The sequence below is a fragment of the Paenibacillus sp. FSL K6-2859 genome (assembly GCF_038008265.1).
GTDB classification, from domain to species: Bacteria; Bacillota; Bacilli; order Paenibacillales; family Paenibacillaceae; genus Paenibacillus_AQ; species Paenibacillus_AQ nitricinens.
In genome coordinates this window covers 5,243,223-5,358,565 of sequence record NZ_JBBOYU010000001.1, presented here as the reverse complement: position 1 = coordinate 5,358,565, position 115,343 = coordinate 5,243,223, and the positions used below count along the sequence as shown (strand labels likewise).

Annotated in this window: 97 protein-coding genes and 1 other RNA gene (2 of these 98 cut by a window edge); 87 read left to right on the top strand and 11 right to left on the bottom strand. The window is 45.1% G+C overall.

Features of this window, described 5'->3' with window-relative positions:
* From MHB64_RS23950 to dnaJ, 8 genes are all read left to right on the top strand, one after another.
* Positions 1–251 carry the 3' end of an FAD-dependent oxidoreductase gene (locus MHB64_RS23950; RefSeq protein WP_341135509.1) on the top strand. 1,999 nt of this gene lie to the left of the window's left edge, so 251 of the gene's 2,250 nt are visible here — the last part of the coding sequence; its start codon lies off the left edge, out of view; its stop codon occupies positions 249–251.
* Positions 252–460: 209 nt separating this feature from the next.
* On the top strand, positions 461–1,633 hold the full coding sequence (gene hemW, locus MHB64_RS23945; protein ID WP_341135508.1) for a radical SAM family heme chaperone HemW: 1,173 nt from the start codon (positions 461–463) through the stop codon (positions 1,631–1,633).
* 93 nt (positions 1,634–1,726) lie between these two features.
* A complete protein-coding gene (locus MHB64_RS23940) occupies positions 1,727–2,218 on the top strand; it encodes an N-acetyltransferase (RefSeq protein ID WP_094872736.1) in 492 nt (163 codons plus the stop codon).
* Between the two features lie 205 nt (positions 2,219–2,423).
* A complete protein-coding gene (locus tag MHB64_RS23935) occupies positions 2,424–2,879 on the top strand; it encodes a copper amine oxidase N-terminal domain-containing protein (RefSeq protein ID WP_179281691.1) in 456 nt (151 codons plus the stop codon).
* A gap of 152 nt (positions 2,880–3,031) precedes the next feature.
* On the top strand, positions 3,032–4,063 hold the full coding sequence (gene hrcA, locus MHB64_RS23930) for a heat-inducible transcriptional repressor HrcA (RefSeq protein ID WP_042191003.1): 1,032 nt from the start codon (positions 3,032–3,034) through the stop codon (positions 4,061–4,063).
* A gap of 49 nt (positions 4,064–4,112) precedes the next feature.
* Positions 4,113–4,694, top strand: coding sequence for a nucleotide exchange factor GrpE (gene grpE / locus MHB64_RS23925; protein WP_094872714.1), 582 nt, complete (start codon positions 4,113–4,115; stop codon positions 4,692–4,694).
* A 115-nt stretch (positions 4,695–4,809) separates the two neighbouring features.
* The gene (gene dnaK / locus MHB64_RS23920) at positions 4,810–6,657 is read left to right on the top strand and encodes a molecular chaperone DnaK (RefSeq protein ID WP_094872716.1); all 1,848 of its coding nucleotides are present in this window, start codon (positions 4,810–4,812) and stop codon (positions 6,655–6,657) included.
* Positions 6,658–6,914: 257 nt separating this feature from the next.
* Entirely contained in the window at positions 6,915–8,039 is a 1,125-nt protein-coding gene (gene dnaJ, locus MHB64_RS23915) for a molecular chaperone DnaJ (RefSeq protein WP_094872718.1), read from the top strand.
* A 491-nt stretch (positions 8,040–8,530) separates the two neighbouring features.
* Here dnaJ and MHB64_RS23910 read toward each other — a convergent pair whose 3' ends face one another.
* Positions 8,531–13,012, bottom strand: a complete 4,482-nt coding sequence (locus tag MHB64_RS23910) for a S8 family serine peptidase (protein ID WP_341135507.1) — start codon at positions 13,010–13,012, stop codon at positions 8,531–8,533.
* A 285-nt stretch (positions 13,013–13,297) separates the two neighbouring features.
* Between MHB64_RS23910 and MHB64_RS23905 the strand changes: the two genes are divergently transcribed.
* From MHB64_RS23905 to MHB64_RS23890, 4 genes are all read left to right on the top strand, one after another.
* On the top strand, positions 13,298–13,657 hold the full coding sequence (locus MHB64_RS23905) for a hypothetical protein (protein WP_094872721.1): 360 nt from the start codon (positions 13,298–13,300) through the stop codon (positions 13,655–13,657).
* Between the two features lie 39 nt (positions 13,658–13,696).
* A complete protein-coding gene (locus MHB64_RS23900) occupies positions 13,697–13,876 on the top strand; it encodes a YfhD family protein (protein WP_042130382.1) in 180 nt (59 codons plus the stop codon).
* A 92-nt stretch (positions 13,877–13,968) separates the two neighbouring features.
* Positions 13,969–14,343, top strand: coding sequence for a hypothetical protein (locus MHB64_RS23895; protein ID WP_094872723.1), 375 nt, complete (start codon positions 13,969–13,971; stop codon positions 14,341–14,343).
* 342 nt (positions 14,344–14,685) lie between these two features.
* A complete protein-coding gene (locus MHB64_RS23890) occupies positions 14,686–15,597 on the top strand; it encodes a methyl-accepting chemotaxis protein (RefSeq protein WP_094872724.1) in 912 nt (303 codons plus the stop codon).
* Positions 15,598–15,642: 45 nt separating this feature from the next.
* On the opposite strand, the gene MHB64_RS23885 is transcribed toward MHB64_RS23890, so the two are convergent.
* Positions 15,643–16,116 carry a hypothetical protein gene (locus MHB64_RS23885; RefSeq protein ID WP_094872726.1) on the bottom strand — a complete coding sequence of 158 codons (474 nt, stop codon included), beginning with the start codon at positions 16,114–16,116 and terminating at the stop codon, positions 15,643–15,645.
* Positions 16,117–16,419: 303 nt separating this feature from the next.
* On the opposite strand from MHB64_RS23885, the gene MHB64_RS23880 reads away from it, so the two are divergent.
* From MHB64_RS23880 to mtaB, 7 genes are all read left to right on the top strand, one after another.
* Positions 16,420–16,980, top strand: a complete 561-nt coding sequence (locus MHB64_RS23880; RefSeq protein WP_094872728.1) for an RNA polymerase sigma factor — start codon at positions 16,420–16,422, stop codon at positions 16,978–16,980.
* A complete protein-coding gene (locus MHB64_RS23875) occupies positions 16,940–18,622 on the top strand; it encodes a DUF4179 domain-containing protein (RefSeq protein ID WP_341135506.1) in 1,683 nt (560 codons plus the stop codon). The genes MHB64_RS23880 and MHB64_RS23875 overlap by 41 nt, the downstream gene beginning before the upstream one ends.
* Positions 18,623–18,763: 141 nt before the next feature.
* Positions 18,764–19,342 (top strand): DNA-3-methyladenine glycosylase I, encoded by a 579-nt coding sequence (locus MHB64_RS23870; RefSeq protein WP_341135505.1) that lies wholly within the window; start codon positions 18,764–18,766, stop codon positions 19,340–19,342.
* 190 nt (positions 19,343–19,532) lie between these two features.
* Positions 19,533–20,588, top strand: coding sequence for a 50S ribosomal protein L11 methyltransferase (gene prmA / locus MHB64_RS23865; RefSeq protein WP_094874821.1), 1,056 nt, complete (start codon positions 19,533–19,535; stop codon positions 20,586–20,588).
* 2 nt (positions 20,589–20,590) lie between these two features.
* Positions 20,591–21,274, top strand: coding sequence for a site-2 protease family protein (locus MHB64_RS23860; RefSeq protein WP_094874822.1), 684 nt, complete (start codon positions 20,591–20,593; stop codon positions 21,272–21,274).
* Positions 21,275–21,552: 278 nt separating this feature from the next.
* A complete protein-coding gene (locus tag MHB64_RS23855; RefSeq protein ID WP_341135504.1) occupies positions 21,553–22,317 on the top strand; it encodes an RsmE family RNA methyltransferase in 765 nt (254 codons plus the stop codon).
* Between the two features lie 3 nt (positions 22,318–22,320).
* Positions 22,321–23,664 carry a tRNA (N(6)-L-threonylcarbamoyladenosine(37)-C(2))-methylthiotransferase MtaB gene (gene mtaB / locus MHB64_RS23850; RefSeq protein ID WP_094870305.1) on the top strand — a complete coding sequence of 448 codons (1,344 nt, stop codon included), beginning with the start codon at positions 22,321–22,323 and terminating at the stop codon, positions 23,662–23,664.
* Positions 23,665–23,756: 92 nt separating this feature from the next.
* Here the strand turns inward: mtaB and MHB64_RS23845 are convergent, their stop codons facing one another.
* Both MHB64_RS23845 and MHB64_RS23840 read right to left on the bottom strand, forming a co-directional pair.
* Positions 23,757–24,083, bottom strand: coding sequence for an AzlD domain-containing protein (locus MHB64_RS23845; RefSeq protein ID WP_094876462.1), 327 nt, complete (start codon positions 24,081–24,083; stop codon positions 23,757–23,759).
* The gene (locus tag MHB64_RS23840) at positions 24,074–24,808 is read right to left on the bottom strand and encodes an AzlC family ABC transporter permease (protein WP_094870307.1); all 735 of its coding nucleotides are present in this window, start codon (positions 24,806–24,808) and stop codon (positions 24,074–24,076) included. Before MHB64_RS23840 ends, MHB64_RS23845 begins: the two co-directional genes overlap by 10 nt.
* Positions 24,809–25,037: 229 nt before the next feature.
* Between MHB64_RS23840 and MHB64_RS23835 the strand changes: the two genes are divergently transcribed.
* The 4 genes from MHB64_RS23835 to MHB64_RS23820 all read left to right on the top strand — a co-directional run bounded on the left by MHB64_RS23835 (position 25,038) and on the right by MHB64_RS23820 (position 30,610).
* Positions 25,038–27,248, top strand: a complete 2,211-nt coding sequence (locus tag MHB64_RS23835) for a hypothetical protein (RefSeq protein WP_341135503.1) — start codon at positions 25,038–25,040, stop codon at positions 27,246–27,248.
* A 157-nt stretch (positions 27,249–27,405) separates the two neighbouring features.
* Positions 27,406–27,966 carry an ECF-type riboflavin transporter substrate-binding protein gene (locus MHB64_RS23830; protein ID WP_042190972.1) on the top strand — a complete coding sequence of 187 codons (561 nt, stop codon included), beginning with the start codon at positions 27,406–27,408 and terminating at the stop codon, positions 27,964–27,966.
* A 110-nt stretch (positions 27,967–28,076) separates the two neighbouring features.
* Positions 28,077–29,783, top strand: a complete 1,707-nt coding sequence (locus MHB64_RS23825; protein ID WP_341135502.1) for an ABC transporter ATP-binding protein — start codon at positions 28,077–28,079, stop codon at positions 29,781–29,783.
* Positions 29,780–30,610 (top strand): energy-coupling factor transporter transmembrane component T family protein, encoded by an 831-nt coding sequence (locus MHB64_RS23820; RefSeq protein WP_179281597.1) that lies wholly within the window; start codon positions 29,780–29,782, stop codon positions 30,608–30,610. Before MHB64_RS23825 ends, MHB64_RS23820 begins: the two co-directional genes overlap by 4 nt.
* 52 nt (positions 30,611–30,662) lie before the next feature.
* Here the strand turns inward: MHB64_RS23820 and MHB64_RS23815 are convergent, their stop codons facing one another.
* Complete coding sequence (locus MHB64_RS23815; RefSeq protein WP_094870310.1) at positions 30,663–31,649, bottom strand: Na/Pi cotransporter family protein; 987 nt, start codon at positions 31,647–31,649, stop codon at positions 30,663–30,665.
* A gap of 99 nt (positions 31,650–31,748) precedes the next feature.
* On the opposite strand from MHB64_RS23815, the gene MHB64_RS23810 reads away from it, so the two are divergent.
* The 30 genes from MHB64_RS23810 to rnpB all read left to right on the top strand — a co-directional run bounded on the left by MHB64_RS23810 (position 31,749) and on the right by rnpB (position 69,805).
* Positions 31,749–33,173: a class I SAM-dependent rRNA methyltransferase gene (locus MHB64_RS23810; protein ID WP_341135501.1), complete on the top strand. Its 1,425-nt coding sequence runs from the start codon at positions 31,749–31,751 to the stop codon at positions 33,171–33,173.
* A gap of 290 nt (positions 33,174–33,463) precedes the next feature.
* Entirely contained in the window at positions 33,464–36,976 is a 3,513-nt protein-coding gene (addB, locus tag MHB64_RS23805; protein WP_341135500.1) for a helicase-exonuclease AddAB subunit AddB, read from the top strand.
* A 2-nt stretch (positions 36,977–36,978) separates the two neighbouring features.
* On the top strand, positions 36,979–41,103 hold the full coding sequence (gene addA / locus MHB64_RS23800; protein WP_341136118.1) for a helicase-exonuclease AddAB subunit AddA: 4,125 nt from the start codon (positions 36,979–36,981) through the stop codon (positions 41,101–41,103).
* Positions 41,104–41,144: 41 nt separating this feature from the next.
* On the top strand, positions 41,145–42,326 hold the full coding sequence (locus MHB64_RS23795) for an exonuclease SbcCD subunit D (protein WP_094870313.1): 1,182 nt from the start codon (positions 41,145–41,147) through the stop codon (positions 42,324–42,326).
* A 1-nt stretch (position 42,327) separates the two neighbouring features.
* On the top strand, positions 42,328–45,744 hold the full coding sequence (locus MHB64_RS23790) for an SMC family ATPase (RefSeq protein ID WP_341135499.1): 3,417 nt from the start codon (positions 42,328–42,330) through the stop codon (positions 45,742–45,744).
* A gap of 367 nt (positions 45,745–46,111) precedes the next feature.
* Positions 46,112–46,471, top strand: a complete 360-nt coding sequence (locus MHB64_RS23785) for a histidine triad nucleotide-binding protein (RefSeq protein ID WP_042130338.1) — start codon at positions 46,112–46,114, stop codon at positions 46,469–46,471.
* A 139-nt stretch (positions 46,472–46,610) separates the two neighbouring features.
* The gene (gene rpsU, locus MHB64_RS23780) at positions 46,611–46,784 is read left to right on the top strand and encodes a 30S ribosomal protein S21 (protein WP_036657994.1); all 174 of its coding nucleotides are present in this window, start codon (positions 46,611–46,613) and stop codon (positions 46,782–46,784) included.
* A gap of 15 nt (positions 46,785–46,799) precedes the next feature.
* The gene (locus MHB64_RS23775) at positions 46,800–47,243 is read left to right on the top strand and encodes a GatB/YqeY domain-containing protein (RefSeq protein ID WP_042190953.1); all 444 of its coding nucleotides are present in this window, start codon (positions 46,800–46,802) and stop codon (positions 47,241–47,243) included.
* Between the two features lie 139 nt (positions 47,244–47,382).
* Positions 47,383–48,747, top strand: a complete 1,365-nt coding sequence (locus MHB64_RS23770) for an NfeD family protein (protein ID WP_094876468.1) — start codon at positions 47,383–47,385, stop codon at positions 48,745–48,747.
* A 63-nt stretch (positions 48,748–48,810) separates the two neighbouring features.
* Positions 48,811–49,812, top strand: a complete 1,002-nt coding sequence (gene floA / locus MHB64_RS23765; RefSeq protein WP_060621995.1) for a flotillin-like protein FloA — start codon at positions 48,811–48,813, stop codon at positions 49,810–49,812.
* A gap of 18 nt (positions 49,813–49,830) precedes the next feature.
* Positions 49,831–50,382: a hypothetical protein gene (locus tag MHB64_RS23760; RefSeq protein WP_094870315.1), complete on the top strand. Its 552-nt coding sequence runs from the start codon at positions 49,831–49,833 to the stop codon at positions 50,380–50,382.
* Positions 50,383–50,555: 173 nt separating this feature from the next.
* Complete coding sequence (gene yqfC / locus MHB64_RS23755; RefSeq protein WP_094870316.1) at positions 50,556–50,849, top strand: sporulation protein YqfC; 294 nt, start codon at positions 50,556–50,558, stop codon at positions 50,847–50,849.
* Positions 50,846–52,027, top strand: a complete 1,182-nt coding sequence (gene yqfD, locus MHB64_RS23750) for a sporulation protein YqfD (protein ID WP_094870317.1) — start codon at positions 50,846–50,848, stop codon at positions 52,025–52,027. The genes yqfC and yqfD overlap by 4 nt, the downstream gene beginning before the upstream one ends.
* 15 nt (positions 52,028–52,042) lie before the next feature.
* A complete protein-coding gene (locus MHB64_RS23745) occupies positions 52,043–53,014 on the top strand; it encodes a PhoH family protein (RefSeq protein WP_042190944.1) in 972 nt (323 codons plus the stop codon).
* 14 nt (positions 53,015–53,028) lie between these two features.
* A complete protein-coding gene (locus MHB64_RS23740) occupies positions 53,029–55,284 on the top strand; it encodes an HD family phosphohydrolase (protein ID WP_094870318.1) in 2,256 nt (751 codons plus the stop codon).
* Positions 55,281–55,778 (top strand): rRNA maturation RNase YbeY, encoded by a 498-nt coding sequence (gene ybeY, locus MHB64_RS23735; RefSeq protein WP_094870319.1) that lies wholly within the window; start codon positions 55,281–55,283, stop codon positions 55,776–55,778. Before MHB64_RS23740 ends, ybeY begins: the two co-directional genes overlap by 4 nt.
* Positions 55,778–56,173: a diacylglycerol kinase family protein gene (locus MHB64_RS23730; protein ID WP_042130323.1), complete on the top strand. Its 396-nt coding sequence runs from the start codon at positions 55,778–55,780 to the stop codon at positions 56,171–56,173. The genes ybeY and MHB64_RS23730 overlap by 1 nt, the downstream gene beginning before the upstream one ends.
* 205 nt (positions 56,174–56,378) lie before the next feature.
* On the top strand, positions 56,379–56,798 hold the full coding sequence (locus MHB64_RS23725; protein WP_341135498.1) for a cytidine deaminase: 420 nt from the start codon (positions 56,379–56,381) through the stop codon (positions 56,796–56,798).
* Between the two features lie 653 nt (positions 56,799–57,451).
* Positions 57,452–58,345, top strand: a complete 894-nt coding sequence (era, locus tag MHB64_RS23720) for a GTPase Era (protein WP_042190933.1) — start codon at positions 57,452–57,454, stop codon at positions 58,343–58,345.
* Between the two features lie 112 nt (positions 58,346–58,457).
* On the top strand, positions 58,458–58,601 hold the full coding sequence (locus tag MHB64_RS23715) for a YqzL family protein (protein WP_076117313.1): 144 nt from the start codon (positions 58,458–58,460) through the stop codon (positions 58,599–58,601).
* Between the two features lie 36 nt (positions 58,602–58,637).
* Complete coding sequence (gene recO / locus MHB64_RS23710; RefSeq protein ID WP_341135497.1) at positions 58,638–59,393, top strand: DNA repair protein RecO; 756 nt, start codon at positions 58,638–58,640, stop codon at positions 59,391–59,393.
* A 428-nt stretch (positions 59,394–59,821) separates the two neighbouring features.
* The gene (gene glyQ / locus MHB64_RS23705; protein WP_094870322.1) at positions 59,822–60,709 is read left to right on the top strand and encodes a glycine--tRNA ligase subunit alpha; all 888 of its coding nucleotides are present in this window, start codon (positions 59,822–59,824) and stop codon (positions 60,707–60,709) included.
* A complete protein-coding gene (glyS, locus tag MHB64_RS23700; protein ID WP_280786779.1) occupies positions 60,702–62,777 on the top strand; it encodes a glycine--tRNA ligase subunit beta in 2,076 nt (691 codons plus the stop codon). Before glyQ ends, glyS begins: the two co-directional genes overlap by 8 nt.
* Positions 62,778–63,016: 239 nt before the next feature.
* On the top strand, positions 63,017–63,493 hold the full coding sequence (locus MHB64_RS23695) for a YaiI/YqxD family protein (protein ID WP_094870349.1): 477 nt from the start codon (positions 63,017–63,019) through the stop codon (positions 63,491–63,493).
* 39 nt (positions 63,494–63,532) lie between these two features.
* Positions 63,533–65,353, top strand: a complete 1,821-nt coding sequence (gene dnaG / locus MHB64_RS23690; protein WP_094870324.1) for a DNA primase — start codon at positions 63,533–63,535, stop codon at positions 65,351–65,353.
* Positions 65,354–65,393: 40 nt separating this feature from the next.
* Positions 65,394–66,527, top strand: coding sequence for an RNA polymerase sigma factor RpoD (gene rpoD, locus MHB64_RS23685; RefSeq protein WP_042130309.1), 1,134 nt, complete (start codon positions 65,394–65,396; stop codon positions 66,525–66,527).
* Between the two features lie 106 nt (positions 66,528–66,633).
* Entirely contained in the window at positions 66,634–67,458 is an 825-nt protein-coding gene (locus MHB64_RS23680) for a hypothetical protein (protein WP_341135496.1), read from the top strand.
* 5 nt (positions 67,459–67,463) lie between these two features.
* Positions 67,464–68,234, top strand: a complete 771-nt coding sequence (locus MHB64_RS23675) for a tRNA (adenine(22)-N(1))-methyltransferase (protein WP_341136117.1) — start codon at positions 67,464–67,466, stop codon at positions 68,232–68,234.
* The gene (locus MHB64_RS23670) at positions 68,210–69,325 is read left to right on the top strand and encodes a Nif3-like dinuclear metal center hexameric protein (RefSeq protein WP_341135495.1); all 1,116 of its coding nucleotides are present in this window, start codon (positions 68,210–68,212) and stop codon (positions 69,323–69,325) included. Before MHB64_RS23675 ends, MHB64_RS23670 begins: the two co-directional genes overlap by 25 nt.
* Positions 69,326–69,389: 64 nt before the next feature.
* Positions 69,390–69,805: RNase P RNA component class A (gene rnpB, locus MHB64_RS23665), an RNA gene on the top strand.
* A gap of 533 nt (positions 69,806–70,338) precedes the next feature.
* On the opposite strand, the gene MHB64_RS23660 is transcribed toward rnpB, so the two are convergent.
* Entirely contained in the window at positions 70,339–71,559 is a 1,221-nt protein-coding gene (locus MHB64_RS23660) for an aminotransferase-like domain-containing protein (protein WP_341135494.1), read from the bottom strand.
* A gap of 93 nt (positions 71,560–71,652) precedes the next feature.
* Here MHB64_RS23660 and pdxR point away from each other — a divergent pair, with 93 nt between their 5' ends.
* Positions 71,653–73,092 (top strand): MocR-like pyridoxine biosynthesis transcription factor PdxR, encoded by a 1,440-nt coding sequence (pdxR, locus tag MHB64_RS23655; RefSeq protein ID WP_341135493.1) that lies wholly within the window; start codon positions 71,653–71,655, stop codon positions 73,090–73,092.
* Between the two features lie 3 nt (positions 73,093–73,095).
* Here pdxR and MHB64_RS23650 read toward each other — a convergent pair whose 3' ends face one another.
* The gene (locus MHB64_RS23650; RefSeq protein ID WP_341135492.1) at positions 73,096–75,036 is read right to left on the bottom strand and encodes a S8 family peptidase; all 1,941 of its coding nucleotides are present in this window, start codon (positions 75,034–75,036) and stop codon (positions 73,096–73,098) included.
* A 309-nt stretch (positions 75,037–75,345) separates the two neighbouring features.
* On the opposite strand from MHB64_RS23650, the gene MHB64_RS23645 reads away from it, so the two are divergent.
* The 6 genes from MHB64_RS23645 (at position 75,346) to thiI (ending at position 80,191) form a co-directional block, all read left to right on the top strand.
* Positions 75,346–75,843, top strand: a complete 498-nt coding sequence (locus MHB64_RS23645) for a YpuI family protein (protein WP_042190914.1) — start codon at positions 75,346–75,348, stop codon at positions 75,841–75,843.
* 238 nt (positions 75,844–76,081) lie between these two features.
* Positions 76,082–76,303 carry a DUF1540 domain-containing protein gene (locus MHB64_RS23640; protein ID WP_042190912.1) on the top strand — a complete coding sequence of 74 codons (222 nt, stop codon included), beginning with the start codon at positions 76,082–76,084 and terminating at the stop codon, positions 76,301–76,303.
* A 12-nt stretch (positions 76,304–76,315) separates the two neighbouring features.
* Positions 76,316–76,729 carry a DUF5353 domain-containing protein gene (locus MHB64_RS23635; RefSeq protein ID WP_256990450.1) on the top strand — a complete coding sequence of 138 codons (414 nt, stop codon included), beginning with the start codon at positions 76,316–76,318 and terminating at the stop codon, positions 76,727–76,729.
* 182 nt (positions 76,730–76,911) lie between these two features.
* Positions 76,912–77,622, top strand: a complete 711-nt coding sequence (locus MHB64_RS23630; protein ID WP_341135491.1) for a lytic transglycosylase domain-containing protein — start codon at positions 76,912–76,914, stop codon at positions 77,620–77,622.
* 127 nt (positions 77,623–77,749) lie between these two features.
* A complete protein-coding gene (locus MHB64_RS23625; RefSeq protein WP_094876448.1) occupies positions 77,750–78,901 on the top strand; it encodes a cysteine desulfurase family protein in 1,152 nt (383 codons plus the stop codon).
* Positions 78,902–78,904: 3 nt separating this feature from the next.
* Positions 78,905–80,191 carry a tRNA uracil 4-sulfurtransferase ThiI gene (gene thiI, locus MHB64_RS23620; protein ID WP_341135490.1) on the top strand — a complete coding sequence of 429 codons (1,287 nt, stop codon included), beginning with the start codon at positions 78,905–78,907 and terminating at the stop codon, positions 80,189–80,191.
* Between the two features lie 37 nt (positions 80,192–80,228).
* Here thiI and MHB64_RS23615 read toward each other — a convergent pair whose 3' ends face one another.
* Positions 80,229–80,921 (bottom strand): TerC family protein, encoded by a 693-nt coding sequence (locus MHB64_RS23615; RefSeq protein WP_341135489.1) that lies wholly within the window; start codon positions 80,919–80,921, stop codon positions 80,229–80,231.
* Positions 80,922–81,094: 173 nt separating this feature from the next.
* On the opposite strand from MHB64_RS23615, the gene MHB64_RS23610 reads away from it, so the two are divergent.
* From MHB64_RS23610 to MHB64_RS23585, 6 genes are all read left to right on the top strand, one after another.
* A complete protein-coding gene (locus MHB64_RS23610) occupies positions 81,095–81,754 on the top strand; it encodes a TerC family protein (protein WP_094870334.1) in 660 nt (219 codons plus the stop codon).
* Between the two features lie 183 nt (positions 81,755–81,937).
* On the top strand, positions 81,938–82,447 hold the full coding sequence (locus tag MHB64_RS23605) for a hypothetical protein (RefSeq protein ID WP_094870335.1): 510 nt from the start codon (positions 81,938–81,940) through the stop codon (positions 82,445–82,447).
* Between the two features lie 206 nt (positions 82,448–82,653).
* Positions 82,654–84,495: a translational GTPase TypA gene (gene typA / locus MHB64_RS23600; RefSeq protein WP_042190900.1), complete on the top strand. Its 1,842-nt coding sequence runs from the start codon at positions 82,654–82,656 to the stop codon at positions 84,493–84,495.
* A gap of 125 nt (positions 84,496–84,620) precedes the next feature.
* Positions 84,621–84,917: a YlaH-like family protein gene (locus tag MHB64_RS23595; protein WP_341135488.1), complete on the top strand. Its 297-nt coding sequence runs from the start codon at positions 84,621–84,623 to the stop codon at positions 84,915–84,917.
* Between the two features lie 86 nt (positions 84,918–85,003).
* Entirely contained in the window at positions 85,004–86,101 is a 1,098-nt protein-coding gene (locus MHB64_RS23590; protein ID WP_341135487.1) for an LCP family protein, read from the top strand.
* Positions 86,102–86,202: 101 nt separating this feature from the next.
* Positions 86,203–86,655 carry a pyridoxamine 5'-phosphate oxidase family protein gene (locus tag MHB64_RS23585; protein WP_076299659.1) on the top strand — a complete coding sequence of 151 codons (453 nt, stop codon included), beginning with the start codon at positions 86,203–86,205 and terminating at the stop codon, positions 86,653–86,655.
* A 30-nt stretch (positions 86,656–86,685) separates the two neighbouring features.
* Here MHB64_RS23585 and MHB64_RS23580 read toward each other — a convergent pair whose 3' ends face one another.
* Positions 86,686–87,261 carry a YhcN/YlaJ family sporulation lipoprotein gene (locus MHB64_RS23580; protein WP_094870337.1) on the bottom strand — a complete coding sequence of 192 codons (576 nt, stop codon included), beginning with the start codon at positions 87,259–87,261 and terminating at the stop codon, positions 86,686–86,688.
* Positions 87,262–87,366: 105 nt separating this feature from the next.
* On the opposite strand from MHB64_RS23580, the gene MHB64_RS23575 reads away from it, so the two are divergent.
* Together MHB64_RS23575 and MHB64_RS23570 are read left to right on the top strand one after the other, a co-directional pair.
* A complete protein-coding gene (locus tag MHB64_RS23575; protein ID WP_094870338.1) occupies positions 87,367–88,698 on the top strand; it encodes a PhoH family protein in 1,332 nt (443 codons plus the stop codon).
* Between the two features lie 381 nt (positions 88,699–89,079).
* Positions 89,080–90,306, top strand: coding sequence for an extracellular solute-binding protein (locus MHB64_RS23570; protein WP_341135486.1), 1,227 nt, complete (start codon positions 89,080–89,082; stop codon positions 90,304–90,306).
* Here the strand turns inward: MHB64_RS23570 and MHB64_RS23565 are convergent.
* Both MHB64_RS23565 and MHB64_RS23560 read right to left on the bottom strand, forming a co-directional pair.
* On the bottom strand, positions 90,298–91,425 hold the full coding sequence (locus MHB64_RS23565; protein ID WP_341135485.1) for a coiled-coil domain-containing protein: 1,128 nt from the start codon (positions 91,423–91,425) through the stop codon (positions 90,298–90,300). The genes MHB64_RS23570 and MHB64_RS23565 overlap by 9 nt on opposite strands.
* Positions 91,426–91,749: 324 nt before the next feature.
* On the bottom strand, positions 91,750–91,986 hold the full coding sequence (locus MHB64_RS23560) for a DUF2626 family protein (protein ID WP_042130273.1): 237 nt from the start codon (positions 91,984–91,986) through the stop codon (positions 91,750–91,752).
* A 345-nt stretch (positions 91,987–92,331) separates the two neighbouring features.
* On the opposite strand from MHB64_RS23560, the gene MHB64_RS23555 reads away from it, so the two are divergent.
* The 19 genes from MHB64_RS23555 to murD form a co-directional block, all read left to right on the top strand.
* A complete protein-coding gene (locus MHB64_RS23555; RefSeq protein WP_042130271.1) occupies positions 92,332–92,982 on the top strand; it encodes an RsfA family transcriptional regulator in 651 nt (216 codons plus the stop codon).
* 164 nt (positions 92,983–93,146) lie between these two features.
* A complete protein-coding gene (locus MHB64_RS23550) occupies positions 93,147–94,103 on the top strand; it encodes a ketopantoate reductase family protein (RefSeq protein WP_341135484.1) in 957 nt (318 codons plus the stop codon).
* 27 nt (positions 94,104–94,130) lie between these two features.
* Positions 94,131–94,517, top strand: coding sequence for a DUF3397 domain-containing protein (locus MHB64_RS23545; protein ID WP_094870342.1), 387 nt, complete (start codon positions 94,131–94,133; stop codon positions 94,515–94,517).
* A gap of 151 nt (positions 94,518–94,668) precedes the next feature.
* Entirely contained in the window at positions 94,669–96,378 is a 1,710-nt protein-coding gene (locus MHB64_RS23540) for a peptide ABC transporter substrate-binding protein (RefSeq protein WP_094870343.1), read from the top strand.
* A gap of 222 nt (positions 96,379–96,600) precedes the next feature.
* Positions 96,601–97,533, top strand: a complete 933-nt coding sequence (locus MHB64_RS23535; protein WP_076284768.1) for an ABC transporter permease — start codon at positions 96,601–96,603, stop codon at positions 97,531–97,533.
* Between the two features lie 33 nt (positions 97,534–97,566).
* Complete coding sequence (locus MHB64_RS23530) at positions 97,567–98,481, top strand: ABC transporter permease (protein WP_042194363.1); 915 nt, start codon at positions 97,567–97,569, stop codon at positions 98,479–98,481.
* 11 nt (positions 98,482–98,492) lie between these two features.
* Positions 98,493–99,488, top strand: coding sequence for an ABC transporter ATP-binding protein (locus MHB64_RS23525; RefSeq protein ID WP_094870344.1), 996 nt, complete (start codon positions 98,493–98,495; stop codon positions 99,486–99,488).
* Positions 99,485–100,405 (top strand): ABC transporter ATP-binding protein, encoded by a 921-nt coding sequence (locus MHB64_RS23520; RefSeq protein WP_179283636.1) that lies wholly within the window; start codon positions 99,485–99,487, stop codon positions 100,403–100,405. Before MHB64_RS23525 ends, MHB64_RS23520 begins: the two co-directional genes overlap by 4 nt.
* Before the next feature lie 231 nt (positions 100,406–100,636).
* Positions 100,637–102,268, top strand: coding sequence for a bacillithiol biosynthesis cysteine-adding enzyme BshC (gene bshC / locus MHB64_RS23515; protein WP_341135483.1), 1,632 nt, complete (start codon positions 100,637–100,639; stop codon positions 102,266–102,268).
* 287 nt (positions 102,269–102,555) lie between these two features.
* Positions 102,556–103,827, top strand: coding sequence for an adenosylhomocysteinase (locus MHB64_RS23510; RefSeq protein WP_280786820.1), 1,272 nt, complete (start codon positions 102,556–102,558; stop codon positions 103,825–103,827).
* 365 nt (positions 103,828–104,192) lie between these two features.
* Positions 104,193–104,630 carry a division/cell wall cluster transcriptional repressor MraZ gene (mraZ, locus tag MHB64_RS23505; RefSeq protein WP_036683674.1) on the top strand — a complete coding sequence of 146 codons (438 nt, stop codon included), beginning with the start codon at positions 104,193–104,195 and terminating at the stop codon, positions 104,628–104,630.
* Positions 104,631–104,667: 37 nt separating this feature from the next.
* Positions 104,668–105,621 carry a 16S rRNA (cytosine(1402)-N(4))-methyltransferase RsmH gene (gene rsmH, locus MHB64_RS23500; RefSeq protein WP_042190866.1) on the top strand — a complete coding sequence of 318 codons (954 nt, stop codon included), beginning with the start codon at positions 104,668–104,670 and terminating at the stop codon, positions 105,619–105,621.
* Positions 105,622–105,644: 23 nt separating this feature from the next.
* Positions 105,645–106,037: a septum formation initiator family protein gene (locus MHB64_RS23495; RefSeq protein WP_094873081.1), complete on the top strand. Its 393-nt coding sequence runs from the start codon at positions 105,645–105,647 to the stop codon at positions 106,035–106,037.
* 45 nt (positions 106,038–106,082) lie between these two features.
* Positions 106,083–108,314 carry a penicillin-binding transpeptidase domain-containing protein gene (locus MHB64_RS23490; RefSeq protein WP_341135482.1) on the top strand — a complete coding sequence of 744 codons (2,232 nt, stop codon included), beginning with the start codon at positions 106,083–106,085 and terminating at the stop codon, positions 108,312–108,314.
* A gap of 80 nt (positions 108,315–108,394) precedes the next feature.
* Positions 108,395–110,320 (top strand): stage V sporulation protein D, encoded by a 1,926-nt coding sequence (locus tag MHB64_RS23485; protein WP_076284763.1) that lies wholly within the window; start codon positions 108,395–108,397, stop codon positions 110,318–110,320.
* Positions 110,321–110,375: 55 nt separating this feature from the next.
* A complete protein-coding gene (locus MHB64_RS23480; protein ID WP_094877669.1) occupies positions 110,376–111,863 on the top strand; it encodes a UDP-N-acetylmuramoyl-L-alanyl-D-glutamate--2,6-diaminopimelate ligase in 1,488 nt (495 codons plus the stop codon).
* On the top strand, positions 111,860–113,266 hold the full coding sequence (locus MHB64_RS23475; RefSeq protein WP_341135481.1) for a UDP-N-acetylmuramoyl-tripeptide--D-alanyl-D-alanine ligase: 1,407 nt from the start codon (positions 111,860–111,862) through the stop codon (positions 113,264–113,266). The genes MHB64_RS23480 and MHB64_RS23475 overlap by 4 nt, the downstream gene beginning before the upstream one ends.
* Positions 113,267–113,287: 21 nt before the next feature.
* Positions 113,288–114,253, top strand: a complete 966-nt coding sequence (mraY, locus tag MHB64_RS23470) for a phospho-N-acetylmuramoyl-pentapeptide-transferase (RefSeq protein ID WP_042190854.1) — start codon at positions 113,288–113,290, stop codon at positions 114,251–114,253.
* 3 nt (positions 114,254–114,256) lie between these two features.
* Positions 114,257–115,343: the 5' portion of a UDP-N-acetylmuramoyl-L-alanine--D-glutamate ligase gene (murD, locus tag MHB64_RS23465; RefSeq protein WP_094873075.1), read on the top strand. Its footprint extends 335 nt past the window's final position; 1,087 of the gene's 1,422 nt are visible here — the first part of the coding sequence; it begins with the start codon at positions 114,257–114,259; its stop codon lies beyond the right edge, outside the window.

The window sequence follows — 115,343 nt, the reverse complement described above, 5'->3', positions numbered from 1 at the left end:
TTAATGAGGATCTTATTAACTTACATCACCATGAAACGCCATTTCTAGTGATTCCTGAACTAGTAAAGGCTTACGATGTAGAGTTGCTCATTGATGGCGTGTGGCAAGTCATGTTCCGTGTCAAAGACAATCATCGCCGGAAGAACAGACATCGTTTAGAGAAGCCTGTCTTTACGGACGCTGTTCGGATCGTCATTTATGAAACTAACGGAGGAGAACGTGCAGAACTCGTGGAAATGCGGATATATTAAGAAGAAATGGCTTAGCCGTCCCTATAGGGACGGTATCTGTTTCTACGAGAAACACAAAATATAGGATAACGTAAAAACTTATATTTTTTGTATTTTAAAATAGTGTTCATTTATGAATGATCATCCTTAGGGGGAGCCGTCAGGCTTCCCTTTTCTTGTTTTTTAGATTACACTAATCAAACGATATTTTTATATAAAGGAGACAGCTAATGACCACGAATACTAACGGCCGTCCCCCTGAGGCCGTATACATTCATATTCCTTTTTGTACCAATAAGTGCTTTTATTGTGATTTTAATTCCTACGTTCTCAAGGATCAGCCGGTGATGGATTATCTGGAGGCTTTGGATCGGGAAATGGAGCAGACCGTCAAGATCACCCCTCCGGGTGTCATCAAAACAATCTTTGTCGGTGGTGGAACCCCAACTGTACTGAAACCGGATGAGATGGCTTATTTTCTAAAATCTGTTCGAACACATTTCCCGAACTGGGATAAAGATATCGAGTTCTCCATGGAAGCGAATCCGGGAACAACGGATTTAGATAAGTTGACGGTTATGAAAGAAGGCGGCGTGAATCGGGTGAGCTTTGGTGTTCAGGCGTTTCAGAACGAACTCCTTACGGGCATTGGCCGGATTCATAATGTTGATGATGTATATCGCAGTTTAGAGAATGCTAGAGCAGTCGGACTTAACAACCTGTCGGTTGACCTTATGTTTGGTTTACCGAACCAAACAGTCGAGATGCTGAGCGAAAGTATTCGCAAGGCGCTCGAGCTAGATTTACCCCACTATTCTATTTACAGCTTGAAGGTGGAGGAGAACACTCTTTTTCACACCCTATTTAATAAGAACAAACTTCCGCTTCCTAATGAAGAAGACGAACTGCAAATGTACCTCTTGTTGATGTCATCGATGAAGGAAGCGGGCTATAACCAATACGAAATCAGTAACTTCGCAAAACCAGGCAAGGAGAGTCGTCACAATATCACTTACTGGCGTAATGAAGATTATTATGGTCTTGGAGCAGGAGCACATGGATATGTGGGGCGCCAGCGGCATATTAATGTTAAGGGCGTAAATCCTTATATTGAAGCAACACGCAAAGGCCTGCCTCGATTAGACGCATACCCCATCACTGAAGCAGAAGCGATGGAGGACTTTATGATGGTTGGCTTGCGAATGCATAATGGTGTCTCTAATGAGGCTTTTCAGGCGCAATTTGGGCGTTCGATGGAGGATGTATTTGCGAAATCCTTGCATAAGATGCTGCACGCGGGTCTGCTTGAGCACGAAGAGGGTACTTACCGACTCAGCAAGCAAGGAATCCTTTTTGGGAATGATGTTTTCGCAGAATTTGTAGGCGCACTGACAGAGGTTTAATTTTAAAATACCTCTTGAATTGTAATTCACTCTGTTGTATATTTATTCATATTATCAACAGAGGGGTGAATTTAAGTGCTTGCCAAAACGGAAATGATCCGCCATTCGTCTCCTGCAGGAGATGCACAGGTGATTTGCAGAAACGCTGTGATAGAAGATGTTGAACCGTTGTATCTGATGATAGAAGAATACGCACAGCGCGGGATCATGTTGCCCCGTTCCAGGCAGGCGCTGACTCGCCAGATCGATCAATTTGTGATTGCCGAAATCGAGGGTAGATTCGTAGGCTGTGGTTCGCTTTTTAAGCTCGGGAATGATCTCGTTGAGATTCGCTCGATCGGCTTGAATGACGAGGGTAAGGGAAAAGGTATAGGCTCTATGATTTTGGCGAAATTGGTGGAGGAAGCCAGAAACCAGAAAATCCCTAAAGTCATGGCACTAACCTACGCCGTTGATTTCTTTCTAAGAAATGGATTCGAAGTCGTGGAGAAAGAGATTTTTCCCGAAAAGGTATGGACAGATTGCGTGAATTGTAAAAAGCAGCATGCCTGCGATGAAATAGCAGTACTTAAGATGCTGAACTGAGCGTGTAGTCGCTTATTATGAATATAATGCACTTCCATTAGTCTGTTATCCGACTATTGGGGGTGTTTTTTCTGTTATTGTAGAATGGATTATATGAATGGACAGAAAGATGGTGCTACTTTATACTTTAGATTGGGATTTTTTTGAATAAATGTAATGATGAATCTTGGAATGTTGGTTACTTAATCGAATGGAGGGAATTAGGATGAGTCGTACAAACAGAACTGCGGTATATTTGCTAACTCTGTTGCTTATTTTTGTAATACCAATACAAGCTTTTGCCGCGGATAAACCTATTACCATTAATATTGATAACGAGAAAGTGGATTTTTCTGTCCAACCCCAGTATATAAACGGAGTTGTGTATGTTCCGATTAGAACGATTTGTGAAAAATTAGGGATAGCTTATGAGTGGAATAACCAAACCAAAACCGTATCAGGAGTGAAGGGCAATAAGGAGTTTGAACTAAAGTTGGGCAGCAGTGAGGTCATATATAATGGTAAGGCTAGAGCTTTACATGGTCAATCCTTTCTGCAGAACGGAACCATTCTTGTTCCACTAAGATTTGTTGCAGAATCTATACAGAATGCGGTAATATGGGACGGCTCAACTTATACTGCCAGTATTACTACAGACGGAGTATTGGAAGCACAGGAGTAATCGATTATGATTTAAAACTACAAAGTAGTACTTAAGATGCTGAACTCACTTGACAATGTCAATGTCAGTTTGGTATTTTTGTATTAGTGGTTAGCACTCATCTGAGTCGAGTGCTAACGAATCGGAGCCAACAGCCGATAGGAGGGGATAACATGTTAACTGATCGCCAGAGAATGATACTAAATGCAATTGTAGATGATTATATTTCATCCGCAGAACCGGTAGGATCTCGCAGCATTTCTAAACGGGGTGATGTAGGGTACAGCCCTGCGACCATTCGAAATGAAATGGCTGACCTAGAGGATTTGGGTTATCTCGAGCAGCCTCATACATCGGCAGGGAGAATTCCTTCCCATAAAGGATACCGATATTATGTGGATCATCTGGTACCGTGGAATTCCGCCGAAACGGCAGAGATGGGCACGATCCGCGCTTTTTTTGCCGAGAAGCTGAATGCGATGGAGCAGGTAATCCAACATGCGGCGATGATTCTTTCCAATATGACGAATTACACTTCCATCCTTTTGGGACCGGAGGTTTTTCATACATCATTGCGTCATTTTCAGTTGTTACCACTAGATGATAAAACCGCTGTAGCGATTATTGTTACAAGTACGGGTCAAGTTGAGAACCGTACGGTGAACATTCCACCGGAGATATCCGTTTCCGAGATGGAGAAAGTGGTTAACCTACTGAATAGTAAGCTGGTCAATGTACCACTCTATAAGCTGAAGACTCGGCTGTATTCCGAGCTTGGCGAGGAAATGCAGCGTCACATCTCACATTATGAAGAATTAATGCAAGTGCTGGACATTGCGCTGGAAAGTGATCAAGAGCAGCGTATCTATCTTAGTGGAGCCACGAATATGCTTACACAGCCTGAGTTCAAAGACGTTGACAAGGTGAAAAGCATTCTTGATCTGCTGGAAGAGACGCCTACATTGCTCAAAATGCTGGCCCCTACAACAGGCGGCACAGGTATCCAGGTCCGAATAGGGACGGAGAACAATCATGAAGCGTTCGCTAACTGCAGTCTGATCACCGCCACTTATTCTCTTGATGGGCAGGCACTGGGGAGCATAGGTATCCTTGGTCCGACACGAATGGAATATGCAAGAGTGATGGGGATCTTGGGCATTTTATCCCGAGATTTGACAGCGATGCTGGCACACTGGTATAAGTGAACAGAGTCAACATTGATAACGTGAATGATTTTAAGGAGGTGAAGACAACTTGAAAAAGGAACAAGTTCAAGATGCTAATGAATTCAAAGATGATTTGATAAATGAGGAACTTGAGGCTAATGTAGCTTCTGAAACCAACTCATTTACGACAGAAGAAATTAGTGAAGGTGCTTCAGGCACAGGTGCGGAGGTAAAACGTCTGCAGGATCTCGCTGACGAATATCAAGGACGTGCGCTGCGTGCGCAGGCTGATTTTGATAACTTCCGTCGTCGTACTCAGAAGGAGAAAGAAGAGTTGGCTCAATATGCCACCTCCAAGCTCGTGACTGAATTGCTTTCAGTACTGGACAATTTCGAGCGTGCGTTAGTCACTACTCCTAGTAGCCCTGAGTCCGAAGCTTTCGTTAAGGGTGTTGATATGATTTTCCGTCAGCTAGATGGGGTATTGAAGTCCGAGGGACTTACGGCTATGGAAACAGTAGGCCAGCCTTTTAATCCTGAATACCATCAGGCTATTATGCAGGTGGAGAGCGAGGAGTACGAAGAGGGTATCGTAACGGAAGAGGTCCAAAAGGGATATCTCCTGAAAGATAGAGTCCTTCGTCCTGCTATGGTCAAAGTCAGCATGTAATCTGTATATATAGGACGGGCAGTATCTGTCCGCCATCGGTACCAACCGAATTTTTAAATATTTTATTATTTTAATGAGCGAATGCTCCATATACCTTTAGAGGAGGCAAATTATTGTGAGTAAAGTTATCGGTATTGACTTAGGAACCACGAACTCTTGCGTTGCCGTAATGGAAGGCGGCGAAGCCGTTGTAATTCCAAACCCAGAGGGCGCGCGTACAACCCCTTCGGTGGTAGGTTTTAAGAAAGACGGCGAACGTATCGTCGGTGAAACAGCTAAACGCCAGGCAATTACTAACCCTGATCGTACGATCAGCTCGATTAAACGCCATATTGGTACGAACCATAAAGAAAGCATCGATGGTAAAGAATACTCTCCACAAGAAATTTCAGCAATGATTCTGCAAAAGCTGAAATCCGATGCAGAGGCATATCTTGGCCAAACCGTTACTCAAGCTGTTATCACAGTTCCTGCTTATTTCAATGACAGCCAGCGTCAAGCTACTAAAGATGCAGGCAAAATTGCAGGTTTGGAAGTTCTACGTATTGTGAACGAGCCAACTGCTGCAGCTTTGGCTTACGGTCTTGAGAAATCTGAAGATCAAACGATCCTTGTCTATGACCTTGGTGGCGGTACGTTCGACGTATCTATCCTTGAACTGGGCGATGGTTTCTTCGAAGTAAAAGCTACAAGCGGTGACAACAAACTTGGTGGCGACGACTTTGACCAAGTGGTTATGGATTACCTTGTATCCGAATTTAAGAAAGAGCAAGGCATTGATCTGAGCAAAGATAAATCGGCTGTACAACGTTTGAAAGATGCTGCTGAAAAAGCGAAAAAAGAATTGTCAGGCGTACTGACAACTACTGTATCTCTTCCGTTCATCACAGTTGTTGACGGAGTACCACAGCACTTAGAGATCAACCTTACTCGTGCTAAATTCGATGAGCTGACTACTGGTCTAGTTGAACGTACTTTGGGACCTACTCGTCAAGCCTTGTCTGATGCTGGCATGACGCCTGCAGACCTTACTAGAATCGTTCTGGTAGGCGGTTCTACTCGTATCCCTGCGGTACAAGATGCTATCAAGAAACTTACTGGTAAAGAGCCTCACAAAGGTGTGAATCCAGATGAAGTAGTAGCACTGGGTGCTGCTGTTCAAGCGGGTGTATTGACTGGTGAAGTAAAAGACGTTGTATTGCTCGACGTAACTCCGCTTTCCCTCGGTATTGAAACTGCAGGTGGCGTGTTTACGAAGATGATCGAGCGTAACACTACGATTCCTACAAGTAAATCTCAAGTATTCTCGACTTTTGCTGACAACCAACCTAGCGTAGAGATTCACGTGCTGCAAGGTGAGCGTCAAATGGCGAATGGCAACAAAACATTGGGACGCTTCATGCTGAACGAGATTCCACCAGCACCACGTGGCGTACCACAAATCGAAGTTTCTTTCGATATTGATGCCAACGGTATCGTGAATGTGTCTGCAACTGATAAAGGCACGAACAAGAGCCAAAAGATCACTATCACTTCTTCCAGCGGTCTGAGCGACGCAGAAGTAGAACAAATGATGAAGGATGCCGAGCTTCACGCTGAGGAAGACCGTAAGCGTAAAGAATTGGTAGAAGCGAAGAACAGCGCTGACCAACTCGTGTATTCCACTGAGAAAGTGATCAAAGATCTTGGAGATAAAGCGGATGCTTCCGAAGTTGAAAAAGCAAACGAAGCTAAAGATAAAGTGAAAGCAGCACTTGAAACTGACAATCTTGAAGAAATCAATGCAGCTACAGAAGCATTGACTGAGATTGTACAACAGTTGTCCATGAAGCTGTACGAACAAGCTGCTCAAGCAGAGCAAGGTGCTGAAGGTGGCGCTGGAGCTGCTGAAGGCGCTCCTAAGAAAGACAATGTAGTTGACGCTGATTATGAGGTTGTTGACGAAGATAAGAATCAAGGGTAACCTTAAACGATAAGTGTATAGGGCGTAACTGATAAATTCTTATATAGTTAAGAAGGGAAGGTCAAAACCGGGTCATCCCGTGTTTTGACTTTCCTTTTGTAATATCAGTTTGCACACTCTTCGCGAATGCGCCTTCTGATATTGTAAGAATAAACATCTGCTGGAACTGGATGGTCAGAGCCTGGGGTTTTATCGTATAATGGTTTCTTTGACAGAGAATTAGGAATTTGAGTATGTAACGTACGGAGGTGAAAGCAGTGGCAGATAAACGCGATTATTATGAAGTGCTTGGCCTCAGTAGAGATGCTTCAGACGACGAGGTGAAGAAAGCGTACCGGAAATTGGCGCGCCAATATCACCCAGACGTGAATAAAGCAGATGATGCTGAAGCTAAGTTTAAAGAAGTAAAAGAAGCTTACGATGTTCTTAGCGACGGACAACAGCGAGCTAGATATGACCAATATGGCCATATTGATCCTAACCAAGGTATGGGCGGCTTCGGAGGCGGCGGTGGCGGCGACTTCGGAGGACTAGGCGATATCTTTGATATGTTCTTTGGCGGCGGCGGACGTCGTGATCCTAACGCACCACAGCGCGGTGGAGATTTGCAGTACACCATGACCATTGAATTCAAGGAAGCGGTATTCGGTAAAGAAACCGATATTACTATCCCACGTACAGAAACTTGCGATACCTGCTACGGCTCCGGGGCTAAACCGGGTACTAAACCAGAGACTTGTTCCACTTGTCATGGTAGTGGGCAACAGGAATTCGTACAGAATACACCACTTGGACAGATGCGTAATCGTCGTCCATGTTCGCATTGCAGTGGTACAGGTAAGATTATTAAAGAAAAATGTACGACTTGTAGCGGACAGGGTAAAGTTAAGAAGCAACGTAAGATTCATGTGCGTATCCCTGCCGGTGTCGATGACGGCGCGCAGCTGCGCATGACTGGTGAAGGCGAAGGCGGCTTACGTGGCGGTCCTGCTGGAGACTTGTATATTGTTATCCGTGTTAAATCGCATGATTTCTTCGTGCGTGAGAACGATGATATTATGTGCGAGGTTCCACTTACGTTTGCACAGGCCGCACTTGGCGATGAGATTGAGATTCCTACCTTAACGGAAAAAGTGAAGCTGAAGATTCCTGCAGGAACACAGACCGGTACTTTCTTCCGTCTCAAAGGCAAAGGGGTTCCACGTCTACGTGGATCTGGCCAAGGCGACCAGCATGTTAGGGTCATTGTTGTGACTCCTAGCAAGCTGAATGACGAGCAAAAAGATTTGTTGCGACAGTTCGCCGCTCTAAATGGAGAAAACACTCATGAGCATGAGCAATCCTTCTTTGATCGTGTGAAGCGTGCGTTCCGCGGGGACTGATATTTCTAATTTAATTAGTTGAGTAAATAAAAATAAAGCAGAGCAGCGATCCCCTCGTTATTTGGGGATCGCTGCTCTGCTTTTTTGGTTAGTAGAGACGACTTACCAATTTCATGTAGCGCCTTTAAGAAGGTGCTAGAAGCCGCGAAAATCTACGAGCCCGCAAACCCGGCAAACCCGACTGAACTTCAGGACCCCGCACCCCGCACCAGTAACCCGACCCCAGTAAAGCCCGGCTGTGTTCCAGGTTTTTTAACAAACTATCTACTTTGAATTATCTGCACAGGTTATCGGACCCAGACGGCGTTATTAGCGAATTTATCGTCCAGTGCAGCTATTGCCCAAAAAAGTGTTTATTATTGGTGCTTTTCAGGCGAATAGCGACTATGCAGTCCGATAGTGGCATCGGATCGGCAAGGAAGAAATGTGACCTAAAGACGAAAGAATCCCAGCAGCCAATGCCTGCTGGGATTCTTTCTTTTAAAGTGCAACTAGAGGTTGTTCGAAGAACGTAGATCCTCGAGCACACGGCTCAGAATCGTTGCTGCTTGTGCACGAGTCAGAGTACCTTGTGGATTGAAGTTATCTGCAGTAACACCTTTGAGATAACCTTTGGTTACAGCATAGGCTACAGCGTTGCGTGCTTCCGCAGCGATGCTGTCGGCATCCTTAAAGCTTAAAGGTGTTTTGGCTACTGTAAGATCTGCACCAAGGGCCTTAGCAATGATAAGAGCTGCTTCCTCGCGGGTCAGCACATCACGAGATCCGCTTTCCTTGATGCGAGTATTCCAAGTGTCACCTTTTCCAAGTAGACGGTCGAAGAGCGTTAGAAGCTCTGCCTGATTTAAGGTGTCGGCAGGCTTAAAGCTGCCATCGGCTCCTTTGCCAGCAATGATACTATGGGCAGCAAGGACCTCGATATCGGTTTGAGCCCAGTGTGTGCCAATATCTTTAAAGCTTATATTTCTGGATGCTGCGCTGTAAGAACCATCACCAGTAACGTTAAACTGTAGAATCCCATCTTTATTGATAGAACCAGGTTGCAGGTAGGACCATTTACGATCTTTTGATTCTACATAAGCAGCAGTCTTTCGAGCATCATGTAGACTGGCGGCTTTTAGATTAAGCTGAAGGATGATCGGCTTTCCGGTTGTCCAACCATTTTTGATGGTGAGAATGGAAGAACCGATATTTATTGCGGCTGAGCTACCTGCTAAAACTGCTGTGTTGCCCGCATCTGTCAGGCTAATCGTAAGGGTTAAGCCGTTGCTGTTGATGAAATCCGGAAGTGTTGCCGCTGGAATAAGTACATTGAACCCACTACCGTTTAGGCGGAGCGTATTCTCCGATTTTTTTAACTGCTCGGCTTGGGCCGGGGTAAGAGAAATAACCACTTGGCTATATTTATTGAAGCTTACATCGCTTAGATCAAGTACAGAAGTCTTGTCTTTTGCATTCTGGATCGAATTTGCTAATGCAGTATCTAAGATGTTGAATACCGCTGAAGGCTTGCCGCCTGCTGGATCTGCGGTCTCTACCAGCTTCCCTGATTTTAAAGTGGTTCCAGAAGCAGGAGCACTGGTTGCTGTAGGTACATACGAATCAGTTGATGGTGTAGGAGTTGGCCTCGGTGTTTCAGGTGTCTTAACAGTTACGCTTACCGTTCTCAAACCAGATGGGATTGTTGATGTTGTAGCATCATTCCAGACCTGTACATCGTACAGCTCAAAGGAATAGGTACCTGCGTTAGCTGGTTTGAAGGTTATTTGGGCTAGTGAGCCAGAGCCGTGATAAGCACCACCTGACAGATTGACATTATACTGTGTCATTTTGCGGCCGTCTTTTAGATCATAGGTTTGTGAGAATTCTGTAAGTGGAACTCCGGAGAAATGCTCCTCTTGATACGTAGCCAGTTGTACGCTTGGCTGGATCACTGGTTTTTCGAGAGAACCATCGTAGATGACAGCGAATGAAGCCCCATAGACGCCATAAACCTCATCTGTCACGGAATACCCAAGATCAACGGTTACCGGTTGTCCCACATCAATGGTGGCTGCAGATAGAGACGGAGTTACATTGAAAATACCATCTCCTGTGCTATAAAGCAGTCGCTGAGCATAATCATCGTCGTCCGCGCCATTACCTACTTTATCAACCACATAGATTTTGTACTCATTAAGCCCCTCGTTTACAGGAACGTCAATGGAAAAAGCACCGTTATTTGCAATTACTCCACCGAATTTATAAGTGTTTCCATCATAATGTTTACCTTCGGCGTACACGGTAAACCAGTTTCCAATAGGTTTTGTATTAGAAATATAATAGGCCATTAGGTCATCATCAATGAACCCACTAATTTCTGCCGCACCAGGATCGGTTGGCACCTCACGTTCGTACTCCTCAAGTGTGATGCCGGAAACTAATGGTTTCTCGGTATCAATTGTGAACTTGATCTTTTGTGTCTCGAGCAGTTGTCCATTGGGAAGCACAGGAGTGATGTAGTAGTGACCATCTGGTAAAGTGGACTTGGCGGAGGTCTCCAGGTCTGTTAACGCTCCATCCCAATTTGTAATTTCGTACACGCCACGATAGACCTTTTCATCGATAGAATAAACTGCACCTAAAACTGTCGCAGGAGCATCTATTGAAGAGGCTACAAAACTTATGCCATCCAGCTCTTCATTGACAGAGAAGGTAAAGGTGGTATCGTCTAAGCGACCATCCCCATTAGGAGAAATCTGTGGATCTTCAAAAGAAAGTTGATTAACAGGCTCTAAATTGAATTTATCGCCGACAAGTGCATTAAAGGGAAGGCGAAGAGTTTCTGTATCAGAGGTTAGGAACAGGATACCTTCATATGCTCCCTCTTTTGCAGTATCAGATACCTTCAGTGTAAATTGTGCATAATGATCTACACCTGAGGTAATACTTTTTGGTGCAATATTAATACTAATGTCACCAGGCGCTTTTGTAAGCCATTCGGTGGACAGCGTGTAGGTTGATCCAATCCCTTTAAAGTCCTCTACATAAACTGATTTCGTTACGCTAGCCCCTTTTGGGAGCAGGCCAAAGGACAAGGAACCTGTGTAATAAGGGATTTCTACAGTACCTGGAAGACCACTAATTAAGCTCTCCCCGACTTTAGCAATAGATTCAGCTTTTGCTGATTTCTCCAAATTAATTAATCCGGCACCTTGTTGATACAAAGAGTAAGCATCTCCATTACGCTTGAAGATAGGATCCGCATTGTTCATCAGCAGTGCTTTAATTTCATTTGGCTTAAGGTTAGAGTTTTCACTCAATAGCAAAGCGACAGCTCCTACAACATGTGGGGTTGCCATACTGGTTCCGCTTTTTAAGCCATAAGCATGTTCGTAATCCCCAGTCCAGCTAGGTATCGTCGAGTTGATATTGACCCCTGGCGCAACAACATCAGGTTTGATTAGATAATCCGGCATCCCAGGACCCATAGAGCTAAAATTAGCTAACTGATTTACTTCAAGCGCTATATAGTAACTGATTATATCTTTAGCAGCCTTCATCTGAGTTTTTATCTCTTTGCCATCTTCTTGAGTAATTCCGTAGGTAGGAATGTAATTCCCGGGCGCACCGAGGGTGGGACTGAGTTCACCTTCAGCATTATTAGCAATTAGGACAAGCTTGGCTCCAGCTGCTTTGGCATTTAGAGATTTATCTCCGAAGCTCAGCTCACCTCGATCGACAAGGACTACCTTATCTTTGACATCCAAATTTGTGTAATCGGAAGTAGCTCCAAGACCAGCGTAAACGATCTTACTACCGGCGATATTATCAACTAAATCTGGGGAATAAGTGGCTAATGTCCCTGGAATTTTTTTAACATCGCCAATATCAAAGAATGGGGTATTCACTGGGGTAGTAGAAGCACCTACACTAAGTGCAAGTTGAGATCCAGCAGGTTCGCCTAATGTTCCTACATCCGGTCCAGCGTTACCGGCGGCAACAACAACATTTACGCCCGATTTTATGGCGTTGTCTATCGCGATTGAACTTGCGGAATAACTTTGGTTGACATCAGAGCCCAGGGAAAGGTTAATGATATCGGCTCCATCAGCGACCGCTTTCTCAATACCCGCGATTACAACCGCTGTTGGACCGGAACCGTAAGGGCCAAGTACGCGATACGCGTACAAATCCACTTCAGGTGCAACATCCAATATTGTACCGGCTACATGAGTGCCATGCGAGGTTTCATATGGGCTACCATTTTTTGGAGGGAAGTTAGCGTCAGGAGGTGTTTCTGACGGATCATTATCCTGATCATAGGCATCGTACCCCCCCTTATAATTATCCTTTAATAAAGGGTGATTTTTATCGATGCCAGTATCGACAACCGCTACCTGTACCCCTTCCCCTGTGTAACCTAATGCATGTAGTTTATCCGCACCTATAAGATTGCCGCTGTCCGAATAAGAACGTGTAACAGGCAAAGTCGCTAACTCAACACTGTCTGCTAACGCATGGACTTCATCATTTGGATAAACAGCTGCAACGCCCGGAAGCTCTAACAGCTTGTTAACTTGATTGGCTGGCAGAGTAATGGAATATCCGTTAAAAATCTCACTGTATTCAAAACCGATATCGGCATCGATTTTCTGCGCTGAGGAAATAAAACTTTTATGCTCCGAGATAATTTTACTGCGTTGTAAGGAGACTGAGGATCGTAAAGAAGAAGTTTTAGCCTCATTTTCATACACACTGACTGGTTTATTAGTTAATTCCACAATTACGGATACTGGTGCTGAACCTTTGAGCACACCCGCGTAGTTATGAGGGGTCGCACTTTGAGACTGTACATTATTAACTAGGTTAGTTGATGATTCAAGGGATGAGTTCGCAAATGCAGCGGATGGAAAAAGGACAGAAACAGCCAGTCCGAAGCTCGCCGCCCCAATACCAATTCTTTGAATAGAGTGTTTAAAGGTACGTTTCAAATAAGTTCATCCTCCCAAAATGAATTTTTATATTGCAGTGTGTATCTGTAATTCTCCTCCTCAACATAAAATGTAAAAAATTATGAAAATTAAATTTATTCTACAGCTATAACTTCAAATCGAATATACAACTTTAGTACTATATTGCAGGGAAGCGTCGAGGAAAATGTCGAATTCCCAGTAAATAAGTGGAGTATGAGAAAAAAAGGGCATAAAAGAAGTGAAATGAAGACAATATAAAGGAATGCAACAGATATCTGAATTTCAAGCGAGAGCGGGGATAAGATGTCGGAAAGATCTATTTTGGCTTATTTTAAAAGTCCTGAAGAAGCGGAGGGTGTTGCTCGTAAGCTCCGTGCACTTCGGGCCATTGAAATTTCCGTTGATCGCTTCAGTAGATATGGAGGCACGAGCTTTAGCTCAGGGGTAAACCCAGTGACAGGCAATGTTGCCAGAATGGACTCCATGACTGCTGAGCGTGCACACACAGGCATACTAGCTGCTGCTGATACCAGCGCCAGTGGGATGAGTCATGGCGGAGATGGAGGACCGACGGGTAGAGATATTTTACTTACGGTGATCTTGAATTCGGAGTCCCATGATCAAGCATTACGCATAATTGAAGAAGCAGGCGGGATGATTTGAATAATAATTTTCTTAATAAGAAGGGAGACGATCGATACTATGGATAGAGAGAACTCGCAAATATTCTCAAAGACCGAGAAGATGAAAATGCTGTACGAGGCGAAGGCAGAGGACGTAGAGTTTTCAGCAGCGGAGGCAGATCTGGAGGATATCGAAGCCCAGGCCCGGGCTCTAGAAGCAGACAAACGTCAGCTGCATGAAATTATGAAAAAAGAATAGATGCTAAAGTTAGGGCAGATACCTCACATTGTGGGGTATTTTTGCGTACTGGTGTGTATAATTAAGAGAATAGCCCAAGCAGGGGGGAGAATATGGACAACGTTATTTTATGGATAGGTTTAGCACTGCTTATCGCATTCTTAACTTTTATGAATCAGAAGCAACTGTACTCTTCAAAAGTAAAACAGGCCTACCGTGAGCTGCGGGAGCTAACTGAAAAAGTTCGGCTGGAACGATCTGAGGCAAGCGATTTATACCGTTGGGAAGTAGAATTAGCGGAGATGGAGAAACACCCGAACGAACTTAATAAACTGGATGCTGAGATTGGGCTTCGCCAGGCCTTTGTGATGTATTTGGAACGGCATTCTCCTCTGGATGTAAGACTTCCAAGTTTAAAGGAGGCTGCTGCCCATCAGAAGGATTCGGTGTGGGGCATCAAAATGGGAGATTACGGACCCAAGAAATAAATAAGGAAATGTACATAAAAAGAATAGGCACTGGTTCGAACCCTGGCTGGAATTACGGCTGGGGTTTTTGTTATTACATCTAAATCTCTAATATCTAGAAAAAGGCTTAATTTGGTAGAAATTATAGGGAGGTTTTCCCTGCGTATCATCACTTAGGATTATTTCAGGGATCAACTATTAGAAAGGAGTAATACCCGCTCGTCATTGGTCTATTTTAATTACGAATTAATTTCAGCTTAATAAAAATGATGTATTACTCTCTGCGTAATAAGCGCGTATAATTGATCAAATATACTTCAAGATGACGCGAATAACTTATTGATATTCAGGAGGAATTATTATATGGGAATGGTACACTCTCAAGGAGTTACCGATGAGCTTGTTGTCCGATCTTTAGAAAAAAATTTAGCGATTATCAGGTTTGATCTTAATCGACGAGTGGCTTATGTGAATGAAGTTTTTGCTAGTTCGATGGGGTATAGCAAAGAAGAGATGTATGGGATGCACCACAAAGAGTTTTGCTTTTCTCATTTTGTAAATAGCCCGGGCTATGAGTTGTTCTGGCAAGATCTTTTTTTAGGGAAAAGTTTTCAGGATAAAATCGAACGGATGGATGCAAAAGGAAATGCGGTATGGTTGGAAGCTACATATATGCCAGTCTTTGATGAAAACAATGAACAGGTCATTGGCGTATCCAAGATAGCGGCTAATATCACGGAGCGTCAAAATAACATGAGTGTTGTGGTGCAGCGGATGCAAGAGATGTCGGACAACCTGAATCAAAGAGCTGAGAAAGGGATTGAACGCAGTCAAGAACTACTACGGAGTGTCGACAAAATTGCCGAAGTATCGATCGAAAATACACAGACGTTAGCGAATCTGGAGAAACAAGCGGTATCGATTCAGGGTATTGTACAAACGATTCGTAATATTGCTTCGCAAACGCAACTCTTAGCGCTTAATGCAGCAATTGAAGCGGCACATGCCGGGGAGTTTGGGCGAGGTTTTGATGTGGTGGCAAAAGAAGTTAGGAAGCTATCTTCCATGGTGCAGGATTCGATCATTCAAGTGAAAGATAGTGTGGATGCGATCACGCTGGAAATCGAAAAGATCTCCAAAGGAACAAACCAGGTACAAGAAAATATAGAAGATAGTCAACAGCAGATTCAAATCGCATTAGATGATTTCAAGAATATTTCTTCTTCAGCCCAGGATTTAGATACACAAGCGCGAGAGGTTATGAATATTGTTTAGTCTGTTGTATGTAATTTGTGAGATATAAGAAAAAGGGTCAATCTCCTACTTACGGGAGACTGACCCTATTTTTTGTTGGAGGTAGCCGATTTTGTTAATAATCAACACAGGAATCATGTATCGATGATTGGTGATGTCTCCGGTAGCGCCAGTCGCCCCAACATACCCTGATAATTCTGATGATACCAGTCGATGGGGAGCTACTAGTTTCTCCGTGCTATCCTTTCCCCAGAATGATATTTGGATGGGGTTGGTTGGCAAATCTTCGGTTGTGAAAAAAAACTCGAAGGCATCAAAGTCTGCAAAATAGTTTCTAGTTATCACTTGATTGGGCATCACTTTTAGAAGATCACAGACATATTGAACTCTTTCTTCATTCATGTAATAGCCTTCAATTAAAACTGTAGATGCATCCTGACCGCTCCAATTGTCAATTTTGACTGTGGCCTGTTGTGTTAGTCTGGTGTTGTTTTCTGAATTGACATTGTTTTCTATGGGGCCAGTAGTTAAAAGAGTCATTATCTTTCCTCCATTTAATATGTTTTTTGTTGTAAGAAGGATGTGCGAATCTCGCAATAAGTGACTATAAAATGTCACTGTAATATTTATATTCAAGATTAAATTAATAGCTTGTATGTATTTCCTATTTTTTATGGACAGCTTCTAGCTTCTAACATCTAACTTTTTGAGATGAGGGTTTATAATCTTATCTAATTCCTTTATGTCAAAAAAGGTAGCCATAGTTTATGCTCGGAAAAACGAACCTTTTCCAAAGATTGGTTGTCATATAGATATCACAGAACAGAAAGGAGGGCGCATGAGTTGGAGACTAACCGGGAGTTATTCGAAACCTACAACAAGGATGTATATCGAACCTGCTATTATATGCTGCATGACGCGGCGGATGCAGAGGACTTGACGCAGGATGTGTTCATTACCGTATTTCGCACGAATCGTGAGAACGTGGAGCATTTGAAAGCTTGGATTATGAAAATAACGGTTAACCATTGCCTCAATCATTTGAAACGAAAACGAACTTTGCAGCAAAAGATAACGGACAATCTGCATTTCTTTAACAAAACGGTAGTAACAACTGTGGAGCAGCAGATTGAGCAGCGTGAGACGGAAATCGAGTGGGCGCAATATATGAGTCAGCTTCCTATCAAACTTAGAATGGTGATCACGCTCAGGTATATGCATGATTTCACTCTGGCTGAAGTTTCGGATATGCTGTCCATTCCACTTGGAACGACCAAATCAAGGCTGCATAAAGGGTTAACGGTAATGAGGAGAATCCTGCAAGAGGCTGGGGTTGAAGTTGAACTAAAGGAGGGCGAATCTTTTGAAAAAGTTGGAAAATATGCTGGAGCATCGATTAAATGAAGATAAAGGCGTGCCTTATCCGGATTTTGAAAGCATGTGGGGACGCTTAGAGCAAGAAGGGAGTACAATGACTCCCATACAAGCTCGGATGATCAATGGTAGCGAGAATAGAGGGAGAAACTGGAGTAAAATAGCGGTGGTTGCTTCATTTTCAGTGCTTATTGCAGCGGCACCTGTATATGCGGCAGTACATTATAATTGGGATAATATGCTCCATGGGAGAGGTGGCGTTCAAGCTGCACTGGCCCAAAATCTCGGACAACAACTGGATCAATCGGTGACGCTGGATGGAGTAACGCTGAAGCTACATACAGCTATTGTGGATGAGAATCGGACGGTCATCTTATTCACTATGGATGTAGGAAAACGCTTGGAAAATGAAATTTGGAATGTAAAAGGAATGACCTTGAAGGACGCAGATGGGGCGAGTAATCCTAGTGAATTCAGTTATGTGCTTTGGGATGAAAAAAATCAACTTTACAACGGATATTTTGAAAGTGATTGGACGCCGAAGCAGAACAACGTGAATGTCCAATTAGTTGCAGATAATCTGCAAGCCTTTAGCACACAGGAGTTAGATTTAGCGTTGGATATCCGATCGCAGGAGACACAGAATTTTCCGATTGGGCAGGAAGGAATGCGCAGCATAGAGGTGAAACCTTTTACCCAAGGACAAGAAAAAATGTTATTCTCTTCAGCGATTATTTTTGATCAGCCAGAAGCAAAAGAATGGACAAATCCAACTATTGTCGGGTTCAAAAACGGAACGCTAATTAATTCGCTGCCCGGAGGTACTTTCGGTGCACCAGGTGAAAATGGGGAATATACCGCACAGCAATATTTTAAAGCCGAAGATGTTTCCAGTGGTCAGCTCACTTATAAACTTCAGTACATGAAGCAAGAGAAAAATGTTGAGGGGCCGTTGGCTTTCGATCTTCAATTAAGTAAAAAGCAGATGGAGAGCGGAACCATAAATACCTCATTGAATCTGCCACTAGAAGAGGGCGAAACTGACTACACGCTGGAGAAAATGGTACTGACACCTACTCAAATTCGAATCACAATTCGAAGTAAAGAGAAAGGCGACAATTTCCCTTACAAAAAGTCTGCTCTTGAAGTAGAAGGCAAGTCGCTGGAGGGTGATTTCTGGAGATCTCCAGAAGGAGAGCCAGAATTGACAGTGCTTCGTTTTGAGCGGCCAGTTGATCTTGAAATTACGAAAGAGACGCCGATTACCTTTGTTGCTAAATATAAGGTGACCCAGCATGGCAGCTATAAAATTACCAAAAATAATGATGATAAAATACCACTTCTTTTAACAAACATCTCTCAAAAGAAACAGACAATTATCCAGCAACTTGGCGGATACCCTGTGAAGTGGACGTATTATATGCAGGGAGCCGATCTTTATGTAGAAACTGGAAGTGATGATACTCGCTTTGGTGGTATTAATCAGACCCATATCGGACTGGGGAAAGAACGTATTCTAGGTAAGCCCGTGACCGTTAATTTCACTGGCGATGGAAACAACAAGGCGATTGATGTTTATAAGGATTTTAAAGGTACAGAAGCTTCTATTTATAATTTCTACTACACCACTGATGATCCGGAAAAAGAGACGAGAGTGCAGATCCAGCCTTAAGAGGTTGGCAATACGTAAGCTTATAGAAAATAGTAACTTTTTTAGGGATGAACCTTGTGTTCTTCCCTTTTTTTCGTTTACAGTGAATAGATGATGTAAAGGTTCAGCTATGCATAAGCATAATTAAAGGAGAGAAACAGGATGGAAGTCACTCGCTGTGCTTGGGTCAATGATGATCCTCTATATATCGCCTATCATGATGAGGAGTGGGGCAAACCTCTGTACGATGACCGCAAGCTGTTTGAATTACTTATGCTGGAAGGGATGCAAGCAGGGCTAAGCTGGTACACGGTACTAAAAAAACGAGCGCGTTTCAGAGAGGTTTTTGACGGATTTGATCCGGAAAAGATTGTCCATTACGATGAGGCAAAAATTGCTGAGCTAATGAGTGACGCCGGGATTATTAGAAATCGATTGAAAATTGATTCTATCATTCGTAATGCGGGTGTATACTTGCAAATTTGCGAGGAATATGGAAGCTTTGCGGATTATCTCTGGAGCTTTGTCGGAGGTGTGCCAACTATCAATCATTGGAAGACTCGTGCAGATGTACCTGCTTCGACGTCTCGGTCTGATGAGATGAGTAAGGTATTAAAGAAGAAAGGCATGAAGTTTGTGGGTACTACAATATGCTATGCTTTTATGCAGGCATCGGGGATGGTGGATGATCATTCGCTCAACTGCTTTTGTAGGTGTAAAGAGGACGTCGCAGATCGTTGAGCTGTAGTTTGGCGTTACACCAAGAAGAAATGTTATACTATGAAGCGAATGCTTTCGAAGCGAGTTTTGCACGAAGTAAATCAATGAAGCAAATGCTCACAAAACTAAGCCTATGCTTTCGAAGTCAGTTTTGCACGAAGTAAATCAATGAAGCAAATGCTCACAAAACTTTTAGGAGGATTACATAAAGATGTTATGGCATGAAGTGACGATACATACAACAGAAGAAGCACAGGAAATGATTTCGAATTTTTTATATGAAGCTGGTGCAGGTGGAGTTTCTATCGAGGAATCCGGCACACTGAATAAAGAACGGGATACACGTTACGGTGAATTGTACGACCAACCTTTGAATGATATTCCAGAAGGGGAAGCGGTCATAAAGGGTTATTATGCCGATTCCACAGATATGGATGCTGTTATAGAAGAATTGACTCCACGGGTAGCCGAATTACATGAGTACGGGATTGATCCAGGCAAAGCGTTGATTTCTTGGAAGACTGTGGATGAAGACGAATGGGCGCATGCTTGGAAGCAATATTTCAAACCGCTGCGGGTATCGGAGCGTCTCACCATTAAACCAACCTGGGAGGAATATACGCCTGAGAGTCCGGATGAAGCCATCATTGAGATCGACCCTGGCATGGCATTTGGTACTGGGACTCACCCTACAACAGCTCTGTGCCTCCGTGCACTTGAAAAGAATATTAGCGGCGGTGAAGAAGTTATCGATGTCGGTACAGGTTCAGGAATTCTGGCTGTAGGTGCGATGCTGCTAGGTGCAAAATCTGTATTGGCCTTAGATTTAGATCCGGTGGCTGTGGAAAGTGCACGGGAGAATGTAGCCCTTAACAAGCTTGAATCGTCCATAACGGTAAAAGAGAGCGATCTTCTGTCGCTGCTGGGCGGGGAAGGTGTAGCTGATACAGCGGCTGGAGAGATGTGGCCATCCGCTAGACCTGGTCACTCACTAGAAGGAGCCGTTCCTGCTAAGCAAGAGCAAGAAGGCAGCCTTGGCGTGACATTACCTGTACAAATTGTAGTTGCGAATATTTTGGCGGAAATCATCGTATTGTTTACGGATGATGTATACCGCGCGCTTCAGCCTGGAGGCCTCTACATTACCTCAGGTATATATAAAGATAAAGAAGGACTTGTGGCGAACGCGCTGAAAGCGTCTGGCTTTGAGATTATTGAAATATCCCGTGAAGAAGATTGGGTGGCATTTACAGCCGGAAAGAGGTAAAAATGGATATATTGCAAAGTATAATTCGAGTAGATTTAGATCAGCTTCCTTTCCTGCTCATTACAATTTTAATTGCTTTTACAGTACATGAATTCAGTCATGCTTATTTCGCGAATAAGTTCGGGGACCCAACAGCAAGATTACTTGGCCGCATGACGCTTAACCCTGCTGTTCATTTCGATTTCTTTGGTATTTTGCTGCTGCTAGTTGCTGGCTTCGGTTGGGCGCGTCCGGTTCCGGTAAACCGCGATAACTTTAGTCGTCCTCGTCTCATGGGAGTCATCGTGTCGGCTGCGGGACCAATCAGTAACCTGCTCTTAGGAATTATTGGTGCTATAATATACGGTGCACTTGCGGCAACTGGAGTTCTGGATAATATCTCGAATGATCGCATGCTCGAGGCTGTATACTTATTCTTTGGTACCTTCATTCAATGGAACTTCTTTCTGTTTCTGTTCAATCTTATTCCGCTGCCGCCACTGGATGGCTATCGGATTGTGGAAGATATTGCCCCACGTTCGATCCGCGGCAAATTACAGCAATTTGAACAATGGGCTGTATTCCTCTTTTTATTAATTCTGTTTATTCCTGGGCTACGGACGTTTACAATTGATCCGCTTGCAGGCTGGGCTAGTGAAATGTCGAGAACATTTGTACAGCTGTCTCTAAGAATTTTTGGCAGCTAAGGCAAGGAATGAAGTCTGTTCAACCTTTGTCAAACATTGTATTATGTAATTTGATCAAAATTTGATCATTAATTTTCGCTTGACCGAACCTTATATTTCTTGAAGAAACGGGTGACGTCCTTATAAGGGCGACTAAGCCGTTTCTTCAAATATAAGAAAGTATAAGTTTCACACCATAGGTTATGACTTATATTTCTCGTTTAAACGCTTACAGTCCTTATAGGGACGCCGAAGGCGTTTATACTTGTTACTGAATTTATGAACAGGATGATGATGAGATGCAGCGATATTTCGTTACACCGGAGCAGTTTGGTGCGGATACCGTGAGAATTGATGGGGAAGACGCCCGTCATATCGCTAAAGTGATGCGTGGTAAGGCAGGGGACAAGCTTATTGTTAGCGATGGTGTTTCGCGTGAGGCATTAGTAGAGATTGCGCAGATTGAAATTGGGGAAGTCACTGTGAACATTCTGGAGTCCCTGGAGATGACGCATGAACCTCGAATTAAAATTACAGTCGCACAGAGCTTGCCTAAAGCCGATAAGATGGAAACTGTCATTCAGAAGTGTACAGAGATTGGTGCTGTAGGCTTTGTTCCTTTTCTGTCAGAACGCACAATAGTGCAATACGACGAGCGTAAAGAAAGCAAACGACTGGATCGCTGGCGTAAAATTTGTAAGGAAGCTGCCGAACAGGCTCATCGGAACATCGTTCCGTCTGTAGGATCACCTTTGTCCTGGAAGCAGCTTTTACAGACTTTTAGTGAATATGATGCTGTTTATTTCTGTTATGAAAAAGAGGAAGGCTTGCAGCTTCGAAGCAGCGTTGATCCATGGTTAGCATCGCTTTCACCGCAATCTGGCGGGAAAGTTATGGTTGTGGTTGGTCCTGAAGGAGGTTTTACTCCGGAGGAATGCCTCAAGGCAGAAGAAGCCGGGGCAGTATCCGTAGGACTGGGACGGCGAATTCTGCGCTGTGAGACAGCGGGCATGGTTGCCGCTGCTTGTATATTATATGAATCTGGAGAAATGGGAGGAGCTTAAGAGATGCCATCCGTAGCGTTTTATACTTTAGGTTGTAAAGTGAATTTCTATGATACCGAAGCCATTTGGCAGCTATTTAAAAATGAAGGTTACGAGCAGGTTGATTTCGAGGGTCCCGCCGATGTATATCTGATTAATACTTGTACAGTAACTAACACAGGTGACAAAAAAAGCCGTCAAATGATCCGACGCGCCGTGCGCCGTAATCCAGAGGCCATCGTAGCCGTAACAGGCTGTTACGCACAAACCTCTCCTGGGGAGATTCTAGATATTCCTGGAGTTGACCTTGTCATCGGTAACCAGGACCGCGATCAGATCATGACACATGTGAAGAATATTGAAGCCTCACGTCAGCCGGTCAATGCTGTGCGTAATATTATGAAGACACGTGAGTTCGAAGAGATGGATGTGCCAGGCTTTGCGGATCGGACGCGTGCCTTTATGAAGATTCAGGATGGTTGTAACAACTTCTGCACCTTCTGCATCATTCCGTGGTCGCGTGGACTTTCGCGCAGCCGTGATCCAAAAAGCATCGTAGCTCAAGCGCATCAATTGGTAGAAGCAGGGTATAAGGAGTTTGTACTTACGGGTATTCATACCGGAGGTTACGGTGATGATCTTAATAATTACCGACTTTCCGATTTACTGTGGGATCTAGATAAGGTAGATGGTCTGGAACGGGTGCGTATCAGTTCTATTGAAGCTAGTCAGATTGATGAGAAGCTGCTTGAGGTGCTGAACCGCTCTTCCAAAATGTGCCGTCATCTGCATATTCCGTTACAAGCCGGTCATAATGATGTGCTGAAAGCGATGCGCCGTAAATATACGACAGAAGAGTATTACACCAAAATGCAATTGATCCGCCAAGCGATGCCAGATGTCGGGATTACCACTGACGTTATCGTTGGATTCCCGGGTGAGACCGATGAGATGTTCCGTGCCGGATACGATTTTATGAAGGCTGTAAATTACTCGGAGATGCATGTATTCCCGTATTCCAAGCGGACAGGTACTCCTGCAGCACGGATGGACAATCAGATTGATGAAGAGATCAAAAATGTACGTGTGCAGGAGCTGATTGATCTATCCGAAGAAATGCAATTAGCATATGCCCGTAAGTTTGTAGGACAGACGCTTAGTGTGATTCCGGAAAGATCCGCTAAAGGAGCTCCGGGCCGTAATATCCAGCATGGATTCAGTGACAACTATTTGCAGGTCTTCTTTGATGGAGAGGATTCACTTCAAGGAGAACTTTGTGAGGTGAAGATCACCGAAGCTGGTGTGAACGAATGCCGAGGCGAATTGGTCGGGGTTAGTCAGAGCGGTCTTAAGCAGGCTGTCCTTTAAGTAATAGACAGAAGTAAGTAGACAACAGAGCAGCCAACTTCCGTTAGTGGAGAATGGCTGCTCTGTGTTTTTGTTGCTGGGTATGGAGTAGATCAAAAAAACATTCGCAGGATCATAATCGAAACAATCCCCGCCAGCACAGTTCCTAGCAAACTCCGGGTCTTTATAGCGATCCAAAAAGTAGGGATTGCCGCAAAAAGCTCAACGTTATTAGCTATAGGTGAGAATTTTCCATCATTTAAGAGGATCTCCTGACCTATTAGTGCCGCCATAACAGAGATAGGAACATAATTTAACCAGCGCATTCCCCATTCAGGCAATTCGAATCGGCTTAGAATCATTAATGGAACCACCCTTGGAATGAAGGTTACCAAAGCCGCCCCTAGAATAATCAAAAATACATCCCATCTCACTTCCATTTTTCAAGCACCATCCCTACTGTTGACGCAATGACCGTTGCAACAATGACACCTACACTACCGGAGAATACGAAGGAGCTAGCTACAGCGATGATTACTGCTAGGATTGCGACAACTAAATCAAGTTTTATTTTATTACGATCAATCATGGAAATAACAAGGATGCCAATGAACATGGCAGGTAAAGCAAACTGTAGACCGAATTGATCTGGATCAGAAATCCACTGTGCCAAAAAAGCTCCTGCTATATTCGCAATAAACCAATTTAAATAGGCAGTGAGATTAAGGCCATGCATCCATTTTTCACTGATTTGTTGCTTATTCACTGTTTGATTAATAGCAACTCCAAAGGTCTCATCTGTCAGCAGGGTTCCAACCAGCATGTTTCTCAGTGGGGTAAGATGCCGGAAATAAGGTGAAAGAGCTGCACTAAGCAAAATGTGACGAAGATTCACGATAAATATCGTAACAATAATAGCAACAGGCGAGCTGCTTACAGCTATCATTCCAGCAGCTATAAACTGTGCTGAACCGGCATAAAGCATCAGACTTATCAAGGCAATCTCAGCAATGCTCAGCCCGGCGGTCTTTTGAACAACACCTGCTGCAAGTCCAATGCTCAAATAACCGAGTAGTGTGGGAATGCAATCTTTTACCCCTTTAAGGAAGCTATCTTCCTCTTTTGGAGTAGGGATTGTCTCTAGTTGAAAGTTCTCTATACTCATCGTAGCCCCCTTGGTTCAAAAAAAGAATGTAGTAGCTAGCATATTACTTCCTAATATATTGATCAACCCTACACCTGATTATCTAGTCTGAAAGTCCTGAATTTGGCTTTATGGAGTTATAGGGTAAACACTTGGTGTACAATTGTCGATATAAGTAAAAGAGTGTGGGGATAAACCACCAAACGACATTATAACCTAAGGGAGAGAACAAATGACTGTGTACAGGAAAATGACGAAAATGCTCCTCATCATGATATTGTTAGCTACTGCGGTTTTTCCGGTAAGTGTCTTTGCAGCTGCCGGCGATATCAACTCGATTGAGTTTGAAAGCTCAGCCAAAGTGCAGCTTACGGTTGGACAAACGCCAAAGCAACTGAAGATATATGCGAATGTAGAAGGGTCCTCCTCCAAAAGAGATGTGACGGGTGCAGTGGTATGGAATTCTTCTAACACTAACGCTGTAAAAGTAGTAAATGGCTTATTGACTCCGATAGATAGCGGAAAGGCTATTATTACAGCTACTTATAATCATGCACTCGCTACTATAGAAGTAGAGGTATCACATCCGATCAAAGAATTGAAGCTCGAATATAGCTCCGAAGGGAACTATAAATTGGGTGACGAAGAGGATAAACTGTTGGTCAAAGCCAATGCGATTGGTGGCGAAACAGCGACTTCTGCCAAGGATGTAACGGCTGATACCACTTGGAGCAGCTCCAATACAAGCGTATTGACGATTGCAGAAGGTAAGATCACACTAGCGGGTGAAGGTACTTCAACCATTACTGCCAAATACAAGGACTTAACAGCAACCTTTAAAGCGGTAGTGAAATTGCCTTATTCTGAAATTGAGCTTAAAAATGATAAGGGCATCGTAATTAAGGAAATTGAAATGCTCGTTGGTGATAATCCGGTGAAAGTAACTGCGTTTACCAAAGAGACTACAAAGACGACCCCAAATGATATTTCAGAGAAAGCGGAATGGTCTTCTTCTAATACAAGTGTCGCTACTGTAGACAAGGGAGAAATCAAAGTACTGTCCGCAGGAAAAGCTGTAATTACAGTATCTTATCTGGGGATTACACAAACTGTGGATGTATATGTACGTGCTCCTTACGAGGCGTTATTGCTTACTCCATCAGGCGATCAATTCTTGTTTATGGGTGAGAGCTTGAACGTTAAAGCAGAAGTTCGAGATGCTGCGAATTCCACTCCGAATGTATCCAGTAGTGCAGTATGGAGTTCGGACAACCAACTCGCGGCGACGGTTACTGCGGGTACTGATGCTGCAGCGATCACCGCAAAAGCAGTGGGAACATCGGTTATTAAAGCAGAATACAGAGGGATTAGTAAAAGCTTTAAGTTGACGGTATATCCTACGATTACAGAGTTGGAAGCTGATAAAACGGAACTGGACATGTACACAGAGGATTCCGTAAGTTTGCCAAAGGTAAACGGAACTAAGCTAGACGGCACGAAGCTGGATCTCAGTCAAGAAATTGAGTGGACTTCTGCCAATGATGATATTGCCACCATCAAAGATGGCAAGCTCGTTGCTGAAAAGGCTGGTACTGTTAATATTGTCGGCAAAATAAAATCAGAGAATCCTACCTCCTCCAAAGCGGCTATCCGGGAAAAAAGTGTTGTAGTGAGTGTTACAGTTAAAGATAAGGTTCATATTTTGCTCGGACCAGAGGAAAACGTTGTGATTGTTACTGGTGAAGAGAAGGCTGTTCCTGAAGTCAAAGCTGTGATGGAAAATGGGAATGAACTCGATGCTACAGGTACTATGGAGTGGGAGATTACCGGTACGAATGCAATTATCAAGACAACCTCTTCAGGCAAGGTAATCAAAGGACTGGTGAAGGGTTCTGCCACTTTAAAGGGAACCTACGCTAATAAGACTATTAGTATCCCGGTTACTATTGAACAAAAAGTTACTAAAATTGTTGTAGAACCGAATGCGATTGAATTGAATATTAAAGGTTCTAAATCCATAAAGGTAACGGCTTACTACTCTAATGGTAAGACGGGGAATATCTCCAGCAGCATGAATTGGGAGTCCTCGAATGAAGCTGTTGCCACGGTTAAAAGTACATCTGTTAAAGCCATAACAGAAGGAACTGCGACGTTATCAGGTTCTTACCAAGGGCTCGCTGCTAGTGTCAAAATTAATGTAGTTCCTAAGCTAATGAAGTTGACTGTCAACGAGACTAGACTGAAGATGGCTCCGGGAGCTGTTCAGAATGCAGTTGTGATTGCGCAGTATGATACGGGGAAGACCGCTATTGTTACTGGAAGTGCGGCGTGGACTAGCTCTAAGCCTTCTGTAGCTAGAGTATCTGCTAGCGGTCAGATTGTAGCTGTGAGCAAAGGAACGGCATCCATTAAAGGAAAGATTGGTACCAAGACAGTGACGGTTACCGTTACTGTGAAATAGATGAAGCAAATCATATAATAACTCTATAAGTGGTTTGGGTCTGCAAAGCCAACATTAATGTTGCTTTGCAGATTTTTTTATTTTAATCTATATTAATTCCGACTATTCCGATGTATAATTACATAAAATAAAAAGAAGCTTTGGGGGAGATGAAAATATGGCAAAACAAAAGGTGTTATCGATTAAGACGATTGTTGCGATTGGTATCGGTTCTGCTTTATTCGTTATTTTGGGCAGGTTCGGTTCGATTCCATCCGGAATTCCAAACACTAACATTGAGACTACATACGCTTTACTGGCATTGTTTGCACTATTATACGGTCCGTTTGCCGGATTACTCATTGGCCTGATCGGACATACACTGAAGGATGCGATTTTTTATGGTTCCCCTTGGTTCAGTTGGGTGATCGCTTCTGGAATTGTTGGGCTCGTTGTTGGGCTGCTTGTGGCTAGAATTGGGATTCATGATGGGGAGTTCGGACGAAAGGAACTGATTCGTTTTAATCTGGCCCAGATTGTCGCTAACGCAATCGCCTGGTTCTTAGTAGCACCTGTACTGGATATTCTAATCTATGCAGAACCGGCGAATAAAGTATTCACACAAGGACTTATCGCCGGAGCATCCAATATAGTCACTGTGGCAGTGATTGGTTCTCTACTGGCAATAGCATATGCAAAGACAAGAACGAAGCAAGGCAGCTTGACCAGAGAAGCCTGAGTAGCATATAATCCAAACCAAAAGCCGGTGGAGATCACCGGCTTTTTTATGGCTGTAAAACATATAATGAAAGTGAAATTCTTCAAACGAAGCTAAGAGGAAGGTCAAGGATGAAAAAAGCAGTGATTGAATTTAAGGATTTTAGTTTTCAATATCGAGCACAGCAGGAGCCTACACTCACAGATATTAACTTAACGATTGCCGAAGGGGAGAAGGTACTTATTGTGGGACCCTCTGGTTCTGGGAAAAGTACACTGGCTCATTGTATAAACGGACTCAACCCTTTTGCTTATAAAGGTGAAATGTCTGGATCATTGCGAATTATGGGTCTGGAGCAGAAAGAACTTAGTATTGCAGCATTGTCGGATCAGGTAGGGACTGTACTGCAAGACCCGGATGGACAATTTGTTGGATTAACGGTTGGAGAGGATATCGCCTTCAGTCTGGAGAATCACGCGGTCCAACAGGCCGAAATGATAGAAAAGGTAGTGGCTGCAGCAACAGCCGTGGATATCCACGAATATTTAGGAGCGTCACCTCAGGAATTGTCAGGTGGTCAGAAGCAAAAAACGACCTTAGCTGGCGTTCTAGTTGGTGATGTGGACATCCTGTTGTTTGATGAGCCTTTGGCAAACTTAGATCCATATACCGGCACAAAAGCAATTGAGCTTATTGACCGAGTGCAAAAAGAGACCGGTAAAACGGTTATTATTATCGAGCACAGGCTCGAGGAAGTACTTCACCGTGCGGTGGACCGCATTATTGTGATCCATGACGGACGCCTTGCGGCGGATATGCCAGCCGCTGAGCTATTAAGCACGGGCTTACTTTCAGAAGCAGGCATTCGGGAACCTCTCTATTTAACGGCTTTAAAGTATGCAGGATGTACGATTGCATCAGATATGAATCCGCAGCATATAGATGAAATTCGGCTGGACTCTTGCTCCAGCAAGCTTGAGTACTGGTATGATAACAATAATTCGCAGCAGGATAAACGTGAGAGTCTACCTATCCTTGAGCTACGTGATGTTTCATTCGGTTATGAGAAGAGCAGACCAGTACTTCATAAACTTAACCTTCTTATTCATAAAGGAGAAATGGTCTGTATAGCTGGGAGAAATGGGGCTGGGAAATCTACGGTATCTAAGCTTATCTGTGGCTTTTATAAGCCCACTTCCGGTTCGATATTGATGAACGGAAGGGATATTGCCAAGGATACGATTAAGGAGCGGGCAGAGCGGATCGGTTTCGTGATGCAGAATCCTAATCATATGATTTCTAAGACGCTTTTATATGATGAGGTTGCGCTAGGCCTTAAATTACGAGGGGTGTCTGAGGAGCTTATTCGTGAGCGAGTGCATCATGTTTTAAAAATATGCGGTCTATACGCTTTTCGTAGCTGGCCCATCTCTGCGCTCAGCTACGGTCAGAAGAAACGTGTGACTATTGCTTCTATTATGATCCTGGAGCCGGAAGTGATCATATTAGATGAGCCGACTGCAGCACAGGATTATAGGCACTATAACGAAATGATGGAATTTCTTTTGACGCTTCGTGAACAGGGAATGACGGTCATTATGATTACGCATGATATGCATCTTATGCTGGAGTATGCCGATAGAGCTGTAGTGTTGTCTGATGGTGTTAAGCTTGCTGATGATAGCCCTGAACGAGTGCTAACCAATTTAGAAGTAGTGAGGAATGCTAATTTGAAAGAGACCTCACTATTTACATTGGCTATGAAGGTCCAATTGGATCAGCCAGAAGAGTTTGTAAGAAGATTTATTGCATACGACAGGAGGAGCCGGGGCGGATGAAGGCCACAATGTTAACTTTTACGAAGCAGGATTCACCTGTTCACCGTCTTACAGGCGCCACTAAGCTGATTTTATTTATAGTGTGGTCGTTGACAGGCATGATTACATACGATACAAGATGTCTAATAGTGATGCTGCTCTTTAGTTTGATCGCCTTTAGAGTCTCTAAAGTTCAGTTTCAGGATTATGCCTTCGTCCTATATTTTATATTACTCTTCTTTGTGCTTAATCATATAGCTATCTTTATTTTTTCTCCATTGGAAGGTGTAAAGGTATACGGTTCACGGCATGATATTGTTCATCTTGTAGGTCGGTATACCGTAACATATGAGCAGCTATTCTATCAATTAAATATTGCCCTTAAGTATGCAGTGGTCATTCCCATGGCACTGTTGTTCCTTCTAACGACAAATCCTAGTGAATTCGCAGCGTCTTTAAACCGGATTGGTGTGAATTATAAAATTGCATATTCTGTATCGCTTGCGCTGCGGTACATTCCGGATATCCAAAGAGATTATGAGAATATTTCGTTCTCCGCTCAGGCACGGGGAATAGACATCTCTCGAAAAGAAAAGCTGCCTAAACGGCTTAAAAATATTATTTCAATTCTTATGCCTTTGATTCTGACCAGCATTGAACGCATTGAGAATATTAGTACGGCTATGGAATTACGTGGCTTTGGAACACAGAATAAACGGACTTGGTACAGCAGTCGTCCTTTCTCAAGAAATGATTATATTGCTTTGATCTTATTCGCTCTGATTGCAATCACTACGACGATAATCACTTTTTATGATGGATCGCGGTTTTATAATATTTTCGATTGAAGTATAATAGTACAGTTGTGGAAAGCTTGGGTTCAGGCGTTACAGTAACTCGTTACGATAGAAGACGTTTCTCCAGTCTTGACCATACAGGCAGGTAACATAATGGCAGTGCGATTATCGAGCAGATTATATTAAAAATAGTCTGGGCATGGGCGATCTGTGAAGAGGGGCCTCCGCCGATCCAAGCAGCGGTTGCTTGCAGGGGTCCGATAAGTGGCAGGAACAGTAGTGCACCGCCAACATTGAGTGCAACATGCGACCATGCGACGAAGACGCCAGAAGACGAGCCGCCGATGGAAGCGATGACTGCCGTGAGGCAGGTGCCGACGTTGGCGCCGAGCACGATGGCTATGCCAAGCTCTGTGGGCATGGCACCCGACGCAGCAATGCTCATAGCCATGGCAATGACCGCAGCGCTGCTATGTAGCAGGGCTGTTAAGCAGGCGCCAGCGGCGATTCCCCACAAGGCACTTGTGGCCGCATGATCCAAGAACCAAAGGAATAGGCCGCTCTCCTGAAGTGTCCCGCCGATGGACTGCATAACTGCGATTCCCCATAAGACTAAGGCGAATCCTGATATAGCCAGGCTGATGAATTGCAGCGGCTCTGATATTTTCCGGCACAGTGCTGCTGCCCGTGACGTATGAGGTAACTCGCCTGCTATAACAGCTGCTGCCCACAAACTCAGCGAGGCAGCCAGCAATGGTGTAGCCATAGTATTGATCTGAAGTCCGATGAGTTCGGTGGTCAAAGTGGTGCCGATGTTGCTACCTAAGATAATGCCAAGCGTACGAGCATAGGTGAGCAGACCGGCATTTACCATGCCGATCGTTAGTACAGTTACAGCCGTGCTGCTCTGAAGCAGGGCTGACAGTACACTGCTTGCGATCAAGCCTTTGATAGGTGTAGAGGTTGCCTTATTCAGACTTGTTGTTAACAGAGGGCCTGCAAGCTTGGACAATGCTGTCTCCATTAGCTTCATGCCAGCAAGAAAGATAACCAAACCATATATAATAGGAAAAAGCAGATCACGGAACATAGGGCATACTCCTTTGAACGAGGGTTGTACACCAATATATGAAAGTAACGAGTAGGACATGTATAAAATCATTTTTAGAAAAACAGGGAGTTGAAGTCATTGGCATCGGTTAGATTAGAACGCAATCGCAAAAAAAGATTGGAACAGGGCCATCCATGGGTCTATGCAGGTGAAGTTGCATCAGTAGAAGGAAACCCGGAAGCAGGGGGATTAGTTGATGTTCTTAATCATCAAGGCCGTTTTCTGGCGGTAGGATATTACAATCCAGCGTCGCAGATTCGGGTAAGAATTGTATCGCAGGGACCTTTGGCTATCATGGACACCGCCTTTTTCGCAGAACGGTTTACGAATTGTCTGCAACATAGAGAACGTTTCCTGCCTGGGGCGGATGCTTATCGTTTGGTTTATGGTGAAGCGGACTTTTTGCCAGGTCTGATTGTGGATCGGTTCGGCGATATTCTGGTTGTGCAGCTACTTACACTCGGAATGGACAAGTGTCGTACAGAGATTGTTGAAGCACTTGTACAGGTTATGGCACCGCGTGGTATTTACGAACGCAGTGATGTTAGTGTACGTGAACTGGAAGGGCTGGAGCAGACTACAGGTGTGCTGTACGGGGAATGCCCAAGACATGTTACTGTAAGTGAAAATGATCTGATGCTGGTAGTAGATATCGAAGAGGGCCAGAAGACCGGTTATTTCTTTGATCAGCGTGAGAATAGAGCATCCATTGCGCCTCTCATGAAAGGCTGGGGTGGACGAAGCGGAATTACACTGCAAGAAATAGAAGCAGAAGATGGCTCGTTACAAACTTTGCCGGTAAATAAGAGTGGTAAACACGTAACCTTCCCTTATTGGGATGGTGCTACAGTGCTGGAGTGCTTTTCGCATACAGGCAGTTTCACGCTGCATGCTTGCAAGTATGGCGCGAAAAAAGTAACCTGCCTTGACGTTTCCGCTCATGCTATAGAGAGTGCTAAGGTTAATGTGGAGCTAAATGGCTTTACTGATCGAGTGGAATTTGTAGTGGACGATGCTTTTGCCTACCTTCGCAATCAGGTCAAGGGGCTGGAGGAACGTTCGGAGCGGGCGACGGTTGCCAGTGGAACGGAATCAACAGTAACGACTACAAATGCTAAATCCGGAGGCAAAGCCGCCAAAACGGACACCTCCAAGCCTATGACAGCAGGTGGAGGTAGAACTTGGGATGTAGTTATCCTAGACCCTCCAGCGTTTGCGAAAACTAAAAGTGCAGTAGCAGGCGCTTGCCGTGGTTACAAGGACATCAATCTGCATGGCATGAAGCTGGTGAACGAAGGTGGATATTTGGTTACCGCAAGCTGTTCATATCATATGCAACCGGATCTATTTCTTGAGACGATTGCTGACGCAGCTAAAGATGCTGGTAAAGTACTGAGACTTGTGGAATGGCGTGCCGCAGGCAAAGACCATCCGCAGATTCTAGGTGTTAATGAAGGACACTATCTGAAGTTTGCGATTTTTGAAGTGCGGAGTAAGAAATAAGCTGGCTGTTTATATAAGTAAAGGATTTTAATCCGTAAAAGGAGTCTTCGATCGAGGACTCTTTTTACGGGTTTTTTGCTATGTTCTCAAAAGAGCTGAATTCGGGATTTACAAGATTATGATTGTAAATCATTAGAAAATACTAGCAAACGCATGTTCTGATTTGTGCAGTTATGCTATACTGAGGGGACGAGGAACGACTGAGCTTTTTCATTTGAACATTATCAAACGGTGAATATTTCACCTTGTATCTTATACATTTTCTCCGCTACGGAAGGAGTCTATCATTTATGTCGGTAACCTTTTTACTAGGCCGATCGGGCAGTGGCAAGACAACGAAAATATGGGAGTCTATCTCAACTTCATTAGAGAAGGAGCCTCTTGGTGCGCCAATCATTATTCTTGTACCGGAACAAGGCTCCTTTGGAGCAGAACGGGGGCTTCTGACCGTAGGGAATGTGAAGGGAAGCATTCGGGCGCAGACACTGAGCTTTTCTCGGCTTGCCTATCGAGTGAAACAGGAAACTGGAGGTAGCGCTAGTCTGCCGATCAGTGAAGAAGGTAAAAAGATGTTGATTTACAAAATCATCAGTCGCCGTAAAGAGGAACTGAAGTTGTTCGGTGCCTCTGCAGACAGACCGGGTTTTGTGGAACGGCTCAATCAGCTGCATACGGAGATGAAGCGTTGCTGTTTGGCTTCCTCTGATTTAGAGGAGCAGCTATCCGCAATGCGAGGCGCTATTGCAAGAAGTCCAATTCTTGAAGGCAAGCTGGATGATTTACAGCTGGTATTCAGTGAATTAGAGAAGGAGATGTCACGCCTCTATATCGATGAAGAGGATCGTTTAGCGGAACTAGCTGAGCATATTCCTGATTCCTCTTACATTCGCGGGGCGCAGATTTGGGTAGATGGGTTCCACGGCTTTACCCCGCAGGAATTCTTAGTGCTTCGAGAATTAATGCAGCAAGCATCGAAGCTGACCGTGTCCCTTACTCTTGATCGTTCGTATCCCTATGGAGATCAATTAAATGAGCTTGAATTGTTTCACCCAACTGCGGTCACTTACATTAAACTGCGTGGAATAGCTGAAGAGCTGGGCATTGATGTGTGGGACGAGCTGCTGGAGCCAGCGGTTCTTCCGCGTTTTGAAGAAAGTCCTGTTCTTGCTCATCTCGAAAGAGGATATGACCGCCGAAAGGTCTGGATGGGTGCAGATGAACTGGCAAATGAAGCGATATCTATAGGCGCAGCAGTTTCACACAGAGCAGAGGTTGAGGGAGCACTGCGTGAAATGATTAGACTGGCGCGAGATGAAGGTGCAAAATATGGTGATATGGCCGTATTGATGCGTAATATTGGAGATTACGAGCAGCTGATTAAACCGTTGTTCCAAGATTACGGAGTCCCTTTTTTTCTGGACCAGAAGGTAAATGAGCTGCACCATCCATTGGTAGAGTTTGTACGTTCCGCATTGGATGTGGTGCGTCGACGCTGGCGCTTTGAGGATGTATTCCGCTGTGTAAAGACGGAGCTTTTGCTACCACTGGACGGTAGTATTACGCGTGAGGATATGGATGCCTTAGAAAATTATGTGCTGGCTTGTGGGATTCAAGGGTATCGCTGGACGGATGGCCGTTCATGGAAAGGGATTCCTAGCTTGTCGCTGGAAGGCGGCAGACAGATGGATGAAGAACTGCTTGCTACAATGGAGCGATGCCGTGCTAGTATAACGGGTCCTCTATTTGCTTTTGAGAAACGGATACAGAAGAGTAAAAGCGGTCTTGAACTATGTACCGCAGTGTACAAGCTGCTGGATGAAACGGATGTTGCTCGAAAGCTGGAGAAACTTAGTGTCGGTTCTATGGAGAAGGGGCAACCCGAGAAGGCTAGAGAACATAGTCAGCTGTGGGGTGCAGTGCTTGATCTGCTAGATCAGATCGTCGAGATGATGGGCAACGAGAGACTTGAATTTGATGTGTTCACCGGAGTCCTAGAGACAGGACTTGCTGAGCTGAAGATGGGACTTGTTCCTCCCGCGCTCGATCAAGTACTGGTTGGTAACATGGATCGGACTCGACCAACGGGAGTTAAATACGCATTTTTGCTTGGATTTAATGAAGGTGTTGTGCCTGCGCAGTTTAAGGAAGATGGAATTCTCTCGGAAGGCGAACGCTCCGTGCTTGAGAACGCCGGTATGGAGCTTGCTCCTGGTGCTTCTCGTAAACTGCTGGACGAGCGGTTTTTGATCTATAATGCGCTAACGACAGGAAGCCGAAAGCTCTGGATTAGCTACGCCACTGCTGATGATGAGGGCAAGGCGCTTCTTCCCTCTGAGGTAATCCGTCATTTGCATAGAATGTTCCCAAGGGTGCAAGAGCATAGCTTGGCAGCACTTCCCCCAGTAGGACTACCAGAAGAAGTCAGGAATTCCATTCACCTCGGTTACATTGGTCATCCAGAACAAAGTCTTCGTGCATTGATTATGCAGCTTCGCCAGTGGCGCCAGGGGACGGAGATACCTGAATTATGGTGGGATGTGTATAACTGGTTCGCTGCTGATGATATTCGTAGTCTCGAATTGAAACGTCTGCTCAGTTCCTTGTTCTATCGTAATGTGGGAACGAAGCTAAAGCGTGGAACAAGCCTTAGATTGTACGGTGGATCGACACTGCGAGGCAGTGTGTCCCGGATGGAGAAGTTTGTTGCTTGCTCCTTCTCCCATTTTGCATCTTACGGACTTAGACTGAAGGAACGCCAGCTATATAAGCTGCAAGCACCTGATATTGGACAACTGTTCCATGCTGCGTTAAGTGACATGGCTGTAAGACTGAAAGAAGAGGGCCGCGGCTGGGGAAGCTTGTCTCCAGAGGAATGTCGGCGTGAGGCAAGTGAGACTGTAGAACGTTTATCACCGATGCTGCAGGGTGAAATTCTGATGAGCTCTAAACGTTACGGATACATCTCACGCAAGCTAAAAAATATTGTTGGACGTGCTTCTGTAATTCTGGGCGAGCATGCCCGCCGAGGCAGCTTTGAGCCGGTAGGGCTAGAGCTGGATTTTGGACCGGATAAGGAGTTGCCACCTTTAAGAATTACGCTGCCGAATGGCTGTGTGATGGAGGTTGTAGGACGGATCGACCGTGTAGACATGGCCCGTGGAGAGAATGGAATTCTTCTGCGAGTCATTGATTATAAATCGAGTCAAAAAGATCTCAAGCTGCACGAGGTGTACTATGGATTATCGCTACAGATGCTGACCTATCTGGATGTACTGCTAACGTATTCGGAGCAATGGCTCGGGCAACCGGCGCTTCCAGCAGGGACACTGTATTTCCATGTACATGACCCACTGTTAACCTCATCTAACGGGATGAACAAGGAACAAGCAGAACAAGAATTGCTGAAACGCTTCAAGATGAAGGGACTGCTTACAGCAGACCGCGAGGTTGTATCCCTGATGGATACGACTTTAGATAAAGGGTATTCTTCTATCGTGCCTGTAGCAGTAAAAGCTGATGGAAGTTTTTATAGTAGTGCTTCTGTAGCTACACCAGAGCAATGGGGGCACTTATTATCATCCGTTCGGGGAACGATCTCAGATATTGGGACACGCATTACGGAAGGTGATGTGGCGATTGAGCCATACCGGATTGGGCAAGAGACAGCCTGCACATTCTGTTCCTTTAGACCCGTCTGCCAGTTCGATGAAGCCGTGGAAGGCAATGGCTACAATAATCTGAGTAAGCCAGGGAAGGACGTTATCTGGGATCTGCTGTCCCGCAAAGGAGGAACTACACCGTGAGTATGAAGCCTGAAATAGAAGCGAAACCGGAAGGGAGCATATGGAGTGATGACCAGTGGCGCGCCATCGCTGAGAGCGGTGATGATATCCTCGTTGCTGCGGCGGCAGGTTCCGGTAAGACAGCGGTACTTGTAGAACGTATTATTCGCAAAATCAGCAAGGAAGAGAATGGCTTTAGCGTAGATAGATTGCTGGTAGCTACGTTTACCAAAGCTGCTGCTGCCGAGATGCGCCAGCGGATTAGGGAAGCACTAGACCGGGAGCTTGAGGAGAATGGAGAGAATGACCATTTACGCCGTCAGCTGTCGTTGCTCGGGAAAGCCTCGATTACAACACTACACTCCTTCTGTCTGGAAGTGATCCGGCGTTATTATCAGATCATTCCGATAGACCCCGGCTTCCGTATCCTGAACGAACATGAAGCAGAGATGATGCGGCAGGAGCTGCTTCAAGAGCTATTGGAGGAAAAATACGGTGAAGCAGGTGAAGATGGCGCGGATAGCATATTTGTGCAGCTTGCTGACTGGTTCAGTGGTGAACGCAGCGATGATGCGGTACATGCGCTCATACAGCGACTGCATGACTATGCCCGCAGCCATCCTTGGCCAGAGCAGTGGCTTCGGGATACCGCAGCTGATTTCTCATTACCAGACACAGATAGCTTAGGTCGAACTCCTTGGGTGCTAAGTATTCTTGAAGAAGCGAAGCTGACCCTTGCGGGTGCAGCCAGTCAGCTTATCCAAGGCAGGGAGATCGCGCTACAGCCGGGTGGTCCGGCGCCTTATGCCGAGAATTTGACGACTGACCTTGAGATGGTAAGTGCATTGCAGGAGGCTGTGAATGAACGGCCATGGGCAGAATTATATGATATTTTCATGGAAGTATACTTTGGAAAATTGAAAGCTTGTAAGAAGGATTCGACAGATCCTGGACTGCAGGAAATGGTTAAAGAACTGCGCGATAGTGTGAAGAAGAGTGTTTTAGATCTTCAGAAGGCGCTGTTTGGCCGTCCAGCAGATGTTTTTTTGAGAGAACTGAACGAGGCGGCTCCGCTTATGGCAGAGCTTGCGGAGACGGTGATAGCGTTCGGTGAACGTTATCGAATGGAAAAAGCAGGACGGGGTCTCGTCGACTTTAGTGATTTGGAGCATTATTGTCTGCAAATTTTGCGCCATCCTGATTCTCTACCAGGCCTTTCCCTGCCTTCTGATGCAGCGATGGAGTACCGCGCCCAATTCGATGAGGTTCTGCTAGATGAATATCAGGATACGAATAGTGTACAAGAAGAGATTGTGCGGCTGATCTCCCGCGAAACACCTGGTAACCGATTTATGGTCGGAGATATGAAGCAAAGTATTTATCGGTTCCGTTTGGCAGAGCCGGGGCTGTTCCTGGATAAATACCGTAGCTTTGGCTCTAAGAATGCCGGAGGTGGCAGTAATATAATAGGCGAATCCGAGTTAAGTGAGTTATCTGAGAAGTCTAATGAATCTTCCGGCGGTTCGGTTATCGATCTAGCCCGTAATTTCCGTAGTCGTATGGAGGTTGTAAATGCCGTAAATATGATTTTTCGGCAGATTATGAATGAGACGGTGGCTGAGATTAATTATGACGAACGCGCTGAGCTTGTGTATGGTGCGAATTTCCCGGGTGCAGCAGAGAAGGGGCCAGATACTTTTTTTGCACCAGAGCTATTATTGATCGATCGCGGAGCGGCATCGGGTAAAGTAGAAGAGACTTCTGAGGACGGTGAGCTGCCACTTCAGGAAAGCGAAGCTATTGAGAGTGAGACCGCGCAGCTGGAAGCAAGGGCGATTGCCCGGCGTATATTACAGATGACTGGCCTGAACGGCGGATCGCCGTTGTTGATTTATGATAAAGGGCTTAAGATTATGCGCCCAGTGATTTATGGGGACATCGTGATTTTGCTTCGTTCGGCGAGAATATGGACCCCTTTGATTATCGAGGAGCTTCGGATGGAGGGAATCCCTGCTTACGGAGATTTGAATAAAGGATATTTTGAAGCCACTGAAGTAGAAATTGCACTCTCACTTTTAAAAGTAGTCGATAATCCTCAGCAGGACATTCCACTCGCCGGCGTGCTCCGCTCTCCTGTCGTTGGTTTAACGGAAGAGGAACTGGCTACAGTTCGGATGTACAGCCATGGTTCTTTCTATCATGCTGTACAAGTGGCAGCGAGCTTGCAAGATATAAAGGAAGCTGAGGAAGAATACGATCTTTTCTCGGCTCATGTGATAGAAACAGCAAGTGCAGCGGAAGAGAAAGTCACCTCAGATAATAATAATGATGAAATCATTAATGAGGTGGAATCTGAAAGTGGAGCTTTACCGCAAATCAGCCTAAAGCTGAAGCATAAGCTTAAGAATTTTCTGGAACGGCTTGAAAGCTGGAGAGATGCGGCTAGACAAGGCAGTCTCAGTGAGCTGATTTGGCGTATTTATGGTGAGAGCGGCTATCTGGAATGGGTTGGAGGCTTGCCTGGAGGCTCACAGCGACAGAACAATCTTAAAGCTTTGTATGATCGGGCTGTTCAATTTGAGAATGATACTGCGGCGCGTGGGTTGTTCCGTTTTCTGGTGTTCATTTCACGGCTTCGTGAGAATGGCGGAGATCTTGGTGTAGCTGGTGGTGGCGGCGAAGAGGGCAATGGGGTCAGAATTATGACCATCCATAAATCCAAAGGCTTAGAGTTTCCTGTTGTTTTTATAGCGGGTATGGCGAAGCAGTTTAATCGACAGGATTTGCATTCTCCTTTCCTGATGCACAAAGAGCTTGGCTTCGGGCCACGTTTTGTGGAGCGGGAAACACGGGTCAGCTACCCGACGCTTCCTTATTTGGCTATTAATCGTCGTACACGACTTGAATTATTGGCTGAGGAAATGCGGGTATTATATGTAGCTTTAACTCGTCCGAGAGATAAGATGATTCTAGTCGGTACCGTAAGAGATTTACCACGGAAAATTGCGGGCTGGAGCAGTGTACAGAATCGGGATGAGCTACTGCTTGCTGATCATTTACTAGCCCGCGGTCGCAGCTATCTGGACTGGGTTGGACCGGCATTGATCCGGCATCCGGCGGCGGCTGTTCTTCGTAAGCTAGGCGGCTCTGAAGGTACCGTCTCGACAGTGCTGCACAGCGACGTCTCGAACTGGAGCATCAGTGTGCAGCATGCTTCCGAACTGAATTCCGGGGCGTTCCTTCCTTCGGATAACTCAGAGGACAAAGCAGAAGAACGTCAATCTGTACTCAAGGCGCTGCAAAAAGGTGAATCTGTAAGTGTCTATGGATCTGTGGATAGCGATGAAATTGCTAGAAGACTAGAATGGCCTTATCCGTTTGCGGCTGCCTCTGGTATTCCTGCCAAAACCTCTGTTACAGAGTTGAAATCTTTGTTGTCGATGCAGGATCAGCCTTCTTATGATCTCCTAGAGGAAGATGGTTATCCTGTCACCTCAACAGAAAACAATAAGCGTACAGATGTGGCAGGAGCAGACAGTCTGCATTTGCGGCGTCCGAAATTTATGGAAAAGCGCAGTCTAACCCCAGCGGAGCGCGGGACAGCTTACCATACGGTTATGCAGCATATTCCGCTGGAGGGTTCTGTTGATTCTAAAGTTGTGGAAGAAACATTAGCCCGTTTGCAGAGATTGGCTATTCTAACTGCTGAGCAGGTGGAGGCGGTTGCCCCCGATCAGATAGAGACTTTTTATACGAATAAACTGGGTCGTAGATTAATAGATTCTTCTTGGAAGCTTAGAGAAATGCCGTTCAGTTATATGCTTCCCGCAGGCGAGGCTTATGGAGGGCTCGATTATATGAATAAAGCCGTCTCAGAGCTAAGCCATGGAAATAATAATGAAGGCTTTAGTGAAGGAGTGCTGATCCAAGGGGTCATTGACTGCCTGTTCCGCGAAGAGGACCGGATGATTCTGTTAGACTATAAGACGGACTCTGTTTTAGAACATCAGGGTGGGTTAGAAGCGCTTAAAGAAAAATATCGTTTTCAGCTAGAGTTATACAGCAAGGCATTACATGATATTTTGGGAGAACCGATCAGCGAGATTTGGCTGTACTTTTTTGACGGCGGACATGCTGTGAAATTATAAATCTATTCATTACCGCATAGGAGCGGGGAAAGAGGACGAAGATGCGGATATTGCATACGGGAGATTGGCACCTCGGCCGAACGCTGGAAGGAAGAAGCCGGCAGAAGGAGCAGGAGCAGTTCATAGATGAATTGGTGGAAATCGCCGATTTTCATAAGGTGGATTTGATAATGATGGCGGGAGATGTGTACGATTCCGTTAATCCACCAGCGGCTTCAGAACAACTATTCTATGAGGCTGCCGCAAGGCTGACTGCAGGGGGCAGGCCCCTTGTTGTGATCGCCGGAAACCATGATCAACCGGAGCGCGTATCTTCAGTTTCACCGCTTGTATTAAGGCAGGGGATTACATTAGTGGGGCTTCCTACCTCAGAGCCAGTGACTGTTCATGCTGCACGAACGGGTGAGATCGCCAAAATCGCAGCTCTTCCTTATCCCTCCGAAGCGCGTCTCGGTGAACTACTTGCAGGAGATAGCGGAGAAGAGGAGCTTCGACTGGCTTATAGCGCACGGGTAGGCAAGCTCATGCAGCTGTTGGGACGGGAATTTACGCCGCAGACCGTAAATTTAGCGATGAGCCATATTTATGTGCTTGGTGGTGTGGAAAGTGATTCGGAACGTCCGATTCAGGTAGGAGGAGCGTATACCGTTGATCCTTCTGCTTTGACTTGTGGAGCGCAATATACTGCACTAGGACATCTTCATCGCGCTCAGCGTGTCAAAGGGGAAGGAATGATCCGTTACAGTGGATCTCCGTTGGCATACAGTTTTTCTGAAGCGGGACAGGCCAAATCGGTGACGCTGATTGATGTTGCGCCGGGCGGTGAGCCAATCTTCGAAGAAATTTACCTTCGCTGTGGGCGTCCGCTTGTAAGATGGAGCTCCACAGGTGGATTGCAGGAGGTATATAAATGGCTGGATGAAGGCAGAGATGCTTCTGCTTTTATAGATTTGGAGATTCGGCTTAGTGAAGCCATGTCGATGAATGATATACAGCGCCTGCGCAAGTCGCGCGAGGGAATTATTCATATTCGTCCCATTTACCCGCAAATGGAGATGGAGCTTGAACAGACTTCCCGTTCACGTATGCCGGTGCAAGAATTATTCCGTAAATTCTATCAGCGTCAGACAGGTGGAGCGGAACCGGAAGATAGCTTGATAGAGCTGTTCTTACAGCTAACTGAAGAAGAACGGCGTCAGCCAGAGGAAGGAGAGGAGAACTAAGGTGAAACCTATTCTATTAAAAGTTGCAGGATTACAGAGTTATAGAGAAATGCAAGAAATAGATTTTGAAAGTCTGTGTGAGACGGGTCTGTTTGGGATTTTTGGACCTACGGGCAGCGGCAAGTCTAGCTTGCTGGATGCTATTACTTTGGCGATGTACGGGAAAGTGGAACGTGCCGTTAATGGAACACAGGGGATTATGAACCACTCTGAAGATTCACTCAGCGTAGCGTTTACCTTTGAGCTCACTTCTTCCGCGGGGGCACGTCGTTATCGGGTTGAACGTAAATTCAAACGTACGGGAGAGCAAACCGTCAGCAACACGATTAGCCGTTTCATCGAAATTACAGCTGACGGAGATAACGTTATGGCGGATAAGCTCGCAGATGTTACGCGCTGTGTGGAGGAGCATATCGGTCTAAAAATGGATGACTTCACGAGAGCAGTTGTATTGCCGCAAGGGAAATTTGCCGAATTCTTATCACTTCGTGGCGTAGATCGTCGGCAAATGCTGCAGCGCCTGTTCCATCTGGAACAGTATGGCGATCAGCTGGCAATCAAGCTTAGCCGCCGGGTGAAGGAGAATGAGGCTGCGCTCCGCGCGCTGATTGCTGAGCAGCAGGGTCTTGGCAGCGCAGGCAAAGGGGATGTAGAGGCAGCGGCGGAGCGCCTCGAGCAGGCCACCCTTTATGCTGCGGAATGCCGCCAGAAGCTGGAGGCGGCGCTGCAGGTCTCGGAGCGTTTCGCGCGTATACGCGAGCTCCAAGAGGAACGGACCCGCCGCGAGCTACAGCGGCAGGGACTACTCGCCAAGGAGGAGGAGATTCTCCGCCTTGAACGGAAGCTCGGCCAAGCTGACGAGGCCGAGGCTAGGCTTCCTGCGCTGAAAGCGTGGCGAAGCGCGGAAGAAGCCTTTAAGAGCCGATTGGCCCGCGCGGAGGGCCAAGAGGTGCTGGCCGCCGCCGCCGAGCAGGAGGCGGCGCGTGCCGCTGCCGCCGCGGCTGCTGCGCAGGCCGCGCTTGCAGCGGAAGAGCCGGCCCTCCGGGAGGGGGCCGGCACCTACCGCCGCGCGCTGGAGCTCGAGTCCGAGCTCAGCGCGCTAAGGCGCGAACTCGCGGCTCTGCGCGAGCGCCGCGAAGAGGCCTCCCGCAAGCTGGCGGAGCTGCGGGAGGGCATGGCTCGGGAGCGTGAGCTTTTGGCCAAGGGCCAAAAGCGCCAGCAAGAGCTGCAGCAGAGCTTGCAGCCGCTCGGTGTCCGCTCCCAGGAGCGGCAGTCTCTGCAAGAAGCGATGCAGAGACTGCAAGGGCTGCACTCCGCCGAATCCCAGTGGGATAAGGCGGAGAAGGAGCGCCGCGAGCGTGCCGCTGCTCTCGCGGCTGCGCAGGCGCGACTCGCGGAGGCCGAGGGCCGTCGCGAACTGCAGGAAGCTGCTCGCGGGCAACTGATCCGCGAGGCGGCGGTACATCAAGAGAAGCTGCTGGCGACAGAAGAAGCTGCGCGTGCCGCAGCGGAGCACCTGGAGCAACATGTCAGTGCTTTGGAAGCAGCTATGAAGGATCAAGAGCTTCACAGACTGTCTTTAGCGCTAGCTAAGGAGCTGGAAGAAGGACATCCCTGCCCGGTATGCGGCAGCGAGCATCATCCTGCACCTGCATTATTGCAGGATAGCTTAGAGCAACAGGAACTGGAAATGAATCTTCAGCAAGTTCGCACATTGTCCAGACGGGCTTTGGAAGCTCGTCATTTGTTCCGCGGTCTTCGTGAACAGGATCAAATATGGCTGGAGCAGGTATTTGGAAATGAAGTCATCGAAGCGGCAAATCACCCTGCAGCTGCTGGTTCAGAAGTCAGCACTACTGAGGTTTCCTCAACCGATGTGTCCGTTCCAGATGAAAAAGCCTTGGCAGAACTTGAAGCTGCACTTTTGGCATTAAAAGGACAGTCAGGCGAGCTACGCCGAATTGCGGTACAGTGGCAGCAATCGATGCAGGAGGTCCAGCAGTTGTGCCTCAAAGAAGCGGCAGGTGTCACAGGTGAACGGAGCTGGGTAGAAGGAATCGCTGCCAAAGCTGAGGAACTAAGCGCCCAGCTAACGGCTATGCGGCAGAACTGGACACAGCAGTTCCCGGATCTGGCACCTGGAGAAGTGGAACAAGCTTATCGTGATCTGTTAGCGAAGGATGCACAAGCTGAAGAAATTAGATCTCGTCTTGATATCAGCGTCAAGTTTCTGGAGGAGAAAAATGCTTCAGTGCAGAACCTTCAAGAGACCATAACGGGGCTGGATAAAGAGCTGGCTCAATCGATCACACAGATCGAAGGCAAGGAAGAATTGCAGCGTGAAAAAGATCAGCGTTTACTGGAGTGGACGAATGGCCGTGCTGCTGCTCCTCTTCTAGCGGAATGTGAAGGACGTCTGCAGGAATTGTTAACTGCTCTGGAGACAAGCAAGCAGTTACATCTCGCGGCGGCGGAGAAGGCTCAGCATGAGGTTAAGGAAGCAGCAATTACACGCCAGGCTGCAGAATCTGCGCGTGAACATTACGTAGCAGCTTCCAGTCATTGGGAACAAAGCTTGGCTTCTTCAATGTTTAGTTCAGCCGCTGAGGTTGAAGGAGCAGCGCTCACTTCTGAAGAACGGGAAATGGCATCTTCCCGCGTACGTGCTCATCGTGCCGAAGAAACTGAGGTCTCGTTGCAACTGCGTAACATTGAAGAGAAGCTTGACGGGGCCAGCTTAAGTGAAGAAGAATGGCAAGAAAGTCAAAGGACCTTAAGAGAAAGCAAGGCGGAGGATGAAATATCTCTTCAGGCAAGAGCACGTGCAGAGCGTGATCTGGAGGACCTGCGGCATCGGCATATCCGCTGGATGGAGCTTGAAGCAGAGCGGATTGAGCACGCTTCTATGCAAGATCAACTCTCCAAACTACAGACGGTCTTACGCGGGAACGCCTTTGTTGAGTACATTGCTGAGGAACAATTGATGCAGGTGTGTCAGTCCGCTTCTCAGCGGCTTCGATTCCTGAGTAAGCAGCGTTATACATTGGAGGTTGATTCGGGTGGCGGCTTTGTGATCCGTGATGACGGGAACGGCGGGGTGAGAAGACCTGTCTCAACCCTGTCTGGTGGAGAGACCTTCCTAACATCCCTTTCGCTGGCACTTGCTCTTTCAGCTCAGATCCAGCTGCGTGGGCAATATCCGTTGCAATTTTTCTTCCTGGATGAAGGCTTTGGTACTCTCGACCCAGAGCTGCTGGATACAGTGATTACTTCACTTGAAAGGTTGCATAATGACCAGCTGTCTGTCGGTATTATCAGCCATGTTCCAGAGCTTCGTGCAAGGTTGCCACGCAAGCTGGTGGTAGTTCCTGCTGAACAAGGTGGAGGGGGATCTCGTATCCTTTTGGAAAAAATGTGAAGTGTTTTAAACCGTGTGATCGATATCACAGATACAGCATCAACGCACTGTTATAATACAGCTAAGCCGACATTACTTTAGAAACACCTCGGCGGACGTATGACCGGGAATTTAATCCTTTTCATACGTCCGCCGCCGAATCAGCTTTATAAGCTGTGAAGGGTGTTTCTCTTTTTTTTTGCCATTTTTAACCCTACGGGTGTATATATAGCTCCACTTCAATGGTTAATGGATTTCATTCTGTAATAGATACAGCTCTAGCGTGCGGATGTTGAATCTTCTAGCGTCTTTCGTAATTGGTGATTATCCTGTATGATTATCTTATGATGAAGTGAAATTTCACCAATTTTTAGGAGGCAAGCACTCTATGGAGACCGTGTTTAGCAAAATTATTGAGGGTACTATTCCTTCCAAAAAAGTATTTGAGAACGAACGTATTCTTGCATTCTACGACATCGAGCCGGCTGCACCGGTACATGTGTTGATCATTCCAAAGAAGTTCATTGCTTCCATGAATGATGTCACACCTGAGGATCTTCCGTTAATTGCGGAAATTCACAGTGTAGCGCAACAGATCGCTATCGACCTTGGGATTGCCGAGTCTGGTTATCGTTTGATCAATAATTGTGGTCCTGATAGTGGACAAGCTGTGCCTCATCTTCATTATCACTTGCTTGGTGGGGCCAAGCTGGGAGCTCTCACAGGAAACTCAGCTTCTCACGCATAGTACAATCATTAAATGTTGAAGAACTTGCCAGAAAAAAAGAATAACACGAAGGTTGACACCCTATTTCCGTTTGACCTATAATGGAATTTGATAAACCGTGTTATGCTCTTGGACGGTATGGTCGGAGGGAGGGGAAACTGTGTCTGAAACGAAAGTTCGCAAAAACGAGACAATTGATGCTGCACTTCGTCGCTTTAAACGTTCCATCGCAAAAGATGGTGTCTTGGCTGAGGTGAAGAAACGCAAACATTACGAAAAGCCAAGCGTTAAGAAAAAGCTGAAGTCTGAGGCTGCTCGTAAGAGAAAGTTTTAGGAGGATTACCCACGCATGAATCTTAGCGAGAGATTGAACGAAGATATGAAGCAAGCGATGAAGAGTAAGGACAAGTTCACGCTCTCCACGATTCGAATGGTTCGTTCTACAATAAAGTATCTTGAAATAGATTTGAAGAGAACATTGGACGACAACGAAGTGCTTGATATCCTTAGTCGTGAAATCAAACAGCGCAAAGATGCCCTCCAAGAATTTGAATCAGCGGGTCGCGATGAGCTTGCCGCGAGTACGAAGGCAGAAATCGAGATTATTATTAAGTATCTTCCCGAGCAACTTTCCGAAGAAGAAATTAAAGCAATTGTACAGCAGACCATCCAGGAAACCGGTGCTTCTTCGAAAAGTGAAATGGGTAAGGTCATGAGCGCACTGATGCCTAAGGTCAAAGGTCGCGCCGATGGTAAACTCGTGAACCAAGCGGTTCAGCAATTTCTGCAATAATATAGCGCCAGCACCCCTTGCAAAAGGGGTGCTTTTCTTTGTTTTGAAACGTAATTACGCTTACAACGTAATAAAGTGTATGTGTCCCGGGTCAAATTGAAGAAGGGAGGTAAAAACATTGAAAAGATTACGGAAAATTATGTTAGCCAGCATTCCGGTTGTTTTACTGCTACTGCTCTTAACGCCGTTTATCCCGAATGTAAGCGCTGATGTAACCGTGCCAAAAGCACCAAAGGCTGCGAATGGTGAGATGAAGAAAGGCCCGGTGTTTATTATTCCGGTTGATCAAAAAATTGAAAGAGGTCTGCAAAGCTTTTTGGAAAGAGGGTTCGCAGAAGCTGCTAATTATGGAGCGGTTCTAATTGTACTGGAGGTGGATACACCGGGGGGACTGGTGAGTTCAGCAGAACAGATTGGGACGATGGTAAGAGATAGTGACATACCTACCGCAGCTTTTATTAAAGGTGATGCCGCTTCCGCAGGCAGTTACATAGCACTTAACGCAGGTGCAATCATCATGAAGCCGGGCAGCATGATCGGTTCTGCATCTCTAGTAGATAGTGGCGGCCAGAAAGTAGAAGACGCGAAGATGGTGTCCTACTGGAAATCAAAAATGATTGGAGCCGCTGCTTTAAATGAGCGTGATCCTGATATTGCTGCGGGAATGGTCGATAGTAATTTGGTTGTGGATAAGCCAGATCTAGGCGTATCTAAAGCGCAGGGCGAAATTATTGCCTTGTCTAGTGACGAAGCTTTAAAAGCTGGTTATGCTGATCAAATTACAACCACTCCAGAAGAGGCAATTACTTGGTTAGGTTATACTACAGATGATATTTTTCGTGTGGAGCATACGGGTGCCGAGAAAATGTCGCAATTTCTGACAAATCCGATTATTATGACGATTCTGCTATTCATCGGGATTACAGGCATTGTGATTGAGTTGATCGTTCCGGGCTTCGGTGCACCTGGGATTATTGGGACATTAGCCTTTGTTTTATATTTTTTCGGAAATTCTGTAGCAGGGTTTGCCGGATCAGAGACTTGGCTTTTGTTCATCATCGGACTTGTCATGCTTGTGCTGGAGCTGTTCGTGCCGAGCTTTGGGATATTGGGGATACTAGGTTCCGTCAGCCTTGTGGCAGGTGTCGTACGCGCAGCATACAGCTTCACACATGCATTGTTTAGTCTCGGTATCGCATTCGCGGCTGCAACAGTAGTCATTGTGATTGTGGCTGTCGCATTTAAAGAACGTGGAATTTGGAATAGGTTTATTTTGAAGGATACGCTCTCCAAAGATCAGGGATTTGTACCTGTTGAAGAGAAGTTAAGCTTAGTTGGAGCTATAGGAAACAGTATTACACCACTTCGTCCATCCGGAACGGCTATGATTGGCGGCGAGCGGGTAGATGTCGTTACTGAAGGCAGCTTTATTAGCGTTAATGCACCGGTCTCTGTTGTAAAAGTTGAGGGCGGACGGATTGTGGTGAAGGAAATTAAGGAATAAGGTAAAAGATAAAAGGTATGGCGAATAGTAGCTCCACAATAATTTACTGGAGGTTGTAAAGTTATGGAAGCATCTTTAATTACTTTTTTGTTGATTGCGGTAGTCGTAGTCATTTTGTTGAGTGTCTTTTTAAGCTTCTTCCCGGTCATGCTCTGGATTTCTGCATTGGCGTCAGGGGTTAGAATTAGTATTATTACGTTAGTAGCGATGAGACTGCGTCGTGTAACACCAAGTCGGATTGTTAATCCTATGATTAAAGCGACAAAAGCTGGTCTTGGACTTAACATTAATCAACTGGAGAGTCACTATCTCGCTGGTGGTAATGTAGACCGGGTGGTTAATGCCCTGATTGCCGCTCAGCGTGCAGACATTCCTTTGGAATTCACTCGCGCAGCAGCAATTGACCTCGCAGGACGTGACGTACTTCTGGCCGTTCAGATGAGTGTAAATCCACGTGTGATCGAAACACCTATTGTAGCGGCTGTAGCTAAGAATGGTATTGAGGTTAAAGTAAAAGCAAGGGTTACTGTTCGTGCTAATATTGACCGTCTCGTTGGTGGTGCTGGTGAAGAAACGATTATTGCCCGGGTCGGTGAGGGTATTGTAACTACGGTAGGTTCGAGTGATTCGCATAAAGATGTTTTGGAGAATCCAGATTCGATCTCACGTACAGTTTTGGCCAAAGGTTTGGATTCCGGTACGGCTTTTGAGATCCTCTCCATTGATATTGCGGATATCGATGTAGGTAAGAACATCGGTGCTTATCTTCAAACCGAACAAGCAGAAGCGGATAAACGTATTGCACAAGCTAAGGCTGAAGAACGCAGAGCAATGGCTGTCGCTCATGAGCAAGAGATGAAGGCACGCGTTGTTGAAATGAAGGCGCTTGTTGTGGAAGCTGAATCTCAGGTGCCTATGGCGATGGCAGAGGCGCTCAGAAATGGTCAAATCGGTGTGATGGACTACATGAACATCAAAAATATCGAGGCGGATACACAAATGCGAGGCTCCCTCGGCAAAATGAATGATCAGGACGACAATAACCGTCCTAACAATAATAAATAAAAGGGGATGTGAATCTCCATGAGCTGGATCTATATCGTTGCGGTAATTATCTTCGCGATTGTATCCAATGTGAACAAGGCTGCGAAGAACAAACCTAAAGGTGCTACACGTGGAGGAATGCCCACTTTTGGTGGAGGAGATGAGAATCCTTTACGTCGTAATAAGGATGTGGATGGGAGCGGAGACCACCCTGAACAGTCTAGGAGTGGGTTTCCAACTCCTGTGACTACATCCTCCCGCGAGTATGATGCATCACCTGCCTTTCCAGAGCCTGCGTACATCCCGACACCAGATTATTCTACTGGAGAAGGTATGTCTTTGGAGCACGCTGATGACGGAGTTGAATTGCGCACGCAAAAAATGCAAGAAGAGGTGCGGCGTATTCAAGCTGCTTTTGATGGAATCGCGGGAGCAGATTCCAAATCGGAGAAGACGAAGAGCACATCCTCTGACACAGCTGTCGAGTCAAATAGAACAGCAAATAGGGGTGAGCTGCGCAATGGTGTGGTTTGGGCGGAGATTCTAGGACCTCCGCGCGCGCGCCAGCCGCATTCCACCCGAAGATCGTAATTTTCGGTCAAAGTAACAATTTTAAGCCTTAGTTTTCTTATCTTAACGATAGGAAAGCTGAGGCTTTTTTTATGTTTTTTATACCTGAATGCTGCTCCTTTATTACTTCTTCTCATAAACAAAAGTGTTGCCGCATAAGGTGTACAGAAGGCAGGAAGGGGGAACGTCTACTTATGACCCGTATTGGCCGCAGGCTGCGGGGATGGACAAACGGGGTGCTCGATTTACCACAGGACTTACTACAGGAAATGCCCCGGATCACCCTGATCGGCAATAAAGAACTGTATATCGAGAATCATCGCGGCGTGCTGCATTTTTCCTCAGGCCAGCTTAAGCTCGCGTTAGCTAATGGATCGCTTGAAATCACGGGCGAGGATCTTGTCATTCGCAATATTCTTGGCCAGGAGCTGGCGGTAGAAGGCATTATCGGAGAGATCAGATATAAAGAAAGCGAGGGGAAATCATGAAGGAACCACCTCTTTCATCATTGCGGGGATCCGTTACACTGCATGTGACGGGGCCTCAGGTGGAGAGATTCATTAATGTCATTTCTGAAGCAGGTATAGTGATTTGGGATGTGAGGCCCGCTGAGGGCGGCGCTTCCCTTAAGCTGCTTCTGAATGATTTTTATGTCCTCCGTCCGATTTTAAAGAAGACAGGCTGTCGGATGCACGTTACAGGAAGAAGCGGACTGCCTTTTTTGATGGCGCGGCTTTGGAAACGTAAATTTTTTGGCATGGGAATATTGGTATTCGGGATTATGCTCTTTATGTTATCCACGATGGTATGGAGCATTAGAGTCGAGGGGAATGAAAAAATTGCTTCTGAGGATATATTGGCAGCTGCTCGTCAGGAGGGGGTGTATCCTTTTCAATGGATATGGCGTCTGGATGAGCCGGACAAGCTCTCTAAGGGGCTCCTAGCCCAATTACCCGGCGTTTCATGGATAGGGGTGCAGCGGACGGGGACGAGCATTAAAATTCAGGTGGTAGAATCTAAACAGCCGGATATTAAACCTCTTCTTAGCCAGCGGCATTTGATTAGCAGAACAGATGCGGTGGTAACTGAAATATATGCGGAGCAGGGCAGACCGGTTGTAGCGCGTAACTCACGGGTCAAAAAAGGGGATATCCTGATTTCGGGTGCTTTAGGCGACGAAGAGAATGTACAGTACGTGGTGGCTAAAGGTGAAGTTAAGGGTCTAGTGTGGCATGAATACAATATAGAGGTGCCTCTTACAACAACAAATAGTTCATATACAGGGGATCGTAAGGATCGAACCTATCTGGTGCTTGGCAAATGGGCTATCCAGCTATGGGGTTATGGCGATTCTCCTTTTGAGAAATCACGAACGCTTATTGAGCACGATCCGCTATCCTGGCGGTCCTTTAAGCTGCCGCTGGGCCTAATGACTGAGAAAGAAATGGAGATTAGTGAAACAAGTGAGACATTAACTCCAGAGGCTGGATTTGAAAAGGGAATAGAGCGAGCGAAGAATGATATTTTGGCGCGTTATGGCGTTGATAGCGTCATCAAAAGTCAAAAAGTTTTGCATGAGAAGAAAGAGAATGGTAAAGTTTATATGAAAGTGATCTTTGAAGTAGAAGAGAAAATTTCCGAAGAACTGCCAATAGTAAACAATTGAGGAGAATGAGGCTACTTGTCAGAACAGACTGCAAGCATTCGTATTACTTTGCAAAATGCGGGAGAAGCGCAATCGTTGTTCGGCCCGCAAGATGGATTCCTAAAAATCATCGAGAGTGAAATTCCTGCTATTATTGATTCCCGTGAAGCAGAGTTAACGATACGTGGTGCGGAGCGGGAAGTAGACATGCTGGGACAATTGTTTAATGTGTTGCTGTCCCTCATTCGGAGCGGTTACATACTTACTGAACGTGATGTGCAGTACGCTGTGGAGCTGGCGAAAGACTTTCGAGTCGATCAATTGCTCGATTTGTTCAAGGGAGAAATTACAACAACTTTTCGTGGAAAGCCTATCCGTGTCAAAACGATTGGCCAGAAACATTATGTGACAACGATCAAGAAGCGTGATATTGTATTCGGAATCGGTCCTGCAGGAACGGGTAAGACCTACCTGGCGGTAGTGCTTGCAGTTACGGCACTAAAAGAAGGTTCTGTTAAGCGTATCATTCTTACGCGCCCAGCAGTAGAAGCAGGAGAGAGTCTAGGGTTCCTCCCAGGGGATTTGCAAGAAAAGGTAGATCCATACCTCCGTCCGTTATATGATGCCTTATACGACGTTATGGGGCCAGATCAGGTGGCTAAGGCGCTTGAACGGGGATTGATTGAAATTGCTCCGCTCGCTTATATGCGTGGTCGTACGTTGGACGATTCATTTATTATTTTGGATGAAGCCCAGAATACAACGCCTGAGCAAATGAAAATGTTTTTGACTCGACTCGGCTTCGGGTCCAAAATGGTGATTACGGGTGACGTTACCCAGATTGACCTGCCTCGCGGCAAGAAATCCGGTTTAATTGAGGCTAAAGCGATTTTATCCGGCATAGAAGAACTCGGTTTTGTTTATTTTGCGGAGCAGGATGTAGTACGGCATTCCCTGGTGCAGAAAATTATCGTTGCCTATGACCGCTCTGCCGAAAACCTCCAATAAAGGGGATTGTCTTCATGGCTTCAAAGCAACCATCTAAATTAAGCGGATTTGTATATACGAACAACGGATGGAAGTATAGCGCGGCGACACGCTATGCTCTTTTCCTGTTACTCGGACTTGTGTTCTACTTTAGTCTGTCGCCCGATCTACTGCCTAAGCGGTACGATATTAAAGAGAATACGCTAAGCGCGAAGGAGATTACAGCGCCCAAGCAAATTTTGGACAAGAAGGCAACACTAAAGGCGGCGGAAGAAGCGGCCGAAGGTGTATCTCCTAAGTATAAAATTATCCCGATGAGGGCTGATAATCTTGTGACATCGCTGCTGGACCGGATTGATCGCCTGAATCAGGATGATTTGATTTCACAAAGCGATAAGACTGAGATTTATCGTGATGAGATCCCGCAGAGAGCCAATGATTTTATTTTGAATTTCATAGCCTCCAATCGGGGCGGAGGCACTTATTCCGATCATCTTTTGGAGGAAATGCAATCTGTCATAAAAGAGCAGACCTATGTCATTCCAGATGAAACTTACATTAAGATTCCGCGACTGACCTCTCAGGACATTATCGAAATGAAGCCTGTCGCTCGTGATATTGTGACTAGGCTGATGAACGATCAAATCACGGATGCCCAGACTGCGCGCGCCAAAGTGGCGGAGCAGGTCAGTATCAGCTCTCTGAGTCAGCGCACGGCGCGTGAGGTTGTGCAGGAGTTAGTCCGGCTTGTTATTACAAGCAATAAGTTCTATGACGAAGATGCAACGAAGGAAGCAAAGGTGCAGGCTCGTGAGAACACACCTGATGTGTTTATTGAGCAAGGCGACGTCCTCGTCGCTAAAGGTCAAAAAATCACCCCTGAGCTCTACGCCCTTTTGGATGAGAATGGCCTGCTAAGTAATGAGGTCAACTATTGGCCTCAAGTTGGATTACTATTACTTTCTACCATGCTATCTGCGGGTCTGATGGTGTTTATCCGTTACTCGGGTGGAACCGCGGGCTTCAAGTATAACAATTCCCAGTTATTAATGCTGGTGCTTGTGTTTGTTATTACGATCATTTCCATGCGGTTGACCGCAATTTTGCAGACGGATGTCCATTCCTATCTCGGGTATCTGGCTCCAGTAGCCATTGGTGCTATGCTGATTACCATGCTTCTGGATATGACATTAGCATATTTCTGTTCTATCCTGATCAGTATACTTGCCAGTATCATTTTGAATGTTCAGCAGAATTCGGTGTTTGATTTTACCTTTGGCTTCTTTTCAATTGTTGTTTGTTATGTAGCTATTTTTGCCACTCATCGTGCAGGCCAGCGTTCCACATTATTAAAAGGCGGGATTATGGTATCCCTTTTTGGCTGTGTGACCGTCTTTATGCTGACCCTCTTAGCTGGTGGTGAATGGAAAGATGTAAGCACGCTGTATGCCGTTGGTTTTGCTTTTGCGAGCGGACTTTTGACCGCAGTGCTTGTGATTGGTCTGATGCCTTTCTTTGAAGCTACCTTTGGTATTCTATCTGCCCTGAAGCTGGTAGAGTTGTCTAATCCGAACCATCCCTTATTGCGCAAGCTTCTTACGGAAACACCAGGAACCTATCACCATAGCGTCATGGTAGGTAACCTGTCAGAAGCGGCCGCAGAAGCGATTGGAGCAGATGGCCTATTGTGCCGTGTGGGGTCGTATTATCATGATATAGGCAAAACAAAACGTCCGTTTTATTTTATTGAGAATCAGAATAATATGGAAAACCCGCATGACTCTATTGAACCGAAGCTTAGTAAATCTATCATTGTAGCTCACGCCCGCGATGGGGTGGAAATGCAACGGGAATATAAGCTGCCCAAACCGATTCGTGATATTGCTGAGCAGCATCATGGCACTACGTTCCTGCATTATTTTTACCATAAGGCTCTGAAGCTGGCGGAAGAAAAAGGTGTTGAGCCTGATTTTACCGAGGAAGATTTCCGTTATCCTGGCCCGAAAGCTCAGTCGAAGGAATCGGCTGTTGTAGGAATCGCCGACAGTGTTGAAGCTGCGGTACGATCCTTACGCAAACCAACCGTCCTTCAGGTGGAAACGATGATTGAGAAAATTATTAAAAGTCGACTGGATGATCATCAGTTTGACGAATGTGATTTAACGATTAAAGAATTGGACATTATTGCACGGACGCTGAAAGAAACGGTCATGGGGATTTTTCATTCACGGATCGAATACCCAGAAGATGTGCGTAAGCCGAAAAAAGAGGAAGGGGCAGCTAATCCATGAGTTTAGAGATCGTTTGGGATAACGAGCAAGAAGAATACGAGATAAAGGACGATCTCATCGCACTGCTGGAGAGTATTTTGAAAAAAGCAGGTGAAGCGGAAGGGATCGATCAGGGGGAGGTTGCGCTTACTTTTGTCGATAACACTCGTATTCATGAGTTGAACTTGGAGTACCGGGGAATTGACCGTCCGACGGACGTACTTTCTTTTGCCATGAATGAAAGCGGAGAGGACGAGCTGGACATTATATACGAAGTAGAAGAGGGCGAAGCACTGGAAGATGTTCCGGATGTACTGGGAGATATCATCATTTCCGTAACTCGTGCTCAGGAGCAAGCGCAGGAATATGGTCATTCGCTGGAGCGTGAGCTTGGTTTCCTCTTTGTGCACGGATTTCTGCATTTGTTAGGATATGATCATCAGGATGAAGCTTCAGAGGCAGAGATGATGTCTAAACAAGAGAAGGTACTAGCTCAGGTTGGGTTGACTCGCTAATGGTGAAGAACACGGCGGTAGGACACAAGAAGTTCTGGCACTCTTTTCGGTTTGCATCGCAAGGCATCGTGTCGGCATTCAAATCGGAGCTTAACATGAAGGTGCATTGCTGTTTGGCTGTGGTTGTACTTGTTGCCGCTGCCGTGTTCAGACTTCCTCTGGCCAGTTGGATGCTGCTGCTCTTCTCCATTACGCTTGTCTTAACTGCCGAGCTGCTCAATACGGCAATCGAGGCGACGGTAGACCTGATCTCGCCGGAGATTCATCCGCTGGCTAAGAGAGCAAAAGATACCGCCGCAGGAGCTGTGCTTCTTACGGCGGTGTTTGCTGTCTTAGTCGGGGTCTATGTTTTTTACCACCCGGTGATGGACTGGATTAGCGGACTTATGTCATAATCAGGTTACAATTCAATTTAGGGGAGAGGCGGACCCGCGTTTTGCGATTCCGCCTCTTTGGTTACTGGATGTTTAGGAAGCGAGTTTTGTACGAAGTAATTCCAGGTTGAGACGCTAACAAAACTAAGTGGATGCTCTCGAAGTGAGTTTTGTATGAAGTAATTCCATGATGTAACGCTAAACAAAACTTTAGGAGGACCCCAATATGGATTCCACTCTTCTTATGCAAGAAGCGATTAAAGCACGTGCTAAGGCATATATTCCTTACTCCCGATTCGGAGTTGGAGCCGCCCTCCTTGATCAGGATGGTCATATTCATCACGGATGTAATGTAGAAAATGCTGCTTTTGGCCCAACCAACTGTGCGGAGCGAACCGCTTTATTCCGTGCCATCGCCGACGGTCATGCTATCGGTTCTTTCAAGGCAATTGCCGTTGTTGCCGATTCCGATGGCCCCGTATCTCCTTGTGGTGTATGCCGCCAAGTTCTGATTGAGTTGTGTTCACCAGACATGAAGGTTATCCTTGGAAACATGAAAGGCGATATTGTTGAGACCACGGTGGGAGAATTGCTTCCCGGCGCTTTTGGTCCCATAGATCTGAAGCAAGGACAAGCTCCGGAATAAAATGAGGGTTTGATTTAATGCCTGATTAAAGGCAAATTTAAGTATAGTTAGACGAAGGTTGCTACTTTAATTGCACAATGTACAGTTACATTGCAACTCTTTCGCACAACAATGAATTTAGTTGCAGATAGTGCAATTAAATTTATGATGTCCGTATTTGGCTCTTAAGACTGGATCTATTTGCACAGAATACAACTAAAACACCAAAAACATAAACTCAAACTCAAATTAGTTGTACAAAGTACAATTAAAAATGCTCCAGTTCTACCAAGTTAGGCTAATCTGGTGCAAACTATGTGTTATTAGAGTAACATTACAAGGTAAGCGCCGCGGCAAAAGCCGCCAGAGATTTTTTGCACATCGTAATTTGAACCCCTGCCTGCAATCTGCATCTTAGTAATCTTTATCCATGGTAAGCTTAATGCGGACTGTGTTCATAAGCGACAGTAAGCGTGTTCCCAATAAGGGACGAAAGCGCTCATGCACGATCGTCTCTCTAATCCGTCGAACGTTGCAGGTATGCCCATTTCCGGGTGTCCAGAGGGCCGGGGCCCATGGGGTCCCCCTTGGCTAAGGGGGATTTAGGGGATCGAAAAAGATCTTGGAAGATTTTTGAACGTAAATTTAGAAGGAAAGTATGGAAGGAAGATAATATGAAATTCAAATCAGGCTTTGTCGCAATTATCGGCAGACCGAACGTAGGCAAATCGACACTCATGAACCAGGTTATTGGACAGAAGATTGCAATCATGTCGGATAAGCCACAGACCACTAGAAACAAAATCCATGGGGTCTATACAACGAATAATTCGCAAATCGTGTTCCTGGACACACCAGGTATTCATAAAAGACAGTCCAAGCTAGGCGACTACATGAACCAAACTGCAATGAGCACGCTGGGTGAAGTTGAGGCTGTGCTGTTCCTTGTGGATGCTGCAGATGGTTTGGGCGGTGGAGACCGATACATTGCTGAGCAATTAAACGGACTTAAGACGCCAGTTATTCTTGTACTCAACAAGATCGATAAAATAGAGCCGGAAGCCTTGCTCCCACTTATGGCTCAGTATAACAAGCTGCATAACTTTGCTGAAATCATTCCAATTTCAGCTAAGATGGGTAGCAATGTTAACACGCTGTTAGAGCAAGTCGCTAAGTACTTGCCGGAAGGTCCGCAGTACTACCCAGAAGATCAAATTACGGATCACCCTGAGCAATTTGTGTGCGCAGAGCTAATCCGTGAGAAGATTCTGCATTTGACGCGCGAAGAAGTACCGCATTCCATTGCCGTGGCCATCGAAGATATGAGGGTTGAGCCGAATGGTGTGGTCCATGTGTCTGCCGTTATTTTTGTTGAACGTGATTCTCAGAAGGGGATTATTATCGGTAAGCAAGGTGCGCTGCTGAAAGAGGTTGGAAGACGTGCTCGGACAGATATTGAGAACCTTTTGGGTTCGAAGATTTTTCTGGAGCTATGGGTAAAAGTGAAAAAAGACTGGCGCAATCAGGATCGCGTTTTGCGGGATTTGGGCTTCCATAAAGACCTTTAAGATCTATATCCGTTCTTCCTCGTTTGGCAGGAATTGCAAGGATAGAACCTGGCTCATCGCACATCCTAATTCTTGAAGAGACATCGTCTTTCCCAAGAAAGGATGAATACGAATGCGAAACTTTTCGTGGAAGTATTTTGCAATGACAGGAGACGTCGATGCTTACCTGCTATACAAGGAAGCTGGCTATCCACTTGAAGACAGTGGATTACAGCTAGTGGAAGAAGAGAAGGTCTGTGATGAAGAAGCGCAATAAGGACTGGTTGCTTGCCGAATGGTTGGGGGAAGAGGCATGCTACACAGGGTGGAAGGGATCGTCATCCGCAGCATGGACTACGGCGAGGGGAACGCAATCATTACGCTTTGCACCGAGAACGCGGGAAAAGTAGGAGTTCTGGTGCGTGGCGCAAAGAAGGTCAAAAGCCGCCATGCTGCACTGATCCAATTGTTCACCGTCGGTGAATTTGTTTTTTTTAGAAATAACGGAGGACTTGGGACGCTGAATTCCGGCGAAATCACGAAGTCTCACCACCCTCTACGTGAGGATTTGATCAAAGCTGCTTATGCATCTTACGCTTGTGAACTGCTTGATAAAGTCCTGCATGAGGAGGAGACGGGAAGCTTCTGGTTTCGCCAGCTTACGGCCTGCTTGAACGCACTTGAAGAAGATAAGGAACCTGGAGTTATCATAAATGTTTATGAAATGAAGATTTTGCAAGCAGCCGGTTATGGTCCAGAGTTCGACACCTGTGTGATATGTGGAGCTGAAAAGCCTGATGAACAACTGCTGATAAGCCCTCGCCTTGGTGGAGCGCTCTGCCGCAGCTGTAAACATAATGATCCTCCAGCAATGGAGGTCTCCGCTCGTGCGTTGAAGTTGCTACGCTTATTCGCCAGACTTGATCTAACTAGATTAGGGAATGTGGATGTCAAAGAAAGCAGCCGAGATGAATTGAAAAAAATTATGCGAGCCTTTATGGATATGCAGCTTGGATTAAAGCTGAAATCACAGAATTTCCTGGACCAGCTCGACAAGTACAAGATTTGACGAAATCTGATTTTTCCGTTACTATAGGAACAGTTTCTTTATAAGATTATCTGATCGCTGTTTTGCTCCATTTCGGGAGAGCGTGCATTGATCGGGAAAGTAGTGAGCGACATTGTTGCGATTCAGCGAGCTGGGGGTAGTGAGAGCCTGGCGGGACAACGTTCATGAACATGGCACCCGGGAGTACGGATATGGCGAATGAAAGTGGATTTCGTTCTTGTCTTTAGCCGTAATATCGCTGAAGCAAGGTATGAAATCAAGTAGGGTGGAACCGCGGGAGAATAAGTTAAACTCTCGTCCCTATGTCTGTTAATCAGGCATGGGGGCGGGGGTTTTTTGTTGCTGTCAGAAGCGAAAAGTGCCGCCTCCATGGTAAGAAGTTTTAAGCAAATGGAGTTAAAAACTTGTAAAGCGAAGGAGACGGTATTATGAACTTTCAGCAGATGATTTTGACGCTGCAGCAGTTCTGGGCTGAACAGAACTGTATTATCGTACAGCCTTATGACACAGAAAAAGGCGCCGGCACGATGAACCCTATGACTTTTTTACGCTCACTAGGTCCTGAACCATGGAGAGTTGCGTACGTAGAGCCTTCACGTCGCCCATCCGATGGTCGTTATGGCGAGAATCCGAACCGTCTGTATCAGCATCATCAATTTCAAGTCATTATCAAACCATCGCCTGATAACATTCAAGAGATTTACTTGGATAGCTTAAAGGCACTCGGTATTGATCCGCTCTTGCATGATATCCGTTTTGTCGAGGATAACTGGGAGAACCCTTCACTCGGTTGTGCAGGTCTAGGATGGGAAGTATGGCTGGATGGTATGGAAATCACTCAGTTTACTTACTTCCAACAGGTCGGTGGGATTGAAGCCAATCCAGTTGCTGTAGAAATTACTTACGGTATGGAGCGGTTAGCCTCCTACATTCAAGATAAAGAAAATGTATTCGATCTTGAATGGGTTAGCGGCATGACTTATGGTGATGTTTTTCATCAGCCGGAATTCGAGCATTCTACTTACACCTTTGAAGTATCTGATGTAAAAATGCTATTTTCATTGTTCAACATGTACGAAGAAGAAGCGCGTAGAGCGATGGAAAAAAATCTTGTGTTCCCAGCCTACGATTACGTGTTGAAATGTTCACATAGCTTTAATCTGCTGGATGCACGTGGAGCCATCAGTGTTACAGAACGGACTGGATTTATTACCCGTGTGCGTAATCTTGCCCGCTCTGTAGCGGCAACATATCTTGAGGAACGCGAGAAGCTTGGCTTCCCGCTGCTGAAGAAAGAAGGTGCTGACCGTGTCTAAAGATATCCTGTTTGAGATCGGTCTGGAGGAAATTCCTGCACGGTTTATCCGCGCTGCGATGGAACAGCTGCAAGATAGAACGTCCAAGTGGTTGGATTCTGCACGGATTACCCATGCTGGAGTTACTGCTTATGCAACGCCACGTCGTCTCGCTGTTTTTGTTAAGGATGCGGCTGAGAAGCAAGCGGATATTAGCGAAGAGGTCAAAGGGCCGTCACGCAAGATCGCACTGGATGCAAACGGAGACTGGAGCAAAGCTGCATTAGGGTTTGCCCGGAGTCAAGGTGTATCCCCAGAGCAATTTACGTTCAAAGAGCTAGCAGGAGTAGAGTATATTTATGCTACTAGAAATAGTGCTGGGGTAGAGACAGCTTCGTTGCTCTCAGAAGGACTTTTAGGGATAGTAAATGCGATGACTTTTCCGAAAAACATGCGTTGGGGAGCTTACGATTTTAAATTCGTGCGTCCGATCCGCTGGTTAGTTGCTCTTTTCGGCAAAGATATTATTGATTTGGAAATTACAGATGTAAAAGCAGGGAATGTGAGCCGTGGACATCGTTTTCTGGGAACAGAGACTGTAATTTCGGAGCCTGCACAATATGTGGAGAGCTTGCGTGCGCAGCATGTGCTTGTAGATGTGAAGGAACGGGAAGAGCTGATCCTGAAACAAATCAATGAATTGGCTGAAGAAAAAAGCTGGACGATTGCGATCAAAGAGGATCTTTTGGAGGAAGTATTGTTTCTAGTTGAAACACCAACCGTGCTATTTGGAACCTTTGACCCATCGTTCTTGAACATTCCGCAAGATGTGCTGATTACTTCGATGCGTGAGCATCAGCGCTATTTCCCAGTTTTTGATGCAGCAGGCAAGCTTCTGCCTTTCTTCGTAACGGTGCGTAACGGAAATGCAGTATCTTTGGATGTAATTGCTAAGGGAAATGAGAAGGTACTCCGTGCTCGTCTATCAGATGCCAAATTCTTCTATCAAGAAGATCAAAAGATGAAGATTGATGATGCACTAGCCAAACTAGAGAATATCGTCTACCATGAAGAACTTGGCAGTGTTGGAGATAAAGTGCGTCGTATTCGCCAAATCTCCGATCGTCTTGCTGTAACATTGGGATTGTCTGATAGGGCCCTTTCTGAAGTAAGTCGGACTGCTGATATTTGTAAATTCGACCTTGTCACTCAAATGGTTTATGAATTCCCAGAACTCCAAGGCACCATGGGCGAAGATTATGCACGCAAAGCAGGAGAACCTGAAACTGTGGCAAAAGCAATCTTCGAACATTATCAGCCACGGTTCGCAGGAGATGCAGTACCTTCGACGGATGCTGGATCGGTTGTCAGCATTGCAGATAAGATTGATACAATTGTAGGCTGCTTCTCCATCGGTATCATCCCTACAGGTTCTCAGGATCCTTACGCACTGCGTCGACAGGCTGCAGGGATTGTTCAAATCGTGCTTGAGCATAAATTGCCGATTACGCTACGCGAAATTTTTGAAGCTGCGATTGAAATTCATAAAAATTCAGGGAATTCGAAACATTCTGACGATGAACTACGTATAAACCTGTACGAGTTCTTCAGTCTGCGTGTTAAACGACTTTTATCCGACAATGTACGCTATGATGTTGTGGATGCTGTTACAGCAGCTGGCTTTGACGACGTGGTAGATGTTGTAGGTAGAAGCCGTGCGCTTATGGGTGCTGTGTTAGACCAAGCAGACTTCAAAATCACCGTGGATTCACTTACTCGGGTTAGTAATCTGGCAGCTAAAGCAACCAGCGAAGGGATTGATCCTTCTTTACTTAAAGAAGATGCTGAGCTAGAGCTGTATAATACATGGCAGGAGTTACACACACCGTATCTTGAAGCGATGTCTGCGAACAATGCCGAAGAAGCACTCCGAATTCTCTCGGGTCTAAAAGATGCTGTTACAGCATTTTTCGATTCCGTTATGGTTATGGCAGAGGATGAGCAGATACGTGCTAACCGTTTAGCTTTGCTTGCTGGTATTGATGCTGATTCCAAGGCGTTTGCTGATTTTGGCAAGCTGGTTTGGTAAACGGCTGAGCACCGGAGTTCCCGGCTGAATTCAAGATTCGACATTTGATCAAAGATCAGCTTTTTGAACAACATCTATAAGAAAAGTTTGTGTCTTATGGTATAGAATGTTGGTTTGGGGTATAAATATACGGAACGGTGCCAATGCGTCATTTGACATCCGTTCCGTATTTATGCATAGAAAGAAGGATTTCTTGCGGTAAGGGCGTATATATATTACACGGGAAATTGGTGATGATCATGGAGAAGAAGTCCCGGTCTAGAACTATAGTCGTGGATGGGGATGCTTGTCCGGTCAAAAAAGAGATTGCTGAAGTAGGCCGCGCTTTTGGCGTGCCGGTACTGATGGTATCTTCTTATGACCATGCACTGAAAGCTGAAGAAGGTGTTACGGTTGTGCAGGTGGACCGGGGAGATCAAAGTGCCGATCTATATATTGCCAATCATATTTCTGCTGGAGATGTGGTGTTGACTCAAGACTATGGTCTCGCGGCACTTGCGCTCGGAAAACGTTGCAGTGTGCTTTCTTTTCGTGGTCAGGAATATGATGATTCCAAAATGGATTTTATGTTGGAAGGCAGGCATGCCAGGGCCGTGGAACGAAGACGGGGACAATACTCGAAGGGTCCAAAACCTATAACGGCAGAAGAAAAAATATATTTTCAACATAAAATGACAAAACTTTTAATACTTTTGCAGGAGAATGTAGAGCAATAGCGAATTATATTTATTTGTTAAGAATTGAAGGTGGTTGAAGTGGCTAGCGGACACGGGAATATTCCGGAAGAAGTTATCGAAAGCGTGCTTGCACGTCATGATATTGTCGATACAGTCGGTAAGGTTGTCCATTTGTCCAAGCAGGGGAAATATTTATGGGGCCTCTGCCCGTTCCATTCGGAGAAAACCCCTTCCTTTACAGTTACCCCCGACCGGGGAGTGTTTCATTGCTTTGGCTGCGGCATGGGTGGAAATGCCATCAAATTTAGGATGGAAATCGAAGGATTAACCTTCCCCGAAGCCGTCAAAATAATGGCTGAAGAAAGTGATATTCCCGTTCCTGAAGGTAAGGGAGGCCTAATGTCTCCTCCTGATCCGGAACGCGATCGGTTGATTCAAGCTTATGAATGGTCTGCAAAGTTTTATCATTACTTGCTGAAGAATACGGAACACGGCAAAGCCGCAATGGAGTATTTAAGAGCCCGGAACTTCAGCGATAAAATGATTGACCAGTTTCAGATCGGATATGCTCCGGACCGCTGGGATACTTTGCTACAATTTTTGGAGAAACGGAATTTTGACCTTGCTGAGATGGAGAAAGGCGGACTCTTGTCTGCCCGGGGTGAGGGTAAAGGCTATATAGACCGTTTCCGTGGTCGGATAATTTTTCCGATTGCGAACCGCACCGGCAAGGTGATTGCGTTTGCCGGAAGAATTCATGGAGAAGGACAACCTAAGTATTTAAATTCTCCAGAGAGTAGACTGTTTAACAAAAGCCGGATTTTATACAATTTGCACCAGTCCAAAGCATCCATCCGCAAAACGCGGCAAATCGTCCTCTTTGAAGGATACGGAGATGTCATTTCGGCCTGGGAAGCAGGTGTGCATAACGGCGTAGCAACAATGGGAACTTCTTTAACTGAAAGTCATGTAGCACTGATGAAGAGCCTGGCGGATGAAATTGTACTGTCTTATGACGGTGACCGGGCAGGACAAGCAGCTGCTATAAAGTCTATTCCAATGCTTGAAGGCAGTGGCCTGCGTGTGAAAGTTGCCTTACTGCCAAGCGGACTCGATCCAGATGAATTCATCTCCAAGCATGGTGGAGAAAGGTTTATGGATCAGGTTATTGATTCAGCGGTTTCATCCATAAAATTTAAGCTTATATATCTGAAAAAAAACCATATACTCCTAGAGGAAGATGGCAAAATTGCCTACGTCAAAGAAGCTTTGGAGGTCATTGCTTCGTTACATTCCTCGACTGAGAGAGAGGTTTACCTAAGGGAAATCGCTTCTGAGCTGGAACTTTCATATGATAGTTTGAAGCAGGATTGTAATTTACTTAGGGCATCGATGCAAAAAAACATCCCTGAAGGGGATAATAACGACAAAAGGTGGAATAATGGTAGGCATAAAAAAGGGCAAGTGCAGACACCAACTTTGCTGCCCGCTTATCATGTCGCGGAACGGCGTCTACTGTCCTTTATGATTCAGGACCCGGAAGCCGCCACGTATGTGGGCGAACGCCTCGGAGAAGATTTCAACATCGATGATCATGCGGCAATTGCCGCTTATCTATATGCCTATTACGCGCAAGGCAAACCACCCGGCATTAGTCGGTTTCTATCATCGCTTCAGGACGATCGTCTAGAGAAAACTGCAACATCAATTTCCATGATGGATACACCTCCGGACTGGAATATGCAGGTGCTGGATGATTGTATCCGTGAAGTACGGAAATACCCACTGCAGCGCAAGATGGATCAGAAGCGTGAAGAGATGATTCAGGCGGAAAAGTCCGGTGACTTTTTGCGTGCGGCACAAATAGCAAGTGAGATTATAGCCCTAGAGAGACAATGAAATGTTGACAGGATGTACCTAGGGAGGAGGGAGTCGAATTATGGCGAACGATCAGCATACTGAATTGGAAGCAGAATTTACTTTGGATCAGGTTAAGGATCAGCTTATTGAGCAAGGCAAGAAAAGATCATCATTGCTATACAAAGATATTATGGAGAAATTATCGCCGTTTGATCAAGACCCCGAGCAAATGGAGGAGTTCTATGAACAACTCAGTGATTTGGGGATTGAAGTTGTAAACGAGAACGATGAGGAGGTTAACAGCCTCCGGCCAAATGAGGACAATGAAGACAAAGAGGGCGATGAGTTCAGCTTTGATGATGATTTGTCACTGCCGCCAGGGATTAAGATTAATGACCCTGTTCGTATGTATCTAAAAGAAATTGGACGCGTTCCGCTGTTGTCGGCTGACGATGAAGTAGAGCTTGCTATGCGTATTAAGAATGGTGACGAGGAAGCCAAACGTCGTCTCGCTGAAGCGAACCTACGTCTTGTAGTAAGTATTGCTAAACGTTATGTTGGACGCGGTATGCTGTTCCTTGATTTGATTCAGGAAGGTAATATGGGTCTGATCAAAGCGGTAGAGAAATTTGACCATAACAAAGGGTTCAAATTTAGTACGTATGCAACTTGGTGGATTCGTCAGGCCATTACCCGCGCGATTGCGGATCAGGCACGTACGATTCGTATTCCTGTACACATGGTTGAGACGATCAACAAGCTGATTCGTGTCTCTCGTCAATTGCTGCAAGAACTGGGACGTGAACCTTCGCCAGAGGAAATTGCGGCTGAGATGGAGCTGACGGTTGAGAAAGTTAGAGAAATCATGAAGATTGCCCAAGAACCAGTATCGCTCGAAACACCGATCGGTGAAGAAGACGATTCACATCTGGGAGATTTCATTGAGGATCAGGAAGCCTTGGCTCCTGCGGATGCAGCAGCTTATGAACTGCTGAAGGAACAGCTGGAGGATGTACTGGACACGCTCACGGAGCGTGAAGAGAATGTACTTCGTCTGCGTTTTGGCCTAGATGATGGCCGGACGAGAACACTTGAAGAAGTGGGCAAAGTGTTCGGCGTTACCCGCGAACGGATTCGCCAGATTGAAGCTAAAGCATTGCGTAAGCTTCGTCACCCTAGCCGCAGTAAACGGCTTAAGGATTTCCTTGAATAGTATTTCATGAACTGGACCTTCTGCTGCTCAGTAGCAGGAGGTTCTTTTATTTGAATTACGACCCTAAAAGTGCTGACCTTGTGTATCTGGAAAGAAGGATGAGCCAGTGAATTTGGAAAAACGCGAAATTATTATAAAAGAGATTCAGTATTGGAGAAATAACAGATTGCTACCAGAGCAATATTGCGACTTCTTAACCAATCTGTATGATGATGAAGCTGCGGCGAAGGATAAAAATCCGATTTCGCTGAAGAATCTACAGCAGGGAAACATCAAAATTTGGCTGTTTGGTTTTGGAATTATTTCCTTGATTTTCTTGATTAGTCTTTATTTTAGCGTTTTTCCCTGGCCTTTGCAACTTGCAACAGCACTATCCGTATTAATTATTTGTTATGGATACTCAGCGGTTTACAAGAACCGAAATCATGTTATTAGTCTTATTCTGGCGGGGCTGGGTAGCGTGTTATCGCTTGGTTTTGGGCTATGGCTGATTGCTTTGCATGATCTTGATCCTCAGTTCTGGAGACCGATTCTGATTGGAGCTTGCGGCTTGGTATGGTGTATTCTGGGATTTGTGCTCCGGATCGGCTTGCTGCAGTACTGCGGGTATGCTTTTTGGGCATTACTATATGCTGGATTCTTCGGTGGAAGACGGCCTGATGCCTCGATGCTAGAGCTTGAGTTCTTATGGCTTCCATTATGTGTAATGATGGTGTGGCTAAGCTGGCTTTTACATCACAGAGTAAAAGGCGCCGCTAATGTATTTTTTGCAGTGGGCGTATCGTTATGGGTTATGCCTGAGCTCGATGCTCTTTTATTGAGACAAAATTTCCCGCAGTGGATTTCGTTTATGCTAATTTTTAAAATTGCGGTAGGCTTAGCCCTGCTGTTCTTGTTTCGAAAAAAATGGATAACGTGGGTGGCAACATGAACAATGTGAAATTATCAGATCGACTTCAGCAATTGCTGAAGCAAATTCCGCAAGGAAGCAGGTTGGCAGACATCGGTTCTGATCATGCGCTGCTTCCTGTAGCTGCTGTAGAAAGCGGTAAGGCGATATTCGCAGTAGCAGGTGAGGTAAACCCAGGTCCTTTTGATGCTGCTTGTAAAGGCGTTGCAGAGGCCGGATTAGGAAAGGTGATCTCGGTGCGGCGAGGGGATGGCCTTGAGGTACTGGAACCTGGTGAAGTTAATTGTATCACGATCGCTGGTATGGGAGGGGCTTTAATTGCCTCGATTTTAGACCGTGGTCAGAGCCAAGGTAAGCTTAAGGATGTTACAACACTGGTCCTTCAGCCGAATGTGGGCGAGGATATTTTGCGTCGCTGGCTACTAGCTAATAATTGGGTTCTTATAGCTGAAAGTATTCTCGAAGAAGATGGGAAGTTATATGAAGTATTAACGGCTGTACCAGAGGATGCGAGTGCCGGAATTACGAATGCCAATGTATATCGAGAGGTAACGTTAGGTGATTCCGCTATGGTTCGTGGTCAGGATACCTTGCTACAGATGGGACCTTTTCTATTACAAGCACCGAATGCTGTGTTTTTTGCCAAGTGGCAAGGGGAGATACAGAAATTGGAAGGAATTTTGACATCATTGTCACGTTCAGAGCTCGAATCTGCAGAGAATAAACGGAAATTAATTCGAGATCAGATCAAGGAGATTACGGAGGTGCTGCAATGCTTGCCAAAGGACAAACAGTAATTCAATATATGGAGCAGCTGGCTCCGAAGCATTTAGCCGAAGAGTGGGACAAAGTCGGTCTTCAACTAGGTTCCTTACAGAAAGAGATAACCAATGTGCTGGTTGCACTGGATGTTAATGATGAAGTCGTTGAAGAGGCAATAAGTCTCGGCTGTAATCTAATCATTGCCCACCATGCGATTATTTTCCGTCCGCTGCAAGGGATTCAAACAGACACTCCAATGGGTAGAATGTATGAAAAACTGATTAAAAATGACATCGCGGTATACATCAGTCACACTAATCTGGATGTTACCGAAGGTGGAATGAACGATTGGATGGCGGAAGCTCTGGGCATAGAGAACGGAGTACCCATTAAAGACATTCATTCAGAGCAATTGTCTAAGTTGGTGGTATTTGTACCAAAGGATCATCATCAGAAGGTATTAGATGCCATCTTGAATGCAGGAGCAGGGGCAATCGGCAACTATAGTCATTGCAGCTTCAATATTGAGGGATACGGGACTTTTATTCCGGGAGAAGGCACAGATCCTTATATCGGGGAAAAAGGGAAGATGGAGCGTGCTGAGGAGATTCGTATTGAGACGATCGTGCCACACAGTATCCGCAATAAAGTGGTACAGGCTATGCTCAAGGCTCATCCTTATGAAGAGGTTGCCTATGATTTGTACACGATGGATCTTAAAGGCCGCAGTTTAGGGCTTGGGCGGGTTGGAAAGCTCAAAGAACCTACAACACTTGGGCAATTCGTTGAGACGGTAAAAAAAGGTCTGAAAGTAGACCATGTACGTGTTGTGGGTGATTTGGATCGTCCGATTCGTAAAGCCGCTATTCTCGGCGGTTCGGGTGGAAAGTATTATAACAGTGCTATTTTCCGCGGTGCAGATGTGCTGGTTACAGGAGATCTTGATTATCATACAGCACAGGATGCCGTGCTCGCTGGGATCACTCTGATTGATCCAGGACATAATGCGGAGAAGATCATGAAAGAGAAAGTAGCAGCGTGGATGACTGGGAAACTGGTGGAGCATAGGTATGATACAGCTGTACATGCTTCGCAGGTGAATACGGAGCCATTTAAGTTCCTATAAAAATTCCATTTAATAATGCTTGTGCCAGACATGCGATGTCTGTATAATATATAATGTTGTTCGGAAAGTTTGACAGACAATCGCCGGTGACGTGTAGACGTCACGGGAGGAAAGTCCGGGCTCCATAAGGCAGGATGCTGGATAACGTCCAGTCGGCGCGAGTCGAAGGATAGTGCCACAGAAATGGACCGCCGATGGCCGCCTTAGGGCGGCACAGGCAAGGATGGAACCGAGGTGTAAGAGACCCCGAGGAACGCTGGTGACTTCGTTCCTGGTAAACCCCATCTGGAGCAAGACCTAATGAGACGCAGCAAATTCCTGTATTGGAATAGGCAGCCTTAGCCTGAGGCGCGTCTAGGTTGGTCGCTGGAGCTGTGCAGTAATGTACGGCCTAGATAGATGATTGTCGCTTATGGTGGGAGGGTAGTTCCCGATTGAACCACGACGAGCACAGAACCCGGCTTACGGCAAACTTTCCTAACTGCAACGTTATGATAAACAACAACAACCATACAAGCGGCGGCGTATCTCGGGAAACCGGATCACGTCGCTTTTTTAAAATATAAGAAAGTATAAGATTCATTTTATACATTATCCTTATATTTCTCGCAACGCTTACCATCCTTATAAGGACGCCGAAGGTGTTTATGCTCGAGGCAAGAAGATATGTAGAAAGAGGGAAATGTATAACATGGGTAATTATCAGATTTGCGGGTTCTGCGGACATTTATATGAACGAAACAATAAGAGGATGTGCAATAGTTGTGATGAGATGTATCAGAGAATCAGGCGTATCGTAGAGACTTCACCCGACACGATGGTATTAAATATATCCCTTCAAACAGGGGTAAGTGTCAGTCGAATCATGTCTTTCGTTGAAAATGGATATTTTAGGCTCAATAAAGATAGCATAGAAGTATCTAAGAAGTAAATTACGCTAAGCATGGCTGATAAATAAAAATAACCCGGCTTCCTAATCCCATACAGGATGAAGAATCCGGGTTTTGTCATGCTTATGAACGAATGCCGGCCTGACTCTCCCGCCATTGTACCAACGCCTTCTCCAGACGCTGAACAGCAACGGGTACAAGCTTAGGTGGCGTATGGGTGAAATTCAGACGCATCTTATTCTTGTGGGGCTGTGATGAATAGAACACTTCACCGGGAACAAAAGCAACACCGTTCTCTACTGCTAGAGGAAGTAATTCCTTCGTGTTGATCTCTTGGGAAAGTGTTAGCCACAGGAACATACCGCCTCGTGGCTCCAGAAAATGAGCGCCTTCCCAGTTCTGCGATCGGAGTTCCGCGGATAAGAGCTTCATTCGAGAATAATATTCTCGTGAGATGACGCGGATATGCTGCTCAATATCGAAATGCAGCAGCAGTTGATCTAAAGCGCGTTGGTCAATGGTGCTAGAATGCAGATCAGCGGCTTGCTTTGCTTTGGCGATGGTCTTGATTAGATTGGAATCGCCGACAATCCAGCCGGTACGCAGGGCAGGGGCTACGATTTTGGAAAAAGTTCCAGTGTAAGCGACACAATAATCGCCGCCATAGCTTCTGTCGATGGATGCTAGTGAGGGTGGATAAAGATCTTTATTCTCCTCAAAGGTTATTTCGCCGTAGGGATTATCCTCCAAGATAAGAACATTGTAGCGGCGGCAGATTTCCACCACTTTCTCACGGCGTTCCTTACTCCAGGTTGCTCCTGAAGGATTGTTGAAGGTCGGAACTGCATATAGGAGTTTGGGCCGTAATTTTTGTATTTGATCTTCCAGGTGATCTGGCAGTATGCCTTGCTCGTCATTATTTATCGTATGAATATCAGCCCGGTAAGAGCCGAGTACCTGTAAAGCTGCTAAATAAGTGGGGGCTTCAACAAGTACAGCATCACCGGGATCAAGTAGTATTTTACATAATAAATCAATGGCTTGCTGGGAACCTGTAGTCAAGATCATCTCAGATGCTGTAACAGGGATTCCTTGCCGAGTAAGTCTTTCGGCGATTTTATCACGTAGTGGAGTAAAGCCCTCGGTTAATCCGTATTGAAGCACTGAGGTGTCACTGGAGAGTACACGGTTATAAGCGTCTCGTACGGCCTCCAAGGGAAACAAATCCTCCCCAGGCAGCCCGCCTGCAAGTGAAATGATGTCATTGCCCTGTGTAACTTTTAGAATCTCACGAACGGCTGATGATCCTAGATGATTGGCTGCGGTCGAGTATTTGATATCCATAAATGAGTTCTCCACCTTTCAATTTGGTGCTATCATAATAGGAGTACTGTATAACAGTAAAGCGTTGAATATAACAGTGGAGGTGGAGGGTTCATGCACATCGATTTGATTCGCAATAGCAGTAAATCTCTGCCTCATCAAATCAGTGAAACCCTAAGTCAGCGGATCTCATCAGGATTGCTCCAGCAAGGTGTCCGGCTGCCCTCCGTAAGAAGTTTGGCTACAGCTTTGAGAGTAAGCCAGGTTACAGTAAGCAAGGCATACAATGTGCTTGAGAAGCGGGGACTTATTTATTGCAGGCAAGGAAAAGGCTGCTTTGTAGCCGACCCTGAACACACCCGACGTCAGGAAGATGGCCGCTGGCAGGATATATATGATGATTATTTGCCGCGAGCTCAGCTTTGGCGCAATTTTGATTACTCTGAAGTAAAGTATCCCTTTCATATAGCTGCAATTCATAGTGAGTTACTTCCTCTAAAAAATATTGGTGACTCCTTCGCATCTTTAGTTATGCAGCAGCCGGAGCTTATGGCAACCTATGGGAACTTCCAAGGTGATCTGGAGCTGCGAGGAATTATGAGCGATCATTTAAAAACACGTGGAATTGCACTTACTTCCTCTGATGTAATGATCACAAGCGGAACTCAGCAAGGCATTGATCTGGTGGCTCGTACCTTTGTCGGACCTGGGGACACCGTGTATCTTGAGGCTCCTAGTTATACAGGGGCTATAGATGTTTTTGCAGGACGAGGTGCAGAGATGATTTTTGTACCTACGGACAGTGAAGGGATGCGGGTGGATATTCTTACAAGAATGTGTGATCAAAGACCGCCTAAGCTAATTTATACAATCCCTACTTTTCAGAATCCTAGCGGAGTAACCATGAGTATAGCAAGAAGACAACGTCTGCTGGAATTAGCCCGCAGTTACCGTTGTCTTATTGTTGAGGATGATCCATTTAGTGATTTATATTTCCATGCGCCTCCGCCGCCTACGATCAAATCGATGGATTCCAAAGGGCATGTAGTTTATATGAAGAGTTTCAGTAAAGTTATTGCACCCGGCTGCAGAATTGCCTGTGTAGCCGCTGGTGGGAATATTCTGTCACGGCTTATCGCCGCGAAGTCCGCAAGTGATTTAGGGAGTCCGCTGCTCACACAAAGGGCGGTATTGCCATTCATAGCGGGCAAGTATGAAGCCTATGCTGCTCAGTTACGAGTTACACTCCGTGCACGTATGGAAAAGGCGGCGAAGCTTCTGAAGCTTTACGCGCCGCCTGGAGTAAAATATATTCTCCCAGAGGGTGGTCTTAACCTCTGGCTGGAGTTGCCGGCTTCCCCTGATATCGGAAGGCTACATGAGCTGGCCGAACAGGAGAGCATTTCTTTTTTACCGGGTGATGTTTGTTACTCCGCGGAGACCCCTTCCCGGTATATCCGTTTATGTTATTCACAAATGAATGAAACAGATATGGAGGAAGGCTTACGATTATTTCTCCGTTTGCTTGGTAGATTTTTGCAGAGTGGTGGCTAGGTGTTACTTAGAGTTACTTAATCTTTGTTTCAAATGATTCATTTGCTTTTGTACATGCTGTGGCCATAGCTGAAGGGGAACCTGATTGCCGCTAGCGGCTTGCAGGGTTTTGTAGATATCGACCTGACCCCAGCCAAAATATTTGTCATGCCCGGGAGTACCTAAATCAACAGCATTTTTGGTCATAAGATCCATAACTTCCGTATTCGTCAGATTCGGATTTAGTGAACGCACCAGACCCGCTAGCGCAGCGACATGAGGACTGGCCATCGATGTACCGGATAAAGCGGCATACTGGCTATCTGGGTAAGTGCTTGCTATACTTTCTCCGGGCGCTGCGACATCAATATAATCGCCGTAGTTGGAGAAGGAAGCTTTTTCCCCTGAAGCATTTGTTGCAGCTACTGCAATCACTTCGGGATACGCAGCAGGAAATCCTGGTCGTTCTGTATTATCGTTGCCAGCAGCAGATACGAGGACGATATCTCGGTCGTAGGCATATTTGATCGCGTCATGAAGAAACTGGGAATCCGCATAGTTCCCTAAACTTAAGTTTATGACTTTCGCACCGTTGTCCGCTGCCCAAATGATTCCTTCTGCAACAGAATAAGTGGTACCTGCTCCTGAATTATCAAGTGCTTTTACCGGAAGGATCTTGTTATACCAGCTGATTCCAGCTACTCCCTCTCCGTTATTGACCAGGGCGCCTATAATTCCAGATACATGTGTGCCATGTCCTACATCATCTTCTGGAGTGGAACCATTGGTAATCGCGTTATACCCTGTCAAAAGCTTCCCCTTCAAATCAGGATGATTGATCTGGACTCCGGTGTCCACTACGGCCACGATCACTTCTTTACTTCCCTTAGAGAGATTCCAGCCCAGCTCCGTTTCGATCGCCGGCAAATTCCATTGATAGGTGGAGAATAACATGTCATTTGGAGTAACGGTTCCCTCTGCGTTTTTAGATATCGTGTCATTGGTTAAATACATATAGTGAGGCTCCGTATATTCGGGGTGCCATTTATTGGTGAAATAGTCTTTGAGCTCATAATAAGTCAGCTTCTCTGAACGGAAAATATAGGAATACCCAAGCTTACGTGGCTTTTTGCCGTTGATATCAGCGGTTATTGTTTGAAGCTGCCCCGGCGTAGGGGAGTTATTGCGGAAACGGACGACAATTTCATTCTCATAAAAATGGCTGGCGTTTTCGTTATCATGACCGGTCTTAACGGTAATATCTTTTAAATTATCGGTATGGACGGATTCTACACGGTACTTCCCTTCCTTTGGATAAGGGATGAGCCGAAGGTTCTTCAGCTGATGGTCTGCCACACGACCAAGCACCTTTTGGTTGATAAGTGCAATGATGCCTATATTTTTTTCTTTGTTCCGCTGAGCGATAAAGTAATATTTCTCTTTACCGATTGTAAAGGTTGGAGATTCATAGGATTGATGACCATGGATCGCTGATTTCGCCGTCTTAAGATATTTTTGCAGCTGCTGATTCTCCTGTTCGGTTCCTTGAGGAAATGAAGAAGACTTAAAGGTTTCCGTTTTATGCTTGCGAAAATCAATCCACATAAGCATAGTGATAAATCCGTGGTTCTGCTGCAACCGTTTCGCATACACTGATTTATCATGAAGCGAAGACATTCCATCCGTTTCAGAGAGGAGCTTAGTCAAATGTCTGCTGACATCCACTCTATTCAGATGATCCGTCGCATCAACATCTTGAGATAAGGAGCTTTTCTTTAATGATTTTTCCTGTGATGGGTTTGGTGCTGAATGTAGGGCTGAAGTTGGAGCAGGATTTGGTACAGCAACATTAGCGACTTCTCTGGTCGTCGTCCCATTAGTGGCAGGACGTAGTGCAAAGGTAAGCAATACAACTGTGAACGCAGCTGTTACCAAACCTGCAACCGTTAGATTTTTACGTGACATGATTTCCGCTCCTCTACGCATTGTAATGGCTATAGGTTTAGAAGAGAGCGTATGTTTTATGCATCTTAGAAAAGGATACCTTCCAAACGTTTTTTATGATAATATCAGAGAGAATAAGCATCTTGAGTTCGCATCCTGATATTGCAGGAGATACGTCGATAGATGTTCTTTTAATTTTCAGAAGGTTAGACTTCTCTGTGTTTGCATCCTGATATTGCAAGAATAAAGAGATATGTCTAAAGACTATTTCTTCATAAGATTAACTTTATTGACTACAAGAGCAGGGAATAATAAGGGGGAGCAACCGCCATGTCAGCAGCCAATGTGCAGAAATTATGTGAATCGACGAGAGACAAACTTAAAGATGTAATTGATAAGATGGAGATTTTTCTGAACGAGCATGCATTGCCTCAGCTTGTAACAGAAGATGATGAAGAAACTGTACAATTTTATCAAGGATTTCTGTCCGATGTTCGTCATCTGTTAGTGTTCTCGGAAATGTCTTATGAGAAGCTGGGAGTTGCGCTGCGTCGTGCTACATTCGATGAATCTTTTGCGCAGAAAGCGCTTTATAATGTATATCACTATGGCGTGAATAACTTCTTCTATCCAAAGAACGAAAGCTATTCTGAAGATGGACGTTATGCTTATACTGGACAGGATGCTATCCGTTTCCGTAAAAAGCCAGTTCGTCCGGCTCGTGATATCATTCTAGAAATTACCAAGACCTATGAAGAGCTACGCGATGACCTTACTTATTATGAAAACGACTATTTGACTGAGAAACGTATGCAAAATCAGGTTTAACAGTTAACTAATTCCTGTAAAGGATCAGCACTTCGTCAATTTATAATGACGAGGGCTGATCCTTTTTTGACTTATTAGAATTTATATATTTGGGGCCCCCACAAAGTACCTGAATACGCATCGAAGCACCCCCCCACTTTGTGGGGATATTTTGCGTGGGCATCGTTACATCAACTGGAAACTGTCCTGTCGAATAGGGGGTAAATCGTGCGGACATAATGAAGCCGAGGTGATAAATATGTCGAGTGTAAAGCCATTAGTCAAATGCAGTGTAAGCAATTGTCATTATTGGGGCGAGCATAATTTATGCCGGGCAGAAGAAATTATTATTGAGATCGACAAGCACGCAGGTAGTGGATTTAAAGAAGAATATGCTGAAGAAATGACGAATGAAGGTCACCACGATCAAGTCGCAACATCGTCTGCAACATGCTGTTTAACATTTAAGCCGAACTCCTAGGAGGCCGCCCTAATGGACAGAGAAAAGGAACATGAATCAAGTTCATCAAATGGACCATCCGGTCCGAGAAAAGTTATTTTGCGTCCGCGCAGAGTAGACTATCCACGCCGGGACAGAGAACATCAAGAGGAATATGCTGCAGAGGTGAATCCGGTTTCGATGCCGATCCGGGATACAACACCACGTGTGGCGAGTGAAACTAAGGAGAATGAAGAGGAATATAGTGGAAGCAAAGCGATGGGTTATACTGGGCTTGCTATGGGTATTGCCTCCTTGTTTCTCTGGTCCATCATTCTTGGGCCCATTTCAGTTGTGATTGGTTATTATGCATATGCCAAGGAGCAAAAAACGCTTGGGGCATGGGCGATGGGCTTAGGGATTGTATCCACACTTAGTTACTTTGTGATGATACCCTTTGCTCGTTAAAAATGAACTGGTAAGTTTGAATTATAACAGGCTTTAGACCTAAATATCAGGGTCTGAAGTCTGTTTTTCATTCCAGCATATAGCAATAATCTCGGATAAAATGTAATATTAAGCCGTAATTCATCGAAATCTAAGGTTAGACCAATAGATATGATTCAACAGGATCAAAGGAGTGCGCCGGTATGGAGATTAATCCCGCTGTAACCAATGGGTTAGGGCAGCTTAAATGGGTAAGCTTAAAGAGTGCAACCGACAAAAGTAGCTCAGCGAATGAAACGGAAAGATCGGGCGCGTCGGCCTCTCAATTTGCAGCTATGCTTCAAGCTTTATCTTCTAACTCCTCTAATGACGGGGATACAAACTTCTTGACGTCACTTCCGGATGCATCCTCTGTAAGTAGCCTGTTATGGCAACAGATCGGCGGAATAGCTGAAAACATCGACAGTGTAATTTCCGGGGAAATAACGGATACTAAACCAACAAGCTATGATGATCTGATTCAAACGGCAAGTGCTAAGTATGGGGTGCCAGTCGATTTGATAAAAGCTGTGATTGATACAGAATCTTCCTTTAATCCAAATGTTGTCTCTTCGGCTGGTGCTAAAGGATTAATGCAATTAATGGATGGAACAGCGCGTGGTTTAGGGGTTTCTGATTCATTCGATCCTGCTCAAAATATTGATGGTGGTGTACGCTATCTGTCTTATCAGTTGAAGCGATTTGACGGACAGGAAAAGATGGCATTAGCAGCTTACAATGCAGGGCCTGGAAGGGTAATTAATCTAGGGGTAAGCAATGATCAGGAATTATTGGAGAAACTTACACTGCTCCCAAAAGAGACGCAGTCTTATCTCACTAAAATAGAACGCGCTCGCGCGGAATACGCTGTATAATAAAAAGGATCAAACGGGTAGTTCCCTTAAACCACATGCTGGTATTTGGGATCACCGTTTGATCCTTTTTCAAAATTTAAAAAAGAATGATTCTGTACTTTAAAGAAGTAAAGGAGACAATCGATATATGCTTTACTGGGATTATGCCGCCGCCACACCACCCTATGAAGACGTGGTGAAGACGATGGAACAAATTATGAAGCTGCATTATGCTAACCCGTCCTCCTTACACCGCGCCGGTAATGAAGCGGCAAAGCTGATCAGGCGCTCACGAGAAGTATGCGCGGCTGCGTTATCTGTACAACCAAAGGAGATCCTATTTACATCTGGGGCTACGGAGAGTAACAATTTGGCCATTAAAGGTGCTGCTTTGCAATATCAGTCAAGAGGACGTCATCTGATAACTACGGAAATAGAACATCCCTCTGTGTATGAAAGTTGTCTGCAGCTGCAGCGAAATGGCTGGGAGATTACTTTTGTAGCGCCTGACAGCACTGGAATGATTGATCCAGAGCGAGTGGCTGCTGCAGTACGGCGTGATACCGTACTCGTAAGTGTGATGCATGTAAATAATGAAATTGGAACAGTACAGCCGCTAATGGATATTGGCAGGCTGATTAAATCCGTAAATCCACGAACTTTATTTCATGTGGATGGCGTTCAGGGATATGGTAAGCTTGCTGTTGACCTTAAAGGATGGAAAGCGGATCTTTACAGCTTGTCTCCTCATAAAATCCGAGGTCCTCGCGGAGCGGGGCTTCTCTATATTAAAGAAGGAATCCAACTGTTTCCCTTACTTTCAGGTGGTTCTCATGAAGAGGGACTACGTGCCGGAACTGAGAATGTACCTGCAATTGTTGCCTCTTCCAAAGCAGTGCGGATGAGTGGTGAACAACGCGAATCCTTCCATGCCCGAGTATTGGCACTTCGAAATCGACTGTTACGCTTCTTGCACAGCGTTCCTGAATTTGTTATAAACAGCAGAGAGGATGGAGCCCCTCATATTGTGCATTTCTCATATCCTGGCATGAAAGGGGAAGTGTTCGCCCGTAAGCTGGAGGAACTGGGGATGGCTGTTTCTACCCGATCGGCTTGCTCATCCCGGCTGGCAGAACCTAGTCGTGTTCTATTGTCTATGGGGAAAGATATCTCTGTAGCTTCAGGAGGCATCCGCATCAGTTTCGGTGATAGTCATACTGAAGAAGATGTCGCGGCGCTTGAGAAAGCACTAATTACTGCGGTACGAGCTTTAAAGATTGCTGAAGGAGGTATGAAGTAACTAATGAGTGTGATAAATCAGGAATCTGCTAAAGGCAGTGCCAATAGTATTGATTATGCCGATATGCTGCTTTTGCGTTTCGGAGAGTTTATATTAAAGGGCAAGAACCGTGCCAGATTTGAGAAAACGGTACTACGTCATGTGAAAGAAATGATTAAGCCTTATCCAAAGGTGATTCTAACCAAAGAGTTTGGAAGAATTTACGTGGAGCTGAATGGAGAACCTGCGACCCCATTGGTAGAAGCGCTGAAGAATGTATTCGGAATCGCTTCTGTCAGTCCGGTTAAGGTGGCTAAGTCAGAGCTCGAGGATATTGTGGCTGTCGGCCGTCATTTTTTGGAGATCATCGCTCCTGCACCGGGAACTACATTTAAAGTTAATGCACGCCGGGTATGGAAAGAGTTCCCATATGGCTCCATGGAGATGAATAAGCTAGTCTCGACACCCCTGCTGCAAGGCTATTCCGGACTTACTGTGGATGTAAAGTCACCTCAATTGGAGCTGAAGGTCGAAATTCGTCAAGGCCATACTTATATATTTTGCGAAAATATTGCAGGTGTGGGTGGATTTCCGCTAGGTACGAATGGAAAAGCGATGTTATTGCTGTCCGGAGGTATTGATAGTCCTGTAGCCGGCTGGTCATCCATGCGTCGTGGACTCGAGGTGGAGTGCGTTCACTTCTATAGTTATCCTTATACAAGTGAGCTTGCCCGGCAAAAGGTGGTTGATCTTACTCGGGTATTGTCACGATATGCGGGAGTCATCAAGCTACATTTAGTACCCTTTACAGAGGTGCAGACATCTTTTACTGGAATTGGTCAGGATAATCTGATTATTACATTGATGCGTCGAGCGATGCTGAGAATTACTACACAGCTTGCTGAACGTGAGGGGGCACTCGCGATCGTAACCGGTGAAAGTCTTGGGCAGGTCGCTAGCCAGACGCTATCAAGCATGAACGTGATCGGCCGTGCTACACAACTTCCTCTACTGCGTCCGCTGGTAATGATGGACAAAAGTGATATTGTGGAGCTGTCTAAGAATATCGGTACCTATGATTTATCTATCCTTCCTTATGAGGATTGCTGCACTTTATTTGTACCAAAATCACCTGCAACGAACCCGAATTTACGGATTGTAGATAAGATTGAAGCTACGCTTCCTGGATATGCTGCATTGCTGGAAGCAGCGATCGAAGCCACGGAGACTGTACTGATCACTCCGTATGGAGATGAGAAGCCTAGAGATGTAGTAAGTGCTCAGGCTGGATTACAGGAAGAATGGTTCTAATATTATAAACAAAAGGCTGTCTCGTTCGTAGCAACATCTACGGTTGAGGCAGCTTTTTTGAATTATTATGGCTTGATTGGCGTCTCCAGTGTCCTCCAATTAAGATGCCAACAATGATCACGAATATAAACAGAGCTCTCAATAGTGGATGCTGCTCAAAAAATGGGGATAGCTGCTGCTCATCTGTAATCATGCTTGAGGCTGTAAACCCTAGGACTGCTGAGCCAATATAAATAATCCATGGATATTTGTTGATTAATTTAATAAAAAGAGTACTCCCCCAGACCACAATTGGAACGCTGATTAATAGTCCTATGACAACTAGAGAGATATTGTGCTTAGCGACTCCCGCAATGGCGATGACATTATCCAGTCCCATCGCAGCATCGGCTAGAATGATTGTACCCACAGCAGCCCCTAAGCTTTGACCCGCCTTGATATTCGCTGAATGGTTCTCATCTGTTAACAGCTTATAGGCTATTAGAATAAGTAAAATCCCGCCTGCCAGCAGTAACCAAGGGATTTTTAATAACCATACGACCAGAACCGTTGCGAAAATCCGTAATATGACGGCACCTGCTGTTCCAAGCACAATTGCTTTTTTTTGAGTGCTGTTCGGTAAATTACGTGCAGCAAGCCCGATGACTATGGCATTGTCTCCCGCCAGAATCAGATCTAGGAAAATAATATTGAGCAGTGATAATACAAACTCCCATATGGATGTATTCAAGGCGCAGTCACCCCTAAAATTTGTTAAGATGAGCACGAAGATATGCTTAGTTTTGTATACGCAAAAAAAAGAGCATACATGCTTTTATCCTCAAAAAAAAGTTGGACAGGAAGCATAGCTTGTCACTTCCGGACATACATGTAGTTACATGTGATTCGGGGAGGTAAGAGCGAATGGAATCATTATTGCTCCTTGGTGAAATATTGATGATCAATCTTGTACTGAGTGGAGATAATGCTATGGTCATCGCAATGGCCAGTAAGGACCTTCCGGAGAAGCACCGGAAGACTGCGGTATGGTGGGGAGCTGCGGGAGCCGTTGTTCTGCGCTGCTTGCTTACTTTTGTCGCGGTATTACTGTTGAAAATCCCTTATATCCAGGCTGGAGGAGGAATTTTGCTGCTATGGATTGCGTTCAAGCTGCTGCTGGAAGAAGAGGAGGACCTTAGAGTCGCGGAAACGTCCTCCGTTTGGAAATCCATCCGAACGATTCTCGTGGCTGATTTTATTATGAGTCTTGATAACGTTCTGGCGATTGCCGGTCTAGCCAAAGGGGATTTGGCTTTAATTGTCATCGGGATTGCGCTCAGTATTCCGATTGTAGTATGGGGAAGTGGCCTCATTGTGGGGTGGCTGCATAGATTTCCGATACTCGTATTTATCGGCGCTTATATTTTAGCCTTTACAGCAGGTGATATGATGCTTCAGGATGCAAAATTAGGGACAATGCTCTCTTTTTTACTCCCATCCACACATTCCATACTGCCGATCGCTTTAGGGATATTAGTAGTTGTTACAGGAGCAGTTAAACGAAGAACAACATCATTAGGTTAATAAATTGCAATAAAAGGCAATACTAAAGGGACATCTCCATAAATTGGAATTGTCCTTTTTTTGCGAGGTCAGTGATGGCATTTTGTGTATATTTCAGATAATATGAATGAGAAACCTGTCGTTTTCTGGGTAAGTGAGGACAAGGTAGTGAGGTAGACGTGAATTTGAAGGGATGGGTGAAGGATGTCTTCCAAGAATGACATGAGACTAGGTATATTCATTGTAGCTGCGGGCGTCTTGATTTTATTCGGTAAGCTGGGCGTCTTCGGATTTTTGGGACGTGCCCTTTGGCCGTTAGTGATTTTACTTCCAGGATTAGTTCTACATATGTTATTTTTTAGCCGCCGTGCTTCGGCAACGGTATTGATTCCCGCTGGAATATTAACGGTATATGGTTTACTGTTTGGTCTTTGCAATATATGGGGATGGGGGCTTATGAAATATTTATGGCCTGTGCTTCTGCTTGGCATTGCCGTAGGTCTGTATGAATATTCCATTAATTCTCCAAGACGGACAGGGGGATTATCTGCAATTGCTGTTATATTAGGCGTTCTAAGCATAGCGCTTTGTATTTTCAGTCTCATGGGTACGGGTGTAATCTATCTGATTGGTATTGTATTCATCGCTGCAGGGATTTGGCTGATTACAGGCCGGGGTAGAACTCGTGGCCGAAATAGATGGTATCGAAGTTAATTAATGTTGGATCTTGTGAAAAAAAACGGAATTTGGTAACTGTTTTTTTCATAAAAAGACTTGCTTTTCATAGTGCTTTCACTATAATATTAATGTTATGTTGAAGCGTCGGCTTTCTGCCTGGCGCTTCTTTTGTGAGACTGCCGTGACATGCTAAGAATTTTAACAGTTTTAATTTGATAAATGAGAGGATTTGGATACAAATCATGCATTCAAGAAAAGATATTCGCAACATTGCGATCATTGCCCACGTTGACCATGGCAAAACAACACTCGTCGATCAGCTTCTTCAGCAATCGGGGATCTTCAGCGCACACGAACACGTACAAGAACGCGCTATGGACTCTAACGATATCGAGCGGGAACGCGGAATTACAATCCTAGCTAAAAATACAGCAATTACTTATAAAGAGTTTTTGATCAATATTGTGGATACACCTGGACATGCTGACTTCGGTGGCGAAGTAGAACGGATTATGAAAATGGTTGACGGTGTATTGCTGGTTGTTGATGCTTATGAAGGCTGCATGCCGCAAACGAAATTTGTATTGCGTAAAGCTTTGGAGCAGAAGCTGACTCCAATCGTTGTCGTGAACAAGATTGACCGTCCGGCTGCACGTCCGAAGGAAGTTATTGATGAAGTACTGGATTTGTTCATCGAGCTTGAAGCTAACGATGAACAATTGGAATTCCCAGTAGTTTATGCATCTGCTCTTAACGGAACATCAAGCATGGTCCCTGAGAAGCAAGATGAGACAATGCTTTCACTTTACGAAACAATCGTTGAGCATATCCCAGCTCCAACTGAAAGTGTAGAAGACCCGCTTCAATTCCTCGTAACGTTGATGGATTATAACGAATACTTGGGTCGTATTGCTATTGGCCGTGTAAACCGCGGTGTGATCAAACAAGGTCAATCTGTAACTGTAATTATGCGTGACGGTAAGAGTAAAACCGCACGTATTGAGAAATTGTTCGGGTTCCAAGGTTTAAAACGTATTGAAACAGAAGAAGCGGGCGCAGGGGATATCGTTGCTATCGCAGGGATCAAGGACATTAACATTGGTGAGACCATTGCTGATCCAGCGAATCCAGAAGCATTGCCTGTTCTTAAGATCGACGAGCCAACAATGCAAATGACTTTCCTTGTAAATAACAGTCCTTTTGCTGGTAAAGAAGGTAAATGGGTAACTTCCCGTAAGCTTCGTGAACGTCTCTTTAAAGAACTTGAGACAGATGTGAGTTTGCGTGTGGATGAAACAGATAGTCCTGATGCATTTATCGTTTCTGGACGCGGTGAGCTTCACCTTGGTATTCTGATCGAGAATATGCGTCGTGAAGGTTATGAAATGCAAGTTTCTAAACCACAAGTAATCATTAAAGAAATCGATGGTGTTAAATCGGAGCCACTTGAGCGTCTTATGATTGACATTCCAGAAGAAAGCATGGGCTCTGTTATGGAAAGTCTGGGCACTCGCAAAGCCGAAATGGTCAACATGATTAACAACGGTACGGGTCAAGTACGTCTGGAGTTCCTGATTCCTGCACGTGGTTTGATTGGTTACAACACTTACTTCTTGACTTTGACACGCGGTTACGGCGTTATGAACCATGCTTTTGACAGCTACGCTCCACTGGTTGCTGGTCAAGTTGGCGGACGTCATCAAGGTGTGCTTGTTGCCAGTGAGACTGGATCAACAACACAATATGGAATTGTGGGCGTTGAGGATCGTGGTATTCTCTTCTTGGATGCAGGTACAGAAATTTATGAAGGTATGATCGTAGGCGAGCATACCCGTGATAACGATATTATCGTTAACATCTGTAGAGAAAAAGCACTTACCAACATGCGTACCTCAGGTAAGGATGATACTGTAAAAATGAAGACACCACGTACCTTCTCTTTGGAAGGCGCACTTGAATATTTGAATGATGATGAATATTGTGAAATCACACCTAAATCCATTCGTTTGCGCAAAAAGATTCTGAACAAAGGCGAACGCGAACGTGTAGAGAAGCAACGTAAAATGGCACAAGCAAACGCGTAAGATCAGCTTATCATAGTAAAGAGCCGTCGGAGGTTTAACTTTCGGCGGTTTTTTTTATAACAAAAACTTCCCTTACTGATGATATAATGTAAACGTATCTTAAATTTGGGAGGAGTGCGGTATCTATGCAAGTCTGGTTTGCTGAGCATCCAATCGTCGCTTATATTGTTATTTTTATATTGCTTACATTTGTGTATAATCAGGTATTTCGTGTGAATCAAAAGTTATCGATTGGCAAAGAGATTATGCTGTACATAATGATCGCGATCGGTTCCGGCATGCTCCTCATTTTTCAACATGATAAGCTACCGATCATTCAGTGTCTGCTGGTCGCTGTCGGATTAATGCTGATGGTACGGATACGTTATATCGTAGAAGCTCGACAGAAGAGAAAGGCTGCAGCTGCAGCAAAAAGACAGTAATCGAAACTTTTACTGCTTATGGAACGTCTATTTAAGTGTAGCAATTTTTTAAATTCCAAATGAAATGAAGAGGACTTTATTCTACTATGAGTACACGAAACAGCAGTTTACCTCCACGAGCAAGTGGTCAACAACCGAATAATAGAAAACAGCCTGTGAAGGGTGCTCCTAAGAAAAAAAAGAAAAAACCGCAAAAGAGAGGCTTTTTTGGCAGATTAGTTAGAATCCTGTTAACCTTACTCATTATTGCGATTCTTGGTGTATTGAGCTACGGGGGCTATCTGTATTGGAAGCTTGAAAATGGGGTCTTTAATGCAGGTAATAAAGGAACGGTTGCTCCAGGGCATTCAGCTACAGAAAAACCACTGACAATGCTTATCCTGGGTACGGATAATAGACCAAAACATCCATCTAGATTAACAGATGTTATTATGGTTGCAGCGCTTAATCCTAAGACAAAATCAGCAACCATTGTCTCTCTTCCACGCGATACCTTAGTTGAGCTCAATGGATACAAGCAAACGAAGATTAACGAATTCTATGCTCGATTTAAGGGAAAAGAAGATTCCTCTGGTATTTTGGCAGAAGATGAGATGAAGACCATGATGGGGAAATATCTAGATATTGACGTAGATTATACAACGATCCTGGATTTTCAAGGCTTCCGTGATGTGGTGGACGAGCTTGGCGGAGTCAAAGTCAACATTAGCGATAATATGTGTTATACAGACAGCGTAGATGGTACGAATATCAATCTGAAAAAAGGTCCGGCGGAGCTTGATGGAGATAAAGCGCTAGATTATGTGCGATATCGTAAATCTAATTGTAAGCCTAAGACTAAGGCTTCAGACGATTTTGATCGGAACAAACGTCAGAATGAGGTCCTACATTCACTGGTGGATCAGATGCAATCGCTTGGTGGAGTATTAAAAATAGGCAAGGTTCTTGACGCAGTGGACAGTAATATGAAGACTGATATCGAAAATTCGCAGATTAAAGATATGATTGCGACTTATTGGAAGATTTCCAAAGATGATATCGAATTTAAACCCGTGACTGGAACATGGCGAAGTCCGTATGTATATATTAATGATGAGGAGCTTGAGGCGGCCAAGAAAAGCTTGCAGGATCGATTAGCAGGAGTTTCTGCTAGTTCCACTTCAGAATCCACTGAGGCGCCTTAAAGTCCTTAATAACACTTCACCTTAAAATTGAATGCAAGTTTCAGCCTGTGCTATAATATAATAAATTGAATGAATTTACGCCGCATAGGGGGCCAGTACTTATGTCCGAAGCCGTTGCTCAGCTGAACGAAACCTTGTTATCGATGCTGCAATCGGAAACTTTTGTTCTTCTCAACACAGTTGATGCGGAATCAGGAGGTCCAACATCCACGGCCATTTCGTGGATTTATGCAGTTAGTCCTAGTACTGTGCGTCTGGCTGTAGATCATCGTTCCAGACTCGTGAATAACATGAAGGTAAATCCGTTAGTAACTGTCACTGTGTTCGGTGAGGGTACTGTGTATGCTATCAACGGCAGTGCCGTTGTAAAGCAGGATCCACTTCAGGATGTACCTTTCAAGATGTGCTGCTTTGATGTTGAAATTATGGCGGTGCGTAACGCGCTTTTTTATGGAGCGCAGCTTGAATCCGCCCCAAGATATGCAAAGGTTTATGATGGACGTGCCGCTGAGAAGCTGGACGGACAAGTATTTGCTGCCATGAAAAAAGCCTAGTGAGAATATCACTGGGCTTTTTTTTAACCTCTACTGTGCATTTTTAATCGGTTTAGTATCTTCTGGCAGCTGCGGCATGATTCGACCGATGATATCAGCCAGTTCGGATGAGAATCCGGAAATCGGATGTCCCTGAGAGATATGGCGGCTCATGTCCGCTAAGCGGCTGGAGAGATCCATATCGGCTGTGACAAGTGCACGTACACTTCTCGGGTCTTTGCGGATAGCTTCCGCTACAGAATATTTAATGCTTCCGACACGTGATCGGTCTAGAGAACCTTCTACGTCAAGACCTACAATGGCTACTTTGTTCATGACTACACAGTGTGCGCCATTCACACCAGGAACTCTTTTGGCCAACTGTTCAAAATGATCCTTAAGTGCAATTTCACTTTCGCCCTTAACACTGACGGTGTGACCAGCTTTTGAGGTGGCCTTAGGATTAGTTGCACCATCGTTGGCCAATTGCCGGACCTCATGGTTTCCCGTACCCTTTACAGCATTCGCAGATTGTTTATTCTGAGGAGAGGGTGATGTCTTTTTATTAGCGATACCGCAGCTTGTCAATAGCAGCAGTACCAGCAACAGACATATTGATTTTCTCATATGTGATTACTCCTTTCAGCCAAGATCGTTTCTGTACCTTATCTTTTCCCTTGGCGGAAAGAGTTATGTATGATCAATCAAACCAGGCGCTGTGGAGGGGATAATATGAACAAGATATTTGTGCTAGATACCAACGTGCTTTTGCACGACCCCAATTCGATTTTCTCTTTCAAGGAGCATGAGGTGGTTATTCCAGCAGTTGTGCTGGAAGAAATCGACTCCAAAAAGCGCAACGCTGACGAAATTGGTCGGAATGCCCGCACGGTTTCCCGATTGCTGGATGGACTTCGTGAACTAGGACATCTGCATAGTGGTGTGGAGCTGGAGCATGGAGGCAAGCTGAAGGTAGAACTTAACCATCGCAGTTTTGTGAAAGTACAGGAAATGTTTGGAGAGGTGTCTAACGACAATCGGATTTTGGCTGTAGCGCTCAATTATTTAATTGAAGAGAAAGAGAAGCCTGATCCGCGTCCCGTAGTGCTTGTGAGTAAGGATGTGCTGGTCCGTATAAAAGCGGATGTGCTAGGAATTACACCAGAGGATTATTTATCAGATCGTACTGGGGATTTAAATGAACTTTACACCGGTTACCAATCTTTGCAGGTTCATCCGGCATTGATTGATGAATATTACAGTCACCGTTCTTTAACGGTTAAACAGCTCGCGCTGTCGTACCCGCTCTACCCTCATGAATTTGTGATCCTTAAGGATGAGATAGGCACGGGCAAATCAGCTCTTCTCAAGGTGAATAGTGAGGCAACCCGTCTGGAGCCGCTCTATCTGGGCAATGATTCAGTTTGGGGGATCAGCGCGCGAAATGCTCAACAACGAATGGCATTGGAGCTGCTTCTCAATGATGAAATCCCGCTTGTAACCATTACAGGCAAGGCAGGTACAGGAAAGACATTATTGGCACTTGCTGCCGGACTATTCAAAGTTGAGGATGAGCATAAATACAAAAAACTGCTCATTGCCCGTCCAGTCGTTCCAATGGGGAAAGATATTGGATATTTACCTGGAGAGAAGGATGAGAAGCTCAGACCTTGGATGCAGCCTATTTATGATAATCTGGAGTTCTTGTTCGACACCAAAAAAGCTGGCGATATCGATAAAATATTAATGGGCTTAGGCAGCATACAGGTAGAAGCCTTAACTTATATTCGTGGCCGTTCAATCCCTGCACAGTTCATTATTATTGATGAAGCTCAAAACCTTTCCCGTCATGAAGTGAAGACGATCGTCTCCAGAGCGGGTGAAGGGAGTAAAGTCATTCTTATGGGGGATCCGGAGCAAATCGATCATCCGTATCTGGATGCTGCGAGTAACGGACTTAGCTATATTGTTGAGAAGTTTAAGCAGCAAGGGATTAGCGGACATATTACTTTGGAAAAAGGCGAGCGTTCCCGTCTGGCCCAATTGGCCGCGGATCTTCTCTAACTTACTTTCAATCTCAGCCGGGAGCAGCAGACCTCCCGGCTTTTTCCTGCCGCCCAGAAACGGCGAGGAATCTATTAGGTTATGGTTATTAGATGAAGAGCGGAAAGCGAAGGGGGAGGAATTGTTCTGTAGAAGCGCTAGCGTTCGCCTTTGTCTCTGGATTTATACCGCTTAGGAATATAATCCATAAATCTGGAGACTACAGCGATTGGAAGAATAATCCGCACACGGAGGCCCCTCGTACTCAGAGAATCATGAACGTTTTAAATTTCTCTATCATTTCACCTATATAATAGTAAGAGAACGTTTTCACATTCTAAAGACAAGCAGCGGCGGGTTTGGTAAAATAGGGGTGAGTAATCATGGGGAAGGTGGGGAAATGTGCTGAAACGCAAAAATTATTGGCTGCTTTTTGCAATTTTACTACTATCGCTGACAAGCTTGTCACCCAGTATGGAATTGAGTACCAATAACGACCCACATCCTATGAAAAAACCACAAAGTCAGTCGACAAACCCCTCTTCAGGGGAAGAGGGATCTATAGATAGCCTGCGCATAACAGTATCCTTAAATAGTGAGGAATTCAGTGAACTGGAGCTTCTAAGCAATCGTTATACTTTAGAAAGTGGAGTAAAGGTAATATTAAGAAATATTGATAGCGAGGATGCAGACGAAGTTTTGAAGCGTGATCTAACCATCGGGGATAGCCCGGATATCGTTATGGCGGATGGACGAAGTATTCTCGACTGGGCTACACGTGGATATTTATTGCCGGTGGATGTGTATCAGAGCATTCCGGGAACTGCACCGTTAACTCAGTTAATCCCCTGGATGCAATGGAACGGATATAATTGGGGAGTGCCGCTGGATATCGACCCTTATGTACTTGTTTATTCACCACAGCGGCTTGCGGAACTGGGATTCACCACCTTACCAAGAAGTCTGGAACAGTGGAACACATTACTTCAGAATGTGCTCAAAGAGCAAGGGAAATATTTACTCGCGATGGATACACGTAATCCATATGGATTGTCCGCCGTTATGGAGAGTATGAACAGCAGCTTGCTATCGGATAACCAAGAAGTGATAAATTGGACTCAAAATGCCCGCAGTTATTTTTACCTTACCAGTCGATATAACAAAGATGTTTGGGATATGATTCAGAGCGGAAGCGTTGCTGTTGCTGCTCTACCGCTTTCTGAGTGGAAAAAACATGGGAATTCATCTTTAGTTGCTGAAGCACCGCTGACCGTAAGTAACGGGAGAGGACTTGAATCCTATTACAGTCGTTCCTTTGCACTTCCAGCTCAATCCCCAAATCCAAAGGAAGCCGTGAATTGGCTGACGTTTATCACCTCTGAAGCTTCTCAGATGGACTGGCTGGAGAACACGGGGAGCTTGCCTGCGCTGGATGTCCTATATCGTTCGGAAAATGATTTCAAATATAGGCTTCCTTTTGGAGTCGAACTTTTACTGACAGAAGAAACCGCCCCGGAGGTCGAATTCCAAGGCGGCTGGAGGAAGATTGTTGAAGCAGTATCCTTACTGCTTACAGGAAAAATTGATGCGGCCGGGTACAAAGATTTCATCAAGGAAGGCTTAGAATGAGATAGATAGTTTAACCTGGAGGACGCCTTCTTTGCTATCTACTTCTGTGGCACGTAGGAAAGAAACAATTTTTGCAGGGTAAAAGCCTAAATCAAATTCCTCCTCAAGTGTTCTTCTAGTGGTGTCAGGTAATTCGAGTCCATTAAATACAACATGATCGACTTGGAATATAAGTCCGTTGATGGGTTCTTCCTGTATGACGTAGTGGCCGGTTAATGAAAGGGCTAAAGCTCCACTTTTTCCTGTAGCAGTAATCGTTCCGTCATTAAAATGAAATGCGAAATCGTTAAATAGCTTATTCTGGGACTGAAGGAATTCGTTTAAATCCTCTTCCTTCAGATTCAGAACATAAGTCATCCCCTTACGAGTAAGAACACCCTCTCGATTCTGGACAAACTGCGGTAATTTATTCATTGCGGTAGATAATGCTTTGAAGTAGGTCTTTACCTCGCGCAAACCAATATTCTCCCAATATAATGTGAATTCTTGAAGCAGAGCGCTCATATTATCAGGATCACTACTGTCTTTAATCCCACCTTCAATTTCTTTATTGAGCGCGGCTACCCGAATTTTCTGTTCCTCCAGAGCGGTTCGCAGCTGTGCAAGATCCTTCGAGCTGCGCCGTGCAGTCTGGAGGGTCTTCTTTAGATCCTTATATTGGTCCTCGTATTGTGTGAGAATGTTGCGGTCATTTCCAATAATTATTTCATAATAATCGAATAGTGCCAGGAATCTGCTAATGCTCTTCGCGGATAGAAATGCGGCTAAGAGACCGTCTCTATCCCCCATATAATAAGAACGAAGGACCGCACCTGCACGCTCTTGTTGATTTACGATGGCGGATTTTTTCTGGATAGCTTGCTCTTCTAGGTAATCTACCTTTTCTTCAAGTGCTTTTTGTTCGGCTGTAATCTTGATGATCTCCCGTTCAATTTCTGCGGAAGATAAGGTCTGCTCCAGAAGTTTACGGGTTTCTTCATTATCTGGTATAGAGGAATTGAAAAAAGAACGGCTAGGATCGGCAGACAGGTACATCGTAGATTGTAACGGAAATAATGTACAGCAGAAGAGAATTAGTATGGTTGCCATCATGCGGCTTTGGGCATTGCGGGAGCGCACCACACCACCACCTTTTTTTGAAATTTAAGAAAATAATTTATCTGTTTTACTCCATAGATCATCCTTCTATTTCTCGTAGAAATGGAAACTGTCCCTAAAAGACGGCAAAACCGTTTCTTCTTGAATGGATATATGTATGTACTAATAATATGTTTAACCCTTCTAAAATAGCATACATACAAAAAATCCCCACAAAGTGAGGCTATCCTTCAATGCGTACTCAGGTATTTGTGGGGCCTCATATATATACTAACTGATAAACAAAAAAACGGAAGTGATCCTTATTAAATAAGGACCTCATCCGCTTCAAGAGTGTACTGCAATTTATAGTGGAAGACCCATTTGAAAGATCGTCCAATAGCTGAAACCGGTGAAAGTCAAAATCATGTATGCCCAGAAAAGTAGGACATAAGTTTTTTCAGTAAATTTCAAATAACCGAGAATTACGAAAAAAGCGGTTTGCAAAAAGAAAAGCAAGGCCATTTCTGTCAGACCTCCGGCGAAAGCCATCAATCCTATAGCCAATGTAAAAAAACCTAATACCCGAAACATGCGGTCCAAGAGAGAGTCCCCCTTCCAGTATGTATCTCACGAATATTCCTTCGACTTATTATACCCGTTCAGTAAAAATGTGTAAACGAATTCATTGAAAAAAATACACTAATCTTGAAAAAATGTGATTTTTATAATTGACTGAAGTGTTTAGTGCTTGAAAAAAGAGAATTTATTACTTAAAGCGTATGATGTGGGCAGATAATGGAAATACAATTTAGTATCAAATAGATTCTATGAACTCTATGAGAAGCATAGAAATGGAGTAAGCAGCTTTTATCCCTATTCACTACCCGGCAGAGCTGTCGGTTATGGAGATGGTTATTTCAAGATGTTGTTAGGAGGTTTGGTTGGATGACAGCCGTTAGACAGGATGCTTGGAGTGCAGAAGATGATCTAATACTGGCAGAAGTAACCTTGCGCCACATTCGGGAGGGCAGCACACAACTTGCTGCTTTTGAAGAAGTGGGTGAGAAAATCGGCAGAACGTCGGCTGCATGCGGATTCCGCTGGAACAGCTGTGTTCGAAAAAGCTATGAAGGTGCAATTGGAATCGCTAAAGGCCAACGTCAAAAGAGAAGTTACCTGAAAAAGCAACCGTCAGTAAGAGGAGCGCAGGTAGCGGGTCTGATTCTCGGGGATACCGATGAGGAGTTCGGACGAGGCGAAGGATTAAGTGAAAACACATTATCCATTGATGCGGTTATACGTTTCCTGAGACAATGGAAAGGTACAATCCAGGAGGCAGGACGCCAGCTGAAAATGCTGGAGAGAGATTTGCGCGAGAAGGAAGATGAATTAACTGAATTAAGATCTGAGAATGAGCGGTTGTCAAAAGAGGTTAATCTTGCTCAAAGTGACTACCGGGTAGTCAATGATGATTACAAAGCTTTAATTCAGATTATGGATCGTGCGCGTAGGCTAGCTTTCTTAAACGAAGAAGAAGAAGAAATGAAGACTCGTTTCAAAATGGATGGGAATGGAAATTTAGAACGTATTGAATAAAAGATAGGCAAACTAAAACACCCGTAAGTGGTTCGCTTTATTAGCGCCATTTGCGGGCGTTTTGGTTTTGTATTGTCATTTATGGAGGACGACAACGGTGGTTCTTCTTGGTATATTAAGGCTATACTTAGAAAAATTGCGTTTGAGATCAACAGGAGGATCAGATGAAAATCGATATAATCGGTGCGGGTTCACTTGGGCTGCTTTTGGCAGGGAGACTGACCCAGTCCGGGAATGAAGTGAGATTGTGGTGTCGAGGGGTAGAGCAGTGCCGGAAATTAAAAGATGCGGGCTTAACTGTGAGCTATGAGGATGGCCGCGATCCGATTTCGATTTCAGGGGATCGATTTGTGTCCGCACCAATAGAGGGATTTGCAGCTGCCTATCTTCGTGAGCCCAGTGATTGGATCATAGTAACGGTTAAACAGGACATACTACATAATGTTTTACCTGAATTTCTGTCCCCTCTTAGGGAACTACAGGTACACCTCATTTGTTTTCAAAATGGCATTGGACATATGGAGATGCTCAGTAACTTGCTGCCGAAAGCTAATTTATATGCTGCCGTAACAACAGAAGCTGCGAAGCGAAAGTTTTTAACTGAAGTCATTCATGCAGGTGCGGGTGAGGTATGGGTAGGGAAATGGAGCTTAAAGAATGGACAAGCCCACAGTATACATACTGATTTACAAGTGAATTATTTAATAGAAGTTCTCATTATGGCAGGATTCTCAGCCTTTTTGTCGAATGAAGTGGATACCATGATTTACCGGAAGCTCCTAATCAATGCCGTTATTAATCCGCTCACAGCGATTTGGCGTATTCCAAATGGTGAACTGCTTGCTTCAGAAGAGCGCCTGCAGTTAATGAGAGAACTTTTTAGAGAAGCTACTATGGTATATGATGCCTGCGGAGTTACTTATGATCATGATGAGTGGGATAACATTCTTAAAGTGTGCAGGACAACGGCGGGCAATACTTCATCCATGCTGGCAGATGTTCTAGCTTCAAGGAGCACAGAAATTCATTGGATCAATGGGAGTCTTGTAGAAATGGCAGAACGCACTGGAACATTGGTTCCTTTACATCGCTTGATCTGCCAATTAGTAGAGGGAATATAGGTATGATCTCGGAGGAGAGGTGAAGCTATGGGATTGCTGATGAATTCGGTCGTTACTTTAAGCTTGATTCCAATAATACCGTTTTTAATTGTTTATTTCATTGGAAAAGGCTTGAAAAAAGATAAAAAGAAAACTTTTATGCTCGCTATGGACGTGACTACATTTTTTTTATTATTGTCGGTCTCTGCATTATTTAACAACTTGTTTAATAACGGTTTTGGGTTTTATCTTATACTACTTATTGTATTAATATCCACTGGACTGATTGGCGGCGCTCAGAATCGACTAAAAGGAAAAGTAGATGGGAAGCGGTTATTTCGGGCAGTTTGGAGACTTTCCTTCTTTTTTATGAGTGCCGGATATTTATTATTTATGTTTGTAGGGCTAATTAAGTACATATCACAAGCGATGTAATGTTCCACTGCTCCGGTGAAGCGGCAACGTCACAAAAGTTTAAAGTTTTAATAAAAAAAGAATTTTCTGAAAACATACCACTAGATTTTTTTGACCACTGGTTGTATAATCATAAACCATATACCACATTCTATTTAGGGGGAACTGCTAGATGAAGAAGAGTAAAAGTCTATTGCTAATGCTTGCATTAGTACTTGTTATCGGCACAGTGCTTGCTGGCTGCGGCGGAAACAACGCGAACAGCGGCAATAAAGGTAACGCTGGTAACACTGGTAACACGGGAACTGGTAATGCGGCTACAGAAGAGAAATTGGCTGCGGACCAAACACTGAGAATTAACCTAAGCTCTGAGCCTCCAACATTTGACCCAGGATTGGCTCAAGATAGCCAAGCTCACACTGTCCTGACAACAATGTACGAAGGTCTAACTCGCATGAATGCTGAATCTGGTCAAGCTGAACCAGGTGTTGCTGAAAGCTGGGATGTTTCCGCTGACGGTCTGGTATATACTTTCAAACTCCGTGATTCACAATGGAGTAATGGCGATCCTGTAACAACAGAAGACTTCGTTCGCGCTTGGAAACGCGTGCTCGATCCTGCTGCTGCATCCGCTGCACCTTACGCTTATCAATTGTACTACATCAAAAATGCTCAAAAGTTCTACAACAAGGAAATTACCGATTTCAGTCAAGTAGGTATCAAAGCGGTTGATGAGAAAACTCTTGAAGTTACTCTTGAAGCCCCAACTCCTTACTTCCTTGGATTGCTTTCCTTCTACACTTATTACCCTGTACACAAATCCATTGAGAGTAATCCAAAATGGGCAACAAGCAAAGATACTATGATCGTTAACGGTGCTTTCACTCTTACTGAGTGGACTACAGGTCAAACACTTGTTGTAACTAAAAACGATAAATACTGGGATAAAGATTCCATTAAACTTAACAAAATCGACTTCTCCCTTGTAAACAGCGGTGCAACTGAACTGCTCAGCTACAAGAACGGTGAATACGATCGTGCCGGTGGACCAACTGGTGAAATTCCATCAGAACAAATTCCAATCGTGCAAAAAGAACTTCCTAAAGAATTCAGCCGTAAAGGTATTGCTTCCGTATACTACTACGAATTCAATATCACTGAAAAACCATTCACAAACGCTAAAATCCGTAAAGCTCTTGCAATGTCCATTAACCGTCAAGCTTTGATTGACAATGTAGTACAAGGTGGACAATTCCCAGCATTCGGTTATGTACCTCCGGGTATCGCTGGTGCTGATGGTGAATACCGTGCAGCAGTTAAAGATAGTTACTTCACTGAAGATCTAGAACAAGCTAAAACTTTGCTTGCTGAAGGTCTGAAAGAAGAAGGTATGGATAAACTGCCTACATTCTCTTTGACTTACAACACAAGTGAAGGTCACAAGAAAATCGCTTTGGCGATTGCTGATATGTGGAAAAACAATCTTGGTATTGACGTACAAACCGTTAACCAAGAGTGGGCTGTATTTATTGAAAACCGTCAAAACCTGAACTACCAAGTTGCACGTGCTGGTTGGACTGCGGATTACAATGATCCAATGACTTTCCTTGATATGTGGGTAACAGGTGGCGGTAACAATGATACTGGTTACGCTAACCCTGAGTATGACAAATTGATCAGCGAAGCTAAAGCAAGTACTGACTTGAAAGAACGTCAAGACAAGTTTGCAGCAGCTGAGAAATTGCTCATCGAGCAAGATCAAGTTTTGATTCCATTGTACTACTACACTAACAACTCCCTGACTAAAGAGTACCTCAAAGGTGTTACTCTTGACTTCAGTGGTGCAATTGACTTGACTCGTGGATACTTGCTTGAGCACTAAGATTTAGCTCATGTAAATTAAACAGAATAGTTAGTTGACTGAAGTAACACAATACTTCGGGATATATATGTGGAACTCCATATATATCCCTTTTTTTTGTATTTCCGTCTATTTGTTATTTATTGTTATTTATAACATATTTAGAAAATGGACAAAAATCCGTTTTTTTCATAAAATCAATATAATGCTCTCAAAAAAATTGTCGGAGGAGGTGTGATGGGGATGGTTCGTTATGTCGCAAATAAATTCTTCTATATGTTGGTTTCATTATTTGTACTGATTTCTGCAACTTTTTTCTTGATGAAAGCTATTCCAGGGGATCCGTTTACTTCTGAGAAAAAAGTACCGCCAGAAATTAAAGCGCGTTTGATGGAGCAATATGGTCTGGACAAGCCGCTCTCTCATCAGTATTTTAAGTATTTAGGTGATATTGTCCAAGGTGATCTGGGTGTATCCATGAAACGCCTGAATCAAGATGTATCACATTTGATTGGCCAAACCTTTTCAGCGTCGCTGAAGCTGGGACTCGTCGCAATTGTTGTGGCGGTTATTGTTGGGGTTCTTCTCGGCATGTTAGCGGCACTCTATCACAGAAAGTTTCTGGACAGCGCCGCGATGGTGTTGGCAGTTCTGGGGATTGCGGTTCCGAGCTTTGTAGTCGCGTCATTATTACAGTATGTGTTCGCTTTCAAATTGGGTTGGGTACCGGTTTCAGGTTTTAAAGGGCCAATCTATTATTTCCTTCCTGTAGCAGCGCTCTCGGCTCAGCCGATAGCATTTATAGCGCGCTTGACACGTTCAAGTATGCTTGAAGTTCTGAATGCGGATTATATCAAAACGGCTAAGGCTAAGGGATTAAGCTGGATGGCTATTCTAAGCCGTCACGTACTTCGTAACGGTATCCTGCCGGTTGTTACTTACATGGGACCTATGACAGCTAACATCGTAACAGGTTCGGTTGTTATCGAGCAGATCTTTGGCGTTGGGGGTATTGGTAAACAGTTCGTGGAAGCGATTGGTGTCCGTGACTATACCGTTATTATGGGGATTACCATTTTCTATGGTGTACTACTCATGGTAGCCCGTTTCATTACTGATATTGCTTATGTATTGATTGACCCACGTATGAAATTAAGTGGAGGAAAGGAGGGCTAAAGAGTGGCATCTGATAATAACTTGTTAAAGAACATGAATCTAAAACCGGAAGACTTTCAAAAAGTCGGTGTAGATGAAAAAGAAGCCGAGGTAATTCAGCGGGAGAGTCTCTCTGCCTGGAAAGATTCTTGGCAACGGTTGCGTCAGAACAAAATGGCGATGACCGCGCTTGGGATTCTAGGCTTGATCGTGCTAGCAGCGATTATCGCTCCCTTATTCTCGAAATATAACTATTATTCCAATGACTTGATGAATACCAATAAGCCCCCTTCCTCCGATCACTGGTTTGGAACGGATGATCTTGGACGTGATATTTTCGTTCGTACTTGGTACGGCGCACGGATCTCCTTGATCGTTGGTCTAGCTGCGGCAGCCATCGATTTGTTCATCGGTGTTATCTATGGAGGTATTATGGGCTTCTTCGGCGGCCGTGTAGATAATATCATGAACAAATTCTCCGAAATTTTGTACTCTATTCCTTATCTGCTTGTTGTAATTTTGCTCTTGGTTGTGCTTGAACCAAGTCTTGGTACCATCATCCTAGCCTTAACCATTACGGGTTGGATTACGATGTCGTGGATTGTACGCGGTGAAATTATGCAGCTCAAGAATCGCGAGTTCGTATTGGCTTCCCGTTCCATGGGTGCCGGTTCTGCGAGACTGTTGTTCAAACACCTTCTGCCAAACGCAGTGGGTCCGATTATTGTAACGATTACACTTTCTGTACCAAATGCAATTTTTGCCGAGGCTTTCCTAAGCTTCTTGGGTCTTGGTGTACAAGCTCCTATCGCTTCACTTGGATCTATGATTAACGATTCTCTCACCGGTTGGTTGTACTATCCATGGCGCTTCCTGTTCCCTGCCATTCTGATCAGTTTAACCATGCTTTCTTTCAATATTTTCGGTGATGGTCTTCGTGACGCGCTTGATCCTAAGCTGAAGAAGTAGGAGGGTTATGGATGGAACCTATTTTACAAGTCAAAGATTTGCATGTTTCGTTTTTTGTTAAAGGCGGAGAAGTGCAAGCTGTCCGTGGTATGAATTTTGAAATTGGCAAAGGTGAAACGGTTGCCATCGTCGGCGAGTCCGGCAGCGGTAAGAGTGTAACTGCACAATCGATTATGCGGTTGATCCCTTCCCCACCCTCAAAAGTGAAAAAGGGAGAAATTATTTTCCAAGGACAAAATCTGCTAGACAAAAGCATGAAAGAAATGGAATCCATTCGCGGTAAAGATATTGGCATGATTTTTCAAGACCCGATGACTTCTTTGAACCCAACCATCAAAGTGGGCAAACAGATCACTGAAGTTTTGATTAAACATCAGAAAATGTCAGCGGCCGAAGCGAAAAAGCAAGGTATTGAGATGCTCAAATTAGTTGGCATCTCAAATGCTGAGGCTCGCTTTAACCAATATCCCCACGAGTTTTCAGGCGGTATGCGCCAGCGTGTAATGATTGCAATCGCGCTAGCCTGCCGTCCGGCTTTACTCATAGCGGACGAGCCTACAACGGCTCTTGACGTAACCATTCAGGCGCAGATCATGGAAGTTATGAGAGAGATGCAGCAAAAACTAGGTACCTCCATCATTTTGATTACCCATGATCTTGGCGTCGTTGCCGGTATGTGTGATCGGGTTATTGTAATGTATGCAGGTGAAGTTGTGGAGACCGGAACAAGATGGGAAATCTTTAAGAATCCACAGCATCCATATACCAAAGGTCTGCTGCGCTCAATGCCGCGTCTGGACCAAAAGAAAGGCGAGCCGCTTATTCCGATCATCGGCACACCGCCAGATCTGATCAAGCCGCCGATCGGATGTCCGTTCACCGCGCGTTGCAATGAAGCAATGCATGTTTGCGAACAAATCGATCCCGGCGCCACAGAATTCAGCGAAACGCATATGGCGCGTTGCTGGAATCTGCATTCGATGGCCAAGGAGGTGCAGTACTCTTGAGTAAGAACCTAATAGAGGTAGAAGGTCTTAAGAAATATTTTAATGTAGGTCAAGGCAAGGTTCTTAAGGCTGTTGATAATATTAACTTCACGATCCGTGAGGGCGAGACGCTTGGAATGGTAGGAGAGTCCGGTTGTGGTAAGACTACTGCTGGACGTACAATTCTTCGCTTGTATGAGCCAACTGCCGGAAGTGTGAAATACAATGGTACGGACATTTACAAATTGCCTTCTGGCAAAATGAAAGCTATGCGCCGTGACATGCAGATGATTTTCCAAGATCCGTACGCATCACTTAACCCGCGTTTTACGGTTTCTGATATCATCGGCGAGGCTCTGGACATTCACGGAATGGCTGGTAGCCGTGCAGAACGTAAAAAACGGATCGAAGAGCTGCTCGATATGGTTGGTCTTAACCATGATCACGCTACTCGTTATCCGCATGAATTCTCTGGTGGACAACGCCAACGTATTGGGATTGCCCGTTCGTTAGCGGTAAATCCTAAGTTCATCGTTTGTGATGAGCCGATTTCCGCGCTTGACGTATCCATCCAGGCTCAGGTCGTAAACTTGCTTAAAGAATTGCAAGATCGTCTGGGACTAACTTATCTTTTCATCGCGCATGATCTGTCCATGGTTAAACATATCAGTGATCGCGTAGCAGTTATGTACTTGGGTAAAATGGTAGAATTGGCGGAAAGTGAAGAGCTTTATGCAAATCCTATCCATCCTTATACTAAATCTCTCTTGTCAGCTATTCCAATTCCGGATCCGGAAATTGAAGTGAACAAGAAACGTATTCACTTGCATGATGAGCTTGGTAGTCCTATTTATTCTGCTAACGAAAAGAGCAATGATAGTGACTTTGAATTAGTAGAAGTATCCAAAGGACACTGGGTAAGTAAAAAATTCGCTTAAATCTATAGCGAGTATTAGACAGGCGGGAGCGTTATGCTCTCGCCTCTTGTATGTAGTGGGGATATTTAATAATCATTTTAAAGGAAAAGAAAATAAAACGGCTGCTCTTGCATTGCTTTTTTGCAGGTATGTAATTCTTTTGACGCGGCCCCTGACTTTGGATACAATCATATAGAGTTTACGAACTTGGATTTACATATAACTGCTCAGTAGAACTGGAGGCACTAGCAAATGAATATTGTTAAGGAACCGCTCCCGGGTGGATCTGCACTCGCGCGCGACTATATAGAAAATTTTGAGAAGGTTAGTCATTTGTATGGTGGGGATTTCCGAAGTAAAGAGAGTAGAAGCATTCGGGCAGAATGGCTGGATCGTAGTGAGGGTCTCCGTGCGGACCGGACACAAGTTGCTGCATGTCTGCGACAATATAATGAAAAGCATAACTCACATGATGCAGTGATGGCTTCGCTGGCGCTTTTGGAACAGCCGGGAACATTAGTGGTTACTGGTGGGCAGCAAAGCGGACTTTTTACAGGACCACTGCTTGTAGTATATAAAGCAATGACAACCATTATGGCGGCAAAAGAAGCAGCAGAACAGCTCGGTCGGCCTGTAGTCCCATTATTCTGGATTGCAGGAGAGGATCATGACTGGGACGAAGTGAATCATACGTATGTATTGAATCGTACGCAAGAGATTACAAAGATTAAGATAGAAAAATCAGAGGAGAAACGCTCCTCGGTGAGTAATATTCACGTAGAAGAGGAAAGCTGGCAGCAAGTAGTGGAGCAGCTGGATGCGCTACTTCAAGATAGTGACTTTAAACCGCAAATCATGGAATTTATTCGATCTTCTTCATTTAGATCAGACAGTATGACGGATGCTTTTGCCAAGCTGATGGGTTCTTTATTTGGTAAATTCGGTCTGATCCTGCTTGATTCTGCTGATCCTAACCTTCGTAAGGTAGAAGAGCCTTTCTTCACTTCGCTAATTATGCAGAATGATGCACTGGAAACAGCGTACATGAATTCTGCTTCTGATATCGTAAACGCAGGATATGAGCTTCAAGCTGACGTTACGGCAGGCAATGCCAACCTCTTTTATATACATGAAGGTGTACGATTATTGCTTCATAAGAAAGATGGCGATTTTTCCGATCGCAAGGGCCAGGTATCGTTCACCCGTGATGAACTACTGGAGGAAGTGAAGGTTTATCCGGAACGATTCAGTAACAACGTGCTGACACGTCCGCTTATGCAGGATTATGTGTTGCCGGTTCTAGCTACGGTGCTAGGTCAAGGTGAGATTGCTTATTGGGCCATTCCGCATCATGCGTTTGAGACCATTGGAGGACAAATGCCCCTGATCATCCCGAGAATGTCTTTCACAGTGGTGGAAGGTACGCTTCATAAGCATATGGATAAATACCAACTAAGCTTTGAGGATGTAAGACAGGGTTTAGATCGTAAAAGACATGAGTGGTTGGCTGCACAGGATGAGCTGGGGATTGAACTACGTTTCGAAGAAACTAAAGCTACTTTCTCCGCCATGTACGAACCACTGATTGAGCAGCTTGGAACCATTCAGGCAGGTCTGCTAAAACTAGGGAATAACAATAAAGATAAGATTTTAGATCAGATTACTTTTTTACAAGCGAAAGCTCAAGATGCAATGGCAAAACAGAATGAAGCTGCAATCCGTCAATGGGAGCGAATCGAGCTGTCGTTAATGCCACTGGGTAAACTGCAAGAAAGAGTGTACAATATCATGTATTACTTGAACCGCTACGGACTTCCATGGTTAGATGAGCTGATGGCTATTGAACCTGATTATAGTGGGACGCATCGCATCATTTATATGTAGAGAAGTATTGCTCCATAAAACAAAGTGTATGCTTACGAAGTAAATTTTGTACGAAGTAGATTCAAGAAGTAATGCTCACAAAACAAAGTGTATGCTTACGAAGTAAGTTTTGTACGAAATAGATTCAAGAAGTAATGCTCACAAAACAAAGTGTATGCTTACGAAGTAAGTTTTGTACGAAGTAGATTCAAGAAGTAATGCTCACAAAACAAAGTGTATGCTTACGAAGTAAGTTTTGTACGAAGTAGATTCAAGAAGTAATGCTCACAAAACTTTTAGGAGGTTTCATTATGAGTTCATCAAAACAAAATAGTATCGTGGCGGATATGTCACTCGCATCCGAAGGTCATTTGAAAATCGACTGGGTTCGTCAACATATGCCGGTATTGAACCGTATCCGTGAGCAGTTCGAAGCTGAACAGCCGTTCAAAGGACTGAAAGTCTCCATTACGCTTCATTTGGAAGCTAAAACCGCTTATCTGGCGAAAGTAGTCAAAGCAGGCGGTGCAGAAGTAACCATTACTGGATCCAATCCACTTTCTACACAGGATGATGTATGTGCGGCGCTTGTAGAGGACGGAATTACCGTATTTGCTAAATACAACCCTTCTCCTGAAGAGTTCAAAGCCCTTAATATCAAGGCGCTGGAAAGCAAACCGGATTTGATTATTGATGATGGTGGGGATTTTGCTACCTTGCTACATTCGGAGCGTCCTGATCTAATGGAGAATATTCGTGGGGGTGCTGAAGAAACAACCACCGGCATCATTCGTCTAAAAGCTCTTCAAAAGCAAGGTGTGTTGAAGTTCCCAATGGTCGCAGTAAATGATGCTTATTGCAAATATTTGTTTGATAACCGCTATGGCACAGGCCAATCCGCATGGGATGGAATTATTCGGACGACCAACCTGATCGTTGCTGGCAAAACTGTAGTTGTTGTCGGATACGGCTGGTGTGGTAAAGGTGTTGCTATGCGTGCCAAAGGGTTGGGCGCAAAAGTGGTTGTGACAGAAGTGGATGCTATTAAAGCCGTTGAAGCACATATGGATGGTTTCGAGGTTATGCCTATGCTGGAAGCTGCTAAGGTTGGTGATTTCTTCGTTACAGTAACGGGTAACCGTTATGTCATTCGCGGTGAACATTATGATGTGATGAAGGATGGCGCAATCATGTGCAATGCAGGCCATTTCGACGTTGAAGTGAATAAGCCTGAATTGTCTGAAAGATCCATATCTCAGCGTACTGTTCGGAAAAATATCGAAGAGTACCAGCTTCGCGATGGACGTAAACTATATCTGCTTGCAGAAGGCAGACTTGTAAATCTGGGTGCTGCGGATGGACACCCTGCCGAAATTATGGATACGACTTTTGCGTTACAAGCACTGTCGTTGAAATATGTTAATGATAATTATAAGAGCATAGGCGTAAAAGTTGAGAATGTTCCTTATGAGCTCGATGAGCAGGTAGCACGCTACAAGCTGCAAAGTCTGGGCATTAACATTGATAGCCTGACTTCAGCACAAGTGGATTATTTGGACAGCTGGAATCTGAACGATTAATTACGGAATGCACAACAATAAAGTATATTAACCAAGAGTACCTTGAACTGAAGCAACTTTTGTAAAATATAAGAGAGTATAAGTTTTACGCTATACATTATCCTTATATTTCTCGCATAGACGCTTCGTTGTCCTTATAAGGACGACGAAGGCGTTAATGCTTGAAAAGCCATGCAGCGGACAGGATTCCGATTGCATGGCTTTTTTTATGTGGCGAATTGTGAATTGGGTAATGATCTATTTGATTTAGCAAAAAATTCCTTTCGCCAGAAAAAGGTTTTTGATTTTTAATGGCGAATCTATTATGCTTAAGTGGTGAAAAGTGGGGTAAAGTGGGGATTCGGGGATTAGGGGTGGGAAAAAGGATGTTCATGGGAGAGTATCAACACAGCATTGACGACAAAGGCCGAATTATTATTCCGGCTAAACTCCGTGAATTGCTTGGAACCTCCTTTGTGACGACCCGTGGTCTAGACTCCTGTCTATTTGTTTATCCCATGGAAGAATGGGCAATCATGGAACAAAAGCTAAAAAGCCTTTCACTGATGAAATCAGATGCCCGTGCATTCAGTCGCTTTTTTTTCTCAGGCGCAACAGAATGTGTATGGGATAAGCAGGGAAGGGTAAATCTGCCGGCCAATTTAAGGCAGTATGCCAAACTGGACAAAGACTGTGTTATTCTGGGCGTTTCGAACCGGGTGGAAATCTGGAACAAAGAGCTATGGGAGCAGTACTTCGAACAGTCCGAGGAATCGTTCAACGAAATTGCCGAAAAATTGGTGGATTTCAATTTTGATCTATAAAAACACAATATCGAATACTGTCCTGGAGGGATGCAGCTTGTTTCACCACATCACGGTGCTTAAAGAAGAAGCGACAGAAGGGCTGCACATCAAAAAAGACGGAATCTATGTAGATTGCACTCTCGGTGGAGCAGGCCACAGCGCACTAATCGCTTCCAAACTTAGCGGCGAAGGCCGATTAATCTGTTTGGATCAAGATGATTGGGCTCTGGAGAACGCAAAAGAAAGACTAGCTGAATACGGAGATAAGGTTGTACTCATTAAGACCAATTTCCGTGATCTGGAGAGTGTACTTAAGGATGTGCCCTTTGTACCACAAAAAGATGGCATTCCCCAAGTGGATGGAGTCCTCTTTGATCTTGGCGTATCCTCTCCCCAGTTTGATGAGGGAGAACGCGGATTTAGTTACAATCATGATGCTCCGCTGGACATGCGGATGGATCAGACAGCGCTATTAACGGCTGCTGATATTGTGAATACGTGGTCTGAGCAGGAGATTGCCCGTGTGCTTTTCCAATATGGAGAAGAGAAGTTCTCGCGGAGAATCGCTAAGAAAATTGTAGACAGAAGAGAAGAAAGTCCTGTGGAGACCACAGGAGAATTAGCTGAGCTTATCAAGGAAGGTATTCCGGCGGCAGCACGAAGAACGGGAGGACATCCCGCTAAACGCAGCTTTCAAGGTTTACGGATTGCTGTAAACGACGAGTTGGGTGCTTTTGAAGAAGGATTACATAGCGCAGTACGTTGCCTTGCACCAGAAGGTAGAGTATCCGTTATCACTTTTCATTCGCTCGAGGACCGAATTTGCAAGCAAATACTAAGCAGCTATTTAAGCAGATGTACATGCCCGCCTGACTTTCCGTTTTGTGTATGCGGCGCGAAAGGCACGCTTAAGTTAATCAACCGCAAACCGCTTGTGCCTTCTGAGGAAGAGCTTGAGCTTAATACTCGAGCCCGCTCAGCTAAGCTGCGCATTGCAGAAAAATTGTAATTGACGATAAAGGAGAGTCAGAGATGGCCTATACCCGCGGCAATTTAGCAGTTCAGCCCAAAAGAAAAGAAGAAGTAAACCCCCTTTACCGCGAGAAGACAAAAGTAGTTACCAAACGAAGAGTACTTCCGCTGCAAGAGAAACTTTTGTATATGCTGACGCTAGGAGTATGCGTTTTAGTGGCTATCACCCTGATTTCACGTTACGTTCACATTTATGATTTGAACTTGCAGGCTCAGAAATTAGATAAGGATATAGCGACCGCTAAGAAGCAAATTTCCACGTATGAGATGGAGAAGCAGAATTTGGAGCAGAAGGTTGCCCAAAAGGCAAAGGATCTTGGATATGTAGCACCGGATGAAAATGCTACCATCTTTATTCCGGCGAATCCGATATCGACAGAAGGCGATAATTAGTGAGCGATTGGCAAGATCGCAATAAAAAAATTGTGAGGTTCGCTTATGGTAAAGAGAATAAAACTTCGCACGCTGTTTATAGGAGGGTGTATTACCCTCTTTTTTCTTGTTTTGATAGCTAGAGTCTTCTGGATTCAAGTTATGGAGGGTTCAGAATGGCAAGAAAAGGCTGCTACACTTTGGGCGCACACTTCGACTATCAAAGCCGAGCGAGGAACGATTTCTGACCGTAATGGGAGTGTGCTCGCAAGTGATGTCCCTGCTTATACTGTAGTTGTAAACCCGGCAGTCATTGCTGAAAAGGGAATTGGTGATGAGGTCGTCAAGGGATTGCATGAGCTACTCGGCAAGCCAGAAGATGAGCTGCGGAAGCTGATTGAGGCTAAAGGCGAGGATGGCAAATACCTCAAGAATCGTGAAATTCGTAATGAAGGCTGGAAGATTGATCAGGAACTTGCTGATAAGGTGAAAGAGTTTTATGTAGCCCTGGGTAAAGAGCATAAAATTCAAGAGACCGGGATTGGTCTGGTTAGAGAGCAGAAACGATATTACCCTAAGGGTTCGCTTGCTGCACATATATTAGGCTACACAGATCGGGATGGCAAGGCGATTATGGGTCTGGAAAAGTCCCTGGATGCACAGCTTAAGGGTGCTGATGGCAAGCTGCTTTATCAAAGTGACGGTCAAGGGGTTAAGCTGCCGGATTCAAAAGATACCTATAAACCTGTAGTAAATGGCAGTAATTTCAAGCTTACCATCGACAGTACGATCCAGCAATATATACAAGCGGCCATGGAAAAGGCATATGCGCAATATAAGCCGAAAAGTATGAGTGTCATTGCCGCTGATCCGAATACGATGGAGATTTTGGGGATGGCGAATATGCCCACCTTTGATCCTAATAAGTATATGGATACGGGTGCTGATGCAGCGGGTTTCTACAACCATGCTATCAAATCAACTTATGAACCTGGTTCCACCTTCAAGATTGTTACACTTGCAGCAGCTGTAGAAGAGAAGCTTTTTGATCCCGTAGCAACATTTCTGTCAGGATCTATCAGAATTAAGGGCTACAGTAAGGCATTGCATGATATTAATCGTTCCGGTTGGGGGCAAATCAGCTTCCTGGAAGGTGTGAAGCGGTCTAGTAACGTTCTTTTTGTAAAACTTTATGAAATGCTCGGACAAGATAGACTTTTACAGTATATTGATGATTTTGGCTTTAATGGAAAGACAGGAATCGATTTGCCAGGGGAAGCCAGTGGGGTCGTTAACCCTAACCTTGGGCGTCCTATCGAAATTGCTACACTCGCATATGGGCATGGTAAAGTGCTAGTTACCCCACTTCAACAATTGGTTGCTGTATCTGCGATCGCCAATGGCGGGAAACTGATGACTCCATATGTGGTAAAAGAGGTTACGGACCCAAACACCGGAAATACTAAGGTTACTCAGCCTAGTGTAGTGCGTCAGGTGATTGATGAGGCAAGTGCCAAGCAAACAGGTGAATACTTGGAGCAGGTAGTTGCCGACCAAGTCAAAGGGACAGGACGGAACGCTCACATTGAAGGTTACCGTGTGGCGGGGAAGACAGGAACGGCTATTAAGGTTGAAGGTAAGGACTACGTGAAGTCCAAAGTATTGGTCTCCTTTATTGGTTATGCGCCTGTGAATGATCCGAAAATCGCTGTTATTGTTATTATTGATGAACCGAACGTTGAGGTTGGCGGCGGTAAAGCTGCAGCTCCTGTATTTAAAGAAATCGTATCGCAGTCACTGCAATACATGGGAGTTCCTAAATTAGCAACTGAAACTAGTGATAAGGACAGTAAAAAAACAGTTAAATCGGATGCACCTGTGCTCCGAACTACACCTGATCTGAAGGGAAAAACGATGAAGGAAGCAAGAGAGACGCTTCTGGATCAAGGATTTGATTTTGCTGTTGTCGGTGAAGAAGCTTCTGTGGAAACCCAATATCCAGAGGCTGGAACGAAGCTTTCTCCTGGCCAGCGTATATACCTGTTAAGCAAGCAAGGGGACAAGCCTACTATTCCCAATTTGCACGGAGAGTCGCTGCGCGATGCTCTTGAGGTTCTAACCCTTCTAAAAGTGGAGATAGCGGTAGAAGGCGAAGGATATGTGTCCGAGCAGATTGAAGGAACAAAAAATGGAAAACCACTACTTACATTAAAGCTGAAACCATTCAATGATAATAGTGAAGATGTTCCGGCAACTTCGTCTGCTGATGAGGGTACGGAATCGCAGAGTGGGCCATAGGCTTGTTCTAACCCCAGTTTGTCCCGAATAGTCATGAAGATAAGAGCTCATGTCTATAGGTGAAAGCGGGGGAGAACGGAATGAAGGTTTCGAAGGTCGTAACACGGCGGAGAATGCTATGGACGCTGCTGGGACTGGCAGTGTTATTCGGTTCGCTGGTCGTACGTCTTGCTTACGTGCAATTATCCCAAGGCGAGAAATTAAGTGACAAGGTAGAAGATTCCTTGCGCCGGAATATTCCTTTTACAGCCAAGCGTGGTGAAATTTTGGATCGTGAAGGTATACCGCTGGCCTATAATATCAGTACGCCTACGGTTTATGCGGTGCCTGTGCAGGTGAAGGAGAAGCAAAAGACAGCGCAGCAATTGGCGCCTCTACTTGGGATGACCGAGGAGAAGCTGATGAGCTTGCTGACTAAAAAATCAATGTCGGTGAAACTACAGCCCGGCGGCCGCAAAATTACGATGGAACTTGCCGCGAGCATCCGTGATTTGCAGTTGCCGGGCATCGTTGTCGCTGAGGATAGCAAAAGATATTATCCTTACGGCGATCTTGCCGCGCATATACTAGGCTTTACAGGTATTGATAACCAAGGGATTACCGGCGTCGAGAACATTTACGATAATTTACTTAAAGGAATAGCAGGCAATATTTCGTATTTGTCTGACGCAGGTGGAAGACTCATGCCTGGATCATCGGAGAAGTATTCTGCCCCTCAGGATGGGCTTAATCTGCAATTGACGATTGATAAACAGATTCAATCCATTATGGAACGTGAGCTGGATCAAGCTATGGTGAAATATCAGGCGCAGGGCGCTTGGGCTATAGCGATGAATCCGAAGAATGGTGAAATTCTGGCCATGGCTAGTAGACCGGGTTATGAACCGGGTCTATATAAGGAATATGATCCGCAGATCTATAATCGGAATTTGCCCATTTGGATGACCTACGAGCCTGGTTCGACGTTCAAAATCATCACACTTGCTGCAGCATTGCAAGAAGGTAAGGTAGACCTGCAAAACGATCATTTCTATGATCCTGGGTTTATCGAAGTGGCGGGTGCGAAGCTGCGCTGTTGGAAAAAAGGCGGCCATGGCAGCCAGACCTTCCTTCAGGTGGTTGAGAACTCCTGTAACCCTGGTTTTGTTGCTCTTGGGCAACGGCTGGGCAAAGAAACACTCTTCAAATATATTCGTGATTTTGGTTTCGGCAGCAAAACGGGAATTGATCTAAACGGAGAATCTAATGGGATTCTGTTCAAGCTTAGTCAAGTAGGTCCGGTAGAGCTTTCAACTACGGCCTTTGGCCAAGGGGTCTCGGTTACACCTATTCAGCAGATTGCTGCGGTGTCCGCGGCTATCAATGGTGGTAATCTCTATAAACCACATGTAACAAAGTCATGGGTTAATCCGGAAACGGGAGAGACGGTATCAGAGGTGAAGCCTGAGCTTGTGCGGCAGGTGATTTCGGAGGAGACATCCAAGAAGGTGCGGGCAGCACTTGAGAGCGTGGTTGCCAAAGGCACGGGACGGCCGGCTTTTATCGACGGCTATCGTGTAGGTGGCAAGACGGGTACTGCACAGAAGGTTGTAAATGGACGTTATTCTCCGACAGAGCATATTGTTTCTTTTATTGGCTTTGCGCCGGCGGATGATCCACAGATCGTTGTCTACACTGCAGTGGATAACCCGAAAGGGATTCAATTTGGGGGTGTAGTTGCAGCTCCAATCGTGCAAAATATTTTGGAAGACTCGCTGCACTATATGAAGGTTCCTGAGCGCAGTGATCAGCTTCCAAAAACCTATAAATACGGTGAAACTCCGATTGTGACCGTGCCTGACCTTACAGGTGCAACCGTACAAGATATCTATGAGGATTTAAATATGAATTTTAATCTGGCGCGTTCAGGCTCTGGCAATACGGTCATCAATCAGGCTCCGAAAGCTGGGGCAAGAGTAGAACAGGGCTCAACCATCAGGATTTATATGGGAGCTTCTAGTGAATAATGATAAAGATATAAGGGTTCAGTTTGTATCCGAAAATGTAGAGTGAGGGATTACTATGAAAGTTAATGAATTATCTGCTTGTCTTGCTACTTCGCGTCTATACGGGGACGGGGAGGTGGAGATTACTGATCTTCAGATTGATTCCCGCCGTGTAAGTCCGGGTGATCTGTTTATCTGTTTACCGGGTCACACCGTAGACGGACATAAATTTGCGCCGCAAGCCGTAGCCTCTGGAGCATCTGCTATCGTATGTGAGCATAAGCTAGAGCTTGATATTCCACAGATCGTTGTGGATGACTGCCGTTTTGCGATGTCTGTCATGTCGAATGCCTTCTTTGGCTCACCTAGCAGCCGAATGAGAATGATCGGGGTTACGGGTACAAATGGGAAGACAACTACGACTTATCTTATTGAGCGAATTATGCAAGACCAGAATATGAAGACGGGTCTGATTGGGACCATTCAAATGCGCTATGACGGCAAAAGCTACCCTATGTCAGGGACCACTCCAGAATCACTAGATCTGCAGCGCTCGCTTCATGATATGGCCTCCAAAGGTGTGGAATGTTGCATAATGGAAGTCTCCTCCCATGCGCTTCAGCAAGGACGTGTGAAGGGTGCAGACTTCCGTACAGCAATATTTACGAACTTAACCCAGGATCATCTGGATTATCATCATACAATGGAGGAGTATCGGGCGGTTAAAGGTCTATTCTTCTCTAGACTAGGAAATGTGATCTCTCCTTGGAAAGAAGAACGCAAATATGCGGTGCTTAATGCTGATGATGAGGCGAGCCACTATTTTGCAACCCAAACTGCAGCGGAAGTGATTACATATGGCATTGATAACAACGCTAATGTCCGAGCTTCGCAAATCTCGATCACTGCAAAAGGAACTTTTTTCCATGTAGATACGTTTAAGGGTGAGACGGACATTTCACTTCGTATGGTTGGTAAATTCAATGTCTATAATGCACTTGCGGCGATTACGGCAGCGTTGTTGGAAGATGTGTCACTGTCAGATATCAAGACTAGTCTTGAAGCGATTGATGGTGTAGCTGGACGGGTGGAGTCAGTAGATGAGGGGCAAGACTATGCCGTTATCGTTGACTATGCACATACACCAGACGGGCTGGAAAATGTATTAAAAACAGTCTGCGAATTTGCTACAGGTAAAGTGCTTACTGTGTTTGGCTGTGGAGGAGATAGAGACCGCACGAAACGACCTTTGATGGGTAAGATTGCCGCAAAATATAGCGACATGGTATTCATAACCTCTGACAACCCTCGGACGGAGGACCCTGGGCTCATTCTGAAGGATATAGAAGCAGGGCTAGTAGAGGATGGAGTCACCTCTGACCAGTATCATATGATTGTTGATCGCCGAGAAGCCATTGGGAAGGCTATTGAAATGGCAAGCTCTGGCGATGTAGTATTGATTGCGGGGAAAGGTCATGAGACCTACCAACTGATTGGCGGAGTGGTTCACGATTTCGATGACCGCATCGTCGCTAAAGAAGTTATAAGGGGTCGAATCTATTGATTACAAGAACACTAGGACAAATTGCTGTGATGTGCGCAGGTGAAGTTCCTGCTGCTGAAACTGTGAATATAACTGTTACGGGCGTCGTTACTGACTCCCGTAAGATAACTACAGGTTGCCTGTTTGTTCCTCTAACGGGAGACAAATTCGACGGTCATCATTATGCAGCTACAGCGATTGCTGACGGTGCTGCTGGGACCTTATGGCAGCGTAATAAAGGTCCTGCACCTGAGGGTGGCGGAGTCATTATTGTTGAAGATACGCTACAGGCGCTTCAGAAGCTGTCCGCTTCGTATTTAAATGAGGTCGCTCCGAAGGTTGTCGCTGTTACGGGGAGTAATGGCAAAACTACGACAAAAGATATCATTATGGCCATGCTCGAAATGCAGTACAAGGTGCACAAGACAGAGGGAAACTTCAATAATCATATTGGTCTTCCGCTCACGATTCTATCCATGGCTGAGGATACAGAGATTGCAGTGCTTGAAATGGGTATGAGCTCGCGGGGAGAAATTGCTCTGCTGGCTTCTTTGGCTGCACCAGATGTTGCAGTCATTACTAATATAGGTGAGTCGCATCTGCTGCAACTGGGATCCCGCAAAGAAATCGCCCGTGCCAAGCTGGAAATCGTCGAAGGGCTAAAGCCAGGGGGATTGCTAATTTATAACGGTGATGAACCGCTGCTGACTGAGGTAATGCAAGAGTCCGCTTTTGAGGCTCCGGAGGGGATGGTGTCCTTCCGTTTCGGCCTGAACGGAGATAATGATGATTATCCGACAGGGATGATGTCCCATAATGGTGGTATGACGTTTACGTCAAGCCTTCATAAGGAACATGCTTTTACATTACCGCTGCCAGGCCAGCATAACGTTGTCAACGCGTTGGCTGCACTAGCGGTTGCTCGCCATTTTGGAGTTACAGAACAAAATGTAGAGAATGGGTTAAGTAAGCTAAAGTTGACAGGTATGCGGATTGAAGTGATTCAAACTTCTTCCGGGCTTACCCTTTTGAATGATGCTTATAATGCCAGTCCGACTTCTATGAAGGCGGCCATTGATGTGCTTCAAACTATGAAATGCAGTGGCAAAAAAATCGCAGTACTGGGGGACATGCTGGAACTTGGGCCGGATGAAATAGAGTTTCATAAAGAAATTGGCTACTACCTAGACCCCGCAGTGACTGATTTTGTATATACCTATGGCCCATTGTCAGTCCATATTGCAGAAGCTGCAAAGGAAAGATTCGGAAACGAGCGTGTGCTGGCTTTTACGGATAAGTCAGAATTAACAGCCGTCCTTATCGAGAAAAGCAGCTCCAAGGATATTGTACTATTCAAAGGATCCAGAGGGATGAGGCTTGAGGAAGTTCTTCAGAGCCTGAGTAAAGAGATTAAAGAGACCTAAATAAATGGAGGGGGTGTACCCATGGATTATCAACTATTGTTATTGACTATTGCTGTTTCCTTTATCCTTGCGGTCATTGCCGCTCCGCTCTTCATTCCGCTACTGCGCAGGATGAAATTCGGACAGCAGGTGCGAGATGACGGACCGCAATCCCATTTAAAGAAAGCGGGAACGCCGACGATGGGCGGTATCGTAATCATCGTGGCTTTTACATTGGCTTATCTGAAATTTTCTGTGGTGAATAACGATTTCTACGTACTACTAGTGGCTACGCTTGGTTTTGGACTGATCGGATTTTTGGATGATTATATCAAAATCGTATTCAAGCGTTCTTTGGGCCTTACGGCGCGTCAAAAATTGTTCGGGCAGCTGTTGGTAGGTGCTGTGATGTGCGGTCTGCTGATTTCTGCAGGACATAGCACAAGCATCAGCGTTCCGGGTACTGATTTCAGCTTTGATTGGGGCGGCTTTTTCTACTATCCGTTCATTATTATTATGATGATGGCCGTAACGAATGCTGTTAACTTTACCGATGGAGTAGATGGTTTGCTGTCTGGTGTAAGTGCTATTGCATTGGCAGCTTATGCTGTTGTAGCGATGCAGGCTACGTCAATTGCAGCTGGAGTGTGTGCAGCGGCTATGATCGGGGCCGTTCTTGGATTTCTGGTCTTTAATGCCCATCCTGCTAAGGTATTCATGGGAGATACCGGTTCATTTGGTATTGGCGGTGCGATAGGTGCGATTGCTATTGTCACAAAGAGCGAACTGCTGTTTTTAATTATTGGCGGTGTGTTTGTGGTGGAAATGTTATCAGTCGTGATACAGGTGGTTTCTTTCAAAACCCGTGGCAAACGTGTATTTAGAATGAGCCCGATTCACCATCATTTTGAACTTGGTGGCTGGTCGGAATGGCGTGTGGTAATTTCGTTCTGGGCGGTAAGCTTGATATTAGCTGCTGTTGGACTATTTATTAGCAAGGGGTTGTAGCAAATGAAACATCCAGATATGTACCGTGGTGAAGAAGTTGTTGTGCTTGGACTCGCAAAAAGCGGTGTCCAGGTTGCTAAAGTGCTGCATGATCGAGGCGCTGTAGTTACGGTGAACGATAAAAAGGAAAGAGATCAAAGTCCCGAAGCTTCCGAATTGGAATCTTTGGGAATTTGTGTTATAAGCGGTGGGCATCCGGATGGACTGATTCATGAAGGCGTAAGTCTGGTCATTAAGAATCCAGGCATTCCTTATTCTGCACCTCCTGTACAAAAGGCTCTTGAGCTTGGCATTGAAGTAGTTACAGAGGTAGAGGTTGCATACCGTCTTTGTGCAGCGCCGATAATTGGCATCACGGGATCCAATGGCAAGACGACAACGACGACCTGGGTAGGTCAAATGCTGGAAGCTGCAGGTATGAATCCGATTGTTGCAGGTAACATTGGCACGCCTCTCTGTGAGGCGGCGCAAGAAGCTACAGAGGATAACTGGATGGTGGTCGAACTCAGCAGCTTCCAGCTCAAAGGTACGGAGACTTTCCGCCCCAAAATAGGTTGTTTGTTGAATATTGCGGAGACCCACCTGGATTATCATGGCAGCATGAAGGATTATGTCGATTCCAAATCAAAGCTGTTCGCCAATCAAGTAGCTACGGATACGGCTGTGCTGAACTGGGACGATCCTTTTTGCCGGGAACTGGTACCATATGTGAAGGCTTCGATTCTCCCATTCTCTAGGTCTGAGGAGCTGACCTACGGCGTATTTGTTAGCCCGTCCTATATTACAGGTCAAGATGACGATCTGATGCGTCGCATTATCTATCGCAATTCTGCAGGCCAAGAAACAATCATTGCTGATGTAGATTCCATTAGCCTTCCGGGGCGTTTCAATGTGGAGAATGCACTTGCTGCATGTGGAATTGCCATCGCTGCTGGAGCAGACCCCTCTTTATTGGGTGATGTGCTTGCTTCATTTCGCGGTGTGGAGCACCGGCTGGAGTATGTAGCTGATAAGGCTGGAGTCACTTATTATAATAACTCCAAAGCAACTAACTCCAAAGCGACGATTATGGCACTAACATCCTTCCAGC

Bases quoted from the DNA above. Each gene is read 5' to 3' on its own strand.
- MHB64_RS23830 (WP_042190972.1), top strand. From the start codon at position 27,406: ATGGCAAAACAAAAGGTGTTATCGATTAAGACGATTGTTGCGATTGGT.
- MHB64_RS23645 (WP_042190914.1), top strand. From the start codon at position 75,346: ATGTCAGCAGCCAATGTGCAGAAATTATGTGAATCGACGAGAGACAAA.
- MHB64_RS23635 (WP_256990450.1), top strand. From the start codon at position 76,316: ATGGACAGAGAAAAGGAACATGAATCAAGTTCATCAAATGGACCATCC.
- recO (WP_341135497.1), top strand. From the start codon at position 58,638: ATGCTACACAGGGTGGAAGGGATCGTCATCCGCAGCATGGACTACGGC.
- MHB64_RS23485 (WP_076284763.1), top strand. From the start codon at position 108,395: ATGAAGGTTTCGAAGGTCGTAACACGGCGGAGAATGCTATGGACGCTG.
- MHB64_RS23870 (WP_341135505.1), top strand. From the start codon at position 18,764: ATGGAAGTCACTCGCTGTGCTTGGGTCAATGATGATCCTCTATATATC.
- MHB64_RS23625 (WP_094876448.1), top strand. From the start codon at position 77,750: ATGCTTTACTGGGATTATGCCGCCGCCACACCACCCTATGAAGACGTG.
- MHB64_RS23535 (WP_076284768.1), top strand. From the start codon at position 96,601: ATGGTTCGTTATGTCGCAAATAAATTCTTCTATATGTTGGTTTCATTA.
- MHB64_RS23715 (WP_076117313.1), top strand. From the start codon at position 58,458: ATGCGAAACTTTTCGTGGAAGTATTTTGCAATGACAGGAGACGTCGAT.
- MHB64_RS23890 (WP_094872724.1), top strand. From the start codon at position 14,686: ATGGGAATGGTACACTCTCAAGGAGTTACCGATGAGCTTGTTGTCCGA.
- MHB64_RS23495 (WP_094873081.1), top strand. From the start codon at position 105,645: ATGGCCTATACCCGCGGCAATTTAGCAGTTCAGCCCAAAAGAAAAGAA.
- MHB64_RS23855 (WP_341135504.1), top strand. From the start codon at position 21,553: ATGCAGCGATATTTCGTTACACCGGAGCAGTTTGGTGCGGATACCGTG.
- MHB64_RS23770 (WP_094876468.1), top strand. From the start codon at position 47,383: ATGTTAGCCAGCATTCCGGTTGTTTTACTGCTACTGCTCTTAACGCCG.
- MHB64_RS23840 (WP_094870307.1), bottom strand. From the start codon at position 24,808: ATGAGTATAGAGAACTTTCAACTAGAGACAATCCCTACTCCAAAAGAG.
- MHB64_RS23835 (WP_341135503.1), top strand. From the start codon at position 25,038: ATGACGAAAATGCTCCTCATCATGATATTGTTAGCTACTGCGGTTTTT.
- MHB64_RS23580 (WP_094870337.1), bottom strand. From the start codon at position 87,261: ATGAGAAAATCAATATGTCTGTTGCTGGTACTGCTGCTATTGACAAGC.
- MHB64_RS23490 (WP_341135482.1), top strand. From the start codon at position 106,083: ATGGTAAAGAGAATAAAACTTCGCACGCTGTTTATAGGAGGGTGTATT.
- MHB64_RS23815 (WP_094870310.1), bottom strand. From the start codon at position 31,649: ATGTTCCGTGATCTGCTTTTTCCTATTATATATGGTTTGGTTATCTTT.
- glyQ (WP_094870322.1), top strand. From the start codon at position 59,822: ATGAACTTTCAGCAGATGATTTTGACGCTGCAGCAGTTCTGGGCTGAA.
- MHB64_RS23525 (WP_094870344.1), top strand. From the start codon at position 98,493: ATGGAACCTATTTTACAAGTCAAAGATTTGCATGTTTCGTTTTTTGTT.
- MHB64_RS23900 (WP_042130382.1), top strand. From the start codon at position 13,697: ATGGATAGAGAGAACTCGCAAATATTCTCAAAGACCGAGAAGATGAAA.
- MHB64_RS23905 (WP_094872721.1), top strand. From the start codon at position 13,298: ATGTCGGAAAGATCTATTTTGGCTTATTTTAAAAGTCCTGAAGAAGCG.
- hemW (WP_341135508.1), top strand. From the start codon at position 461: ATGACCACGAATACTAACGGCCGTCCCCCTGAGGCCGTATACATTCAT.
- MHB64_RS23530 (WP_042194363.1), top strand. From the start codon at position 97,567: ATGAATCTAAAACCGGAAGACTTTCAAAAAGTCGGTGTAGATGAAAAA.
- mraY (WP_042190854.1), top strand. From the start codon at position 113,288: ATGGATTATCAACTATTGTTATTGACTATTGCTGTTTCCTTTATCCTT.
- typA (WP_042190900.1), top strand. From the start codon at position 82,654: ATGCATTCAAGAAAAGATATTCGCAACATTGCGATCATTGCCCACGTT.
- thiI (WP_341135490.1), top strand. From the start codon at position 78,905: ATGAGTGTGATAAATCAGGAATCTGCTAAAGGCAGTGCCAATAGTATT.
- era (WP_042190933.1), top strand. From the start codon at position 57,452: ATGAAATTCAAATCAGGCTTTGTCGCAATTATCGGCAGACCGAACGTA.
- addB (WP_341135500.1), top strand. From the start codon at position 33,464: ATGTCGGTAACCTTTTTACTAGGCCGATCGGGCAGTGGCAAGACAACG.
- MHB64_RS23590 (WP_341135487.1), top strand. From the start codon at position 85,004: ATGAGTACACGAAACAGCAGTTTACCTCCACGAGCAAGTGGTCAACAA.
- MHB64_RS23760 (WP_094870315.1), top strand. From the start codon at position 49,831: ATGAGCTGGATCTATATCGTTGCGGTAATTATCTTCGCGATTGTATCC.
- mtaB (WP_094870305.1), top strand. From the start codon at position 22,321: ATGCCATCCGTAGCGTTTTATACTTTAGGTTGTAAAGTGAATTTCTAT.
- MHB64_RS23795 (WP_094870313.1), top strand. From the start codon at position 41,145: ATGCGGATATTGCATACGGGAGATTGGCACCTCGGCCGAACGCTGGAA.
- MHB64_RS23605 (WP_094870335.1), top strand. From the start codon at position 81,938: ATGTCTTCCAAGAATGACATGAGACTAGGTATATTCATTGTAGCTGCG.
- MHB64_RS23885 (WP_094872726.1), bottom strand. From the start codon at position 16,116: ATGACTCTTTTAACTACTGGCCCCATAGAAAACAATGTCAATTCAGAA.
- MHB64_RS23895 (WP_094872723.1), top strand. From the start codon at position 13,969: ATGGACAACGTTATTTTATGGATAGGTTTAGCACTGCTTATCGCATTC.
- MHB64_RS23695 (WP_094870349.1), top strand. From the start codon at position 63,017: ATGGAGAAGAAGTCCCGGTCTAGAACTATAGTCGTGGATGGGGATGCT.
- MHB64_RS23550 (WP_341135484.1), top strand. From the start codon at position 93,147: ATGAAAATCGATATAATCGGTGCGGGTTCACTTGGGCTGCTTTTGGCA.
- MHB64_RS23555 (WP_042130271.1), top strand. From the start codon at position 92,332: ATGACAGCCGTTAGACAGGATGCTTGGAGTGCAGAAGATGATCTAATA.
- MHB64_RS23725 (WP_341135498.1), top strand. From the start codon at position 56,379: ATGGATTCCACTCTTCTTATGCAAGAAGCGATTAAAGCACGTGCTAAG.
- MHB64_RS23825 (WP_341135502.1), top strand. From the start codon at position 28,077: ATGAAAAAAGCAGTGATTGAATTTAAGGATTTTAGTTTTCAATATCGA.
- MHB64_RS23630 (WP_341135491.1), top strand. From the start codon at position 76,912: ATGGAGATTAATCCCGCTGTAACCAATGGGTTAGGGCAGCTTAAATGG.
- MHB64_RS23860 (WP_094874822.1), top strand. From the start codon at position 20,591: ATGGATATATTGCAAAGTATAATTCGAGTAGATTTAGATCAGCTTCCT.
- MHB64_RS23585 (WP_076299659.1), top strand. From the start codon at position 86,203: ATGTCCGAAGCCGTTGCTCAGCTGAACGAAACCTTGTTATCGATGCTG.
- MHB64_RS23610 (WP_094870334.1), top strand. From the start codon at position 81,095: ATGGAATCATTATTGCTCCTTGGTGAAATATTGATGATCAATCTTGTA.
- pdxR (WP_341135493.1), top strand. From the start codon at position 71,653: ATGCACATCGATTTGATTCGCAATAGCAGTAAATCTCTGCCTCATCAA.
- addA (WP_341136118.1), top strand. From the start codon at position 36,979: ATGAAGCCTGAAATAGAAGCGAAACCGGAAGGGAGCATATGGAGTGAT.
- MHB64_RS23640 (WP_042190912.1), top strand. From the start codon at position 76,082: ATGTCGAGTGTAAAGCCATTAGTCAAATGCAGTGTAAGCAATTGTCAT.
- yqfD (WP_094870317.1), top strand. From the start codon at position 50,846: ATGAAGGAACCACCTCTTTCATCATTGCGGGGATCCGTTACACTGCAT.
- MHB64_RS23740 (WP_094870318.1), top strand. From the start codon at position 53,029: ATGGCTTCAAAGCAACCATCTAAATTAAGCGGATTTGTATATACGAAC.
- MHB64_RS23785 (WP_042130338.1), top strand. From the start codon at position 46,112: ATGGAGACCGTGTTTAGCAAAATTATTGAGGGTACTATTCCTTCCAAA.
- MHB64_RS23670 (WP_341135495.1), top strand. From the start codon at position 68,210: ATGCTTGCCAAAGGACAAACAGTAATTCAATATATGGAGCAGCTGGCT.
- MHB64_RS23845 (WP_094876462.1), bottom strand. From the start codon at position 24,083: ATGGAAGTGAGATGGGATGTATTTTTGATTATTCTAGGGGCGGCTTTG.
- MHB64_RS23775 (WP_042190953.1), top strand. From the start codon at position 46,800: ATGAATCTTAGCGAGAGATTGAACGAAGATATGAAGCAAGCGATGAAG.
- prmA (WP_094874821.1), top strand. From the start codon at position 19,533: ATGTTATGGCATGAAGTGACGATACATACAACAGAAGAAGCACAGGAA.
- MHB64_RS23545 (WP_094870342.1), top strand. From the start codon at position 94,131: ATGGGATTGCTGATGAATTCGGTCGTTACTTTAAGCTTGATTCCAATA.
- MHB64_RS23595 (WP_341135488.1), top strand. From the start codon at position 84,621: ATGCAAGTCTGGTTTGCTGAGCATCCAATCGTCGCTTATATTGTTATT.
- MHB64_RS23940 (WP_094872736.1), top strand. From the start codon at position 1,727: ATGATCCGCCATTCGTCTCCTGCAGGAGATGCACAGGTGATTTGCAGA.
- rpoD (WP_042130309.1), top strand. From the start codon at position 65,394: ATGGCGAACGATCAGCATACTGAATTGGAAGCAGAATTTACTTTGGAT.
- floA (WP_060621995.1), top strand. From the start codon at position 48,811: ATGGAAGCATCTTTAATTACTTTTTTGTTGATTGCGGTAGTCGTAGTC.
- yqfC (WP_094870316.1), top strand. From the start codon at position 50,556: ATGACCCGTATTGGCCGCAGGCTGCGGGGATGGACAAACGGGGTGCTC.
- MHB64_RS23575 (WP_094870338.1), top strand. From the start codon at position 87,367: ATGAACAAGATATTTGTGCTAGATACCAACGTGCTTTTGCACGACCCC.
- MHB64_RS23480 (WP_094877669.1), top strand. From the start codon at position 110,376: ATGAAAGTTAATGAATTATCTGCTTGTCTTGCTACTTCGCGTCTATAC.
- MHB64_RS23730 (WP_042130323.1), top strand. From the start codon at position 55,778: ATGGTGAAGAACACGGCGGTAGGACACAAGAAGTTCTGGCACTCTTTT.
- bshC (WP_341135483.1), top strand. From the start codon at position 100,637: ATGAATATTGTTAAGGAACCGCTCCCGGGTGGATCTGCACTCGCGCGC.
- hrcA (WP_042191003.1), top strand. From the start codon at position 3,032: ATGTTAACTGATCGCCAGAGAATGATACTAAATGCAATTGTAGATGAT.
- MHB64_RS23660 (WP_341135494.1), bottom strand. From the start codon at position 71,559: ATGGATATCAAATACTCGACCGCAGCCAATCATCTAGGATCATCAGCC.
- mraZ (WP_036683674.1), top strand. From the start codon at position 104,193: ATGTTCATGGGAGAGTATCAACACAGCATTGACGACAAAGGCCGAATT.
- MHB64_RS23540 (WP_094870343.1), top strand. From the start codon at position 94,669: ATGAAGAAGAGTAAAAGTCTATTGCTAATGCTTGCATTAGTACTTGTT.
- ybeY (WP_094870319.1), top strand. From the start codon at position 55,281: ATGAGTTTAGAGATCGTTTGGGATAACGAGCAAGAAGAATACGAGATA.
- MHB64_RS23935 (WP_179281691.1), top strand. From the start codon at position 2,424: ATGAGTCGTACAAACAGAACTGCGGTATATTTGCTAACTCTGTTGCTT.
- MHB64_RS23820 (WP_179281597.1), top strand. From the start codon at position 29,780: ATGAAGGCCACAATGTTAACTTTTACGAAGCAGGATTCACCTGTTCAC.
- MHB64_RS23650 (WP_341135492.1), bottom strand. From the start codon at position 75,036: ATGTCACGTAAAAATCTAACGGTTGCAGGTTTGGTAACAGCTGCGTTC.